This window comes from Cellulomonas gilvus ATCC 13127, assembly GCF_000218545.1.
GTDB classification, from domain to species: domain Bacteria; phylum Actinomycetota; class Actinomycetes; order Actinomycetales; family Cellulomonadaceae; genus Cellulomonas; species Cellulomonas gilvus.
Window position 1 is genome coordinate 1,992,990 of the sequence record NC_015671.1, and the last position, 115,343, is coordinate 2,108,332.

Below are 115,343 nucleotides of genomic sequence, written 5' to 3' on the forward strand. Positions count from 1 at the left end.
ACGGTGCTGCTGGCCGCCGCGCTCGGTGTGCGGCTCTCGCGCGCGCTGCGGCACGTCGCGGTCGCGCTCACGTGCGCCGCCGTGCTCGAGGGCGTCGCGCTCCTCGCCGACGGCGTGGTGAGCGCCGTCGGCGGGTTCGTCGCGGTCGCGGTCGTCGCGCTCGTGGTCCCGCTGCCGCGTCCCTGGCGCGGCCACACGCGTGCGCTCGCCGGGCTCGCGGCGACCGCGGGGCTCGTCGCCGCGGCGCCGGGCGCGGTGGGCGACGCGACGTCGGGCCAGCGCGCGGCGCTGCTCGTGGCCCTGCTGGCCGCAGCGGTCGTCGTCACCGTCTCCGCACGGTGGGGCGGGGCCGCCGTGCGCGCCGCAGGCTCGTGCGTCACGGCCCTGCTCGCGACCGGTGCTGCCGCGACCGCGTGGCGTCTCGGCGGTGGTGACCCGGGCGATGCCGCACTCGTGGCTGCGACGCTCCTGGGCGGGGTCGTCGTCGCGCTCGTGCTGCTGCGTGCGGTCCCGCGCGCACACCGCACGGCGCTGCTCCCCACCGCGGCCGCGGTGCAGGGGCTCACGTGGCTCGCCGCGCTCGCGTCGTGGGCCGAGGGTGGTGCGCACACCGCCGCCCTGGTCGCGCTGGCCACGGCCGCCGCGGCCGAGGCGCTCGCCCTGGCCGCGCTGGGCCGTGGCCGGGTCGGGGCGCTGCCGCGGCTGGTCGCCGCGACGCTCGTCGTCCCGGCGGCGGCCGCGGCGGTGTTCTCGGCGCATCTCGCGGCAGGCGTACCCGGCCGCGCCACGACCTCGCTCGCGGTGGGTGTGCTCGCGTGCGCCGCGGTGCTCGCCGCGCGCGCGCTGGACGGCGGACGGAGCGGGTTCCGTGAGGCGGTCGAGATCAGCGGCGCCGTGGTCGCGGCGGCGGCGCTGCTCGCGGCGCCCTCCCCGGGCGTCGTGACGCTCGAGCTCACGCTCCTGGCCGTCACGGCCGGCGCCGTCGCGCTCGCGCCCGACCGACGCCCGGTGCGCTGGTGGGCGCTGGGCCTGGCCGTGCTCGCGTCGTGGTCCGGTCTCGCGGCACGCGACGTGGGCGTGCCCGAGGCCTACGCCGCGCCGCTGGGCCTCGTGCTCGTCGGTGTCGGGGCCCGCCGGCTGCGTCGCGCGGGGGCCGGTCAGCCCCCGGGGCGGCCGGGTGACGACACGGGCTCGGGCGCCGCGCTGCTCGGCGCCGGTGCGCTGCTCGTCGGCCTGCCGCCCGCGCTGGTGCTGGACCCCGTGGTCGTCGGGACCGTGCACCTCGACCGGGCCGCGACCCTGACCGCCGCGCTCGTGCTGGTCGCGGGGCTCGCGTTCCGGCTCGCGCGCGGTGGCGCGGGTGCGCGCGCGGCGGCACGCACGCTCGCGGCCTGCGTCGCGCTGCTCGTCGCGCTCGGGCCCGTGCGCCGGGCGGCCACCGCGCTCGTCGAGGGTGCACCCGCGGAGGTGTGGGGCCTGGGCGCGGCGCTCGCGCTCGGCCTCGCGACGCTCGCGGCCCACCGCGCCCGCGCACCGCGCGCGGTCGTGCTCACGGGCGTCTGGGCCGCCCTCCTCGTCGCGACCGGGCCGGTCCTGGTGGTCGCGGCCACGGCCCTGACGGACGCCGTGACCCCGCTCGCGCTCGTGCGCGTGGTCGCGGTCGGGGTGCTCGGCACCGCGTGGGCGCTCGTCGGCGTCCGCCGTGCGCATGCCGCCGCGACCGCGCAGGGACTCACGCTGCTCGGGCTCGCGACCGCCTCCGCGGTGGCCGGCGCGGGGTCGCTGCCCGTCGACGGCGTGCTGGCGACCGGCGGTCTGCTCGCGGCCTGCGTGGGCGGCACCTGGCTCGCGCACGACGACCGCGCACGCTCCTGGGCCGCGCTCGGGGGCCCGAGCGCGCTCGTCCTGGCGCCCACGCTGATCGGCCTGCAGATCGCACCCGAGCCGTGGCGGTGGGGTGTCGTGGTCGTCGGCGGCGTCGCCGCGGTCCTGCTCGGCGCGACCAGGCGGCTGCAGGCACCCCTCGTCGTCGGTGGCGTGGTGCTCGCGGTCGAGGTCGCGCTGCAGCTGGTCGCCGCGGCGGCGTCCGTCGTGTCGCACGTCGGCTGGTGGCCGCTGCTGTTCGTCGGGGGTGTCGCGCTCACCGTCGTGGGCGTCACGTACGAGCGCCGCCTGCGCGACGCGCGCGAGGCGACCCGGTACGTCGCACGCCTGCGCTGACCCCGGGCGGACCACCGACCGGATCCGGCGGTCAGGCGCCGAGCGCCGCCAGCAGCGTCGCGGCGTCGGGGCTCGCGTCGAGCAGCGCACCGACGTGCTGCTGCGTCCCGCGCAACGGGTCGCGCATCGGCACGCGCTGCAGCGTCGAGGCACCCGGCACGTCGAACACCACCGAGTCCCACGACGCGGCCGAGATCTGGTCGCCGTACCGGGCGACGGCCTCGCCGCGGAAGAACGCGCGCGTGTCCGTGGGCGGGTGCGCGACCGCACGCTCCACCTCGGCGTCCGTGACCAGGCGCTCGACCGCGCCCGCCCCGAGGAGCCGGTGGTAGAGCCCGCGCTCGGGGCGCAGGTCGGACCACTGCAGGTCCACCGCGGCCAGGCGCGGGTGGTCCCACGGCAGGTTCTCGCGGCGGCGCATGCCCTCGAGCAGACGCAGCTTGGCGAGCCACTCGACCTCACGCGCGCACTCCGACGGGTCGCGTGCCAGCCGGTCGAGCAACGAGCCCCACCGCGTCAGCACGTCCTGCGTCTGCTCGTCGGGCGTGCCGCCGACGTGCGCGAGCGCGGTCCGCACGGCGGTGAGGTACTCCTGCTGCACCTCGAGCGCCGTGAGGCGCCGGCCGTCGGCGAGCTCGACGCGCGCCGTCAGCGTCGGGTCGTGGCTGACCTGGTGCACCGCGCTCACCGGGTCGCGCAGCGCGAGGCGGTCGACCGCCGCGAGCGCTCCCCCCGCGCCGCCCTCGGCGACCGCGCGCTCGATGAGCCACAGCACCAGCGACGTGGTGCCCATGCGCACGTACGTCGCCGCCTCGAGCATCGTCGCGTCGCCCACGATCACGTGCAGGCGGCGCCAGCGCGCCGGGTCCGCATGCGGCTCGTCGCGCGTGTTGACGATCGGCCGGCGCAGCGTCGTCTCGAGCCCGATCTCGGCCTCGACGTAGTCCGCGCGCTGCGAGAGCTGGAAGCCCGCGCGCTCGCCGCGCTGGCCCACCCCCACGCGCCCCGCGCCGGTGAAGACCTGCCGCGTCACGAAGAACGGGATGAGGCGGGCCGCGAGGTCGGTGAACGGCACCGCGCGGTCGACCAGGTAGTTCTCGTGCGTGCCGTACGTCGCGCCCTTGCCGTCGACGTTGTTCTTGTACAGCGCGACGTCCGGCAGCGCGGGCGTCGACGCCAGCGCGCGCACCGCGGCGAGCATCACCTGCTCACCCGCGCGGTCCCAGACCACGGCGTCACGCGGGTTGGTCACCTCGGGCGACGAGTACTCGGGGTGCGCGTGGTCCACGTACAGGCGCGCGCCGTTGGTGAGGATGACGTTGGCGGCGCCCGGGTCCTCGTACTCCTCGACCTGCGGACGTGCGAGCTCCTGCGGCCCGTCGCCCGAGGGTGCGGGCTGCTCGGGGTCGTCCGTGAGCAGCGACGGGTGCGCGGACGCGCGCTGCAGGCGGAACCCGCGCGCGTCCGCGAGCGGGTCCTCGTCGTCGTAGTCCCACCGCGCGCGCGTACGTCCGGACTCGCGGGCCGCGTGCACCGCGACCACGTGGCTGGACAGCAGCATGGGGTTCGCCATCGGCTTGCCGGGCTGCAGCACCCCGTACTCGGTCTCGATGCCCATCACCCGTCGCACGGTCACCGGGCCACCCTACGAGGCGCACGCGCGCGCGGGCCGCGCCATCCGGCCGGCGGACCGGAGGCGCGGCGCCGCACCGCGGCTACAGGTACTGACCCGTGCTCGTCACGGTCTCGATGGTGCGCGAGCCGTCCGTGCCCTTCTTGCCCTGCACGATCGTCCGGATGAACACGATGCGCTCACCCTTCTTGCCGGAGATCCGGGCCCAGTCGTCCGGGTTGGTCGTGTTCGGGAGGTCCTCGTTCTCCTTGAACTCGTCGACGCACGCGGTCAGCAGGTGGTCCACGCGGATCCCGCGCTGACCCGTGGCGAGCAGGTCCTTGATCGCCTGCTTCTTGGCGCGGTCGACGACGTTCTGGATCATCGCGCCGGAGTTGAAGTCCTTGAAGTACAGGACCTCCTTGTCGCCGCTCGCGTACGTGACCTCGAGGAACCGGTTCTCGTCGGTCTCGTTGTACATGCGCTCGACCACGCGCTCGACCATCGCCTCGACCGCGTCGGCCTTGGACCCGCCGTGCTCGGCCAGGTCGTCGGGGTGGATGGGCAGGTCCGCCGTCAGGTACTTGCTGAAGATCTCCTTGGCGCCCTCGGCGTCGGGACGCTCGATCTTGATCTTCACGTCCAGGCGGCCGGGCCGCAGGATCGCGGGGTCGATCATGTCCTCGCGGTTGGACGCGCCGATGACGATGACGTTCTCGAGCCGCTCGACGCCGTCGATCTCCGCGAGCAGCTGCGGCACGATCGTCGTCTCCACGTCCGACGAGACGCCCGTGCCGCGCGTCCGGAACAGCGACTCCATCTCGTCGAAGAACACGACCACCGGGTTGCCCTGCGAGGCCTTCTCCCGGGCACGCGCGAAGATCAGCCGGATGTGCCGCTCGGTCTCGCCCACGTACTTGTTGAGCAGCTCGGGGCCCTTGACGTTGAGGAAGTAGCTGCGCGCCTCGGCGACGTCCTGGCCCTTGGCCTGGGCCGCGGTCGCGGCGAGCGAGTGCGCGACCGCCTTGGCGATCAGCGTCTTGCCGCACCCGGGCGGGCCGTACAGCAGCACGCCCTTGGGCGGCCGCAGGCCGTGCTCGCGGAACAGCTCGGGGTGCAGGAACGGCAGCTCGACCGCGTCCTTGATGGCCTCGATCTGCGGGCCCAGGCCACCGATGTCCTCGTACTCGATGTCCGGGACCTCCTCGAGGACCAGCTCCTCGACCTCGGCGCGCGGGATGACCTCGAACACGAACCCGCTGCGCGAGTCGATCGTGAGCGCGTCGCCCACGCGCACGCCCGCGTCCGAGACCTGGCCCGCGAACCGGACCACGCGCTCCTCGTCGCCGCGGCCCACCACGAGCGCGCGGTGGTGGCCGAGCAGCTCCTTGACCGTGACGATCTCGCCCACGTTCTCGTAGCCGCCCGCCTCGACGACCGTCAGGACCTCGTTGAGCATGACCTCCTGGCCCGGGCGCAGCCGCGTGAGGTCCACCGCGGGGCTGGCCCCGACGTGCATCTTGCGACCCGCGGAGATGACGTCCACCGAGCCGTCGGGACGCGCGCCCAGGAACACCGCGTACGTGCCCGGGGGCTTGGCCAGGTCGTCCACCTGACGCTTGAGCTCGACGATCTGCTCGCGCGCCGCGAGCAGCGCGTCGCTGAGCCGTTCGTTCTTCGCGGCCAGGAGCGCGAGCTCCCGCTGCAGGTCCCGCCCAGCGGCTGTCGGATCCGTCATCGCGTCGGCCTCCTTCGCGTCGGTGTCTCGCGATCGAGGGGGCGCCCCGCGATCATCGGGTCACCGGTGATGATCGAGGATCGTCACCGTGGGGTCGCCACCTTAGCCACAGTGTCGTCCCGTGCCGGGCCGCGTGCAGATGTGTCCATGTGCCCGCGTCGCCGCGGGCGGGAGGCTCAGGCCCCGTCGCGCTCGGGGTGCGCGTCGCGCTGCGCGCGGCGGATCTTCTTGGCGGACGTCTCACGCTCGCCCAGCGACTCCGACGACCACAGCTCGGGGTCCGGGGCGGGCGTGCCGTCCTCGACCACCGGGTAGGAACCCTTGGCCGGACGGCGGCGGCGCAGCGGCGCCTCGACGCCGTCGGCCAGCCGGCGCGTGGTCAGCAGGAAGCCGGTGTGGCCGATCATGCGGTGCTGCGGGCGCACCGCGAGGCCCTCCAGGTGCCAGCCGCGCACCATCGACTCCCACGCCTGCGGCTCGGTGTAGCGACCGTCGGTGCGGACGTCCTCGGCCAACCGGGACAGCTGCGTGGTGGTCGCGACGTAGCAGATGAGCACTCCGCCCGGCGCGAGCGCGTCCGCGACCACCGCGAGGTTCTCCCACGGCGCGAGCATGTCCAGCACCACGCGGTCCACCGTGCCCGGCGCCGCCGCGGTGGGGAGCACGTCCGCCAGGTCGCCCACCGACAGCCGCCAGGCGGGGTGCGGCCCGCCGAAGAAGCCCTCGACGTTGCCGCGCGCGATGTCCGCGAAGTCGGCACGCCGCTCGATCGAGTGCAGCGAGCCGGCGTCCCCGACCGCCCGCAGCAGCGACATGGTCAGCGCACCCGAGCCGACGCCGGCCTCCACGACGACCGCACCCGGGTAGATGTCCGCCATGGTGACGATCTGGCCCGCGTCCTTGGGGTAGACGACCGCCGCACCACGCGGCATGGACAGCACGTGGTCCGCGAGCAGCGGGCGCAGGGCCAGGTACTCGGTGCCGGCGTTCGTCACGACGACCGTCCCCTCCGGTGCGCCGATCAGCTCGTCGTGCCGGAAGTAGCCGCGGTGCGTGTGGAACGTGCCGTCGGGCGTGAGCGTGATGGTGTGCAGGCGCCCGCGCGGGTCCGTCAGCTGCACGCGGTCACCCACGCGGAACGCGCCGCGGCGCTGCGCCGCACCGGTCGCGGACGGCGCCGGCTCCGGTCCGGGTCCGGCCGTGGCTGCGGTGGTGGGTGCGCTGGTGGGTGCGGTGCTGGGCCCTGTGCTGGGCTGCGGGCTGCGGTCCGTGGTCACGACGGGCGAGTCTAGGCGCGGATCGCCGCGACGACGTCGGTCGCCCGGACCACGGCGACCACGCGGCCGTCGACGAGCGCGGCGACCACGGGCGACAGCCGCGTGGTGCGGCTCAGCTCGCGCAGCAGCGGCTCGCCGACGAGCGTGCCGTCGACCTCCGCACCGACGGGCAGCGCCACCGACACGACACCGACCGGCGTCGTCCCCGCCGCGTGCGCGGGCACGCTGGCCGCGGCCTCGCGGTCGACGTACGCGGCGGGGCGGCCGTCCGGCGACAGCACCACGACCTCCGGCGCGTGGGCCGCCGCGGCGACCGCCATCGCGTGCGCGAGCGAGGACTCGTGCCCGACGACGACCGCGGGCCGTCCGACGGACGCGACCGAGACGCCGTCGACGTTGCGCTGCGCACGCGCCGACGTGAGCGCCCCGGACGCGCCGATCCACAGGAAGCCCGCGATCAGCGCACCCCACACCGCGTCGGCGAGCCCGAACGACACGTCGAGCACGCGCGGCGCCACGACCGCCCCGGCGAACAGGAGCACCGCGAACCCCCGGCCGGCCCAGCCCGCGGCGACCGTCCCCGCGTACCGGCTCCCGGTGACGCGCCAGACCGCGGCCTCGAGCAGCCTGCCGCCGTCGAGCGGCAGCCCCGGGAGCAGGTTGAACAGGCCGACGAACCCGTTGGCGACCGCACCCGATCCCACGAGCGCGGCGGCGACCGTCCCGTCGGGCACGAGGCCCGCGGCGAGCGCGCCCCAGAACAGCCCGGCGAGCGCGAGGTTGACCGTGGGGCCCGCGACGGCGACGAGCGCCGTGGTCGCGGGGGTGGGCGCCGCTCCGCCGAACGCGGTGTGACCACCCCACAGGGTCAGCACGAACTCCTGCGGCTGCTGACCCCGGGCGCGCGCGACGAGCCCGTGCGCGAGTTCGTGGAGGAACACCGACGCGAACAGCAGGAGCACGAACGCGAGCGCGACCACGTACGTCGACGCCCCCTCGAGCCCGGTGATGACCCGGACCGACGACGCCGACAGGACGGTCATGACGACGACCGCCAGGAGCCAGCTGGGTGCGAGCACCACGGGCGCGCCGGCCACGCGGCCGATGACCCAGCCGGACGATCGACGGGTGGGCACGCGGGTGTTCACCGGCACAGCCTAGGTGGCGTCGGCCGCGCCGACCGCGGTGGCGCCCGGTGTGGGCGGCGGCGCCTACCCTCGTGCGCGTGACGATCCTCGACGCCCCGACGCCGCCGGCCGAGCCGGAGGTGTCCGCGCCGCCCGCGGGGGACCCGGACGCGGCGGTGGTCGCAGTCGACGCACCGCGAGTCACCCGTCCGGGGCTCTCGCCCTCGCGTGCGGGCGACTTCCTGCAGTGCCCGTTGCTGTTCCGGTTCCGCGTGGTGGACCGCCTGCCCGAGCCGCCGAGCCCGGCGGCGGCACGCGGCACGCTGGTGCACGCGGTGCTGGAGCACCTGTTCGACCTGCCCGCGGTCGAGCGGACGGTGCAGGCCGCCAACGCGATGCTCCCCGGTCGCTGGGCGGAGCTCCTGGCCGAGCGCCCGGAGATCGGCGAGCTGTTCCCCGACGAGGGCGCGCTCGCCGAGTGGCTGACGTCCGCGGAGACGCTGCTGGCCCGGTACTTCACGCTCGAGGACCCGACTCGGGTCGAACCCCGTGAGCGTGAGCTGTTCGTCACGCACGACCTTCCGGAGGGGCCGCAGCTGCGCGGCATCGTCGACCGCGTGGACGTGGCCCCCAACGGGTGGGTGCGCGTCGTCGACTACAAGACGGGCAAGTCGCCGCGCGCGGGCTACGAGAGCGGTGCGATGTTCCAGATGCGGTTCTACGCCTACGTCATCTGGCGCACGCGCGGCGTGCTCCCCAAGCGCCTCCAGCTCGAGTACCTGGGCGACGGCGTGGTGCTGCAGCACGAGCCGACCGAGCCCGAGATGCAGACGTTCGAGGCGCGCATCCGCTCGATCTGGGCGGGCATCCAGGACGCGGCGCGCGCGGACGACTGGCGCCCACGCACGTCACGCCTGTGCGACTGGTGCGCCCACCGGGACCTGTGCCCGCAGTTCGGGGGCACTCCCCCGGCCGCCGACCCCGACGCCGTGGAGCGTGCGACGGGTGTGCGGCCGCACGCCGCGGCACCCGTGGTCGGCTGAGCCCGCGGGTCAGGCGGTCGCGTCGAGCGTGAGCGTGCGCCCGCGCGCCACCTGCTCGAGGACGGCGAGCGAGACCCTGCGCAGGGTGCTCACGCGGCTGAGCCCGGGCCGGTCCTCGACCGGCTGCACGCCCTCGACCACGACGGTCCGGGCACCCGACGCGAGCGCGGACGCCGTGCCCGAGCGCGAGTCCTCGAGCGCGACGCAGCGCTGCACGGGCACATCGAGCGCGCGGGCCGCGGCCAGGTACGGCTCGGGGTCGGGCTTCGGCCGCGCGACCTCGTCGCCCACGACGACCGCGTCGAAGCCGCCCGCGGCCCGCACGAACGGTTCGGCCAGGACCCGGTAGGACGACGTCACGAGCGCCACGGGCACGCCCGCGGCCCGCACCTCCGTGAGCAGCTCGCGGGCCCCGGGCTGCCACGGGACCTCCTGCGCGACCGCTGCCGCGACGTGCGCGGTGAGCTCGTCGACGATCTGCGGGACGGGCAGGTCCACGCCGTGCGCCTGCAGGATCCCGGCCGACGTCGTCATCGACGAACCGACCATCGCGGCGGCGTCAGCGGCGGTCCACGGCACACCGAACCTGCCGGTCAGCGCCATCTCCGCGGCCATCCAGAGCGGTTCGGAGTCGATCAGCGTGCCGTCCATGTCGAACAGCACGGCGGCCAGGGTGCGGGGCTCGTGGGGGTCGGTCGGCACGACGGGCGTCTCCCGGGTGAAGTGGGTGGGCGGTCCGGTCACCCTACGGCGCGCACAGGGCCGCCCCTGCGCCCGCGCCCTACCCTGGGCAGATGACTGCCGAGCCGAGCCACGAGCTGACGCCCGACCGCCCGGTCCTGCTCGCCGCGTTCGAGGGGTGGAACGACGCGGGCGCCGCCGCGACACATGCGCTGGAGCACCTGCACGACGTCTGGGGGGCCGAGCAGGTCGACGAGCTCGACCCCGAGGAGTACCACGACTTCCAGGTGAACCGCCCGCACGTGGGTCTCACCGCGGACGGCTCTCGGGAGATCACCTGGCCGACCACCGCCGTGGCGGTGGCGACCGCACCCCGCTCGGGGCGGCGCGTGATCCTGGTGCACGGCATCGAGCCGTCGATGCGCTGGCGTCGCTACTGCCAGGAGGTGCTGGACATCGCGGCGTCGCTCGACGTCGCGGCGGTCGTCACGGTGGGTGCGCTGCTCGCCGACGTGCCCCACTCCCGGCCCATCCCGGTCACCGCGACGTCCGAGCACGCCCCCACGCGCGAGCAGCTCGGCCTCGAGGCGAGCACGTACGAGGGGCCCACGGGCATCGTCGGCGTGCTGCAGCACGAGGCCCACGCGCGCGGGCTCGCATCGCTGAGCCTGTGGGCCGCGGTGCCGCACTACGTCGCCCACCCGCCGTCGCCCAAGGCGACGCTCGCGCTGCTGCGCCGGATCGAGGAGCTCCTGGGCGAGCCCGTCCCGATGGGCGACCTGCCCGACGAGGCCGCGGCGTGGCAGCAGGGGGTCGACGAGCTCGCGGGTGAGGACGGCGAGATCGGCGAGTACGTCCGCCAGCTCGAGGAGGCCAAGGACACGGTCGACCTGCCCGAGGCCTCGGGCGAGGCGATCGCGCAGGAGTTCGAGCGCTACCTGCGCCGCCGCGACAAGGGCTCCGGCAGCGCCTGAGCCGCTACAGCCGGACGCCGAGCAGCGCGTCGATCGTGCGGGCGGCCAGGCCGGGCGCACCCTCGACGAACCCGGCGCCACCGCGGGCGGACTCGTGCACGGTCCGGGCCGCCCAGTCGTCCATCGCGGCGAGCGCACGCGGCGTGTCCAGGTCCTCGGCCAGCGCGGCGCGCACCTGCGCGAGCAGCGGCTCGGCGTCGACGCCGCCGTTGCCCGACATCGCGTGCCGCCACCGCGCCAGCCGGTGCTGCGCGTCGACGAGGCCCGCGTCGGTCCAGGCCCAGTCACCGCGGTAGTGGTGCGCCAGGATCGCGAGGCGGATCGCCATGGGCTCCACCCCCGCCGCACGCAGCGCCGAGACCAGCACCAGGTTGCCGCGCGACTTGCTCATCTTCTCGCCGTCGAGCCCCACCATCCCGGCGTGCACGTGCACGCGGCCGCCGGTCGCCCCGGGCGAGAGCAGCCGCAGGTGCGACGTGCTCATCTCGTGGTGCGGGAACAGCAGGTCGTTGCCGCCGCCCTCCACGTCGAACGACGCCCCGATCGCCTGCTGGGCGATCACGGCGCACTCGATGTGCCAGCCCGGCCGGCCCGCGCCGAGCGAGCCACCGTCCCAGGAGGGCTCCCCCGGGCGCTCCGCGCGCCACAGCAGCGGGTCGAGCGCGTGGCGCTTTCCGGCACGGTCGGGGTCGCCGCCGCGCTCGGCGAAGAGCGCGGCCATCGCCTCGGGTGCCAGGTGCGCGACGGTCCCGAACGCGTCGTCTACGGCGAGGTCGGCGTACACGTCCTGCCCGGGCCCGCCGGGAACGGGGACCGCGTACGCCGCACCGGCGGCGACCAGCGCCTGCACGGCCGCGACGATCGCGGGCACGGACTCGACCACGCCCGACCAGACGTCGGGCGGGACCACGCCGAGCGCCGTCATGTCCTCGCTGTACAGCGCGATCTGGTCGGCGGCCAGCTCACGCCAGTCGACGTCGGTCGCGGCGGCGCGCTCGAGCAGCGGGTCGTCCACGTCGGTGACGTTGGAGACGTGCCGCACGGTCTTGCCCTCGTCGCGCCAGGCGCGGTGCAGCACGTCGAACGCGACGTACGTGGCCGCGTGGCCCAGGTGCGTCGCGTCGTAGGGCGTGATGCCGCACACGTAGAGGCTCGCGGTCGGTCCGGGTGCGGCGACGACGAGCTCACCCGACGACGAGTCGTGCACGCGGACGGGTCCGCCGTGGCCGGGGAGCTCAGGGATCTGCGGGGCCGGCCAGGTGAGCACCAGCGCAGCCTATCCGGCGCGTCGGCCCCGTCCGCCCGGCGCCCGCGTGACGACCGCGACACAATCGGGCCGTGACGCAGCACCCCGGACGGACCGTGTACGTGCCGAGCGGCGACGGCTGGGCCGTGGCCGACGAGGTCCCGCCGTCCGGTCCCGCGTGGGTGCGGCTCAGCGCGCCGGAGGCGCTGCGCGACGAGGCCCGGGCCCGCGGCGTGAGCGCGCAGGCGCTGCGCATGCTGGACCAGCACGTCCGGGTCACGGACGCGAACGACGGGCGGGGCATGCACCTGCGCGGTCGGGTCAACAGGTCCAACGACGGCGAGCTGCTGCTGTCCATGCCGACCGTGTCCTACGTCGAGTCGACGCGGGACGTCACGACGAGCGCGCTCACGTGCGTGGTCGCGGGTGACGTGATCCTCGCGTGCGAGCGTGGCGACGGCGGTGTGCTCGACCGCGCTGCCGAGAAGCTGTGCGACGGCCTGCCCGTGCCGGACCGCGGCGTGCGTCAGGTGCTCGCGGCGATCGTGCTGACCCTGGTCAACCGGGCCGGCGAGGTCGAGGCGGCCCTGGGTGACGCGGTCGCGCAGGCCGAGCAGGTGGTCTTCTCCGAGGGAGATCCGGGCGCCGACCCGCTCGGGCTCATCTACGGCCTCAAGCGCGAGATCGCCGAGGCCCGGCGCGCCCTCGGGCCGATGACGAGCGCGCTGCCCGAGCTGGAGGCCGAGGCGCAGGCGGCCCCGGGACCGGGACTGCTCCGTCGGCGCGGTTCGGGCGACGCGTCGACCGATACCTGGCTCCGGCGCGTCCGGGAACGGTCGGACAGGATCGACGCGCACCTGGACTCGCACGACGACCTGCTGGACGCGATGCTCACGGTGCACCTGTCACGCGTCTCGGTCCGGCAGAACGAGGACATGCGCAAGATCTCCGCATGGGCCGCGATGATCACGGTCCCCACGATGATCGCGGGCATCTACGGCATGAACTTCCGGCACATGCCCGAGCTCGACTGGGTCCTCGGCTACCCGATGGCGCTCGTCCTGATGGCCGCTGCGTGCGCCGCGCTGTTCCGCGCTTTCCGCCGCTCGGGCTGGCTCTGACGCGCGCTCACCGCCACACGGCGACGACCACGGAGCCGCCTGCCGGGCTGAGCACCATGGCCGCATGCCCCGTGCCGGAGCCGCCGATGGCCCCGGGCCACGTGATGGCCGACGGCGTGGGCAGGTCCGCGGGGGCCCACACGGTGCCGTCGGTGCGGGCCCGCGCGAGCCGTTGCCGATCGCCCGTGCTGCCGGACACCGAGTACAGCGCGAGCGGTTCGGCCTGCGAGCGGTGCACCAGGTCCAGCTCGCCCGCGCGCGTGGTGGCGTCGACCAGGCGCATGCTGCTCCACGTCGCGTCCGAGCCGGAGCCCAGCGCGCGGGCCCGCAAGCCGCCGCCGTCCAGGACCAGGTCCACGCGCCCGCCCGACGCGCCCACCAGACCGCGCAGCACGCCCGAGCCCGACAGGGTCGAGGCGGCGCCCCACGCGGCGGTCGAGGACGCCTTGACGCGTGCCAGCACGCCGGGCCCGGACTGCCGGCCCCACGCGACCACCGACTTGCCCGCGGCCTGGGCGACCTTCACCTGCGAGGCACCCGACGTGAGCGTGGTGAACGACCGGACCGAGGGGAACGTGGTCCGGCCCGCGACCCGGGTGGTGACGACCGCGCGCTTCGTCGGAACGCTGCTCGCCTGGTCGTTGTGCACGAATGCGAGCGAGGCCGCGCCGGACGGGTCGACCGCGAGGTCGACGATGCTGTACTCCTCCTGGCGCAGCGGCCCGCTCGTCACGCCCGTCACGAGCTTCTGGACCGGCGACCAGTCCGCGCCGGCGCCCGCGACGCGCGCGTACAGCGAGCGGTTGTCGGCCCAGGCGACGGTCAGCGTGCCGTTCTTGGCGATGCCCGCGTCGACGGCCTCGAGCCCCTTGATGCTGGTGAGCGGGGACCAGGTCGCACGGCCCGCGGCCCGGCGCAGCACCTGGGCGCCGTTGGACGCGGGCAGGACCACCGCGGCCGAGCCGTCACGTCCGGCGACCACGAACGGGAAGCTCCGTGCGCTGCGCGAGGAGAACACGCGCGCGACCGAGGCCGTCGACGCCCCGGGCCGCATCGTGTACAGCACCGCCGACCACGTGGCCGTGACGTCGCCGAACGACGTGACGGACGCCCGCACGATGTCGACCGAGCCGTCGCCGCCCACGGCCACGCTCGTCGCGACGTGCTGGGGCGAGGCGGGCACGCCCGGGGCCGCGGGGAGCACGCTGGTCACCCACGCGGTGCCCGCCGGCGCGGCACCCGGACCGGCCGGGCGCGCCTGCGCCGCGGTGGGCAGCAGCGCGAGGCACAGCACGACGGCCACGATGCTCGCGAGATGACGTCGCATGGCTCCCCCTCGTCCGGTTCGTCCGTCCCGGCGGAGCGTAGCGCCCGCCCCACCCGAGGTCACGGGTGAGAACCGCCGCGCGGGCTACGGGGTCGCGGTCGCCGGGACGGCGTCGACCGTTCCCGTCACGAGCAGCAGCACGACGACGGCCGCGAGCCCCAGCCGGTACCAGACGAACGGCATGTAGCTGAACGTCGAGACGATCTTGAGGAACGCGATGATCACCAGGTAGCCGACGAAGAACGCGACGAGCGTCGCGAGGACGGTCGCGCCGAGCGCGGGCGTGCCGGGATCGCCGAAGTCGCCGACCGACCCGACCAGCTGGTAGAGGCCCGAGCCGAACACCGCGGGGATCGCGAGCAGGAACGAGTACCGCGCGGCGGCCTCGCGCGTGTAGCCCATGAGCAGACCACCCGTGATGGTGCCGCCCGAGCGCGACACCCCGGGGATGAGCGCGAGCGCCTGCCACAGCCCGAACTGCAGCGCGTGGCGCGGAGTGAGCAGGTCCAGCGGACGCGACTTGCTGCCCACGCGGTCGGCCCAGCCCAGCAGCAGCGCGAACACCACGAGCATGAGCGCCACGAGCCACAGGTTGCGGAACGTCGTCTCGATCGAGTCCTGGAAGGCCAGGCCGAGCACGACGATCGGCACGCTGCCGAGCGCGATGAACCAGGCCATGAGCGCGTCGTGGTCCACCGGCTGCGTACGCGGCGCGCCGAGTCGGGAGCGCAGGTCCGTGCCGTACGTGCCGCGCAGCGCGGCCCACCACGCGAGCACGATCCGCTTGATGTCGCGGCGGAAGTACAGCAGCACCGCCGTCTCGGTGCCGAGCTGCGTGATCGCCGTGAACGCGGCCCCGGGATCACCGCCGCCCAGCAGGTCACCGACGATCCGCAGGTGCGCCGACGAGGACACGGGGAGGAACTCGGTCAGGCCCTGCACGAGTCCCAGGACGATCGCGTCGAACGCACTGATGTCTGCCACGGGCGGCCACGATAGCCGGACTAGGGTTGCGCCCCATGGAGCATCGCCACGTCGGCCGCACGGGCCTGCGCGTGTCCCGGCTGGGCCTGGGCACCATGACCTGGAGCCGGGACACCGACGAGCACGACGCGGCCGAGCAGCTGCGCGAGCTGGTCGAGGCGGGCGGCTCGTTCGTCGACACCGCGGCCTCCTACGCCGACGGCGGGGCCGAGGAGCTGCTGGGCAGCCTGCTCGGCACGCGCTTCGACCGGGCCGACGTGGTGCTGTGCACCAAGGCGGGTGTGCGCCGCACGGGTGACGGCGCGGTGGTCGACGCCTCGCGCGGCGCGCTGCTCGCATCGCTCGACGACTCGTTGCGGCGCCTGGCCACCGACCACGTGGACCTGTTCCTGGTGCAGTCCCCGGACCCGCGCACGCCGCTCGAGGAGACCGCGTCCGCGCTCCGGCTCGCGGTGTCCAGCGGCCGCGCGCGCTACGTGGGCGTCGCCAACCACGCGGGCTGGCAGGTGGCGCGGCTGGCGAGCCTGCTCGACGAGGACGGCATCGGGCTGGCCGCGGTCGAGGCGGAGTACTCGCTGCTGCAGCGCGGGATCGAGCGCGAGGTGGTGCCGGCTGCGCGTGCGCTGGGCGTGGGCGTGCTCGCGTGGTCGCCGCTGGGCCGGGGCGTCCTCACGGGCAAGTACCGCCGCACCATCCCCGCGGACTCGCGCGCGGCCTCGCCGCACCTGGCCGGCTTCGTCCGGCCGTACCTGGACGCGGCCGGCGCGGCGGTGGTCGACGCGCTCGTGCTCGCGGCCGCCGGACTGCAGCGGCAGCCGCTCGAGGTCGCGCTCGCATGGCTCGCGCGCCGCACGCAGGTCGCGTCGGCGATCGTCGGCGCCCGCACGGCCACGCAGCTGCGCGGCGCCCTGGGCGCGGTGGACCTCGAGCTGCCCGACGAGATCGCGCAGGCGCTCGACGACGTCAGCCGACCCGCGATCGGCTACCCCGAGAGGTTCTGAGGCTCAGCGGGTCGCCTCGGCCTCGAGCACGTCGACGTCGTCGTCGCCCGCGTCGTCGTCCTCACCGGCCTCGTCGTCCTCACCGGCCTCGTCGTCCTCGACCTCGTCCGTCCACTCGTCGTCGTCGGCCTCGTCGGCCTCGTCCTCGTCGGCGTCGTCGAAGTCCTCGTCGTCCTCGTCGTCGTCCTCCTCGGCGAGGTAGAACGGCGTGGCCTCGCCGTGCACCGTGCCCAGCGCGTCGTCGTAGACCTCGAACGCGTCGGCCAGGACGTCATAGGCGTCGTCGACGGCCGGGTCGTCCTCGCCCTGACGCGCGACGACGGCGTGGTAGTGCGCCTCGAGCGCAGCGGTCAGACGGTCCAGCGCGGCACGGGGGTCGACGGTCATGCGACGACCGTACCGCCCGTCGGGTGCCCCCGGCAGGGCCAGAGGTCGCGTGCACCGGCAGCGTGCGACCGTGTCGGACGCGCGGTGCACAATGGTCGCCACTCCAGGTCAGCAGCCACGTCGGGACGAGGAGAGGCGAGCGGATGACGGTGGGCACGAGCACGCGGCGCAAGGACTGGGTCGCCCAGGGCGGCCAGTACGAGTACCGGGTCCTGACGCTGCCGCGCTCCACGAGCCGCAACGACGCACGTCGCATGCTCACCGAGGAGGCCGAGTACGGCCGCTGGGAGCTCGCGCGCTCGGTGGTCTACGTGGGTGGCGAGCGGCGTGTGTGGCTGCGCCGCAAGGTGCTGCGCGTGCGCAGCACGCTCGACGACTGACCTCAGCAGGTCGCGAGCAGCCGGTCCAGCACGCGTGTGCCGAACCGCAGCGCGTCGGTCGAGACGCGCTCGTCGACGCCGTGGAACATGCCCGCGAAGTCGAGGTCGGCGGGCAGGCGCAGCGGCGCGAAACCGTAGCCCGTGATGCCGAGCAGCGAGAGCGACTTGTTGTCGGTGCCGCCCGAGAGCGTGTACGGCAGCACCGCGGCCCCCGGGTCCTCCGCGAGCAGCGCATCCGTCATCGCGTCGACCAGCGCACCGCTCGTGGGCGCCTCGAGCGCGACGTCGTGGTGGACGTGCTCGATCCGCACGTGCGGGCCGGCGAGCTCGGCGATCGTGGCGCGGAACTCGTCCTCGTGGCCGGGCAGGAAGCGCCCGTCGACCACGCCGACCGCCTCGCCCGGGATCACGTTCGCCTTGTAGCCCGCGGTCAGCTGCGAGGGGTTGCTCGTGTGCCGCAGCGTCGCGCCCACGAACCGGCCCGCCGAGCCCAGGGCCGCGACGAGCGCGTCGATGCCGGCCTCGTCCTCCTCGTCGAACGGCAGGCCCGTCAGGTCAGCGACGCCCTCGAGCAGTGCCCGGACCGTGGGCGTCAGCTGCAGCGGCCAGGAGTGACGGCCGATCCGCGCAACCGCCTCGGCCAGGTGCGTCACGGCGTTGTCGGGCGTCACCTGGCTGCCGTGGCCCGCGCGGCCGCCCGCGACCAGCCGCAGCCAGGACAGCCCCTTCTCGGCGGTCTGCAGCAGGTACGCACGGCGCCCGCCCACCTCGACCGAGAACCCCCCGACCTCGCTGATCGCCTCGGTCGCGCCCTCGAACAGCTCCGGGCGGTGGTCCACCGACCAGCGTGCCCCATACGTGCCGCCCGCCTCCTCGTCGGCGAACATCGCGACGACGACGTCCCGGGCGGGCCGCCGGCCCTCGCGGGCCATCTGCCGCACGACGGACAGGATCATCGCGTCCATGTCCTTCATGTCCACCGCGCCGCGGCCCCACAGCAGCGTCTCGTCCTCATGCCCGGCGAACGGGTCCACGGTCCAGTCCTCGGCGCGTGCGGGCACCACGTCGAGGTGGCCGTGCAGCACGAGCGCGGGCCGCGACGGGTCCGCCCCGGGCAGGCGGACGACGACGTTCGCCCGGCCCGGGCTCGACTCGTACAGCACCGGGTCCAGGCCCACGTCGCTCAGCAGTCCCGCGGTGTACTCGGCCGCGGCGCGCTCCCCCGGGCCCTCGTTGTCGCCGTAGTTCGACGTGTCGATGCGGATCAGGTCGCGGCAGATGTCGACGACCTCGTCGGCGGCGGTGGGACCGGTGGCGGCGGCTGGCTGGGACATCCGTCCACCGTACCGGCGGGTCAGGGCGCGGTGGCGGCCGTCAGTCCTCGCCGCACCAGGAGCGGCTCGATCTGCGGGTCGCGTCCGCGCAGGTCGCGGAACGCCTGCATCGGGTCCACCGACCCGCCACGTGCGAGCAGGCGGGTGCGGAACGCGTCACCGTTCTCGCGCCGCAGGCCGCCGTTCTCGCGGAACCACTCGACCGTGTCCGCGTCCAGCACCTCGGACCAGATGTAGGAGTAGTACCCGGCCGAGTAGCCCGACGAGAACACGTGGTTGAAGTACGCGCTGCGGTACCGCGGCGGGACGGGCGCGAAGTCGACGCCCGCGGCGGCCAGCGCGGCCGCCTCGAACGGCTCGACCTGCTCGGGGTCGGTGGGCACCTCGTCGGGCGCCAACCGGTACCAGGCCTGGTCCAGCAGCGCGGCCGCGAGGTACTCGGTCGTCTTGAACCCCTCCCCGTCCTGCCGCCCCGCGAGCAGCGTGTCCACCCACTGCGCCGGCATCGGCTCACCCGTCACGTGGTGCACCGCGAACGCCTGCACCACCGACGGCTCCCACGCCCAGATCTCGTTGACCTGAGACGGGTACTCCACGAAGTCCCGCGGCACCTCGGTGCCCGACTGCGACGGGTAGCGCACCGCCGAGAGCAGACCGTGCAGCGCGTGCCCGAACTCGTGGAACAACGTGATGACCTCGTCCCACGCCAGGAGCGTGGGCTCGCCGTCCGGGGGCTTCGGGATGTTGAGGTTGTTCACGACGACGGGCGGCTCACCCAGCAGCGTCGACTGGTCCACCAGGTTGTTCATCCACGCGCCGCCGCGCTTGGCGTCGCGCGTCCAGTAGTCGGCGAGGAACAGCCCCAGGCCGCTGCCGTCGGTGTCGAACACCTCGAACACGCGCACGTCCGGGTGGTAGCCCACCAGGTCGTGGCGCTCGGCGAACGTGAGCCCGTACAGCGCGGTCGCGGCGCGGAACACCCCGTCCGCCAGGACGCGCTCGAGCTCGAGGTACGGGCGCAGCGCGGTCTCGTCGATCGAGCGCACGCGCGCGCGGACCTGTTCGGCGTAGTACGCCCAGTCCCACGGCTCGAGCGTCGCGCCGGGGTGGTCCTGCTGCAGCGCGGCGGCGAGCTCGACCGCCTCGGCGCGCGCGTTGGCCACGGCCGCGGGCGCGAGCCGCTCGAGGATGTCGGCCACGGCCCGCGCGGAGCCCGCGGTGGCATCGGCGGCCACGTAGTCCGCGTGGTGCTCGTAGCCGAGCAGCTGTGCCCGTTCGGCGCGCAGGCGCGCCAGGTCGAGCAGCAGCGCGCGTGAGTCGTGCGCACCGCCGAGCCCGCGGGACGCCGACGCCCGGAACAGCCGCTCCCGCACGCCGCGGTCGCGCAGCGTGGTGAGCTGCGGCTGACCCGTGGGCAGCTGCAGCTCCAGGAGCCACGCACCCTCGTGCCCGCGTGCCGCGGCGGCACGGGCGGCGGCCGCACGCGCGTCGTCGGGCAGCCCGTCGAGCTCGGCCTCGTCGGTCACCAGCACGGCCGCCTCGTTCTGCGCGGCCAGCACCTCGCGGCCGAACACGGTCTGCAGACGCGTGATCTCGGCGTTCAGCTCACGCAGGCGGTCCTGCGCGGCCGCGTCGAGCCGGACGCCCGCACGCACGAACCTCGTCAGCGCGCGGTGCAGCAGCCACGCCGTGTCGGGCTCGAGCGTGAGCGCACCCGAGCGCGCCTGCGCGTCGAGCGACTCGAGGCGCGCGAACAGGCGAGCGTCGAGGTGGATCGCGTCGAGGTGCGCCGCGAGCTGCGGGGCCACGGTCTCCTCGATCGCATCGAGCTCCGGTGTGGAGTCGGCGCTGGACTGGTTGAAGAACGCCGTGAGCACGCGGTGCAGCAGTCGGCCCGCGCGCTCGAGCGCCACCAGCGTGTTCTCGACCGTGGGCTCCGCGGGGTCGCTCGCGATCGCCTCCACCTGGGCCCGGTGCTCGGCGAAGCCCGCCTCGATCGCGGGCAGGTAGTGCTCGGTGCGGATGCGCGCGTAGTCGGGCAGCCCGTACGGCAGGGTGGACGGTGCGGCGAACGGGTTCTCGGCGTCGAGGGTGGTGCGGCTCATGCGCGCATCATCGCGCACGCACGGGTGCGCTACCCGGTGACCCGCTCGGGCGGCTGGATGACGATCGCGCTGCTGGTCGCGCCCGCGGCGCGCGCCGCGTCGACCACGAGCTCGACGTCCACGAGCGGACCCTCGACGAGCACAGGCTGTCCCTGCGCGGCATCGCCCGACCAGCTCACCGCCGCCTCCTCGGGCGGCCGGAACGCGACGCCGCGCGGCACGTGCACCACACCTGCGGCGCGCACGCCCAGGTCCTCGGCCCGCCGGACCACGACCCCGGACACGGCCGCGAGCCGGTCCACCGCGCGCACCAGCTCGCGCTGTCGTCGCTCGGTGGTGCGGAACGTCACGACGACGAGCCCCACCTCGTCGTCGGCGTCACCCGTGGCCAGCGAGTCGAAGCTGATGCCGCGTGTCGCGAACACCGCGGTGACCGCGGCGACCGTGCCGGGGCGATTGGTGCCCCGGACGAACGTGACCCACCGCTCGTCGGGTGCGGTGGTGGTGCGGTCGGGCGTCACGGCAGGTCCCCCGTCGTCTCGTCCAGCCACGGGCGCGTCGCCCGCTCGATGCGGCCCGCGACCGCGGCCAGGCGCCGCTCCTCGTCGTCCGCCAGGTCCGGCAGGAGCACGCGCGTCCACCCCTCGGGGCCCAGCACCACGGGCACGCCCAGCACGCCGCGCACCGGCTCCCCCGCGAGCTCGACCTCGCCGTCGAGCGCGACCTGTCCCGCGACCACGATGTCGCGGCCGTCGAGCACGGTCTCGATGAGGTCGATCGTCGCGCTCGCCGTGCCCGCCGCGGTCTTGGCGCCGCTCTGCTGCGTCATCCAGGGCCGCGCCGCCACGCGGATGTCCGGTGGCCACGTGTCGACCAGCGAGAACGCGGCTCCGATGTCGTCGACCGCGGTGCGGGACAGCGCGGTCTTGGCCGCCGCGATCTCGTCGTCGTAGGAGTCCAGGGTCCGGTCCCCGCGCACGCGGGCGACCGCCGAGCGACGCTCGCCCACGTCCAGGCCCGCGATGCGCACGGTCGACCACAGCGGCACCAGGTCGTCGCCGTGCTGCCCGACGGCGAACCCCGAGACGCGGTGGCGTCGCACCCCGATCGCCGAGGCGATCTCGCGCCGGAACCGCAACGTGTCCAGCCACGCGCCCATGCCGATCACGCGGTGCCGGCCCAGCGCGCGCTGCATGATCGCGACTCCGAGCTCGACCGGGTTCGACACGACGATCACGACCTCCCGGCCCGACCCGTGCCGCGCGAGCGCATCCGCGTAGCCGGTGAAGACCCGCGCGTTGTCGCGTGCGAGCGAGCGCCGGTCCACGGGGACCCCCGGCTCGGTGCCCGCGGTGCGGCCCGCGGCGACCACGACCACGTCGGCGACCACGTCCGACGGGTCGAGCGCGACGTCGAGCAGCGGCGCATGCTCGTCGTACGCGTCCACCAGGTCCACCGCGAGGCCGTGCGTGGCCCGGCCCGAGCGACCGTCGGGCCGACCCACGAGCTGCAGCCGGGACGTGGGCGGCAGCACGCGCCGCTCCACGAGCTGCGTGCAGACCTGCCGGCCCACGTCCCCTGTCGCACCCAGCACCGCCACGTCCATGCCGTGAGCCTAGGCACGCCCGCGTTGCGTGCGTGTGACGAACGTCAGGGGCTCACCGGGCCGCGAGCGCATCCGCCACGCTGATCGACGAGAACCCGTGCGCCTCCGCGACGGCCGCGCTCACCAGGCGGCCGCCCTGCGTGGTCAGGCCCGCCGCGAGCGCCGGGTCGTCCGCGACCGCGGCGCGCCAGCCGCGGTCCGCGAGCGCGTGCACGTACGGCAGCGTGACGTTGGTCAGCGCGCGCGTCGCGGTCACGGGGACGGCGCCGGGCATGTTCGCCACGCAGTAGAAGACGCACCCTTCGACGACGAACGTCGGCTCGTCGTGCGTCGTCGGACGCGTGGACTCGAAGCAGCCACCCTGGTCCACGGCGACGTCGACGAGCACGGAGCCCGGCCGCATGCGGGCGACGAGCGCGTCGGGCACGAGGCTCGGGGCGCGCGCGCCGGGCACCAGGACGGCGCCGATCACCAGGTCCGCGTCGGCGACCTCGGCCTCGAGCACCCACTGGTTGGAGGCGAGCGTGCGCACGCGCCCGCCGAAGTGCGCGTCGAGCTCGCGCAGGCGCGTCATGGACAGGTCCAGCACGGTCACGTCGGCGCGCATGCCGACCGCGATGTCGGCGGCGTGCCGCCCCACGGTGCCCGCGCCGAGCACGACGACGCGCGCGGGGTCCACGCCGGGGACGCCGCCGAGGAGACGCCCCGCGCCACCCTCGTTGCGCATGAGGTGGTAGGCGCCCACCTGCGTGGCCAGGCGGCCCGCGACCTCGCTCATCGGCGCCAGCAGCGGGAGCGTGCCGTCGGGCAGCTGCACGGTCTCGTAGGCGATCGCGGTGGTCCCGGCGGCCAGGAGCGCGTCGGTCGCGGGCCGGTCCGCGGCGAGGTGCAGGTAGGTGAACAGCACCAGGTCGTCGCGCAGGTGCGCGAACTCGGCGGGCGTCGGCTCCTTGACCTTGCACACCAGGTCCGCCTGACCCCACGCGGTGGCCGCGTCCGGCACCACCTGAGCGCCCGCGGCGCGGTACTCGTCGTCTGAGATCGCCGAACCCGTCCCCGCGTCGCGCTCCACCAGGACGCGGTGCCCTGCGCTGACCAGGTGATGCACGCCCGCGGGGGTGAGCGCGACGCGGTACTCGCGGTTCTTCGTCTCCTTGGGCACTGCGACGATCATCGGCGTCTCCGTTCGTCGTGCCGGGCGGGGGTGGGCCCGTGCGGTGCGCGGGTCGCCGGGTCGCGGCTACCCACGCGCACAGCATCGCGCGGCGGGACGCGGCGCGCAGGGGCAGGATCGCCCCGTGTTCCGCAAGCAGCGTGCCGACGCCCCCGCCGGGTTCTTCCGCTGCGAGGCCGCGGGTCTGGCGTGGTTGCGCGCGGCGGGTGCCGTCCCGGTGGTGCGGGTGCTGGACGCGGCCGACGACCACCTGGACCTCGAGCGCCTCACGCCCGTGCCGCCCACGCGTGCGGCCGCCGCCGCGTTCGGGCGGGGGCTCGCGCGGCTGCACGCGGCGGGTGCTCCTGCGTTCGGGAGCCCGGCGCCGGGGTGGGTGGGCGACGGCTGGTTCGGGCCGCTGGACCACCCGCTGCCGCTGGCCTCGGGGTCCTGGGACCGGTGGGGCGAGCTGCTCGCCGAGGGGCGGCTGCGGCCCCTGGGCTCTGCGCTGCGCGGCGTGGTCCCGCAGGCGACGCTCGATGCGCTCGCGCGCGTCGCCGACCAGGCCGAGGCCGGGCGGTGGGACGACGACGAGCCACCCGCACGCCTGCACGGCGACCTGTGGGCGGGCAACGTGCTGTGGACCTCGCTCGGCGCCACGCTGATCGACCCCGCGGCGCACGGCGGGCACCGGGAGACCGACCTGGCGATGCTCGCGCTGTTCGGCTTCCCGTTCCTCGACGACGTGCTGCGGGGCTACCAGGACGAGCACCCGCTGCGCGCCGGGTGGCAGCGGCGCACCACGGTGCACCAGGTGTTCCCCGTGGGCGTGCACGCGCTGCTGTTCGGCGGGCCGTACGTGGCGCAGCTCGCCCGCCTGCTCGCGCCGCTCGCCTGATCGTTCTCACGCGGCTCCCAGGTGAGTCCCGGCGTCCGCCCAGGTGAGCGCGCCAGGGTGGCGCTGCCATCACTGCCACGGCCGCGCAGCACGCCGCGGCCGCTCGACGCCGAGGAGCAGGTCGACCGCCATGAGCTACGCCAGGTCCGCGAAGAACAAGGCCGCGCGCAAGGAGCGCCGCGCAGCCGACCGCCGGCTCGCGGCGATCGAGCGCGCCCGTCGGGTCCGCCGGGCGCGGCTGCGTCGTCTGGGCCTGCGGGTCGGCGCGGTCGTGGGGTGCGCGGCCGTCGTCGGCGGCGTCGTCGTGACCGCGCAGGCGCGTGCCCGTGCGGACGCGACGGGTCCGGCGAACATGGCCTCGGACGGCATCCTGCTCACCGGTGACGGCACCGCGCTGACCGCGACGCGCACCGCGGCCCTCGGGCCGGACGACTCACCCGTGGCCACCGTGTCCGACGCCGCGAGCGGCGTGCTGCCGGTGACGGTGTACGTCGACTACCGCGACCCGCTGGCCGCGACGTTCTGGTCGATGAACGCCGCCCAGGTGGAGAGCTGGGTCACGGGCGGGTACGCGACGCTCGAGATCCATCCCCTCGCGCTGCTCGACGGCGCGGACGTGCTGCAGACGCCGATCCCGACGCCCGCCCCGACGTCCAGTGCCACCGCCGGACCCACGGACGCCCCGTCCGCCGGCCCGAGCACGGCACCGACCGAGGCACCGGCCGACGACGCCACGCCGCTCGCGACGTCGGGTGACTACTCCGCGCGCGCCGCGGGCGCCGTCGCGTGCGTCGCGCAGCACGCCCCGGACTCGGTGCTCGCGGTGCACTCGGCGCTCGAGGCCGCGGTCGCGACGCTCGACGCGGACGGGTTGTCGGACGACGAGCTCGTCGGTCTGGTGACCGGCGCGGGCGTGACCGACGCCGCCGTCGCGTCGTGCATCACCGATCACGAGTACACCGACTGGGCGCGTCAGGTGACCGCGCGCGCCGCCGAGTCGGTCCCGTTCACGCAGGTCGGGGCGGTCTCGTCGTCCCCCGTGGTGCTGATCGACGGCCGCCCGTACACGGGCGACCTGGCGGACCCGGACGCGTTCGCCGCGTTCCTCACCGACGTGTTCACGTCGCTGGACGCCGAGGGCACCGTGGACCCGACACCCACGCCGGAGTCGACCGCCACGCCGACGTCCTGAAGGTCAGGTGGTGGCGCCGCCGTCCTCGACGTGCGCGACCTCGTCGACCGGCTTGACCTCGTCGTCCACGGCGTCGGCACCCATCGGCGGGTCGACCGTGCGCAGGTGGGAGAACACGGCCCACGCGACCGCCACGAGCGGCACCGAGACGACCGCGCCCAGGATCCCGGCGGTGAGCGTGCCCGTGGTCACCGCGAGCGCGACCACCACGGGGTGGATCGAGACCTGCTTGCCCATGACCAGGGGCTGCAGCACGTGCCCCTCGAACTGGCCGATGAGCGCGATGCCCACCCCGACGGTCACGGCGGACCAGAAGCCGTTGGCCGCGAGCGCGACGACCATCGCGATCACCATCGCGGACGGCGCACCGATGAGCGGGATGAACGCGCCGATGAACACCAGCACCGCGAGCGGCGCGGCCAGCGGCACGCCCAGGACCATGAGGAACGCGAACGCGAGCATCCCGTCCGTGACCGCGATGATGACCGTGCCGCGCGTGTAGCCGGAGAACGTGTACCAGCCCGCGCCACCCGCATCGACCCAGCTCTGCCGGACGCGTGCCGGGAGCTGGTTGACGAACCAGGTCCACATCTCCTCACCGCGGGCCAGGAAGAACACCGTGCAGAAGATGGCCAGGGCGAGCGCGGTGAACACCTCGACCACCGAGCCGGCACTCGCCGCGGCCTGCCCCACCAGGTCGCCCGCGTGGTCCTGCACCCACTGCTGCGCGTCGCCGATCCAGCTGGCGATCTGCTCGCTGGTGATCGTGAACGGCAGCTTGCCGCTCTCCAGGAAGTCGGTGATCTGCGTGAGTCCGTCGCTGAACTGGACGGACAGGTCCTCCCACTCGTTGGCCACGGAGATGCCCACGTACGTGAGCAGCCCCGCGAAGAACACGAACCCCGCCAGGATCGCGACCGCGGTGGCGACGAACCGCGGCAGCACCTTGCCGAGCAGGTTCACCAGCGGTCGCAGCACCGCGGTGAACACCAGACCCAGGAACACCGCGATGAACAGCAGCTGGACCTGCGCGGTCGCGTAGAACACCAGGCCGACCGCGATCACGCACACGATCAGGCGCCACGAGACACCCGCGAACATGCGCAGCCACTGCGGTGCGTCGTGCTCGGGGGTGGGACCGGCGGGGGTGCGGCGCGCCCCGGCGACGCGCCGCGGCGGCGGCACGTACGGCGCGGCGGTCCGCTCACCCGCGTCGGTCATGACGTCCCCCGTCCCGGGCGCACGCCCCGTCCTCGGTCCCGACGACCGCCGTGGCTCACGACGACGTCGCTGGTCACAGGCGCGCACCCGTGGTGCGGCCGGCTCTCCCCCGAGTCTGCCCCCGGGACCGGATGCATGCCGCACCGACGCACCGTGCTATCTTTTCTGCCGCACCGCGGGGCGCCTTCGGGTTCCCGCGACGCCCACCTGTCCGGGTGGCGGAATGGCAGACGCGCTAGCTTGAGGTGCTAGTGCCCGAAAGGGCGTGGGGGTTCAAGTCCCCCTCCGGACACACAGTTTGGGGATGGGTCCCGGGATTGTGAGCCAACTCACAATCCCGTTCCTCCCGCGGGAACCGATTCGCCCGAATCCGTTTGCGAACCTCCCGGCACGTTCCTCGCCGTGCCCCTCTCTACGGCTCTCGCACTCAGCATCGGCGCCAACCGCGCCCGCAGTTCGCAGCCCACGCAGCGAAGTGCCTTCGTCCCTTCGCCGGCCCCCGTGCTTCGTGCGCCCGCGCGGGTTGCCGAGCAGACGCACCGGTTCGTCAGTCTCGACGCGTCAGGCCGCCTCACCGACGCCGCGACCTGGGCCGCCGCTGGTTGGGCACCTGGCACCACGGTGACCGTGACCCGAAGCGCCGACCACCTCACACTGCGCACAGGTCCCGGCACCCACGCCGTCACGCTCGACGCACGGGGCCGTGCGCCGCTACCCCGAGCGCTGCGTTCTTGCCTCGGCTGGACAGCGCCTGGAACGCCGCTCATCGCCACCTCGTCCGCGGGCGTCGTCGTTATGCGCTCGCCTGCCGTACTCGACCTCGACCTGAACCCGGAGCTCTGACGATGACCGCCACGAAGTCTCAGAACGTCGCCACTGTCCTCGCGGTTCTGGCCAGCCTCGGACTGGACCCCGCCGACCTTCTGGCTGCACCGCCGCCCGCGACGGCGCGGGAAGTCCTCACGGTCAGCGAGTACCTGGCGACAGTCCGCATCGCCGCCTCGACCAAGAGTCTGCGCACCTACGCGAGCTACTGGCGCAAGCTTGAGGCGTTCCTCGGGACCCGCCGTCTCGATGCTGTGACAGCAACCGACGTGGAGGCCTTCGCGAACCACTGCCAGGCCACCGCGGTCAAGCGTGCCAACAGCACTGAGGGCACGGGCGCCGCGCGCAACGCCCGCGCGGCCGCCCGCTTCGTGTGGAGCCGTGCAGTGCGTGACGGCTTGGTCGTCGATGACCCTGCCGCGAAGGTCAAGCAGGTGCGCCGTACGCCGAAGTTGCGCCGAGCACTCGACGCCGCCGAACTGGACGCTCTTGCCACCGTCGCCACCAGTTCCGGCGACGACGTCGAGCTTGACGGTCTGCTTGTGCGCTTCCACTGGGAGACCGGAGCGCGCCGGGGTGGCGCCATCTCGCTCACGGTCGGCGCCATCGACGCCGACCGCTCCACCGTTCGTCTCCTGGAGAAGGGCTCAAAGTGGCGCGAGGTCCCGGTCACGAACGCCTTGCTCACAGCGCTGCTGGACCACGCGACCGAGCGCGGCGGCGCGCTGACGTCCACGTCGCCGGTGTTCTGCTTGCGCCCGCGAAGAAACGGAGGGCATCGGCCGCTGACCCGACGCCGCTACAACACCATCGCCGAGCGCTGGCACAAGGCGCTGCCGTGGGCTGAGGCTCTGGGCGTCTCGATGCACTGGGTCAGGCACACTGCACTGACGGAGACCGAGCGCTGCGCTGGCGAGGCGGTCGCCGCCCTGCTCGCCGGTCACACGGGGACCACGACGACTTCGGGCTACACGGTGGCGACTCTCGCCGAAGTCGCCGAGGCGCTTCACCAGCGCACTGGATTTCGGCATCCGCTGTGCGATTGCCAGAGCGGCGGTCGGGCTCAGTCCTCGGTGGCCTCAGCGCCGCGCTCGGCCTCTTCGTGAGCGGTCCACGCCGTCATCCGATGGTGGAAGGCGACGAAGTCCGCGAACTCGTCCTCGAACGTCTCGAAGTCGGGTCCGTCATCGGGCTCTTCGGACTTCCGGTGGGGGTGACGGCTCGCCGTTGAGTTGAGTGCGGGGCTGATGGGTCGAGGCCCCCGAGGATCAGAGGCGACCAAGCACTCTGCTCTTCTCGAGGACCTCGACGGTGTCCAACGCTACGGGCTGCCCTGGCGCGCCCACGACTGACCCCTGCTCGCGATGCGATCTGTTGCTCGGCCTGGACGGTGTCCATGTTGAGCACGTCGAACGCGGCCCGACGACTCTGACGGTGAGCGTCTCAACCCCGTGGCAGCTGATGGGCTGCCCGGCGTGCGGGGTCGTGGCCGTCGGGCATGGCCGTCGAGTGCGTCGCCTGCACGACGTGCCCGGTGTGGTGCCCGTCGTGGTGCTGTGGCGGCAGCGGACCTGGCGCTGCCCGGACGCCGGCTGTCCGGTCGGGCTGTTCGTCGAGCAGCTGCCCCTGTTGGTCGCGCCGCGCGGGTCGCTGACCTGCCGGGCCGTGACCTGGGCGATCAGGCAGCTGCGCTTCGAGCACGCCGCGATCGCGGGGCTAGCCCGCCAGTTGGGGACCACCTGGAAGACGCTGTGGCGGGCGGTGCGCCCCCGACTGATCGAGCTCGCCGACGACGGTGAACGCTTGGCGGGTGTGGCCACGCTCGGGGTCGACGAGCACGTGTGGCACCACACCCCGCACAAGGCCACCACGAAGGGCCCCACGATGCTGACCGGGATGGTCGACCTGACCCGTGACCAGGACGGGAACACCCACGCCCGGCTGCTGGACCTGGTCCCGGGCCGCTCCGGGACGGTGTTCGCGGACTGGCTCAAGGCCCGCACCGACGCCTTCCGTGACGGCGTCCAGGTCGCCACCTTGGACCCGTTCCGCGGCTATGCGAACGCGCTGCGTGACGAGCTCGCCGAGGCGACCCCGGTGCTGGACGCGTTCCACGTCGTCAAGCTCGCCGGCGCCGCGATGGACGAGGTCCGCCGCCGGGTCCAACAGGACACCCTCGGGCACCGCGGGCACAAGAACGACCCGCTCTACCGGGTCCGCAACATCCTGCGCGCCAGCGCCGACCACCTCACGGGCCGCCAGTGGGAACGGCTCGTCGACTGCCTGAACCGCGGCGACCCGAACGACGAGGTCTTCCTCGCCTGGCAGTGCTACCAGCAGGTCCGCGCCGCCTACGCCCACCGCGACCTGAGCGCCGGCAAGAAGATCGCCGAGAAGGCACTGGCATCCTTCGCCTCCTGCCCGATCCCCGAGATCGCCCGCCTGGGCCGGACCCTGCGGCAATGGAGCCAGACGCTGCTGAGCTACTTCACCACCGACCGCTCCAGCAACGGCGGGACCGAGGCCATCAACGGGATCATCGAGCTCCACCGCCGCATCGCCCGCGGCTACCGCAACCGCGACAACTACCGACTACGCATGCTCCTGGTCTGCGGCGGACTCGACATCACGCCCCCACCGGAAGTCCGATGAGCCCGTCATCGTCGGTGGTGGGTCCTCCGGTCATAGGACGGAAGGGTAAGGGCGCAACACTCGATGTCTGAAAGGCCCGGGGAACACGCGAGGCGCCCACAGCCGCGCGGACGGGGCGCGCCCTGCGTCGCAACTCGGGTGACCGCCGCCATCCATCTGCGCGCTGAATCTGATTGGTAGGGGCATCTGCGTGGCAGAGGTAGCGACCCCTCTTTGCTGGCTACGCCACTACCGGCTACACGGTCGCGGTGGCGCATTCAGCCGCTGCGACCCTACATCTCCGGCGAGCACGGACGGCGAGGTTCGGATGCTCCCCACATCGACAGAGCCCCGCTACTCCGCGTAGGGCAGGTCCAGGTGGGCCGCGTTCATCATCCGCTCGTACGAGGCAAGCCACTCGCGGAGCGTCTCGGCAACTTCGACAGCGCCGTGACGGGCGTCTTCGGACCCGTTGAGCTGAAGTTCCTGCACCAGTTCCTCAGCCGCCCGCGTGGCGATGTACAGCGTGTCGCCCTGGACGAGCAGCGCCGGTTGGCGGCGCGAACTGCGCAAGATAAGCGCGGCGCCGGGCTCCTCGCCGAGAAGCGTCAGTTCGGTCACGAGCCTGTCCGTTCGGCCGCGAGTCGAGTCACAGCCAGCAGGCAACCACGTCGACCATCTGAACGTGATGCGACACGCGCATCTCGTCGCACTGCTGCTCAGGCGACTCGGCTCCTCCTGAGCTCGGCCTTCAGAGCTGAAGGCCACGATGCGAGGAACTCCGCGGTTTCCTCCGGGAAGGCGCCCGCGTGCTCGACGAAAGAGACTTGGACCGCGTTCCTGCACGCATCGTCACCGCAACGCAGCGCCAAGTCGATGAACGCGAGCAAGCGCCCTTCAACCTCGCTCTCTCCGGCGTGGAAGAGCCGGGTCGCGGTCCTCAGCAGGTCGGGCATCAGCACGTGGAGCAGCAGTTCCCCGTTGTCGTCAAGGTGCTCGCGCACCTCGGGGCCCACCTCCGGCACAGCCGCCAGGAGCTGCTCCAGGAACGTGCCCTGCTCGACCGCTCTTCCAAGTGCCACACGGCCATCTTCGCAGAGCGTTGTCCGAGTTCGTCGCCATCTCAGAACCACGGCACGGGCGTCAGCACGCGGGGCCTCCAGCCGGCGTAGCCGGGCTTGCCCGGCTACGCGCGCGAAGCGCGGCACCGGCTGGGGGTGCGTGCTGGCGCCCGTGCCGTGGCCGGCGCCAGCCGGCCCTTGGTAAGACATCGCGGAGTTTGCTTCCGCTCCGGCAGGCGTGGTGAATCAGCGCCAGTCAGGCGGTGTATCGAGCGGGTCGAACCAGCTGGAAGCGGGTTCCCCGGGCAGGCCCGTGGGTGGTTGTGCACCCCCGTAGAAGCGCTCCTGGTAGTGGTCCCCGTCCCAAGTGAGTGCGAGCCCGAGGACCCGGCCCGAAGGCGTGGCGCGCCAGTACGCGACAGCCTGACCGTCAGACGCGAGGCGAGTCTCAATGTCGGGGTCGGCAGGCAGGCCTCGCTTCGTGAAGTCCTTCTCGGTGTAGACCGCGCCCACGAGGTCCCCCCGGAACCGACCTCCCTGTCGGTGCCATCCCATCGCGGCGGTCTGGAGCAGACGCAGCACGTCGCGGGTCTCAGCGAACTGGCGGTCGTCCACGCGGCGGCCTCGTGCATCGGTGTCTTGGCTTCCGGCGTTGGCGGTTTGGCGAGCGACTCGGCGGGCGTCGGCGAGTTCGCGTGAGTGCGGTAGCGCCCAGTGGACGACAGCGTCGATGACGGACCAGGTCTTCGCAGAGTTGGCGCGCGTGTCGTACGCGAGTTCGCGACCGTGAAGAATCCCGTGTCGGGACAGACTGCCCCCAGCCTGGGTGGTTGGTACGTTCTCGCTGTAGGCCGCCTGCAGCGCGGCCATACACGCCTCGATGCCGGCCAGGTCCAGCGGGTTGACCACGTCCGCCTTGATGCTCTGCCGCTTCGTGAAGTACTTCTTGCCCTCGGTCACGTCAATGACGATGCCCTCGATTTGGGCCAGGAGGATTGGCACCGAGGCGTCGTACCGCCCCGCAAGATGGTGCTCGGCGGCACGGTCGAGCAGGCGCGCACGCTCGCGAAACAAGGCGCTCCACTCCTCGTCCGCGGCCGCCATGGACCGTACGCGCTGACCGACCCTCTGGACGCGCCACGCATCGTCGCCGTCCCATTGCCCGGCGAGTAGGTCATCGCCCTCGCCGGCACGGCCCGCGCGGACAGCGGCGACCGCAGCGTTGACGACCTCCGACTTCATGTTCATGACGGCCCAGCCGCGGGGGACCAACACGCTGACCGCGGCCTCGATGGAATCCATGAGCGCCGTCTGCTTCGCCCCGAGCTCGACCAGCCCTTCCCACGACGCGTCCAGGCTCTGACCCAACAGCTGAACCCAGCCAGGTGCTCGGCCCGCCAGGGCCGCCGCGTCGAGCAGCGCCCGTCGAGACCCGTCCGGGTCGGCGGCGTCCCACACCTGCTCGCGAATGCTCTTGCTCGTCACAGGCGGATGGTCCCAGACAACACCGACATCCGAAGGGGTCTGCTGCACGAGTAGGTGACGCATGACCCGTGGTGCCGGGAGGCGCCGCTCGAAGGATTCGCACCGTGCCCAGGCCCTACCCGATGGAGTTCCGCAGGGACGTCGTGGCGATTCGCCCGATGTGGTGAGGCTCCGAACAAGCAGATCGCGGCGGACTTCGGGATTGCCGAGTCGTGTCTGCGCAGCTGGCCGCGTGACGCCGATGTCGAGGACGGCAACCGGCCCGGCGTGACCCGGACGGAGTCGGCCGGGCTGGGTGAGGCGAACCGGCGCATCGGGCTGCTGGAGCAGGAGAACGAGATCCTGCGCCGCGCCGCGGCGTACCTGCCGCAGGCGCATCTGCCGGGAGAGGGCTCTACCCGCTCGTGAGAGAACTCGCCGTCCCCCGTCGCGGTGACGTGCCGGGTCCTCAAGCTCGCCAGACAGCCCTACGACCGCTCGCTCGCTGCACCCGTCGGCGCCCCGGTGTGCGGGCGGCCGACCGAGGGGCTTCCCGGTGATCTCGCCGCTGTCGGCAACCGATTCATCAGAGGCGCGACCGGGCTCCCAGGCGGTGGCTACTGACTAGAGTTCTTCTCGCCAGCTAACACCCCGGGATACGGGAGGCTCTATGTCCAGGAGATCGACAGCCCCGGACAACTCCTCAGTTGGTACAAGAACACGCCTGGACCGAACGGCCTGATCGAGACCAAAGTGGTGCCCTATGCGCCCTCACCTCGCTGCACTACTCGATCGCGCTCTTGGCGGCGATCCCGGGGCCGTCACGCTCATGAGCCGATTCGATCACACTGCACTGGTGGAGGCACAGTCCGCAGCACGGCAACCCCTGGTCGTGACCAGGGAAGCGACTGTGGAGGTCCTTCGCGGTCTGCTCGACCATCGCTTCGCGCCATTGGCCGTTCAGGCGTGGGCGTCGCTCATGCGGTGGGGCTTCATCGCTCGCCCCGAGGCACGAGGGCCGATTGAGCCAATCGAGATTGAGTTTGACGAAGCGTGCGAGGAATTGATCTCGGAGATCTTGTCAAGGCTGGACGAGCTTGAGGACGTGATCGACGGGGAGGTCACGAGCGGCGAGATCCTTGAACTCCTCCAGCTCCTGGGCGAGCCGTAGGTTACTGAAGCCGAACGCGGTGCCGCGCAGGTGCTCGAGGCGTCCGTTGATCGCCTCGGTCGGGCGTTCGACGTGTCGGATTGCTCGAAGTCCGGAGACGTGGGGATGAGAACGGACAAGGAGGCGGATCGTCCAGGGGGCGCGGCCTCCAGCGGATCCCGGCCGGCCTTGCTCGACGCGGATGGCACGCCGCTACCCCGCGGCGCCGCTCTCCAGGAACGGCTGGTACATCAGGCGGCCTTCGTTGACCGCGAGGAGCTCGTCCGCCACCTCCACGCCGGCGAGGTCGAAGACGCGCCGCCGCAGGACGTTGCGGCGGGTGAAGACGCCGGGCAGGTCGTTGGTCATCACGTGCGCGGCCTCGTACACCTCGTAGGTGTGCTGCGGCGGCTGGTCGCTGGTCCACGCCCCGGCCAGGTCCGTCCGCTCGACGCCGAGGGACAGCCGGAACGTCGCGATCGTGCGGTTCTCGATCTGCAGGTCGAGCACCGGCCACGAGCACGTCGCGCCGCTGCCGAACGGCTGCGTGCGGCCGTTGTCGGGGAAGACGTCGTACGTGTGCCGCCACCGCTCCACGACCGTCAACGGCGAGTGCACGGTCATCCAGTACAGGAGGTTGGTCATCTGGCACAGCCCGCCGCCGACGGCCTCGTCGACCTGCCCCTGCCGCAGGACCAGGCCGTCCTTGAACCCGCGCCGGTAGGTCGGTTTGCCGACCAGCCGCCAGAACGACATCCGCTGCCCCGGCCGCAGCACCAGGCCGTCCAGCCGCCCGGCGGCGATGACCAGGTTGACCGCCTTGTTCTCCTGCAGGCGGCGGTCCACACCGGCGAGCTCGCGGAAGATCGGCGTCCGGTGGGCCGCGACGTGGTGGGCGAACCCGTCCGGCTCGGCCCGGTCCGGGTGCGCGACGACGCCGTCCTGCCGCCACTGCCGCTCCCGACGCAACCGCCGGACCGATGGCCCGGCTGACTCCCGCACCCGCTCCCGTACCCGCTCGCGCACCCCTGCCATGCCGTCACGGTAGACCGCCGCGCGACGCTCCGGTGGGCGTTCTCCCACGACCGCTGTGCGCTCCCTGACCGCCGACCTGGCGGACAAGTACCAGGTCGGCGGAGGGAGGGCGGGGAGGGTGGCGTGGGCGAATACGCTGTGCGGCGATGATCACTCGTGCCGAAGCGGCGTACCTGGGCGCCGTCCGGGCCTTCCAGAACCCGATGCTGGACCTGCTCCACAAGCGGCACGCCCCCCTCGTCGTCTCGCTGCTGTCGGTGCTGTTCACCGCGGAGCGCCCGACCGTGCCGGTCGCCGACGCGCACACCGAGGTCGGTGACGCGCTGGACCAGCTCCGGGCCGCGGGTCACCAGGACGGGCTGCCGGTCGGCAGCGCGCGCGACCTGTGCCGCCAGTGGGCGGACGCGGGCTGGCTGGTGCGGCAGGTGCTCGACGACGACGTCGAGGTGTACCGCCTGTCCGCGCACGCGGTGGGTGCGCTCGAGGTCGCGGGGCGTGCGGGCGGCGCCCGGGCGCGCGTCTCGCAGTCGCGCGTACGCACGGTGCTGGACGCGGTGGGCCGCCTCGCACACGACGCGGACCCGGACGTCCTGGTGCGCATGGCGCGGCTCGACGCGGAGATCCGGCGCCTGCAGGACGAGCTGGCCCGCCTGCAGCGCACCGGCACGGTCGAGCCCGTCGACGACGAGGAGCTGCTCGAGCAGGCGGAGAACGTGGTGCACCTGGTGCGCGAGCTGCCTGCGGACTTCGCGCGCGTCGCGGAGTCGATCAAGGCGATGCAGCGGGACGTGGTGAGCGCGCTGCGGCAGGACGAGCGCCCGACGGGCGAGATCCTGCGCGAGTACCTGGCGCGCGGTGAGCACGTCATGGAGTCCACGGTCGAGGGCCGCGCGTTCTCCGGTGCGCTGCGCCTGATCGGGGATCCGCAGCGGCTCGACGAGATCGCCGACCAGCTGGACGTCGTGCTGCGGCACCGGTTCGCGCAGCGCCTGCCCGCCGCGCAGCGCACGGAGCTGAGCGAGGTGGTGCGGCGCATCGAGCAGGGGCTCGACCAGGTGTTCACCGCGCAGCGCGAGGCGTCGTACGTGATCACCGGCCAGGTCCGGCACCACGACCCGCTGCGGGACCGGCAGGTGGACGAGCTGCTGCGCGAGGTCATGACCGGCCTGCAGACGTGGCTGCCGGACGCGCGACGCGGCCAGGCGGTGGACCCGCTGCGCCGCCTGCCGGTCGCGGAGGTCGAGCACCTGCGCCAGACCGCGGGCGACCTGCGTCCTCCGCAGGCTCCGGCCGCGCTGCCGGACTGGGCCGACGACGAGCCCGACGTGTCCACCGACGAGGCCCGCGCATGGGGCGGTCCGCACTACGCCGAGCTGGACGCGCACCTGGCCGCGCACGCCGACGAGTCCGGCACCGCGGACGTCGCGCGCGCGTTCAACGCCGCACCCGACGCGCTCCGCCGGCCCGTGGACCTCCTGGGGCTCCTCGAGATCGCGCACCAGCGCGGCATGACCGAGACCGACGAGCTCGCGTTCGTCGACGCCGTCCGGCCCGACGGGAGCCGGCGACGGTTCGCGTTCGGGGCCGTCACCACCACGACGAAGGACCCCGCGCATGAGTGAGACCACGGTCGAGGAGGGCTTCATCGCCCCCGTGCCCATGGAGGAGGACCCGTCCGAGCTGTTCGCGGGCGACTCGGGCACGCTCGACGCGGACGTGCGGCGCGTGCTGGTGCGGCTGCTGCAGCGGCGGTTCCTGACCGCCGACCGCAACCGCGCGCAGTGGCGCACGCTCCTGGAGAACCAGCAGGTGATCGAGTCGCGCCTGCACGACCTGTTCGTGCACCTGGTGGTCGACCACGAGCGCGGCATCGCCTACAAGAAGCAGGTGCGCTCCGCCGAGCTCGACGTGCCCGTGCTGCTGCGCGACGAGGCGTACACGCGCGCCGAGACGCTGGTGCTGGTGCACCTGCGCACCGTGTTCCAGCGTGAGCAGGGCGCGGGCGAGACCTCGGTGCGCGTGGACGTCGAGGAGCTCGAGCAGACCGCGCTGACGTATTTCGACCCCGACGACACGAACGTGGCCGGCCACCAGCGCGAGATCCGCGCCGCGGTGGCCCGGCTGGCCAAGGAGGGCCTCATCGAGGAGGAGTCGCAGGGCCGGTACCGGGTCACGCCGCTGGTGGAGGTGGTGCTCAGCAACGAGCGCCTGACCGAGCTGCGCGCGTGGCTGCGCACGCAGCAGCCCGCCGGCACGGAGGCCGGCCGATGACCATGGTCGACACGCTGTTCGGGCTGGTCCCGGCCGCGTCCACGGGTCAGCAGTGGATCGCCCGGGACCTGCAGCTGGTCAACTGGGGCGGGTACGACGGGCACCACCGGATCCGCCTGGCGTCCACCGCGACGCTGCTGTCCGGCGGCTCCGGCTCGGGCAAGTCCACGCTGATGGACGCGTACATCGCGCTGCTCATGCCGCACACCACGCCGTTCAACGGCGCGTCCAACGGCGGTGTCGTCGGGCGTCCGCGCGGCAAGGACCAGCGCAACATCCTGTCCTACGCGCGCGGCAAGCTCGACGAGTCCCGCACGCAGGACGGCACGCGGCAGCGCGTGCTGCGCGGCGACGGTCGTGACACGTGGTCGGCGATCGCCATGACGTGGGTGGACCAGGCGGGCACCGAGCTCACGGGTGTCCGGGCCTGGTACGTGCCGTCCGCCGCGCGGCTGCTCGACGACGTCGTGCCCGTGCGCGCGACGTGCGACTCCGCGTTCGACCTGCGCGAGCTGGAGGCGGCGGCCGGCCAGCGGTTCTCCCGGCCCGCCGTGGCAGCCGCCGGCCTGACGCCGTTCGACACCGACCGCGACTTCACGGCGCGGCTGTACTCGACGCTGGGGATCGGCGCGTCGGGTGACGGCAGCAAGGCCGTCGCGCTCCTCGGCCGCATCCAGGCCGGTCAGCAGATCACCACGGTGGACGCGCTGTACAAGGCCATGGTGCTCGAGGAGCCCGACACGTTCGCGACGGCCGACGCCGTGGTCGAGCAGTTCGACAAGCTCACCGGCACGCGTGAGCAGATGATCACCGCGCGTCAGCAGGTCAAGGCGCTCGAGCCGATCCGTGGGTTCCGCGACGCGATCGAGCAGGGTGCGGAGCGGCTGCGCGTCATCGAGGCGATCGGGTCGTTCGAGGACCGCACCTCCCCGGCCGCGCTGTGGCGGCACGCGCGCCGCCTGGACCTGCTGCGCGCGGTCGAGGCGGACCTGCAGCGCCGCCAGCGTCACGCGCGCGGGCTCGCGGCCGAGACCGAGGCACGGATCTCCGCCGCGAAGGCGGAGCTGGACGGCGTGCGCGAGACGCTGTGGGCGTCGGGCGGCGACCGGCTCGCCACCGCGCAGCGCGAGATGCGCGGTGCGCAGGCACGTCTCGACGAGGTCGCGCGCGCTCGTCGTCGGCTCGACGAGACGCTGGCCGACGCGTTGGGCGAGGCCGTCACCACCGAGGCCGAGCTGGACCGTCTCGTCGCACGCGCGCGCGCCGCGCTGGACGACGCGGACGCCAAGGCCACCGCACGGCAGGCGCTGTTCGACGCGATGTCGGAGAAGAAGGAGGCCGCCGCGGACCTGGCGGACCTGCGCGCCGACCGTGACGCCGTCGCGCGCCGCCGCGACAACATCCCCGGCGACCTGCACGCCGCACGCGCGGCGCTGGCGAAGGCCGCCGGGCTGACGCCCGAGGAGCTCCCGTTCGTCGCCGAGCTCGTCGAGGTCCGCACCGAGCACGAGCCGTGGCGCGACGCGTTCAACCTGGCGCTCGGCGGCTTCGCGACGCGCGTGCTGCTGGACGTCGCGCACCTGGGTGCGTTCCGCAAGGCCATCGACGCGGTGCCCACGGCACGGCGCATCCGGTTCCAGGGCGTACCCACCGGCGTCCGGGACGACGTCGCTCTCGACGCGCGCACGCTGCCCGGCCGGCTCGACTACCGCAGCGGGCCGTTCACCGGCTGGCTGCGCGGCGAGCTGGCCAGCCGGTTCGCCTACCAGTGCGTGGACACCCCCGGCGAGCTGTCGCAGCACGCCAAGGCGCTGACGCGCTCGGGGCAGGTGTCCGACGGCACGCAGGGCTCGCACGGCGGGTCGGGCGGAGCCAACGTCCTGGGCTTCACCAACACGCGCCGGCTGGCGCACCTCGACCAGCAGATCGCGCGCGCGCAGGAGCGGCTGGCGCTCGCCGAGGCGCAGGTGCTGGAGGCCGAACGGCGCATCGACCGGCACGACGCCGCGCAGCGCGCGTACGCCGCGCTGGTCGAGGTCACCTGGGAGCAGGTCGACGTCGCCGCGGTCGAGGCCGAGCAGGAGCGCTGGGCGCAGGTCATCGACGGCGTGACCGCCGGGAGCCCGGAGATCACGAGCCTGCAGACGCGCGCCACCGAGCTCGACGTCACCATCCAGGTGCTCGCCGAGGAGCTCGGCCGCACCAAGGGCGAGGCGCGCACGCTGGCCGAGCAGTGGTCCGCGACGACCGACGACGTGGACGCCGCGCAGCTCGCGCTCGACGACGCGCAGTCGGCGGGCACGCTCGTCGACCCCGCGACCACCGCCTACCTGGACGGGCTGCTCACCAGCGGCTCCGAGCACGCGACCGGCGCACCCGTCGGCCCGGTCGACGCGCTCGCGGCCTTCGACGCCGTGCTCGCGCGCGCCGGCGAGCACCTGCGCGCCGACCGGCAGGCCGCGCAGCAGGCCGTCGCGACCGCACGCGACGCGCTGCGCCGCACGTTCGAGACGTTCGTCGAGCGCTGGCCCGACCCGAACCTCGGCACCGACCCGGACGCGTCCTACAACGACTTCGCCCGGATCCTGGCCGAGCTCGAGACCAGCGGCCTGCACGAGCTCGAGGCCGAGTGGCGCAAGAGCCTGCTGCGGCTGTCCGGCAACGACCTGGCGGACCTGCACAGCGCCCTGGCGCGGTCGGTGCGCGAGATCAAGGAGCGCATCCGCCCGGTCAACGACATCCTCGAGGACCTGCCGTTCGCCGACGACGAGCACCGCCTGCGCATCGACGCGCGCGACACGCAGTCGACCGTCGTCGCGCGGTTCCGCAAGGAGCTGCGGGACCTGCGTGAGGTCCTGGCCACCGATGCGACCGACGCCGAGCGCGAACGCCGCTACCTGCGCATGGCACGCGTGATCGACCGGATCCGACGCACCGCACCCGACTTCGCCGACCTGGTGGACGTGCGCCGGCACGTGCGGCTGTCCGCCGAGAAGGTCGACCTCGAGGGCAACCACGTGGCGCTGTACGACCACATCGGCGAGAAGTCCGGCGGCGAGTCGCAGGAGCTCGTCGCTTTCATCGTCGGCGCCGCGCTGCGCTACCAGCTCGGCGACGCGGGCGCGCCCCGCCCTCGCTACGCGCCCGTGTTCCTCGACGAGGCGCTCATCAAGGCCGACGCGCGCTTCACCGGCCGGGCCGTCGGGGCCTGGCGCGGGCTGGGCTTCCAGCTGGTCATCGGCGCACCGAACGACAAGTTCGGCGCGCTCGAGCCCCACGTGGACCTCAAGTACGTCGTGCTCAAGGACACCGCTGGCCGCTCCCGCACCAAGCCCGTCGCCGGCGTCCCCGACGACGCGGCGGGACCCGCCTGATCAGGACGGGGCGACCAGCTCGAGGATCCGCTTGGCGAGCGTGCACCGGTCCGAGTCGGGCGACCCGAACCGGCCCTGCTCCAGGTTCTCCCGCACGACCTCACCGAGCGCGATCGTCGTGGGCGCCGCCGGAGCAGACCGTGCGATCGTCTGTGCCACCCGGAGGCCGTGGAACTGCTCGAACGCGCTGCGGGGATGCGCGATCGCAGCCTCCGCGACGCGCGGGCTCGCCGCCGCGGGTGCTCCGACCATCATCGCCAGGGCCATCGCGCGGCCGGCCTCGTCGCCCTGGTCGAAGCCCCGCTCCAGGGTCGCGAGCGACGGCGCCACGCGCCGCGCCTCCTCCTCCCAGTCGTGCATCTGGCGTTCGAGCTCGATGGTCCGCTGCCACCCCGGGGGCGTGGCACGCACCTGCTTGAACCGCAGTGCCGCGGGTGAGGAGCTCGACAGCAGGTCGATCGCCTCGTCGCGCAGCTCCGCAGCCAGCTCGGGCTGCCCGGCCTCCTCGAGACTCGCCGCGGTCGCCAGCTTCTCCCGGACCTCCGCCAGCTCGACCTTGACCCCCGCCGCCTCGAACGCCTTGATCCGGTCGAAGACACCGCCGATCACGGCGAGCGCCACCCCGGCCGCGATGAGCGCCGCCGCACCCGCGCCGTTCTCCGTGACGAACACCGCGACGGCACCCACCGCCAGGGTCGCCACACCGAGCACCGCTGCCGTCACCCGCAGCGCCAGCTGCGCACCGGACCCACGCGTGCCGCGACCACCGTCCGGCGTCGACGTCGTCATGCCGCCCCCTTCGTCGTGAACCCGACCCCTTCCTGCCACGGTGCGGCGCGGCTGTCCAGGGGGTCGGCACCCGCGGCGCCGGTTCGCCCAGAGGGAACACGGTGTCCACGGACGGGGCGCGGACGTACGTTCGGCGCATGACCTTTCCCGTGCGCATCGGCGTCCAGCTCCAGCCCCAGCACGCCGACTACGCCCAGATCCGTGACGCGGTGCGCCGCGCCGAGGACCTCGGCGTCGACGTGATCTTCAACTGGGACCACTTCTTCCCGCTCAGCGGCGACCCCGACGGCAAGCACTTCGAGTGCTGGACGATGCTCGCGGCGTGGGCCGAGCAGACCGAGCGCGTCGAGATCGGCGCGCTGGTGACCTGCAACTCCTACCGCAACCCCGAGCTCCTCGCGGACATGGCCCGCACGGTCGACCACATCAGCGGCGGCCGCCTGATCCTGGGCATCGGTGCCGGCTGGTTCGAGAAGGACTACGACGAGTTCGGCTACGAGTTCGGCACCGCGGGCAGCCGCATCGCCGACCTGGCCGACGCGCTGCCGCGCATCAAGGCGCGCTGGGCGGCGTCCAACCCGGCGCCCACCCGCGAGATCCCGATCCTGATCGGCGGCGGTGGCGAGCGCAAGACGCTGCGGGTCGTGGCCGAGCACGCGCACGCGTGGCACTCGTTCGGCGACGCGCCGACGCTCACGCGCAAGAGCGCGATCCTCGACGAGCACGGTGCGGCCGTCGGCCGCGACACCGCGACCCTCGTCGAGCGTTCGGTCGCCGTCTCCGCGCCACCCGCCGAGCAGGCCGCGGCGTTCCTCGACGCCGGCGCGACGCTCCTGACCGTCGGCACGTCCGGCCCGGACTACGACCTGTCGCTCGCCGCGCAGTGGGTGGCGTGGCGGGACGCGCAGCGCTGAGCCGACCACGGGGCGGGCGGCTCACGGCCACGGTCGCGGCCTGTCCTACAGTCACGTGCTCGTGAGCACGCCCGCCCCCACCTCCGCGCCCGTCCGGGTCGGCATCGTCGTCACCGACTCCTACCCCGCGGAGGACCTCGACCACGACACCGCGCCCGTCGTCGCCGGTCTGCGTGCCCGCGGGATCGACGCCGAGGCCACCGTGTGGCACGACGACACCGTGGACTGGAGCGCGTACACGCTCCTGGTGCTGCGCAGCCCGTGGGACTACCCGGAGCGGTACGACGAGTTCCTCGCCTGGCTCACGCACGTCGAGCAGGTCACGCACGTGCTGAACCCGCCCGCCCTGGTGCGGTGGAACCTCGACAAGCGCTACCTCGCCCAGCTCGCCGACCTCGGCGTGGGCGTGGTGCCCACCACGTACCGCACGTCCGTCGACGACGTCCGCGCGGACCTGGCCGCGTTCGCCGCGGACGCGCACGTGGTGCTCAAGCCCACCGTCTCGGCCGGCTCACGCGACACCGGCCTGTTCCGCGCCGACGACCCGCGCGCGCTCGACCTGGCCGCGCGGATCGTCGGGTCGGGCGGCGTCGTGATGGTGCAGCCTGAGATCCCCGAGCTGTCCGCCGGCCGCGAGAAGTCGCTGTACCTCGTCGACGGCGAGCCGAGCCACGCGATCGCCAAGGGTGCGCTGCTCGCACCCGGCGGCGGGCTCATCGGCGGCGTCTACCAGGAGCACCCCGAACCGGTGGCCTCCACCGACGACGAGGACCGGTTCGCGCGCGGCGTCCTGGCCGCCGTCCAGCAGGCCACGGGCCTGGGCATGCCGCTGTACGCGCGCATCGACCTGGTCGACTCCGCCGAGCACGGCCTGGTGCTGCTCGAGGCCGAGCTGTTCGAGCCGGCGCTGAACCTGCACGTCGCCCCCGCGGCCGTCACCGACCTGGTGGTCTCGGCGATCGAGCACCGCACCCGCTGACCGCCGGGTCTCAGGCGCCTCCGGCGCCCGGCACCTTGTCGGTGACGCCCTCGTAGCCCACCGCGGCGGGGGCCGCCACCGGCGCGTAGACCTGACGCACCACACCCGTGGGGAACGTCTCCGACCGCAGCAGCCGCAGGTGCTGCACCCCGACCGCGTCCTCGCGCAGCAGCCGGTCTCCTGCGCCGACGAGCACCGGGTGGACCAGCAGGCGCAGCTCGTCCAGCAGCCCTGCCGCGAGGAGCTGGCGCACCACCGATATCGACCCGGCCACCAGCACCTTGCCGGGCGCGGCCTTCAACGCCGTGACCGCCTCGACCAGGTCGCCCGTCATCCGCTCCACGTTGCGCCAGCCCAGGTCCTGCGTGCCGCGCGTCACGACGACCTTGCGCACGTCACCCAGCTGGGCCGCGAACGCCGCATCCTCCTCCCCCGCGTCCTCACGCCCCGGCCAGGCACCCGCGAACGAGTCGTACGTGACCCGGCCCAGCAGCAGGACGTCCACGCCGTCGTAGTCCTCGGTGACCGCGGCGCCCATGTGCTCGTCGAAGTACGGGAAGTGCCACGCCGGGTCGATCTCCGCGACCCCGTCGAGCGAGATGAACAACGTCGAGACGATCGTCGCCACGGGTCCTCCGATCAGCGGCCACGCCTCTCGCGACCTGTGCCGACGCTACCGACCCGCACCCACGTCCACCCGCGGACCTCAGGTCGCCAGCGCGCGCACCTGGTCGATCGTGTCCGCCTCGGCCGCCGACTTGTCGTCGCGGTACCGCAGCACACGGGCGAACCGCAGCGCCACTCCTCCCGGATACCGACTGGACCGCTGGAGGCCGTCGAACGCGATCTCGACCACCTGCTCGGGGCGCAGCGTGACCGTCCAGCCATCGTCCGCGACCTCGAGCTCGCGGAACCGCGCGGTCTGCCACGCGAGCATCGCGTCGGTCATGCCCTTGAACGTCTTCCGGGGTCCAAGTTCACGAACGAAGAGAGGGGTCACTCGGCGGCGAGATCGGCTGCAAACTCGCCTGCGACCTTGATGGGCCGACGCCGCCACCACCAACCGTCGTTGTTCTCGATGCGGTAGAACCGGCCAATCGCCCGCCCGGCGTCGTCCAGGGTCGCTGCTCGGAAGCGAGCGTCGAGGGCCTTCAACTCCTCGGCTCGTGCATCTCGAACACGCTCGGTCAGCATCGGCCAGACGAGCGCGAGCCAGTCGCGACATGCCATGTCGTTGGTGTACTCGGCGACCATCTGGTCGTAGCCCTGCTCGACTTCTGCGACGAGGGAGGCCCAGGCCTCGAACATCTCATTCAGCGTGAACGCCTTGCGCCAACCCCGAGTGTGAAGTTCGCGGGATGCGCCATCGATCGACTCGTAGTCTTCGGCGGTCATCTCGCTCATATCGCGAACCTTGTCACGACCCGCTGGAGGGATCACCAAGGAACGACCGCAGGGTGTCGATCGTGTCGGCCCCGCCCGATGCCTTGTCATCCCGATAGCGGACGACGCGAGCGAACCGGAGCGCGACACCACCCGGATAGCGGCTCGACCGCTGGACGCCGTCGAACGCGATCTCGACGACTTGCTCCGGGCGGACGTAGACCACGTGACTCTCGCGGTGCGTCTCAAGTTCAAGGAAGCGCTTCGTCTGCCATGCCAGCATCTCGTCGGACATCCCTTTGAAGGTTTTTCCGACCATCGTCCAGCCGCTTTCGTAACTATCCTTCAAGGTCTTGCCCAGCATGACGAAGCCGCCCTGGCCGTCGCGGGCGCCCAGGTGGATGTTGGACAGCAGCCCGCCGCGCCGACCCGACCCCCGCTCCACCGCGAGCACCACCAGGTCGAGGGTGTGGCGCGGCTTGACCTTGACCCAGCCCGCGCCGCGCCGGCCCGCCTCGTACGGGGAGCCCGCCGCCTTGACGACCACGCCCTCGTGCCCGGCCGTGAGCACGGCGCGGGCGTGCGCCTCGGCCGCTGCCGGGTCCGCGGTCACGACGCGGTCGACGGTGAGGTCCGGGTGGGCGACGAGCAGCGCGTCCAGCGCGGCGATGCGCGCCGTCAGCGGTTCGTCGAGCAGGTCGGCGCCGTCCAGGTGCAGGCAGTCGAACAGGAACGGGCGCAGGCGGTGCGTGGCGGCCAGCTGGGCGTCACCGCTCGCCGCGCGCGCGGCGGTGTCCTGGAACGGCACGGGGCGGCCCGCGTCGTCGGTGACCAGCGCCTCGCCGTCCAGGACCAGCGTGCGCGCGGGGAGCGTGCGCACCACCGTGACGATCTCCGGGACGCGCGCCGTGATGTCGTCCAGGCTGCGGGTGAACACGCGCACGTCGTCGCCGTCGCGGTGCACCTGGATGCGGATGCCGTCGAGCTTGGCGTCGACGACCGCGGGGCCCGGACCGACCGCGGCGAGCGCGCCGGCCACGTCGGGTGCCGACTGCGCGAGCATGGGGCGCACGGGCCGGCCCACCTGCAGGCCGAATGCCGCGAGGCGCTCCAGCGCGTCCTCGGGACCGGCGGCAGCGAGCGCCGCCTGCGCCACGGGCTCGGTGGCGCCCGCGAGCATGGCCGCGCGCCGCACAGCCTCGGGTGGGACGCCCGCGGCCTGCGCGACCGCGTCCAGGAGCAACGCGTCGAGCGCACCCTGCCGCAGCTCGCCCGCGACGAGCCGCACCAGGAAGCGCTGCTCGTCGGACGTGGCGGCACCGAACAGCGCGGCCACCTCGGCGGCCCGCGCCGTGCCCGAGCCGGGGCCCGCGAGCGCGGACATGCGCTCGAACGCCGCATCGACCTCGCCCACGGTGAGGTGCGGCTCGTCGGCCGACGGGGGCAGGGTCTGCAGCGACCGCCAGCCGAGGCCCGTGCGTCGCTGCCGCAGCTCGCCGGCCAGGTGGCGCGCGACCACGGGCACGTCGTCCGGTCCGGTGCGGCGCAGCAGGTCCACCAGGAGCGCGCGCTTGGCCAGTCGCGAGCGGGTCGCCGCGACGGCGGTGGACGTGGCGACGACGTCGGCCAGGAGCATGCGGGCATCCTCCCGCCGACCTCCCACACGCGCACGGCCCGGCCCGCGGGACGTTGGTCGGTTGCCGGTGGTACGTGCGGGCGGTCGGCTGGAGGCATGCGCGCTCCCTCGCCCCGCCTCGTCGCCGCCCTGGCGGTCTCCGCCGGCGTCGCGCTCCTGCCGCTGGCCCGCACGTGGGGGTTGCAGTGGGGCGCGACCGAGGCCGAGCTCGACGCCCCGCTGCCGGGAGACGACATCGTGCCGTCGCCCGGCGTCGTCGCGACCCGGGGCATCACGATCGACGCGCCCGCCGAGCAGGTGTGGCCCTGGCTGGTGCAGCTCGGGCAGGGCCGCGGCGGGTTCTACTCCTACGACTGGCTGGAGAACCTCGTCGGGCTGGGGATCCACTCCGCGCAGCGCATCGAGCCGCGCTGGCAGGAGCTCGCACCGGGCGACGAGGTGCGCCTGGCCCGGTCCGCCGCGCTGGCCGTCACCGTCCTGGACCCGCCGCACGCGCTGGTGCTCACCGCACCCGACGCCACGTTCTCCTGGGCGTTCACGCTGCAGCCCGGCCGCTTCCGCACCACACGCCTCGTCGTGCGCGAGCGGTACGCGACGCCGCAGTGGTGGGCGGCACCCGTGAACGAGGTGGTCGGTGCGGTGAGCACCGTCATGTCCCGCCGCATGCTGATCGGTATCCGCCAGCGCGCGCAGGCCGCCGCGCACTGACTCCCGGTGACGGTGCGTTCACCGGAAGTCCCGCGAGCTCGACCGCACCCGCAGCGACAGCGGCGCCAGGTGCTCGGCCACCAGGTTCGTCGCCCCGTCCTGACGTTCCAGCAGCCCCCGCACGACGAGCGCCTTGCTGGTCCGGGCGGTGCGCCGGAACCGTTGCCACAGCCCGGGTGAGCACACCACGTTGAGCAGCCCCGTCTCGTCCTCGAGCGACAGGAACGTGACCCCGCCCGCGGTCCCCGGCCGCTGGCGGTGCGTGACCACGCCCGCGACCGCGATGCGCCGCCCCACCTCGTGCCGGAATGCGGCCTCGACGCGCAGCACGCCCGCGGCGTCCAGGCCGTCGCGGACGAACTGCGTCGGGTAGGAGTCCACCGAGACCCCGGTGGCCCACACGTCCGCGGTCGCGACCTCGACGTCGCTCAGGCCCGGGAGCGTCGGGGCCTGCACGCCGACGCTCACACCCGGCAGGGTCTGCGGCCCCTCCTGCGCGAGCGCGCCCGCGGCCCACAGCGCCTCACGCCGGGTGACGCCCAGCCCGTCGAGCGCACCGGCCGTGGCGAGCGCCTCGAGCTGGGCCGTGGTCAGCTGCACGCGCCGCACCAGGTCCCGCTGGTCGGCGAACGGCCCGCGCGCGGTGCGCTCGTCGACCAGGCGCTGCGCGAGCTCCTCCCCGATGCCGCGGACCGCGACGAGCCCGAGCCGCACCGCGAGCGAACGTCCCGCCCCGGCGGACGGTGCGGCGGACGCGTCCGACGAGGCCGCGCCCCGACCGGTGCGGACGCCCGGCCCCGGGGTCGGACCCGTGCCGCTGGGCTGCGGGACCAGCCGCGGCTCACCCCCCTCGGGCGGCGGGCCGGTCCGCTCGACGCACGCCTGGGCCCGCGAGCGCTGCACGTCCGGGCGCAGCACCTCGACCCCGTGCCGGCGTGCGTCGGCGGCCAGGCTCTGCGGGGAGTAGAAGCCCATGGGCTGCGCGGCGAGCAGGCCCGCGTAGAACGCCGCCGGGTGGTGCACCTTGAGCCACGCGCTCGCGTAGACCAGGTAGGCGAACGAGTACGCGTGCGACTCGGGGAACCCGAAGTCCGCGAACGCCTTGAGCTTGTCGAAGATCTGCTCGCCGATCTCCTGGCTGATGCCGTGCCCGGCCATGCCGCGCAGCAGCCGGTCCTTGAGCGCGAGCATGCGTTCGGTGGAGCGCTTGGAGCCCATCGCGCGGCGCAGCTGGTCGGCCTCCGCTGGGGTGAAGTCCGCGGCGTCGATGGCCATCTGCATGAGCTGCTCCTGGAACAGCGGGACGCCGAGCGTGCGCTCGAGCGCGGGCCGGAGCCGCTCGTGCAGGTACGTCACCTTCTGCCGGCCGTGCGCGCGCTCGATGTACGGGTGCACCGAGTTGCCCTGGATGGGGCCGGGCCGGATGAGCGCGACCTCGATCACGATGTCGTAGAACCGCCGGGGCTGCAGGCGCGGCAGCGTGCCCATCTGCGCGCGCGACTCCACCTGGAACACCCCGACCGTGTCCGCCGCGGACAGCAGGTCGTAGACCAGCGGGTCCTCCTGCGGCAGCGCGTGCAGGTCCAGGGCGGGTCCGCCGTGCTCGCCCACGAACCCGAACGCGATCCGCAGCGCCGTGAGCATGCCCAGCCCGAGCAGGTCGAACTTCACCAGCCCGGCGTCCGCGCAGTCCTCCTTGTCCCACTGCAGCACCGTGCGCCCGGGCATGCGCGCCCACTCCACGGGGCACACCTCGATCACCGGCCGGTCGCACATCACCATGCCGCCCGAGTGGATGCCCAGGTGACGCGGCAGGCGCAGGAACCGTTCGGCCAGGTCGATCACGTGCTCCGGGATCTCGCCCTCGTCGTCCGCGGACGGCGGCAGCCGGACCGGCACCACGTCGTGCCCGTCCGCGGTGGCCATGCCCGGCACCTCCTGCCCCTTGCGGGCCCGTGCGGGCGGCGCGGGCGTCACGGGACGTCCCGGGTCGGCGCCCCACATGTCCGCGCGCTGCGCCAGCCGCTCGTGGCGTGCGGTGGTCACGGGCCAGGGACCCGCGTGACCGTCGTGCGCGCGTGCGGGCCGGCCCGGTGCCGACGGCCCGGACGACGGGGACGACGAGCCCGACGACGACGCGGCCGACGGCGTCGGGGCGTCGCGCAGGCTCCCCCACCGCTCGATGGACTTGGCCCACGCGTCCTGCTGCCCCACGTCGTACCCCAGGGCCCGCGCCGCGTCACGCACCGCCGAACGCGGCCGGTAGGAGATCACGTTGGCCACCTGCGCGGCGTGCGTGCGCCCGTGCGTGGCGTAGACGTGCTGGATGACCTCCTCACGGCGCGCCGACTCGATGTCCACGTCGATGTCCGGCGGCCCGTCCCGCTCGGGGGCCAGGAACCGCTCGAACAGCAGCCCGTGGGCCACGGCGTCCACCGCGGTCACCCGCAGCGCGTAGCAGACCGCCGAGTTCGCGGCCGATCCCCGGCCCTGCGCCAGGATGCCGTTGCGGCGGCAGAACGCGACCAGGTCGTAGACCACCAGGAAGTAGCCTGCGAACCCGAGCTCGGTGATGACGCGCAGCTCGTGCTCGAGCTGCGCGTACGCACCGGGCACGCGCTCACGCTCGCGCGGCCCGTACAGCTCGAGCGCGCCCTGCCACACCAGCTCGCGCAGCCAGGACGCCTCGGTGTGCCCGTCCGGCACCGGGTACGGCGGCAGCGCGGGCGCCACCAGCGACAGGTCGAACGCGCACTGCGCCGCCAGGTCCGCCGCGGCGGTCACGGCCTGCGGGTACCGGCGGTGCCGCGCGAGCATCTCGTCGGCCGAGCGCAGGTGCGCACCTGCGGGCGCCAGCCAGCCGTCCAGGTCGTCGAGCGACGAGCGGGCGCGCACCGCCGCGAGCGCCGCCGCGAGGTCGGCGTCCCGCGGCGTGGCGTGGTGCGCGGCGGTCGTCGCGACGAGCGGCAGGCCCGCGTCCCGGGCGAGGGCCGCGAGCGCGTCGGACCGGTCGTCGTCGTACGCGTCCCCCGCGGCGGTCAGCTCGACCGCGACGTTGTCGCGCCCGAACAGCGCGACGAGCCGGTCCAGCTCACGTGCCGCGGCCTGCGGGCCGCCGGGGGCGACGGGCTGCACGCCCGACGGGTCGCCGCCGGCCAGCGCGCGGCGGACCGCGCCCTTGCGGCACCCCGTGAGCACCAGCCACTGACCCGCCGCGGTGGCCGCGAGGTCCTCGAGGTCGTACTCCGCGGCCCCCTTGCGCCCCGTGCGCAGGTGCCCCTCGGCGATCGCCCTCGACAGCGCGCGGTAGCCGTCCGGTCCCCGGGCCAGCACCAGCAGGTGCGTCGAGCGCGGGTCGGGCACGCCGGTGGGCTCGTCGAGCACGGGCGGGCCCGGTGGCGGCGCCGGCTCCCGGCCGTGCCGGCGCGCGGTCGGCGCCGGCAGGTGGAGCTCGGCCCCGAACACGGTCGGCAGGCCCACGCGCCGCGCGGCCTCGGCGAACCGCACCACCCCGTACAGGCCGTCGTGGTCGGTGACCGCGAGCGCCTCGAGGCCCAGGCGGGACGCCTCCGCCGCGAGCTCCTCGGGCTGGCTCGCGCCGTCGAGGAAGCTGAACGCCGAATGCGCGTGCAGCTCGGCGTACCGCGGGCCCCGGTCAGTCATAGCGGGCCTCGCACGTCCAGCGCGTCGGCGCGTGGTCCGCGGCACCGTGCGCGGCCAGGAGCGCCGCGGGCTCGTCGTCGAACGTGACCTGCACGTGCGCGGCGATCCCGTGCTGGACGTCTCCCGGCGCTGTCCCCGTCCACCAGCGTCCGGTCAGCGGCCACGGGCCCGCCCAGCCGACCACGCGCGCGCGGCGCGTCCGCCCGGGTCCCCACACCACCCAGGCGGGGGTCCCGCTCAGGGCGGCGCGCTCGTCCAGGAGCACGGGTGCGCCCGTGTCGTCGCGCACGTCCACCGGTTCGGGCTCGGGCAGGACCGTCGCGGGCGACGGCTGCGGCAGCCGGCCCGGCCAGGGCCGGTCGAGCGCGCGCACCGCGCTCACCTGCTCGCCCCACGGCTGCAGGTGCACCTGCTCGCGCACGTCCCGCCCGCCCTGGAGCGTCGCGGTGAGCAGCCCGCCACCCCCGACGATGCTCTGCACCCGGTCCAACGCGCGGTGCGCACGCAGGTCCCCGCCCGACGGCCCGCCCCAGAGCCTGCCCTGCTCGGCACCCGCGGGGGCGACGTCCAGCGCCGTGACGGACAGTCGCACCAGGGTGACGGCCCGCACGTCGTCGTCCGGCACGTGCTCGGGCTGCAGCCACGCGTCGGATGCCGCGGACGTCGGGTCCACGGCGCCCGCGACCCGCGAGCGGCGCGCGTCGAGCCGGTGCGCGCGGGCGGTGGTGAGCGCCGTGCTGGTCAGCCAGCTCTCGAGCTGCCAGCGGATGCGGTCGGTGATGCGCGCCGGCGTCAGGCCACCCCAGCCGCCCAGGTCCGTGCGCCACGTCCGCACCAGGTCCGCGCCCTCGTCGGTGCGCGCCGCGATCTCCAGCCGGCCGCACGTCAGCCCCTGCTCCAGGAGCATCGCGTGCAGGTCCTCGGCGAGCCGCCGCCCGGCGAACGTCGCGGTGTCCACGCGCTCGACCGGCGGGTCCAGCTCGGTGCTCACCTCCAGGTCCGCCTCGGGCCGACGGCGCGCGGGCGGGCGCTCGTCGTCCCCGCGCGCGAGCAGGTGCGCCCAGGCGCCGAGCCGGCCGAACCGCGCGTGCACGTCGGCGGCGGGCAGCGCGACGAGCTGCCCCAGCGTGCGCAGCCCCAGGCGGCCCAGCAGCCCCACGAGCTCGTCGACCTGCCGCGCCGCCTCGTCGGTGACCGCGGCGAAGCCCAGCTCCGTCAGCGGCCGCCCCGCCAGGTAGGCCGCGGACGTGCCGGGCGGGACGGCGGCACCCGTCCGGGCGGCGACGACCGCCGCGAGCAGCCCGTCGGCCGTGCCGACCGCGCACTCGTGCCCCGTGCCGCGCGCCACGGCCTCGACCAGCAGCTCCGCGAGCGCGTCCTCCGAGCCGTGGTACCGCGCCGCGCCGCCCGCGGGCAGCAGGAGCAGGCCAGGGCGGACCACCTCGACACCGGCGACCACCGTCTCCGCCGCGGCCGCGACGGGCTCGAACAGCCGGACGTCACGCGCGTCGTCGGCGGGCAGCGGCACCAGCTCGGGGCAGCAGCCCTGTGCCTGCCGCCGTCGCATGCCGCGCCGCACCCCCTCGACGCGCGCGAGCTCGTTGGCCGCGGTCACACGCTGCCCCACGAGCACCGCCGCGGGCAGATGCGCGGGGACCTCGTGCGCGGTGCTCGCCGCGACCACCGGCCAGTCCGGCACCCACAGCACGGTGGTGCGCGTGCTCATCCGACGAGCCTGAGCTCGGGCCGCGCGGCGACGACGGGCACCGCCGGGGTGCCCCTGCGCGCGGGATCGACCGGGTGCCCGGCCGGGGCGGTCAGCGGCAGGTCCACCTCGAGCGTCAGCGGGACGGCCGCGCCGCGCCGGCCGGTGCGGACCACGTTCACCCGGCGCGTGCGCAGCCGGCCCTCGCCGTCCCCCAGCCCGCTCCAGCCGCCGTGACCGCCCACGGGGCCCGCGGTCAGGACCACGTCCGCACCGGGCCAGGCGACCGTCGCGAGCAGCACCGCACCGCGTTCGCGTGCGCGCGCGGACAGCCGACGCCGGTCCGCATCGGTCAGCGTGGTGTGCGGGCCCACGACCACGACGTCCATGCCGTCCACGAGCGCCCCGAGCACGAGCGCGGCATCGGCCCCCGGGCTGGGGACCACGACCAGTCGCGACAGCTCGACCCCCGACTCCGCGGCCGCGAGCAGGCCGAGCGCGGGCTGCCCGACGACGGCCGCCCACGCACCGCTCGCGCTCGCCCCGGCCAGCACCGCCATCGCGAGCGACGTGGAGCCGACCACCGCCGTGGTGGCGCCGCGACGCAGGCCGTCGGGCAGCAGCGGCACCAGGGCGGGCGGCACGGGCAGCGGGGGCCGCTCGGTGGTGAGCAGCGCGGTGGGCAGCGCGTCCGGTCCGGGGCGCTCCGGCGCCGGGCGGTCGAGCACCAGGTCATCGGGCACGGGAGTCGCGGACACCGGAGCCTCGGACACCGAAGGCTCCGGCACCGGAGGCTCCGACACCTCGACGAGGGTCGGCTCGCCTCCCTGGCGCGGCACCCTGGGCCGCGGCGACTCAGACCACCGCACCTCGGGCCGCCTCGCCTCGGCCCCGCGCGCCTCGACGTGCTGCCCCTCGGGCTGCTGCGCCTCGGCGCGCTGCAGGTGGACGCTGCGCGCACCGGTGCGGAGCTCGGCGTGCGCCAGGGCGAGCCGGGCACGCGCCACCCGCTCCTCCCGCGTCAGCACCTCGACCGCCATGCCCGCCCCTGTGTCCGACTCCAGCCCCGGAGGGCTCATCTGCGCGGACGCCTCTGACCTGCGGCGATGCTCTGGCCGACACCGAGAGAGACGTCATGTTCGAACGTCTGTTCGACATCTCTAGTACACGCTCCGCATCGCGTGATGTCAACCTGCCGTCCGCTCGCAGCGCGCCCACCCGACCCGCCCGGCGTCGTCGACCGGGACCAACGGCCACCCGTCGCGCGCGGCCTACGGCGTATGGTTTGACAGATTCATCAAGCCGTCAGGCGTCTCCCTGGAGTCCCCCGTGCCCCTGCGCGCCCACGGCGTCGACCGCCCCCTGGCCGACGTCAAGGCCGACCTGTTCAAGGCCCTCGCCCACCCCGTGCGGGTCCGCACGCTCGAGCTGCTGGTCGAGCGCGACCGGCAGGTCGCCGAGCTGCTGACCGAGCTCGGGCTCGAGGCCTCTCACCTGTCCCAGCACCTCGGGGTGCTCCGCCGCGCCGGCGTGGTGACCGCACGCCGCACGGGCAACGCCGTGCACTACGCGCTGGCCCAGCCCGCGGTCGCGGACATGCTCGCGGCCGCGCGCGCCGTGCTCGTCGACGCCGCCGCCCGCCGGCACGACCTGCTCGCGGAGGACCCGGCATGAGCACCGCGGACCCGGACGGACCGGCCCCGCGCGTCACCAGCGCGGCACGCGCGCACCCCGGCGCGCTGCTCGTCGCGGCCCGCCGCCGCTTCACCGCGCTGGCACCCCGGCGCGACGACTACACGGGCCTGGCCCGGTCCTGGCGGCGAGACCTGCTCGCGGGCCTGACGGTCGCGATCGTCGCCCTGCCGCTCGCGCTCGGCTTCGGCGTGTCGTCCGGGCTCGGCGCCGCGGCAGGCCTCGTGACGGCCGTCGTCGCGGGTGCGGTCGCGGCCGTGCTCGGCGGCTCCCACCTGCAGGTCAGCGGACCGACGGGCGCCATGACGGTGGTGCTGCTGCCCGTGGTCGCGCGGTTCGGCCCGGAGTCGGTGCCCGTCGTGGCGATCATGGCGGGCGGGATCGTCGTGCTTGCGGGCGTGCTGGGGCTGGGCAGGCTCGTCGCCTACATCCCGTGGCCCGTGGTCGAGGGGTTCACGGTCGGCATCGGCGTGGTCATCGCGCTCCAGCAGGTCCCGCTGGCCCTCGGCACGCCTGCCGCGCACGGCACCAACGCCGCGCTCGTCGCGGCCCGCACGCTGACGGCGGTCGACTGGTCCGCGGCCGTGGCGCCGCTCGCGCTCGTCGCGCTGTCGGTCGCCCTGCTGGTCGTGCTGCCGCGGGTCCGGCGCGGCCTGCCCGCCTCGCTCGTCGCGGTCGTCGTCGCGACGCTCGTCGCCGAGCTCGCGCACCTGGACGTGGACCGCATCGGCGCGCTGCCCCGCTCGCTGCCCGCGCCGCACGTGCCGGTGATCGACGCGACCACCACCAGCGTGCTCTTCTCGTCCGCGCTCGCCGTGGCGGCGCTCGCGGCGCTCGAGTCGCTGCTGTCCGCGCACGTGGCCGACGGCATGGCCGACGACCTGCCGCGCACGCGCCCCAACCGTGAGCTGGTGGGCCAGGGCCTGGCGAACGTCGCCTCGGGCCTGTTCGGCGGCCTGCCCGCGACGGGCGCGATCGCGCGCACCGCGGTCAACGTGCGCTCGGGCGCCCGGACCCGCCTCGCGGCGCTCAGCCACGCCGCGGTGCTGGCCGGCGTCGTGTACCTGGCCGCGTCGTGGGTGGGTCGCATCCCGCTCGCGGCCCTGGCCGCCGTGCTGCTCGTCACCGCGGCGCGCATGGTCGACGTGTCCACCGCCGCGGCCATCTGCCGCTCGGGCCGGTCCGGCGCGACCGTCTTCGTCGCGACGCTCGTCGTGACCGTGGTGTTCGACCTGGTGCTGGCCGTGGAGGTGGGCGTGGCGGTCGCCGCGGTGCTCGCGCTGCGCGCGGTCGCGCGTGCGAGCGGCCTGCACCGTGAGGACGCCCCCGACGAGGTGGTGCACGCCGACGACGAGCGCGTGCTGCTGCACGAGCACATCGCGGTGTACCGGATCGACGGTGCGCTGTTCTTCGCGGACGTGCGGCGGTTCCTCGACGAGATCGCGCTGGTCAGCGACGTGCGCGTGGTGGTGCTGCGCCTGTCCAGCGTGAGCGTGCTGGACACCAGCGGCGCGCACGCGCTCGCGCAGATCGTCGCGGACCTGCAGCACCGCGGGATCGTCGTGCTGCTCAAGGGGCTGCGGCCGCAGCACCGCCGCGTCGTGGAGTCGGTGGGTGTGCTCGACGTGCTCGCGCACGAGCACCACCTGTTCGACGACCTCGACGAGGCGCTCGCGCACGCCCGCTCGCACGTGCGCCGCGAGCGGGCCACGATGGGCGCTGCCGCCAGTCCGGGCACCGGCCCGGGCCCGACGAAGCCGGAGGAGCCGTGACCTCGATCATCCGTCCCGTCGCACCGGACCCGTACGGCCTGCTGCCTCAGGTCCCGTCGTTCGACGTCACCAGCACCGACTGGACGCACGGCGCGCCCGTGCCGGACGTGCACACCAACACCGACGCCGGCCGGAACGTGTCCCCTCAGGTCTCCTGGTCGGGCTTCCCGCGCGAGACGGCGGGCTTCGCGGTCAGCGTGTTCGACCCGGATGCGCCCGGCGTCGCGGGCTGGTTCCACTGGACCGTCCTGGGCCTGGGGTCGGACGTGACGTCGCTCGCATCCGGCGCGGGCTCACCCGACGGCGCCGGGCTGCCCGCGGGCGCGTTCCAGCTCCGCAACGACGACGCCACGGTCGGCTACATCGGCTGCGCACCTCCCCCGGGCGACCAGGTCCACCGCTACTTCCTGGCCGTGCACGCTCTCGACTCAGCGGACCTGGGGCTCTCGCCCGACTCCCCGCCCGGCGCGGTGAGCTGTGCTCTGGTGTTCCACACGCTGGCCCGCGGCGTGCTGGTCGGCACGTACCAGCGCTGAGCCGCGGTGGGTACGCTGCGCGGCGTGACGCTGGGGACGCTGACCTGGGAGCCCGCGCTCGACCACCTGGACCTGGTGGCCTCGAGCACCGCACGTGCGCTGACCGCCTGGGCGGAGCACGACGACGAGGTCGCGCGCGCCGTGCTCGTCACGTCGATCGACCCGGACCTCGCGGACACGGCCGCGCTCACCGCGGCGTTCGCGCTGCCGCCGTCCGCGTCGGTCAACTGCGTCCTGGTCGCGGGCCGGCGTGAGGGCACCGAACGCATCGCGGCCGCCGCGGTGCGCGCGACCACGCGCGCCGACGTCAACAACGCCGTCAAGCGCCTGCTCGACGTGCGCAAGGCATCCTTCCTGCCGATGGACCGCGCGACCGCCGAGTCGGGCATGGAGTACGGCGGCATCACGCCCGTCGGCCTGCCGGACGGCTACCGCGTCCTGGTCGACGCGCGCGTCGCGGAACCCGACGAGTCGGGTGGCCTGGTGGTGATCGGCAGCGGCCTGCGCCGGTCCAAGATCGCGCTCCCGGGCACCCTGCTGGCGCGTCTGCCCGGCGCGGAGGTCGTCGAGGGTCTCGCCCTGGCTTGACGCTGGTCGGGGTCCGCTTTGACCGGTCGTTGACCCCTCGATGGAGCGCTCTCGACCTCGTCGGCAGACCGCCGCGAATCGGGCGGTGACACGTGTCCGAACCGGGACCGACGTCCCGTCAGGAGCGCCGCGCGCCAGCCGAACATCAGGACATGGACACGCTCCTGGCAGACCCGCACGACGAGGTTCTGGTCGCCACCGTCACGACCTTCCTCGCCGCCTCCTCCGCGCTCGACGACGACTTCCCGCCCTTCTGGGACTGACGCGCCCCACCCCCGCGCGCGGCCCCCAGGCGGGGGTCAGCCGACCCGCGTCGCCCAGAACGCCACGGCCCCCGCGGCCGCGACGTTGAGCGAGTCGACCCCGCCCGCCATGGGGATACGCACGACGAGGTCGCACGCCGCGATCGTCGCGTCCTTCAGCCCGTCGCCCTCGGCGCCGAGCACCACCGCGAGCCGCTCCGGCGGGTCCGCGACCAGCTCGTCGAGCGTGATCGCGTCGTCGGACAGCGCGAGCGCCGCGGTCACGAACCCGGCCTCGCGCAGCGCGTCCACCCCACCGGGCCACGGGTCGATCCGCGTCCACGGCACCTGGAACACCGTGCCCATCGAGACGCGCACCGACCGCCGGTAGAGCGGGTCAGCGCAGCGCGGCGTGACCAGCACGGCGTCGACGCCGAGCGCGGCGGCCGAGCGGAACGCGGCGCCGACGTTGGTGTGGTCCACCACGTCCTCGAGGACCGCGACGCGCCGCGCCCCGGCCAGGACGTCGGACAGCGCGGGAAGCGCGGGTCGGTGCATCGCCGCCAGCGCACCCCGGTGCACGTGGAAGCCGGTGATCTGCTCGAGCACGGCCTCGTCGGCCACGAAGAGCGGCACCACGGCGTCGTCGTCGACCGTCTGCATCATGCGCTCGAGGTCCGCGACCCACCGGGGGGCCAGCAGCACCGAGCGCGGGCGGTGCCCGGCGCGCAGCGCGCGCTCCAGCACCGTCGAGGACTCCGCGATGTAGAGGCCCTTGGCGGGCTCGTGCCGCGAGCGCAGCGCGACGTCGGTCAGCGAGACGTAGTCGGCCAGGCGCGGGTCGGACGGGTCGGTCACGGGGATCAGGTCGAGGCGCGGCACGCGCGCCATGATCCCAGGACCGCGTGCCGCCTCAGCCCAGCGTGACGGCCGCGGGCGATCCCGTGACGGCGAACGTCGCGGTCCGGTCCCCCGCGTGCACCTGGTAGTCGCCGCGCCACCCGCGCACGGTCACGCGGCCCGCGCCGTCCGTGCGCATCGTCGTGGGCGCGTGCCACCACTGGCCCCGGACCAGGTCGCGCAGCGCGTCGTACGCGGGCTTGGTGGTCCCGTCGGTACGGACCAGGCCCGCGGGCGCGCCCAGCCACGCACCCTCGTCGGCCAGGCCCCAGTACGTGATCGCCTTCACCGCGGGGTGCTCGGCGAGCAGCGTGTAGTGCGCGACGATCTCGGCCGCCTGCCGCTCCTCGCCCTGCGGCGTCGACGGCCACGAGTCGACCCGGTGGTCGTTGAGGTCGACGATCTCCTTCGGCATGAGCTCACCGGAGACGAGCGTCGTCTCGGTCAGGTGCAGCGGCAGGCCGAACCGGGAGAACCGCTCGAGCACACGGTGCGTCTTGTCCACGCCCCACCAGCCCTGGTGCATGTGGCTCTGCAGCCCGAGCGCGTCGACGTGGATCCCGGCGGCGAGCACGTCCTCGACCAGGTGCTCGTACGCCGGCGACATGTCGAAGTCGTTGAGCAGCAGCGTCGCGCGCGGGTTGGCGGCGCGTGCCGTCTCGAACGCGAGCCGGACGGTCTCCACGCGGCCCTTGTGCCGGGCCAGGGGCGTGATCGCGTTCTCCTCGGCGGTGAACACGGGCATGATCACCACCTCGTTGATGGCGTCCCACGTGTCGATCAACCCCACGAAGTCGGTGACGTCACGCGTGATGCGCTCGCGCTGGATCCGCTCCACCTCCTCGAGCGGGCGGCCCAGGAGCCACTGCGGGGCGAGCGTGTGCCACATCAGCGGATGCCCCTTGACCCGCACGCCGCGCTCGACGAACCAGCGGGCCGCGGCCCGCAGCCGCGCGGTGTCCGGGCGGCCCTCCTCGGGCTCGAAGCCGCGCCAGTAGAACGGCAGCGTCGCGGTGTCGAACAGGTCCAGCCACAGTTCCTCGAGCCGGCGTGCACCGGTGGGCGACGCACCCCCGAACGCGGGTTCGGGGGTGTCGTCACCGTCGTGGTTGGCGAGTCCGACGAAGTCGAAGCCCGTGCACCCGAACGCGAACGCGTGCCGCGTCTGGGCGACCGTGACGTCCTGGTCGGCGAGCGGTGCGCCGTGGGCGTCGTGCACGGTCAGGACCGTCTCGACGGTGCGCTGGGCGAGGCCGGTGCTGCTCGACATGGGTCTCCTTCGCGGTGCGGCGCGCCGGGCCCGGACGCCGTGGAGAACGTTATCGAACTCGGGCGGCACGTCCGCCCACCAGCGCCGCGACGCCGCCGAGCGCGGCCGCGACCGGCACCACCAGGAACGCGTCGTGCATGCCGAACGCGTCCGCGAGCGCACCCAGCAGGAACGGCGCGACACCGATCGCCAGGCCGCCCGCAAGCGTCGCGCGGGACTGCGCGACGTCCTGCGCGTCGGGCGCGGTCGCGAGCAGCAGAGCGATGGACAACGGGTACTGCGCGCCGTAGCCGAACCCCGCGACCACGAGCCCGACCACCGCGACCGCGGGCGTGCTCGCGGTCCACAGCACGGCCCACCCCAGGATCGCGACGACGAACGAGCCGGCCAGCAGCAGCGCGGGCCGCACGCGCAGCGACAAGGGGCCGACGAGGAAGCGCACCGCGGACATGCCCGCGAGCAGCCCCGCCGTCGTCGCGGTCGCGATCCCGGCGCCCGCACCCGTCTGCTCACGCACCAGGTCCGTGGACCAGTACGTCGTCGCGTTCTCGAGCGCGATCGCGGCGATCACGGCCACCAGGAAGAACCACCCCGCGGGGCTCGTGCGGTGCCGGACGGGAGGATGGTGCAGCTCGACCACCGCGACCGCGAGCGCCTCGACCGAGCCCAGCACCGGGGCCACGCCGTCGGGCGCCGTCGGGGGCTCGTACGGCACCGCGGGGCTCGTCGTCGGCGCCTCCGCTGCCGTCCCGGGCGTCGCCGCGGGTGTCATCGCCCCGCCGGGGCGGATGCGGGACGTGAACCACCACGTCGCGCCCGCCAGCAGGACCGTGACCGCGACCGCGGGCCGCCAGCCCCACCCGATCGCGACGCTCGCGCCGACGGCGAGCGGACCGACCAGCCCCACGCTGGACCCCACGCCGTTCGCCTCGGTCACCGCGGCCGACGCGGCAGGACCGTGGTGCAGCGCGAGCCCGGGCTGGGCCGACGAGATCGCGACGTTGCCGCCCAGCGACAGCACCAGCATCGCGGGCAGGCTCACCGCGAGCGACGGTGCCAGGACCAGCGCGAGCACCCCGAGCGCGACGAGTGCGAGCGAGACCTGCAGGGCCGCCCGCCGGCCGCGCCGCGTGACGAGCCGGGGCGTGAGCCCCGCGGCGACCACCGCACCCGCGGCCATGGCCGTGCCGTGCAGACCGGCCTGCGCGGCGGTGATGCCGAACTCGTCGGCCAGCAGCGACACGCTCGGGTTGAAGCTGTAGAGGAGCCACCCCCACGTCACGAAGCAGCCGTAGAAGGTCAGGGTCAGCCGGTCGCGGCGCACCGCACGAGGATACGGGCGCGCGGACGCGGCACCCCGGGACCTGCCGGTCGCGGCTCGCGGCGCAGCAGGAGGGGCGGGGCGCCGTTCGCGCACCCCGCCCCTCGTGAAGCGTGCGTGCTCAGGCCGAGCAGGTGGCCGTGAGCGCGCCCGGCGTCCCCGAGCCGATGAAGCCGACGTTGGCGGACGCTCCAGCACCCAGCGACGCGTTCCAGGCCGCCGGGCTGATGGTGCTCCCGGACAGCGTCCCGCCCCAGATCTGGCTGATCGTCGCGCCGCCCACCTGCACGGACCACGAGCGGATGGGCGCGGAGCCCGCCGTGACCACGACGTCGCCGATGTAGCCGCCGGGCCACGTGCTGGAGACCTTCACGGTCGCGGTGCACGCACCGCCGGGCTGCGTCGTCGGACCGGACGTCGGCCCGCTCGTCGGCTCAGAGGTGGGCTCCGAGGTGGGCTCGGTGGTGGGCTCGGTCGTGGGTTCGGTGGTGGGCTCGCTCGTCGGCTCCGTGGTCGGTTCGGTGCCGCCGCCGATCATGATGTCCGAGCACAGGTAGTACGACTGGTCGAGGTGGCTGGCCTGCCAGATCGTGTAGAGCACGGCGCGCCCGCTGCGCCCCGGGAGGTCGATGTCGGTCTGGTACAGGCCCGTGGTCGGGTAGCGACCGGTCGTCTTCAGCAGCTCGAGGTCCGACCACGCGAGCGCTTTGGTCGTCGGGTCGTACCCCGGCTTGCTCACGTAGACCTTGAGGTAGTCGGCGCCGTGCTTCGCGCTGTCGGTGAGCGTCAGCGTGAAGCTGTTCGGCACGCTCGTCGTCGTCCACCGTCCGGGCGTGTCGAGCGAGCCGTAGCGGCCGTCGAAAGTTCGGCCGGCGCTGCACAGCTGGCCGTCCGGGATCGCAGCCTCGTGGTTGCCCGCGACGCCCTCACGGAACAGGCCGTTCCAGTTCCACATGGTGTTGGGGTCGGCCTGGAACGCCGCCCAGCACATGGGGTCTTCGTCGGCCATCTCGGGGTTGAGGTGGTCGGAGCCCCACCGCAGCCAGCAGCCGTAGTTGCGGCTCGCGGGGTCGGTCACCGAACCGTGCGCGCTCGCGCCGGGCGCCGCGAGCGTCGTGACGCCGAGCGCGACCACGATCGCGACGGGCAGTGCGAGCGCGATCCGGCGCAGCCGCCGCAGCGGCCCTGTCCGGTCGGGAGAACGTCGCATGGTTCCTCCTGGAGGTCGGAGCACGTGCGCACGGGACCCGCCACGCTGCGGGCCCCCGGACGTGCAGGCGCGGTCAGCCCACCGTCCGGCCGCGCGCGTCCGCGCGGCAAGCGCCGAATCGGTTCACCCGTTCGGCGCAGCCGCGTCTCAGACCTCCTCGGCGACCGCCGCCGCGAACTGGCTCTGGTACAGCCGGGCGTACGCTCCGCCCGCCGCCAGGAGCTCGTCGTGCGTGCCCTGCTCGACGATCGCGCCGCGCTCCATGACCAGGATCGCGCTCGCGTCGCGGATCGTGGACAGGCGGTGCGCGATCACGAACGACGTCCGGCCGACCCGCAGCGCGTTCATCGCCTTCTGCACCAGCACCTCGGTGCGCGTGTCCACCGACGACGTCGCCTCGTCGAGGATGAGGATGCTCGGGTCGGCCAGGAACGCGCGCGCGATCGTCAGTAGCTGCTTCTCACCCGCGGACACCCCCGCGCCGTCGTCGTCGATCACGGTCTCGTAGCCGTGCGGCAGCGTCCGGACGAACCGGTCCACGTGCGTGGCCTGCGCCGCCGCGACCACCTGCTCGTGCGTCGCACCGTCGACGCCGTAGGCGATGTTCTCTTCGATCGTGCCGCCGAACAGCCACGTGTCCTGCAGCACCATCCCCATGCGGCGGCGCAGGTCGTCGCGCGTCAGGTCCCGCGTGTCGACGCCGTCGAGCGTGATGCGGCCACCGTCGACCTCGTAGAACCGCATGAGCAGGTTGACCAGCGTGGTCTTGCCGGCCCCCGTGGGGCCGACGATCGCGATGGTCTGACCCGGCTCCGCCACCAGCGACAGGTCGCGGATGAGCGGCTCGTCGGGGCGGTAGGAGAACGCGACGTGCTCGAACGCGACGCGGCCGCGGACCGGCTCCGGCAGCTGCGCGGCGGGCTCCGGGTCCGGGCTCTGCTCGGGCGCGTCGAGCAGCTCGAACACCCGCTCCACGGATGCGACACCCGACTGCAGCAGGTTCGCCATGCTCGCGATCTGCGTGATCGGCTGCGTGAACTGGCGGCTGTACTGGATGAACGCCTGCACGTCCCCGAGGCTCATGGTCCCCGAGGCGACGCGCAGCCCGCCGACCACCGCGATGATCACGTAGTTGAGGTTGGACAGGAAACCCAGCGCGGGCTGGATGATCCCGGAGATGAACTGCGCGCGGTAGCTCGCGTCGTACAGCGCGTCGTTGCGCTCGGCGAAGACCTGCGCGGCCTCGCGCTGGCGGCCGAACACCGTGACCAGCGTGTGCCCGGTGAACATCTCCTCGATGTGCGCGTTCAGCGCTCCCGTGTGGGCCCACTGCTCGATGAACCGAGGCTTGGACCGCTTCGCGATCGCGGCCGCGACCGCCATCGACAGCGGCACGGTGACCAGCGCGACCACCGCGAGCAAGGGCGAGATCCAGAACATCATCGCGAGCACGCCCACCACCGTGAGCACCGAGGTGATCACCTGGCTCAGCGTCTGCTGGAGCGTCTGCGCGACGTTGTCGATGTCGTTGGTCACGCGTGACAGCAGCTCGCCGCGCGGCTGCTGGTCGAAGTACCCGAGCGGCACGCGGTGCAGCTTGGCCTCGACGTCCGCACGCAGGCGCAGCACCGCCCGCTGCACGACGCCGGCCGTCATGCGCCCCTGGGCCCAGCCGAACAGGAACGAGCCCACGTACACGGCGAGCACCACCACCAGGATGGTGCCGAGCCGGTGGAAGTCGACGCCGACGCCGGGGACGACGTCCATGCCCGCCACCAGGTCCGCGAACTGGTCCTGCCCGCGGTCCCGCAGGGCCGCGACGGCCTGCTCGCGCGTCGTCCCCGCGGGGAACACGCCCAGCTGCTTGCCGACGATGCCGTCGAACAGCACGTTGGTCGCGTTGCCGAGCAGCTTGGGGCCGATCACGGCGAGGATCACCGACGCGACGCCCAGCACGACGATCGCGACGAGCCGCAGCCGCTCGGGGCGCAGCTCACGCAGGAACCGGGCGCCGGAGGCCGCGAAGTTCGCCGACTTCTCCCCCGGCATGCCCATGCCGCCCATCGGGCCGGGGCCGCGGTGCCCGGATCCGGGCTGGCGGGCCGGTGCGGTGGTGCGCTGCTCGCTCACGCTGCCTCCTCCTCGCTGATCTGGGAGAAGACGATCTCCTGGTACGTCTCGTTGCCGGCCAGCAGCTCGGCGTGCGTGCCGCGCCCGACGACCGCACCCTCCTCGAGCACGACGATCACGTCGGCGTGCCGGATCGTCGCGACCCGTTGCGCGACGATGAGGACCGCGGCGTCCCGCGTCTGCGGCACGAGCGCGGCCCGCAGCGCCGCGTCGGTCGCGTAGTCCAGGGCCGAGAACGAGTCGTCGAACAGGTACAGCCGTGGTCGGCGCACCAGCGCCCGGGCGATCGCCAGGCGCTGCCGCTGGCCGCCCGACAGGTCCGTGCCCCCCTGGGCGACCGGCGCGTCGAGCCCTCCGGCCATCTCCTCGACGAACCCGCGCGCCTGCGCGACCTCGAGCGCCGCCCACAGCTCGTCGTCGGTCGCGCCCGGGCGACCGTACTCGAGGTTCGAGCGCACGGTGCCGGAGAACAGGTACGGCTTCTGCGGCACCAGGCCGATCTGGCCGCCGAGCTCCTCGGGCGCGACGTCACGCACGTCCACGCCGCCGAGCAGCACCGCGCCCGCCGTCACGTCGTACAACCGCGGGATCAGGTGCAGCAGCGTCGTCTTGCCCGCGCCCGTGGAGCCGATGATCGCGGTGGTCCGGCCCGGCTCGGCCACCAGGTCGACGTCGTGCAGCACGGCGCTCTCCGCACCCGGGTACCGGAACTCCACGCCCCGCAGCTCGAGCCGGCCACGCTGCACCGGGTCGGCCGGCAGCGGCACCGGGACCTGCGGCGGGAGCACGGAGGGCGGGGTGTCCAGCACCTCGCCGATGCGGCCCGCCGCGACGATCGCGCGCGGGAAGAGCACGAACATCATCGTGCTCATCATCACGGCCATGAGGATGTAGGCGATGTAGGACAGGAACGCCGTGAGCTGGCCGATCTGCATGTGCCCGGAGTCCACGCGGTGACCGCCGAACCAGATCACCCCCGTGCTGGTCGCGTTGAGCACGAGCATGACCGCGGGGAACATGAGCGCCATGAGCTGCCCCGTGCGCAGCGACGTCACGAACAGCTCGCGGTTGGCGCCGTCGAACCGCTGAGTCTCGCGGTCCTCGCGCACGAACGCGCGCACCACCCGGATGCCCGTGATCTGCTCGCGCAGCACACGGTTGATCGCGTCGATGCGCTTCTGCATGACCCGGAAGTACGGGACCATCCGCGAGACGATCAGGCCGATCAGCACCGCGAGCACCGGCACCGCCACCAGCAGGATCAGGGACAGGCCCGCGTCCTCCTGGAGCGCCATGACCACGCCACCGACGAGCATGATGGGCGCCATGATGACGAACGTGAACGTCATCAGCACCACCATCTGGACCTGCTGCACGTCGTTGGTGGTGCGCGTGATGAGCGTCGGCGCGCCGAACTGACCCAGCTCCTGCGCGGAGAACGTCTGGACCGTGCCGAACAGCCGCGCGCGCACGTCGCGGCCGAAGCCCATGGCCGCGCGTGCGCCGAACCACACCGCCACGATCGCGCACACCACCTGCAGCAGGCTGATCGCGAGCATCACGCCGCCCAGGCGCATGATCCGGTCGATGTCGCCCGGCACCACGCCCTCGTCGATGATCCGGGCGTTGAGGCTGGGCAGGTACAGCGTCGCCAGCGTCTGCACGAGCTGCAGCACGACGACGGCCGAGACAGCCACCGCGTACGGGCGCAGGTGCTCACGCAGGAGTCGGACAAGCATCAGGAGCCCCCTGGTTCGGCTGTCGGGCGCGCGAGCGCCCCGTGCAGGAAGTGGTCGGCCAGGACGTCGAGCCCCGGGACGCGTGCTGTGGTCCCGCGCCGTTGCGCATCCACCCGCAGGACCGTCACGCCCATGAGCGTCGCCGTCATGAGGTCGACGACGTCGACGAGCGGCCGCGCGAACCGTGCCGCATCCGGGGCGAGCAGCTCCTCGACCGCGATCCGCAGCTCGGCCTGCCCGGCCTCCTGGCGCTGCGCGAAGCCGCGCATGCGCTCGTGAGCGTCGGGCCCCGGGACGGCGCACGCGGCCCGCACGGCCTCGTGCAGGATCGACATCCAGCGCATCGAGTCCGCGGACCGCGCCAGACCGATCTCCATGACCGACCGCACCCGGTCCTCGAGCGGCAGGTCCCGCGGGATCGCGCGGACGGCCGGGACGTCGTCGGCGGGGTCGACGGCCGCCAGCACCGCCTCACGGACCAGCGCGAGCTTGTCCTCGAACACCCGGAACAGCGTGCCCTCGGCGACGCCCGCGGCCTGCGCGAGCTCCTTGGTGGTGACCGCAGCACCACGCTCGAGCAGCACGGGCCGCACGGCGCGCAGGATCGCCGTCCGCCGCTCGTGCGGCGGCAGCGGCGACGCGCGGCGGGTCCGGGGATGCACGCGAGCGAGGCTAGAGTGAGTGAGCACTCACTCGCAAGCGGTTTCGCGGGGAGCGCAGAAGGCCCGGCGGGTGTCCGCCGGGCCTTCTGCGTCGTGGTGCGCCGCGTGCGCGGGTCAGCCCTGCGCGGGCGGGGCGGGCGGGCCGGGGTCGGGTCCCTTGCGCAGCCACTCGTCGTCCGCGGCACCCGGCGCGGGAGCCCCCGACGCGGGCGGCACCGGCGCCGGCGGGGCGGGCGGCGCGTCGGGCGCGTGCCGCGGCGGGACCGCGGCGCCGCCCGGGCGCTGGCCCAGCTCGGCGGCGGGGTCGAACGGCCGGCCCGAGAGCGTCCCGGCCGACGTCGCGTCCGCGGTCGCCGCCGCGGACTCGCGCTTGGCCTCGGCGAGCGCCTCGGCCGGGTCGGTGAGTGCGACAGGCGGCAGGTCGTCACCCAGCGGCGAGGTCCCCGCGGGCCGCGAGCCCGCGGGTGCGCCGTCCCCACCGAACGCACCGCCGAAGCCCTGCGCCATCTGTCCCAGCGCACCGGTCAGCTCGCTCGGCAGGAACCACATCTTGTTGGACGGGTACGCCGCGATCTTGGGCAGCGTCTGCAGGTACTGGTAGGCCAGCAGCTTGGGGTCGGCGTCACCGCGGTGCACGGCGTCGAAGACCTGGAGGATCGCGCGGGCCTCACCCTCGGCACGCAGGATCGCCGACTGCGCCTCACCCTCGGCACGCAGGATCGCCGACTGCTTCTCGCCCTCGGCCGTGAGGATCTGCGACTGCTTGACACCCTCGGCGGTGAGGATCGCGGCACGGCGGTCCCGCTCGGCGCGCATCTGCTGCTCCATCGAGCCCTGCACCGAGGCGGGCGGGTCGATGGCCTTGAGCTCGACGCGGTTGACGCGGATGCCCCACTTGCCCGTGGCCTCGTCCAGCACGCCGCGCAGCTGGCCGTTGATCTGGTCACGGCTCGTGAGGGTCTGCTCGAGGTCCATCGAACCGATCACGTTGCGCAGCGTCGTCACGGTGAGCTGCTCGATGCCGGTGATGTAGTTCGCGATCTCGTAGACCGCCGACTTGGGGTCGGTCACCTGGAAGTAGATGACCGTGTCGATGCTCACGACCAGGTTGTCGGACGTGATCACGGGCTGCGGCGGGAACGAGACGACCTGCTCGCGCAGGTCCACGCCCGCGCGCACACGGTCGACGAACGGGATCAGCAGGTGCAGGCCCGCGTCGAGCGTGCGCGAGTAGCGCCCGAGCCGCTCGACGATGACCGCCACGGTCTGCGGCACGATCCGCACCGAGCGGAACAGCGCGATGACGACGAACAGCAGGACGAGCCCGAGCACGACGATCAGCGCGATCTGTCCGACGTTCGTCGTCGTCGTGGTGGTGTCCTCCAGCATGGGGCCTCCTAGGTCCGGTGCGGACGAGCGGGGTGGAGCAGGTCAGAGCCCGGCGGGATCGGGCGGGGCGTCGGTCAGTCGGGCACCGCGGGCAGCACCACCGCGGTCGCGCCGTCGATCTGCGCGACGCGCACCTCGGTGCCGGGCGGGAGCGCGTCGCCCGCGGGCGTCCGTGCGCTCCAGACCTCGCCCGCGAGCTTGACGCGTCCGGCCTCGGACGTGACGGTGGCCAGCACCACGGCGGGCCGGCCGACGAGCGCGGCGGCGTTCGTCTCCGCGAGCGGCGTCCGCTCGCGCAGGTGCCGCAGGAGCCACGGGCGCAGCGTGGCGAGCAGCACCACCGACGTGACCGCGGCGGCCAGGATCTGGCCCCACACCGGCGCACCCATGGCGTGCGCGGCACCGCCGGCCAGCGCGCCGCCGGCGAACATCACCAGCACCAGGTCCAGCGACAGCATCTCGAGGATCCCCAGCACGAGTGCGCCGCCGACCCACCAGAGCCAACCCACGGCAGTCCTCCGTCCCGGCACCGGGCAACGGCGCCTGGGACCGATCCTATGCGTCTCCTTGACGATCCCGTGGGGTGCGTCCCCAGGCGGACCACGCAGGAGCGGTCAGGACGAACCGGACGTCAGGCCGGGGTGGCCGCGCGCGCCGACCAGCGCTCGCCGTGCCGCGCGAGCACCAGGTCCAGCCCGAACGCGCCCGAGAGCTGCTCGGACGTGAGCACCTCGTCGATCGGCCCGCTCGCGTGCACCCGGCCGTCGCGCAGCAGCATGAGATGCGTGAAGCCCGGCGGGATCTCCTCGACGTGGTGCGTGACCAGCACCAGCACGGGCGACCGGTCGTCCGCCGCGAGCTCGGACAGCGCCGAGACCAGCTCCTCGCGCCCGCCCAGGTCGAGCCCGGCGGCGGGCTCGTCGAGCAGCAGCAGCTCCGGGTCGGACATGAGCGCGCGGGCGATCTGGACGCGCTTGCGCTCACCCTCGCTGAGGGTGCCGAAGTACCGCTCCCCCAGGTGCTCGACGCCGAACGCGCGCAGCAGGTCGGTCGCACGCGACTCGTCGAGGTCCTCGTACGACTCGCGCCAGCGCCCCGTGACCCCGTACGCCGCGGTCAGCACCACGTCCCGGACGGTCTCGCCCGACGGGATGCGGTCCGCGAGCGCCGCGCTCGACAGCCCGATCCGCGGACGCAGCTCGAACACGTCCACCGCGCCGAGCCGGCTGCCGAGCAGCGCGGCCGCACCGTGCGTGGGGTGCATCCGGCCGGACGCGACCTGCAGCAGCGTCGTCTTGCCCGCGCCGTTGCGGCCGAGCACCACCCACCGCTCGCCCTCACGCACCGTCCACGACACCTGGTCCAGGATCGTCGTCGTCCCTCGTCGGATCGTCACGTCCTGCAGGTCGAGCACGTCGGTCATGCCCTGACCCTAACCGCCCCGGACGGGCACCGAGCGTCACGCCCGCGGTCCGGGCGCGCATGAGCCGCGCGGGCCGAGCACGTACCGTCGGGGGGTGACCGACGCGCTGGAGCTGCCCCGCTCGACCGTGCTGGCGCTGTGGCTCGCCACGAGCCGCCGCCCGCTGGGCGACGCCGCCGTACGCGCCGTGCAGGACGAGGACGAGCCGCACGAGGTGACCGACGGCGCACCCGGTGACCCGCTCGCGACGACGCGCCCGTTGAGCGACGCGATCGCCGGGTGGGCGCGTGCGGGCACGCTCGAGGCGGTCGCCATGGCACCCGTCCCCGGAGACGTCGCGGGCGTCCCGGCCGCGGTCTCGCAGCAGGCGCTCGAGGCCGGCGAGGTGCTGCTGCTGCACGTGGACGGCACGTCGCTCGCGCTCGTCCCGCACGTGGTCGAGTTCGGCTCGGCGCTCGAGCCCGGACACCTGGTCACGTGGCACGTCACGCAGGTCGACGACTGGCGCCTGCGGGTGCAGGCGCTCGGCTCGCTCGAGGACGCGGACCGCGGGCTGCGCCAGGGCCTGGCCCAGGTCACCGAGGCGCTCGTGCGGCTCGACGTCGCGCACTGGGACACCGAGCGCGCGGACCGTGTGCTGAGCCTGCGCGACGCCGCGCTGCCGACGTGGCGGCTGCCGGACCGGCTCGACGCCCGGCGCGCCCGCGTGCTCGCGAGCGCCGCGCGGCTGCTCGCGATCGTCGACGTCGCGCTGCGGGACGACGGCGGCGCGGTGAGCCTGTGGCAGGCCGACCAGCGCACCGCGGCGCTGCGCGACGTCGACCGGCTCGCCCGTCGCGCGCTCACGGCCGCGACGCACGCGCGGTCGGTCTGACGTCCGGCCCGAGGGGCCGGACGATCCTCAGCGCAGGACCGAGCGGTACACGTCGAGCGTCTGCTCGGCGACCGCCGTCCAGGAGAAGTGCTCCTCGACGCGACGCCGGGCCGCGACCCCCCACGCGGCGGCGCGCGTCGGATCGCCGACGGCCTGGGTGAGCGTCTCCGCCAGGTCCGCGACGAACCGCTCGGGGTCGCGCGGCGTGCCCGTGCCGTCCTGCACCTGGTCGATCGGGACGAGCCACCCGGTCACTCCGTCGTCGACCACCTCCGGGATGCCGCCCGTGGCCGTACCGACGACGGGCAGCCCCACGGCCATGGCCTCGAGGTTGACGATGCCCAGCGGCTCGTAGACCGACGGGCAGACGAAGACCGTGCCGTGCGCGAGGACCGCGACCAGGTCGGGCCGCGGCAGCATCTGCTCGATCCACACGACGCCCGAGCGCCGCTCGCGCAGCTGTGCGACGAGGCCGGTGACCTCGGCCGCGATCTCCGGGGTGTCGGGGGCGCCCGCGCACAGCACCAGCTGGACCTCGGGCGGCAGCGACTCGGCGGCGCGCAGCAGGTACGGCAGGCCCTTCTGCCGCGTGATACGCCCGACGAACACGACCGCGGGACGCTCGGGGTCGACGCCCAGCGCGCGCACGGTGCGCTCGGCCGCGGCGACCGCGTCGTCGTCCGTGGGGCGCTGCCAACCCGCGAGGTCGATGCCGTTGTGCACCACGTGCACGCGCGCGGGGTCGACCGCGGGGTAGCTGCGCAGGATGTCCGCGCGCATGCCGCCCGAGACCGCGATCACGCCCGCGGCGGACTCGTACGCGGTCCGCTCGACCCAGCTCGAGACCGCGTACCCGCCGCCCAGCTGCTCGGCCTTCCACGGCCGCAGCGGTTCGAGGCTGTGCGCGGTCAGCACGTGCGGCACGCCGTGCAGCAGGCTCGCGACGTGGCCCGCGAAGTTGGCGTACCAGGTGTGCGAGTGCACCAGGTCGGCGCGCACGCCGTCGTCGCCGACGAGACCCACGCCCGCCGCGATCTCGAGGTCGACGCCGAGGGTCTGCAGCGCACCGTTGGTGCCGGCCAGCCCGGCGGGCACGTCGTACCCGAGCACGCCCGGGGCCTCGCGCGGCCCGTCGAAGCAGTGCACCCGCACGTCGATCGAGCGCCGCAGCACCGCGGAGAGCTCCTCGACGTGCACCCCGGCACCGCCGTAGACGTGCGGGGGGTACTCGCGGGTGAGCATGTCGACGCGCACGGTCTGCCTCCAGAGGTCCTCGACGATCCTGCGGCTGGGCGCCCGGTGGCGCCGACCCGTCCGATGCGCGACACGCTAGCGCGTCGGCGACCCCAGACCTCGCCGCCGACCGCGCCGGGGCCTAGGGTCGGGGCATGGCAACACCCCGTGTCCTGGCCATCGTCCTCGCAGGTGGCGAGGGCAAGCGACTCATGCCGCTCACCGCGCACCGCGCGAAGCCCGCCGTGCCGTTCGGCGGGATCTACCGGCTGGTCGACTTCGCCCTGTCGAACGTCATCAACTCCCACTACCTGCACGTGATCGTGCTGACCCAGTACAAGTCGCACAGCCTGGACCGGCACGTCTCGAAGACGTGGCGCATGTCGGCCCTGCTCGGCAACTACGTCGCGGCCGTCCCCGCGCAGCAGCGCGTGGGCAAGCACTGGTACCTCGGCAGCGCCGACGCGATCTACCAGTGCCTCAACATCATCGACGACGAGCGCCCCGACATCGTCGTCGTGGTCGGCGCCGACCACGTCTACCGCATGGACTTCTCGCAGATGGTCGACGCGCACATCGCGTCGGGCGCCGAGCTCACGGTCGCGGGCATCCGCCAGCCGATCAGCGAGGCCGACCAGTTCGGCGTGATCGAGACCGACCCGCTCGACCCGACGCGCATCAAGGCGTTCCGGGAGAAGCCGTCCGACCCGGTCGGGCTCGCGGACTCGCCGCTCGAGGTGCTCGCATCCATGGGCAACTACGTGGTCAACGCGGACGCGCTCATCCGTGCCGTGTCCGAGGACGCCGAGAACGTCAACAGCCGGCACGACATGGGCGGGGACATCGTGCCCGCATTCGTCGAGCGCGGCACCGCGGCGGTCTACGACTTCATCCGCAACGACGTGCCGGGCTCCACGCCGCGCGACCGCGACTACTGGCGCGACGTCGGGACGATCGACGCGTTCTACGAGGCGAACATCGACCTCATCGCGGTCGAGCCCGTGTTCAACCTGTACAACGACGAGTGGCCGCTGCACACGGGCTACACGGGCCTGCCGCCCGCCAAGTTCGTGCACGCCGGCGCGGGCCGCCTGGGCCACGCCGCGGACTCGATCGTCTCCCCCGGCGTGGTCGTCTCGGGCGCGACCGTCTCGGGCTCGGTGCTGTCCCCCGGGATCCGGCTGCACTCGTGGGCGCAGGTGACCGACTCGGTCCTGATGGACGGCGTGCAGGTCAGCCGGTACGCGCAGGTGCACCGCGCGATCCTCGACAAGAACGTCATCGTCCCCGAGCGCGCGCGCATCGGGCTCGACCACGAGCACGACCTGGCACGCGGCTTCACCGTGACCGAGTCGGGCCTGACCGTCGTGCCGAAGGGCTCGATCATCACCGACTGAGGCCGCCCGGCCACGGTGTGAACGACCCCGGTCCGACGAGGGCCGGGGTCGTTACCCTGCGTCCGTGACCGACCGCCCCCGCCCCGCCGCCGGCCTGCTCGTGATGGACGTCGACTCGACCCTCATCACGTCCGAGGTGATCGAGCTGCTCGCCGAGCACGCGGGTTCGCGGGCGCGCGTCGCGGAGGTCACCGAACGCGCCATGCGCGGTGAGCTCGACTTCACGGCGTCGCTGCACGAGCGTGTCGCGACGCTTGCCGGGCTCCCCGAGTCGGTGCTCGCTCTGGTGGCGCACGAGATCGAGCTGTCCCCCGGCGCCCGTGAGCTGGTCGCCGACGTGCAGGGCCGCGGGTGGGCCGTCGGGCTCGTCTCGGGCGGATTCGTCGAGCTGGTCGCGCCGCTGGCCGCCTCGCTGGGGATCGACCTGTTCCGCGCCAACGCGCTCGAGGTGGCGGACGGGCACCTCACGGGCCGGGTCTCCGGACCCGTCGTCGACCGGGCGGCCAAGGCGGTCGCTCTGCGGGAGTACGCCACCGCCGTGGGTGTGCCGCTCGAGCGCACGGTCGCGATCGGCGACGGCGCGAACGACCTCGACATGCTCGCGACGGCGGGGTTCGGCATCGCGTTCAACGCCAAGCCCGTGGTCGCGGCGCAGGCCGACGCGACCATCGAGGGGCGGCTCGACGCGGCGCTCGCGCTGCCGCCGCTCGCGCGCTGAGCGCCGTCAGCCGGGCGTGACCAGCCGCGCGAGCCGCGCGGCGCGGGGTGCGAGGTCGCCCCACGGACCGGTGTGCTCCAGCAGCGACCACGACGCGGTCGGTACGCCGACCTGCACACGTGCGAGCGCGGCCTCGTCGGACCCGGGTCCCGCGAGCGTCGACGCCAGGTGGGACATCGTGGGCTCGTGGCCGACCACGACGAGCGTCGCGACGTCGTCCGGTGCGTCGGCCAGCAGCGCCAGCAACGAGCGCATGCCCGCGTCGTACACCTCGTCGCGGTACTCCACGCGCGGCTCGGCGGCCAGCGACGCACGCACGAGCTCCCACGTCTGCCGGGTGCGCACGGCCGACGAGCACCAGACGAGGTCCGGTGCGATGCCCGCCTGCTCGAGCGCGGCGCCGACGCCGGGGCACTGGCGTCGCCCCTGCAGCGCGAGCGGACGCTCGTGGTCGGGCATGCCGTCGGGGTGCTCGGCCTTGGCGTGCCGCAGGAGCACCAGGCGGCGGGAGGTGGTCACGCGACCAGCGTGCCACACGCGCGCACGCGCTCCCGCGACCGGCCGCGGCGCCCGTCCGTGGGTACGTGCGAGGACCGTCAGCGGTCGGCGGACCCCGGGTGCCAGGCGAGCGACTGCACCACCGCGGTGCGGCCCAGGTCCTGCACGTCCTGCTCGGACAGCACGAACACGTCCGGCACCTCGGTCGGCATCGCGGGACGTGAGGTCCCGCTCTGCGCAGGCCCGCGCGGGCTGATCGCCACCGGCTGGGCCGACTCGGTCGCCGCGAGGGCCAGCCGCTCGTACGGGTCACGGCGCGCCGCCTCGTCGGGTGCGAGCGCCCCGATCGCGACCAGCACGGCCCGGGCGTCCTCGAGGTAGCTCTCACGCACCCACTGCGCCCACATCGGCAGCGCGTCGAACCGCAGTCCCGCGTGCGCGGGCCGGCGCTCGAACAGAGTCCGCGCCGCGAGCTCGACGAGCTCGACGGACCGACGTTCCTCGGCGGACGCCCGGGCGCGTGCCGCACGCTCCTCGTCGAGAGCCTTGCGGTACTGCGCGACGCGATCCGCGACGTTGTCGGCTGCGACGTCCATGCCACTCCCCTGGTCCAGCTCCTGCACTGACCTACCTATCGGCACGTCGGCGCGGAAGTTGACCCCGTGGGCACGTGACTTTGCGGGTCATTGACCCATCGCGTGCACACCGCCGTCGACGTGCACGATCTCGCCCGTCGTCGCGGGGAACCAGTCGGAGAGCAGGGCCGCCACGGCGCGCGCGGTGGGCTCGGGATCCGTCACGTCCCAGCCGAGCGGCGCACGCGTGGACCAGTTCGCCTCCATCGCCTCGAAGCCCGGGATGGACTTGGCGGCGGTGGTGCGGATCGGCCCCGCGGAGACCAGGTTCACGCGCACACCCGAGGCGCCCAGGTCGCGCGCCAGGTAGCGCGACGTCGACTCGAACGCGGCCTTGGCCACGCCCATCCAGTCGTACACCGGCCACGCGAACTTCGCGTCGAACGTGAGGCCGACGATCGAGCCGCCACCCGTGAGCAGCGGCTGCGCCGCGACCGCGAGCGACTTGAGCGAGTACGCCGAGACCTCGAGCGCCGTGGCGACGTCCGCCCACTCACCCGCCAGGAAGTTGCCGCCCATGACGGACTGCGGCGCGAAGCCGATGGAGTGCACCACGCCGTCGAGCGAGTCCAGGCCGGCCTCGCGCACGCGGTCCGCGAGCGCGGCCAGGTCCTCGGCGTCCGTGACGTCGAGCTGCACGACGGGCGCCTCCTGCGGGAGGCGGCGCGCGATCGCCTGGGTGAGCCGGAACTGACGTCCGAAGGATGTGAGCACCACCTGGGCGCCCTCCTCCTGGGCCAGGCGCGCGACGTGGAACGCGATCGATCCGTCGGTCAGGACGCCGGTGACGAGCAGCTTCTTGCCGGTGAGCAGGCCCATGCGTGGTCTCTCTTCTGCTGGAGCGGTCAGGGGGTGCGTCAGTGGCCCATGCCGAGGCCGCCGTCGACCGGCAGCACGGCTCCGCTGATGTAGCCGGCCTCGGGCGAGGCGATGAACTCGACGGCGGCGGCGACCTCGTCGGGCTGGGCGAAGCGGCCCGCGGGGACCGCCGCGCGGTAGGACGCCTGCGTGGCCTCGGGCAGCGCACGCGTCATGTCCGTGTCGATGAACCCGGGGGCGACGACGTTGGCGGTGATCCCGCGCCCGCCGAGCTCACGCGTGATCGAGCGGGCCATGCCCACGAGCGCCGCCTTGGAGGAGGCGTAGTTGACCTGGCCCGGGCCGCCGTACAGGCCGACGACGGACGAGATCAGGACGATGCGGCCGCGGCGCAGCCGGATCATCGGCTTGCTGGCCCGCCGCACGCAGCGGAACGCGCCCTTGAGGTTGACGTCGAGCACGTCGTCGAACTCCTCGTCGGTCATCCGCATGAGGAGCTGGTCACGCGTGATGCCCGCGTTCGCGACGAGCACCTCGACCGGTCCGAGCTCGGCCTCGACCTGGCTGAACGCGGCGTCCACCGACGCGCTGTCCCGCACGTCGCCGACGACGCCCAGCACGCCGTCGGGCAGGTCGCCCGAGCGGTAGAGCGTGGCGACCCGGTCCCCCGCGGCCACGAAACGCTCGGCGATCGCACGGCCGATGCCGCGGTTCGCGCCGGTCACGAGCACGACGCGGGGCGCCCGCTCGGGCGCGGTCGGGGCGACGGCCGGCTGGGTGGTCGCGTTGTCGGATGTCTCAGGCACGGTTCACGACGGTAGCCGAGCCCACGCGCGGCCCGGGGCACCGGCACGGCACAGTTTGCGGGCGGACAGTTGTGGGAGCCCCACAAAACGGCGACCCGCCGCCGCGCCACCGGGACGTACGATCGTGGGGTGAGCAACCGCCGCGAGCCCGAGGTGCACCGCATCAGCGCGGCACCCGAGCCGCTGTCGCAGGACGTGGCGCGCCGCCAGCGCCGCTACCTGGTGCAGATGGGCGTCCGCGTGCTGTGCTTCCTGCTCGCGATCGTCACGTGGTCCCACGTGCCGACGTGGTTCTCGCTGGTGCTGATCGTCGCTGCCGTGGTCCTGCCCTACGTGGCGGTGCTGCTCGCGAACGCGGGCCGCGAGCGCAGGGACGTCGAGGTGTTCGTCGACCCGCGGATGCTGCCCGGCGGGGGCCGTCCCGGTGAGCTGGGGAGTGACCGTTGAACCTGTTCGCGCCGGATGCCGTCGACGAGCTCGTGTGCAGCGCACGGCGGTGCCGCAACGAGCCCGCGTGGGGCCTGCTGTGGAACAACCCGAAGCTGCACACCGCCGAGCGGCGCAAGGTGTGGCTCGCGTGCGAGGACCACCGCGAGCACCTCACGCAGTACCTGGACGTCCGGGGGTTCCTGCGCGACACCGTGCCCGTGGACGCGCTCGAGCGCACCGGGCCGGCGGCGGAGCCGTCGTGACGGCCGCGGGTCGGCCGTGACCCCAGCCCGGCGGCGCGCGACCGCGCTGGTGCTGGTGGGCGTGCTGGTGGCGACCGCGTGCGTGTTCCTGGGCCGCTGGCAGTGGCACCGGCACGAGTGGCGGGACGCGCAGATCGCGATCGTGGAGGCCAACTACGACGCGGCACCCCGCCCGGTCGTGGACGTGCTGCCCGAGCCCACGTCACCTCTGCCCGACGACGCGCAGTGGCGCCCCGTGACGCTCACGGGCCGCTACCTGCCCGAGGCGACCGTGATGCTGCGCAACCGGCCCGTGGACCAGAACCCCGCGTACCACGTGCTCGTGCCGTTCCAGGACTCGGCCTCGGGCGCGGTCCTCGTCGTCGACCGCGGGTGGGTGCCCACGGGCGAGGACGCGAGCCAGGCGGTCGACGTCCCCGCGCCGCCCACGGGCGAGGTCACGCTCGTCGTGCGCCTGCGCACCGCCGAGCGGCCGTCGTCGCGCACCGCGTCACCCGGCTGGGTGCACGCGATCGCCCCGGCCCAGGTGCTCCCCGCGGGTGGTCTGCCGGAACGGACCGAGGCCTTCACCGGAGCGTACGGTCAGCGCGTCTCCGAGGACCCGGCGCCGCAGGTCCTGCCCGCGCCGCTCGCGGAGCCCGACCTGGACCCCGGCTCGCACCTGTCGTACGCGTTCCAGTGGTGGGTGTTCGCGCTCGGGGCGCTGCTCGGCCTGTCCTGGCTCGCCCGACGCGAGCTGGTCGACGAGCGCGACGGCGTGTTCGACCCGACGCGTGAGCCTGCACCGGAGCCGCCCGCGGTGGGCACCGGGCTCGACGAGCCCGGCGTCGCCGCGGGGCGGACGCCGGTCCACGACGACCGGCAGCCCGCGCCCGCACGACGCCGTCCCCGCCGGCGCGAGGGGCGCGCGGAGGCGGAGGAGGACGCCCTGATCGAGGCGCAGCTCGAGGACGACCTGCGCGCGTGACCCCTCAGGCCAGCGTGATCAGGTCGAGGTAGTCCGCGCTCCACAGGTCCTCGTCACCGTCGGGCAGCAGCAGCACGCGCTCGGGGTCGAGCGCCGCGACCGCGCCCTCGTCGTGGCTGACGAGCACGACCGCGCCCTTGTAGCCGCGCAGCGCCGCGAGGATCTCCTCACGGCTGGCCGGGTCCAGGTTGTTGGTCGGCTCGTCGAGCAGCAGCACGTTCGCCGAGGACACGACGAGCGCCGCGAGCGCGAGCCGGGTCTTCTCCCCGCCGGACAGCACGCGCGCGGGCTTGTCCGCGTCGTCACCCGAGAACAGGAACGAGCCGAGCACCGAGCGCACCTGCGTGTCGGTGAGGTCCGGTGCGGCCGTGCGCAGGTTCTCCACGACCGTGCGGTCGAGGTCGAGCGTCTCGTGCTCCTGCGCGTAGTAGCCGAGCTTGAGCCCGTGGCCGGGGTGCACCTCACCCGTGTCCGGACGCTCCAGACCGGCGAGCATGCGCAGCAGCGTCGTCTTGCCCGCGCCGTTGAGGCCCAGCACGACGACGCGCGACCCGCGGTCGATCGCCAGGTCGACGCCCGTGAAGACCTCCTGCGACCCGTAGGACTTCGACAGGTCCGACGCGGTCAGCGGGGTCCGGCCGCATGCGGCGGGCTCCGGGAAGCGCAGCCGGGCGACCTTGTCGCTCACGCGCGCGGCCTCCAGACCGGTGAGCATCTTCTCGGCACGGCGCGCCATGTTCTGGGCGGCGACCGCCTTGGTGGCCTTGGCACGCATCTTGTCGGCCTGCGCGATGAGCGCGGCGGCCTTCTTCTCGGCGTTGGCCCGCTCGCGACGGCGGCGCTTCTCGTCGGTCTCCCGCTGCAGCAGGTACGCGTCCCAGCCGAGGTTGTACTGGTCGAGCGCGGCGCGGTTGGCGTCCAGGTGGAACACCTTGTTCACGGTCGCGCGCAGCAGCTCGACGTCGTGCGAGATCACCACGAACCCGCCCGAGTAGGTCTTGAGGTAGTCGCGCAGCCACGCGATCGAGTCGGCGTCCAGGTGGTTGGTCGGCTCGTCGAGCAGCAGCGTGTCGACGCCCGAGAACAGGATGCGCGCGAGCTCGACCCGGCGGCGCTGACCGCCGGACAGCGTCCCGAGCGACTGACCCAGCACACGGTCGTCGAGGCCCAGGTTGGCCGTGATGCGGTGCGCCTCGGACTCCGCGGCGTACCCGCCCGCGGCCGTGAAGCGGGCCTCGAGGCGCGTGTAGCGCTCCATGGCCTTCTCCCGCTCGGCGTCGTCGGTGCTCGCCATGAGCGTCTCCGTGGCCCGCATGGCCCGGACGATCTCGTCGAGGCCGCGCGCGGACAGCACGCGGTCCAGCGCGAGCACGCCCAGGTCACCCGACGCGGGGTCCTGCGGCAGGTAGCCCACCTCGCCCGAGCGCGAGATCGTGCCGGAGGACGGCTGCGTCTGACCCGAGAGCGTCTTGGTCAGCGTGGTCTTGCCGGCCCCGTTGCGGCCGACGAGGCCGATGCGGTCCCCCGCCGCGATCCGGAAGGACGTCTCGGCGAGGAGCTCGCGTGCGCCGATGCGCAGGCCGACGCCCTGGGCTGTGATCACGTGGTGGTTTCCTCCGGAAAGGCTCAGCGCGTCTTGGTCGCACGCACAAGCGCCGTCAATCCTAACGACCACTAGCGTGACGACCTGCCGCAATATCTGTCACCGCGGCGCCGACGAGCGCACGAGCCACCCCACCGAGGAGCAGACCCGTGACCGACGCACGCCCCGCACCCGCGACCGCCCCGCTGCCCACGCCCGCCGCACGGAGCCGTTCGCTCGCGACGGACGTCGCGCTCGTCTCGTCGTTCGCGGCGTTCATCGCGGTGTGCGCGATCCTGCCCGGCATCCCCACGGGCACGGGCGTGCCGATCACGCTCCAGACCTTCGGCGTGATCCTCACGGGCCTCGTCCTGGGCTGGCGGCGTGGCGCGCTCGCCACGCTCCTCTACGTCGCCGTGGGCCTCGCGGGCGTGCCCGTCTTCGCAGGCGGTGCCGGTGGCCTCGGCGTCCTGGCGGGCGCGTCGGTGGGCTACCTGCTGGCGTTCCCGCTGGGCGCGGCGCTCGCCGGCTGGCTCGCGGGTGCGGCCTCTGGCGTGACCGGGCGCGCCCGCTACCTGGTGCTCGTCGCGAGCGGGCTGGTCGCGAGCGCGCTGACCATCCACCCCCTCGGCATCCTCGGGATGGTCGTGCGCATCCCGGCCACCTGGGCCGAGGCGTTCGGCTACGGCGCGGTGTACTTCCCCGGCGACGTGCTGAAGACGCTGCTCGCCGCGGCGGTCGCGACCGCGGTCTTCGCGCACTACCCGGACCTGCTGCGCCGCCGATGATCGAGCTGCACGACGCGCTGGTCACGGCCTGGACGCCCGACCCCGCGGGCGGGCCCGACACCGTCACGCGCCTGCTCGGCCCCGTGTCGCTGCGGCTGACGGAGCGTCGCATCGCGGTGATCGGCGCGAACGGCTCGGGCAAGTCGACGTTCGCGCGGCTGCTCAACGGGCTCGTCCTGCCCTCGGCCGGGCACGTGCGGGTGGACGGCCTCGACACCGACGCCGACGGGCCCGCGGTGCGGCGGCGCGTCGGGTTCGTGTTCACCGACCCCGACGCCCAGATCGTGATGCCGACCCCGCTCGAGGACGTCGCGCTCTCACTGCGTCGCCTCGAGCCGGACGCTGCGCGCCGCGACGAGCGCGCGCGTGACGCGCTCGCGCGCGTGGGGCTGGCCGAGCGCGCCGAGCTGCCCGTGCACGCGCTGTCCGGCGGGCAACGGCAGCTGCTCGCGCTGACCAGCGTGCTCGCCACGTCGCCCGACGTCCTGGTCTGCGACGAGCCGACCACGCTCCTGGACCTGCGGTGGCGCGACGTGGTCGACGAGCTCCTGGCCTCGTTGCCCCAGCAGGTGGTGGAGGTCACGCACGACCTCGAGGCCGCGCTGCGCGCCGACCGGGTCCTGATGGTCGACGACGGGGACGTGGTGCACGACGGCGAGCCGGCCGAGGCGGTCGCCCGGTACCGCGCGCTGATGCGCGACCGCGCGGCGCTCGCCACACGCACCGGACCGGCCCCCGCATGACCGCAGGACCGCTGCGACCCACCTGGACCGGCCCCCTGGGGCTCCACCAGCCCGGCACGTCACCGGTCCACCGCATGCCCGCCGTGGCCAAGCTGGTCGTGCTCGCGGTCGCGGGGGTCGCCGTCGTGCTCGTGCGCGGACCGGTCAGCGCGCTCGTCGCGCTCACCGCAACGGTCGCGGTGCACCTCGCAGCGCGGCTGTCCTGGCACCGCACGCGGCGCGGGCTGCGCGCCACCCTGGTGGTCGCCGCACTCGTGGGCGGGTTGCAGACGTGGACGCGGGGCTGGGCCACGGGCCTCGAGGCGGCGCTCGACCTGGTCGCACTCGTGCTGCTCGCGACCGCCGTGACCGCGACGACCCGGTCCGACACGCTGCTCGACGTCGTCCAGCGCGCCGCACGACCGCTCCGGCACGTGGGTCTGCCTCCCCAGACCGTCGCGCTCGCGAGCGGCCTCATGCTGAGCTCGATCCCCGTGCTGGTGCGCTCGGCGCACGAGTCACGGGACGCAGCGCGCGCGCGCGGGCTGGAGCGGAACCCGGTCGCGCTCGTCGCACCCGCCGCGGTCCGGATGGTCGGTCACGCGCGCGCCACCGGGGAAGCGCTCGCGGCGCGCGGCATCGGCGAGCCCGAAGGCCCGACGGCGCACGGTCCGTCCGGACGCGCGCGGACCGCACGGGGCGACTAGCGTCCGTGGCGTGACGTTCCAGGAGGGTGGCAGCTTCGGCGGGGGCCGGGTCCGGACGCGCAGCGGCGGCGGTCGCGGCGCGGCGATCGGTGGCGGCATCGGTGGCGTCGGCCTGCTCGTGGTGCTGGCCATCGCGCTGCTCTCGGGCGGCAACATCGACCCGAGCGCGCTGCTCGGCGGCGGTGGTGGCGGACCCGAGCAGGAGAGCACGGTCGACGTGTGCAGCGCGCAGGAGGCCAACACGGACCGCACGTGCCGCCTCTCGGCCACGGTCGACGCACTCGACACCTACTGGGCGCCCGCGCTGTCCGACGCGCGCGCGGACATCCCGGAGGTCGTCTCCTTCACGGACGGGACCGCCACCGGCTGCGGCCAGGCCTCGGCGGCGACCGGGCCGTTCTACTGCCCGCCCGACCAGTCGATCTACCTCGACCTCGGCTTCTTCGACACGCTGAGCAGCCAGTTCGGCGCGCAGGGCGGTCCGCTCGCCGAGATGTACGTCGTCGCGCACGAGTACGGGCACCACATGCAGCACGTCACGGGCATCTTCGACGAGGCCGATCGCAGCGGCACGGGTGCGGACTCGGACTCGGTGCGCCTCGAGCTGCAGGCCGACTGCTACGCCGGGCTCTGGGCCGGCCACGCCGCCACCACGAAGGACCCGGACACCGGCGTGACGTACCTGGAACCCATCTCGTCCGACGAGCTCGCGCAGGCGCTCGACGCGGCCGCCACGGTCGGTGACGACCACATCCAGGAGCAGCAGCAGGGCGGCGTCAACCCCGACTCCTGGACGCACGGCTCGAGCGAGCAGCGCCAGCGGTGGTTCACGCGCGGCTACGAGCAGGGCAACGTCGCGGCGTGCGACACGTTCGCCGCCGACTCGCTCTGACCACGTCAGCGGCCCGCGCCCGGGACGGCGCACCGCCCCGGCGTACGACCTGCGGCAGACTCGCGCCATGACCACCGCCGAGGACTCCGCCCGCGTCGCCGTCTACATCGACTTCGACAACATCGTGATCTCCCGGTACGACCAGGTGCACCGTCGCGGCGCGTTCCAGTCGGACGACGCCCGGCACCACCGCCTGGACGCAGGCGGTGAGGTCCCGGCCAAGCTGCAGGCCGCGCGCGTCGAGGTGGACGCGATCATCGACTACGCGTCGTCGTTCGGGCGTGTCGTGGTCAGCCGTGCGTACGCCGACTGGTCGCAGCCGGTCAACGCGGGCTACCACCAGCAGCTCATCGATCGCGCGGTCGACCTCACGCAGCTGTTCCCCGTGGGTCCGCGCATGAAGAACGGCGCGGACATCCGGCTCGCGGTCGACGTCATCGAGGACCTGTTCCGCCTCGAGGACCTCACGCACGTCGTGATCATCGCGGGCGACTCGGACTACATCGCGCTCGCGCAGCGGGCCAAGCGGCTCGGCCGGACGGTGATCGGCGTCGGGGTCGCGGGGTCCACGAGCCGCTCGCTCATGTCCGCGTGCGACGAGTTCGCGGACTACGACGCGCTGCTGGACGCGAGCACCACGCCTGAGGACGACGACGAGCCCGAGGCGCTGGCCCCGGAGCCCACGACCGCGGCCACGCCGCCCCCGACGGGTGCGCCCGCCGGGGACGGCGGCCAGGCCGCCGCTCCGCCTGCGGCCGCACCCGGTGACCGGGCGGCGCAGCGCCGCGCCACCCAGCTGCTCATGCGTGCGATGCGCCTGGTGCACGCGAAGAAGGACGACGAGCCGTGGCTGTCCTACGGCGAGGTCAAGAACCAGATGATGCGGCTCGACCCCGCGTTCGTCGAACGTCCGCTCGGCTACTCGTCGTTCAGCGACTTCGTCGCGTCCCGGTCGAGCATCGTGGAGATCAGCAAGGAGTCCGCCAAGCACCAGCCGCGCGTGCGGCTGCGCCCGAGCTACCGCTGATCCCGGCCGGTCCGGCCGTCGTCACTGCCGACGACGGCCGGACCGAGCACCGCCCCCTGCCCGGGGCCGTGCCTCTCACCCGACGCGGACGAGCTGCCACTGCTGGTTGGCGCCGTTCCAGCTGGTGTACTGGACGACGTTCGCGCCGTCGGCGGTCGAGGCACCCTGCACCTCGAGCGCCTTGCCCGAGTTGCGGTTGACGAGCGTCGCGTACCCGCCCGAGACCGTGACGCGCCACTGCTGGTTCGCGGCGTTGTTGTCCGTCCACTGGATGACCGGGCCCCCGTCGGCCATGGACCGGCCCGAGACGTCGAGCACCTTGCCCGAGTGCTGGGACCGGACGCGGTAGTACCCGTCACCGGTGCTCACGAACTGCCACCGCTGCCACGCGCCGTCGTTGCGCGCCCACTGCGTGATCCGCGCACCGTCGGTGGTCGCCAGGTTGTAGACGTCCAACGCCTTGCCGCTGTTGCGGTTGACCAGCACGTACCACGCGGACGTGTCCACGGTCGGTGTGCCGGGGTTCCCGCCGCCGGAGTTCAGCGCGTCGAGCACCGCGGTGTAGGCGGGCTTCTTGTTGCCGTTGCCGTCGAACAGCAGCGGGTTGGCGCCCGTGCGCCAGGAGTCCGTGTCCCGGATGCCCCACACGGTGATGCCGGTGCACCGGGCCACGGCCAGGCATGCCCGGGTCACGGCGCCGTACATCGCCGCCTGGTTGCCGCCCTGCTGGATGTCGAGCTCGGTGAGCTGCACGTCGACGCCCAGGTCGGCGAACCGCTGCAGGTTGGCCTGGAAGTCGCCCGGCAGGCTCGTGCCCAGGTGCGCCTGGAAGCCCACGCAGTCGATCGGCACGCCGCGTGCCTTGAAGTCGCGGACCATGGCGTACACCGCGTTGCTCTTCGCGTTGACGCCGTCGGTGTTGTAGTCGTTGTAGCAGAGCCGGGCGTTCGGGTCGGCGGCCCGGGCCGCGCGGAACGCGGCCTCGATCCAGTCGTTGCCCGTGCGCTGCAGGCTCGAGTCACGCCGGCTCCCCCGGCCGTCGTCCGCGAACGCCTCGTTCACCACGTCCCAGGCGTAGACCTTGCCGCGGTAGTACGTCGCGACCTTCGTGACGTGGTTGAGCGCCGCGCTGCGCAGCGCGGAGCCGGACAGCCCTTGCGCCCAGCCCGGCATCTGCGCGTGCCACAGGAGCGCGTGGCCACGGACCTTCATCCCGCGGGACAGCGCGCGGTTGACGATCTGGTCGCCGCGGCCGTAGCTGAAGGAGTTCGGCGACGGCTCCGTCGCGTCCCACTTCATCTCGTTCTCGGCCGTCACCGAGTTGAACTCGCGGTCGAGGATCGCGGAGTAGGTCGGGTCACCGAGCCTGCCCGCCGCGACGGCCGCCCCGAAGTACCGGCCACCGCGCTCGGCGGCGGAGGCGCCGAGCGTGCTCGCGGCCTGCGCGGGCCCTGCCAGCGCGACGAACGCGCTCATCACGAGCGCGGCGATCGCGACGACGGCGGTGGTGCGTCCGCGTCGGGCGCCCCGCCCGCGTGGTCGGGATGTCGTGTGCATCAGCGTCTCACTCTCTGTCAGGCGGTGCGGTCGCACCGCCGTGGGCTGGCCCGGCCGTGTCCCGGCGCGGGCGCGGCGGACGAGGGCCTGGAGATCGTTCTCGACACCGACGTCGACCACGGCGAACCCCCGTCCCCCTCGTGCCGCACTCCCCCCCGCGCTGTTAGCGTTCACACCTCCGGCGTCCGGACATCCACGTCCGGCGGGTGGGGATACGGACAAAGTGACACGACGCCGTCCGGCCCGGCATCCCCCGCACCCCTGGCGAAACGGTTCAGCACCGCCCGGACGAGGCGCCACCGCGGCCGCGAGCCGTGTACGCACCGCCGGTCGGTCGGAGCAGCCGGAAACCCGGTGCGCGCCCGCCCGCCCGGGTGCGAGGGTGCGGTGTGCGCACCCAGATCTCACCGGAGACACCCGATGACGTCGCCGCGGTCCGGGAGGTGGTGCGCATCGCGTTCGGCGACGAGGGCGAGCGGGTAGCCGCCCTCCTGGACGCGCTTCGCGCATCGTCCGCCTTCGTGCCGGCACTGTCGCTCGTCGCGCGGCACGCCGACGGCGTCGTCGGCCACACCCTGCTCACGCGCTCGTGGCTGGACGCACCCGAGCGGCTGGTCGAGGTGCTCGTGCTCAGCCCGCTCGCGGTGGCGCCGCACGCGCAGGGCCGGGGTATCGGCACCGCGCTGCTCGCCGCCGCGCAGGCACGCGCGGCCGCCGAGGGCTGGCCGCTGCTGTTCCTGGAGGGTGACCCCGGCTTCTACGCGACGCGCGGCTGGGCGCCCGCGCACCCGCTCGGGTTCGAGGCCCCGTCGTCCCGGATCCCCGCCCCGGCGTTCCAGGTGGCCGTGCTGCCGGCGTACGAGCCGTGGATGACCGGCCGGCTCGTGTACACCGACCCGTTCTGGGCGCAGGACTGCGTCGGCCTGCGCTGAGGCCGCCCGCGCACGCGGCGCGCGCGGGCGGCACCGCTCAGATGTTGAAGCCGAGCGCGCGCATCTGCTCGCGGCCGTCGGACGTGATCTTCTCCGGGCCCCACGGCGGCATCCACACCCAGTTGATGCGGAAGCCGTCGACCAGGCCGTCGAGCGCCTGCGCCGACTGGTCCTCGATGACGTCGGTCAGCGGGCAGGCCGCGGACGTGAGCGTCATGTCGATGACCGCGGTGTTCTGCTCGAGCATGATCCCGTACACGAGGCCGAGGTCGACGACGTTGATCCCGAGCTCGGGGTCGATCACGTCGCGCATCGCCTCCTCGACGTCCGCGACGGTCGTCGGTGACGGAGTGGTGGGCGTGGTCATGCGTCCTCCCGGGAACCGGTCTTGATCAGGGCGTCGTTCAACGCGACCCAGCCGAGCAGGGCGCACTTGACGCGTGCGGAGTACTTGCCGACGCCGGTGAACGCCGCGGCGTCGCCGAGGGCCTCCTGCTCGTCGTCGTCGTCCAGGCCCGCGCCGCGGGACTGCATGAGGGCCCGGAACGAGCCCGCGAGCCCGTCCACGGTCGGCAGCGGCTGGTCGAGCACCAGGTCGTGCAGCACGGAGACCGAGGCCTGCGAGATCGAGCAGCCCTGGCCCTCCCAGCGCAGCCCGCGCACCACACCGGCGTCGTCGACGTCGACCTGCAGCGTCACCTCGTCGCCGCACGTCGGGTTGACCTGGTGCGACTCGCCCGTGCGGGCGCCCTCGGCAGCGCCGCCCAGGCCCCGCCCGTGCGGGTGCTTGGCGTGGTCCAGGATCACCTGCTGGTACAACTGCTCCATCGAGCTGGTCATGCCACTCCCTCGCGGGTCACGTCGTCCGTCAGACCGAAGAACGCGCGCACCCCCGCCAGCGCTTCCCGGAACACGGCGACCTCGTCGAGCGTCGTGTAGATCGCGGCGCTCGCGCGCGCGGTGGCAGCGACGCCGAACCGTCGGTGCAGCGGCTGCGCGCAGTGGTGACCCACGCGCACCGCGACGCCCGCGTCGTCGAGCACCTGGCCGACGTCGTGCGCGTGCACGCCGTCGACCACGAAGGACACCGCAGCGAGCCGGTCACGCGTGTCGAGCGGGCCGATCACCCGGACGCCCGGCACGGAGGCGACCGCCTCGAGCAGCGCGGCCGCGATCTGCGCCTCGTGCTCCGCGACCGCGGCCATGCCCAGGTCGGACAGGTACGTGGCGGCCGCACCCATCGCGACGGCCTGCGACACCATCTGCGTGCCCGCCTCGAACCGCTGCGGCGGCGGCGCGTACGTGGTCGCCTCCATGGTCACGACCTCGACCATCGAGCCGCCCGTGGTGACGGGCGGCATGGCCTCGAGCAGCTCCCGGCGCCCGTACAGCGCCCCGACGCCCGTGGGTGCCAGCATCTTGTGGCCCGAGAACGCCGCGAAGTCGACGCCGAGGGCGTGCAGGTCCACGGGCAGGTGCGGCACCGACTGGCACGCGTCCAGCACCGTCAGCGCACCCACCTCGCGCGCCCGCGCGACGAACGCCGCGACGTCGGTCACGGCGCCGGTGACGTTGGACGCGTGCGTGAACGCGAGCACCCGCGTGCGGTCGGTGACCACGGTCGCGAGCTCGTCGGTACGGAGCCGGCCGTCGTCGGTGACACCGATCCAGCGCAGCGTCGCACCCGTGCGCGCCGCGAGCTCCTGCCACGGCACCAGGTTCGCGTGGTGCTCGGCCTCGGTGACGACGATCTCGTCGCCCGGGGCGAGCGCGAACCGGCGTGCGGCTGCTCCCCCGCGGCCCGCGGTCGCGTTCGAGAGCGCGTACGCCACCAGGTTGATGCCGGCCGTGGCGTTCGTCGTCCAGACGATCTCGCCGGGCGACGCGCCGACGAAGGCCGCGACGCGCGCCCGCGCGTCCTCGAACGCCTCGGTCGCCTCCTCGGCGAGCTGGTGCGCACCGCGGTGCACCGCGGCGTTGCGCTGCAGGTAGAAGTCCTGCTCGGCGTCCAGGACGACGTCGGGCTTCTGCGACGTCGCACCCGAGTCGAGGTAGACCAGCGGGCGTCCGTCGCGCAGCGTGCGCGCGAGCAGCGGGAAGTCCGCCCGCACGGCCGCGAGCTCCGCGGCCTGGAGAGTCGTGCTCACTGCGGTCCCCTCGATCCGGCGTGGGTGAGGACCGATGCCCTCACCCACGCGCAGCAGGTCGGTTCAGGCCTGGGCCAGGTAGCGGTCGTAGCCCTCGTTCTCGAGGCGCTCGGCGAGCTCCGGGCCGCCCTCCTCGGCGATCCGGCCGTCGACGAAGACGTGCACGAAGTCCGGGGTGATGTAGCGCAGGATGCGCGTGTAGTGCGTGATGAGCAGCACGCCCACCTCGGTGCTCGAGCGCACGCGGTTCACGCCCTCCGAGACGATGCGCAGCGCGTCGACGTCGAGGCCGGAGTCCGTCTCGTCGAGGATCGCGATGCGCGGCTTGAGCAGCTCCATCTGCAGGATCTCGTGGCGCTTCTTCTCACCGCCCGAGAACCCCTCGTTGACGGACCGCTCCGAGAACGCCGCGTCCATGCGCAGGTTCTCCATCGCGCCCTTGACGTCCTTGACCCACGTGCGCAGCGGCGGGGCCTGGCCGTCGATCGCCGTCTTCGCGGTGCGCAGGAAGTTCGAGACCGACACGCCCGGCACCTCGACCGGGTACTGCATCGCCAGGAACATGCCGGCGCGCGCACGCTCGTCGACGGACATCGCCAGGACGTCCTCGCCGTCGAGCAGCACGGTGCCGTCGGTGATCTGGTACTTGGGGTGGCCGGCCAGCGAGTAGGCCAGCGTCGACTTGCCCGAGCCGTTCGGGCCCATGATCGCGTGCGTCTCGCCGCTGTTCACGGTCAGGTCCACACCGCGCAGGATGGGCTTGGGGCCCTCCTTGGTCTCGACGCTGACGTGCAGGCCGCGGATCTCCAGGGTGGTCATGCGGGGTTGCTCCTAGTCAGGGGGGTCTAGAGGGTCCGGTCGACGTCGACGAGCACGCGCTCGCCGTCCAGCGTGACCGGGTAGACGGGGACCGGGGTGACGGCCGGCGGGCCGAGCGGCTTGCCGCTGCGCAGGTCGAACCGCGACCCGTGCAGCCAGCACTCGATCGTGCAGCCCTCGACCTCGCCGTCGGACAGCGAGACGGCGCCGTGCGAGCAGATGTCGCTGATCGCGTGCAGCTCGCCGTCGTCGTCGCGCACCAGCGCGACCTCGACGGTGCCCGTCTCGGCCTCGAGCTCGACGCGCAGCGTGCCGCCCGTCGGGACGTCCGAGGCGTAGCAGGCGAGCTGTGCGGTCATGCGCTCGTCCCGGCGGGCGTGGTGCCGGCACCCGGGGCCTGGTCGAGCACCGACATCGCACCCTCGAGCTCGGACTCGATGGCCGCGATGAGCCGCTCCTCGACCTCCGGCACGCCGATCTCGTGCACGAGCTCGGCGAAGAAGCCGCGCACCACGAGCCGGCGTGCGTCGGGCTCGGGGATGCCGCGCGCGCGCAGGTAGAACAGCTGCTCGTCGTCGAAGCGACCCGTCGCGGACGCGTGGCCCGCACCCTCGATGAGCCCGGTCTCGATCTCCAGGTTCGGCACCGAGTCGGCGCGCGCACCGTCGGTGAGCACCAGGTTGCGGTTGAGCTCGTACGTGTCGGTGCCCTCGGCCGCCGCGCGGATCAGCACGTCGCCCACCCACACCGTGTGCGCGCCCGCGCCCTGGAGCGCGCCCTTGTACGTCACCCGGCTCACGCAGCTCGGGACCGCGTGGTCCACGAACAGCCGGTGCTCCTGGTGCTGCTCCGCGTCCGCGAAGTACAGCCCGAGCATGGTGACCGAACCGCCCTCGCCCGCGAACTCGGCGTCGGGCGTCACGCGGACGACGTCGCCGCCGAGCGTCACGACGATGTGCTTGACCGTCGCGTCGCGGCCGACCTTGAGCCGGTGCGACGCCGCGTGCACCGAGCCGTCGGCCCAGTCGTGCACGGAGACGACCGTCAGGTGCGCACCGTCCTCGGCCACGATCTCGACCGTCTCGGTGAGCGCGGCGTGCCCGACGTGGTCGATCACGACCGTGCCCTGCGCCATGGCCTCGGCCCGGATCACCAGGTGGGCCGCGCTCGGCTCGAGCGGCGCCCCGGCGGTGCCCGCACCCTCGACGCCCTCGACGCGCACGGAGGTGACCTTGGAGGACACCGACTCGCGCGGCAGCGTGACGAGCGTCGCGCGCGGCGCGGACGCCCACGCGACTGCGGCGGTGCGGTCGCCGGGCTTGCCGACGACGCCCAGGCGCGCGTCACCGCGGTCGACGATCTCGACCGAGACCTCGGGCGACTCGACGACGGTCGTGAGCACGCCGTGCCCGTCCAGCACGCCGTCCGTCCCCGCGGCGAACAGCGGGGCCAGACGCGCGACGGGCGCGAACCGCCACTCCTCCTCGCGTCCCGTGGGGACGGGGAAGTCCGCGACGTCGAAGGACGTGCGGCGCTCGGCGCGCGAGGCCTCGGGCACCGCGGCGGGCGGCCGGACGCTGTGCGTGTGCGCGCCGTCCGCGGTGGCGCGCGAGTGGTCGGTGGACAGCCCCGACTCGTTCGTGGTGGTCGTCATCAGCCGACGGCCCCTTCCATCTGCAGCTCGATGAGGCGGTTCAGCTCGAGGGCGTACTCCATGGGCAGCTCGCGCGCGATGGGCTCGACGAACCCGCGCACGATCATGGCCATGGCCTCGGTCTCCGGCATGCCTCGGGACATGAGGTAGAACAGCTGGTCCTCGCTCACGCGCGAGACCGTGGCCTCGTGCCCCATCGACACGTCGTCCTCGCGGACGTCGACGTACGGGTAGGTGTCGGAGCGGGAGATCTGGTCGACGAGCAGCGCGTCGCACAGCACGTTGCTCGCGGAGTGCGCCGCACCCTCGAGGATCTGCACCAGGCCGCGGTAGGACGTCCGCCCACCACCGCGCGCGACCGACTTCGAGACGATCGACGACGACGTGTGGGGCGCCGCGTGCACCATCTTCGAGCCCGCGTCCTGGTGCTGGCCCTCGCCCGCGAACGCGATCGAGAGCGTCTCGCCGCGGGCGTGCTCACCCATGAGGTAGATCGCGGGGTACTTCATGGTGACCTTGGAGCCGATGTTGCCGTCGACCCACTCCATGGTCGCGCCCTCGGCCGCGGTCGCCCGCTTGGTGACGAGGTTGTACACGTTGTTCGACCAGTTCTGGATGGTCGTGTACCGGACCCGCGCGTTCTTCTTGACGATGATCTCGACGACCGCGGAGTGCAGCGAGTCCGACGAGTACACGGGCGCGGTGCAGCCCTCGACGTAGTGCACGTACGAGCCCTCGTCGGCGATGATCAGCGTGCGCTCGAACTGGCCCATGTTCTCGGTGTTGATGCGGAAGTAGGCCTGCAGCGGGATCTCGACGTGCACGCCCGGCGGCACGTAGACGAACGACCCGCCGGACCAGACCGCGGTGTTGAGCGACGCGAACTTGTTGTCGCCCGGCGGGATGACCGAGCCGAAGTACTGCTCGAAGATCTCGGGGTGCTCGCGCAGGCCCGTGTCGGTGTCCAGGAAGATGACGCCCTGCTCCTCGAGCGACTCCTGGATCTGGTGGTAGACCACCTCGGACTCGTACTGCGCGGCGACGCCGGCCACGAGGCGCTGCTTCTCCGCCTCGGGGATGCCCAGACGGTCGTACGTGTTCTTGATGTCCTCGGGCAGGTCGTCCCAGCTGGCCGCCTGCTTCTCGGTGGACCGCACGAAGTACTTGATGTTGTCGAAGTCGATGCCCGACAGGTCCGCGCCCCACCAGGGCATGGGCTTCTTGTCGAACATGCGCAGCGACTTGAGCCGCGTCTTGAGCATCCACTCGGGTTCGTTCTTGAGCCGCGAGATCTCGCGGACGACGTCCTCGGACAGGCCGCGCCGTGCCGTGGCGCCCGCGGTGTCCGTGTCGTGCCAGCCGTAGTTGTAGCTGCCGATCGAGGCGATCGCCTCGTCCTGCGTCATCGGCTGTGCCGGGTCCTGCGTGGGTGCACTCATGCGATCGTTCCTTCCGGGGCGAGCACAGGGGGGTTCGTCGTCGTGGGTGTGCGGTGACCTCGGGTGCGGGCGACCGGGATGTTCGTGGTGCACACGTGGCCCCCGCGCGCGAGCGTGGCCAGGCGCTGCACGTGGACGCCGAGCAGGCGCGAGAACGCGCGCGCCTCGGCGTCGCACAGCTGCGGGAACTCGTGCGCGACGTCCTGCACCGGGCAGTGGCCCTGGCACAGCTGCACGGCGTGCGTCCCGGGCACGGGGCGGGCCGAGGCCGCGTAGCCGTCCTCCGAGAGCGCACGCGCGAGCGCCTCGGTCCGGGCCGCGACGTCGTCCTCGGCGACGTCGCGCAGACGTGCCGCGAGCCGCTGCTCGAGCTCGGCCACGCGCTGCTCGGCGAACCCGGCGACCGCGTCGGCCCCCGCGGTGTCGGCCAGGTAGCGCAGCGCCTGCGCGGCGATCTCCGCATAGCGGTGCGAGAGCGCGGACTGCCCGTTGGTGGTCACCACGTAGCGGCGCGCGGGCCGGCCGCGGCGCACGGGGCCGACCTCGGCGCCGTCGTGCACCGCGATCTGGTCGGTGCTCTCCAGCACGCCGAGGTGACGACGGATCGCGGCGGGCGTCAGGTCGAGACGCGTGGCCAGGTCGGCCGCGCTGATCGGGCCCTGTCCGGCCACGATCTGCAGCACACGCTGACGCGTGCCCGCGTCGTGCGACGAGTCCGCCGTGGCGTCGGGCGCGAGCGGCGTGACGGGCAGCATCCCGCTCATCCCACCTCCCGGAACCGGCGACGGCCCCGGCGACCACCGGGGCACTCGTATATCGGCAACATGGTTGTTGCCGAATTCGTTCCGCGCAAGGAAGGCTTGCCTTCGCGCGGCATCCGTCGGCGTGACGTCGCTCACCGGGGAGGGGCACCTAGATGTTGTGGCTCATGAGGTTGGTGACGCGGCTGGGGGTGTGAGGGAGGGGTAGGCCCCGGCGGCAGGATGGAAGTGCGACCAACCAACTGCTGCGCGAAGGACCTACCCCTCGATGAGCCACGCTAACGCCCCGTTCACCCCCGAAGGGCGGCTGCGGCTCGTGCGCCGCTGCGCCCACCGACCGATCGCTCACGTCGCTGCCGAGGCGGGCATCTCTCGGCAGTGCCTGTCGAAGTGGAAGGCCCGGTTCGACGAGTTGGGCGAGGTCGGGCTGGCCGACCGGGCGAGTGTCCCTCACGCGTCCCCGACCCAGCTCGAGCCCGACCTGGTCGCGTTGATCGAGACGTGGCGCCGGGAGCACAAGTGGTCGGCCCGGGCGATCCACCTCGAGCTGGTCCGCCGCGGGCACCAGGTCTCGGTCGCGACCGTCGGGCGGTGGCTGGTCCGCCTGGGCATCAGCCGGCGCCGCGACATCGACCCCGACGGGTCGATGAACCGCACCGCGGGCCGCATCACCGCCCGCTACCCCGGTCACATGGTCCATCTGGACGTCAAGAAGGTCGGGCGCATCCCCGATGGCGGCGGCTGGCGCGCTCACGGGCGCGGCTCAGCGGCGGACAAGGCCGCCCAGCGGGCCAAGACCAAGGGCGCCCGCGCCGGCTACGTCTACCTGCACTCCGCCGTCGACGGCTTCTCCCGACTGGCCTACACCGAGCACCTGCCCGACGAGAAGGCAGCGACCACGATCGGGTTCTTCTGCCGGGCACGGGCGTTCTTCGCCGCCCACGGCATCAACCGGCTGGTCCGGGTGGTCACCGACAACGGCGCGAACTACACCGCCAAGGCGTTCACCCGGACGGTGACCGCGTTCGCCTCGCGTCACCAGCGGATCCGTCCGCACACTCCCCGGCACAACGGCAAGGTCGAGAGATACAACCGGATCCTGGCCGAGGAACTCCTCTACGCCCGCATCTGGACCTCCGAGGCCGAGCGGGCCGCAGCGATCAAGATCTGGAACGTCCACTACAACTACCATCGCTGCCACACCGCCGCCGGCAACCAGCCCCCGGCCTCACGCCTCCACGCAGGCGTCACCAACCTCATGAGCCGGAACACCTAGACTCGTCGTCCGTGCCCGCCTCCCCCGTCGTCGAGCACGCCGTCGAGATCGCGGGTCTCGTCAAGCGCTACGACGACCGCGCCGTCGTCGACGGCCTCGACCTGGCCGCCCGCCCCGGGCAGGTGACCGCCGTGCTCGGCCCCAACGGCGCCGGCAAGACCACGACCATCGAGTGCGCCGAAGGGCTGCGCCGACCCGATGCGGGGCGTGTCCGCGTGCTCGGGCTGGACCCGTGGACCGACGCACGCGAGCTGCGTCCCCGCGTGGGCGTCATGCTGCAGGACGGCGGCCTGCCCACCGGCGTGCCCGCGGCGCAGATGCTCGAGCACGTCGCGCGCATGTACGCCGACCCCCGGCCGTTGGCCGAGCTCACGGACCGGCTCGGCCTCGCCTCGTTCGCGCGGACCACGGTGCGGCGGCTCTCGGGCGGCCAGCGGCAACGGCTCGCGCTGGCCGCGGCGGTCGTCGGACGGCCGCAGGTCGCGTTCCTCGACGAGCCGAGCGCAGGGATGGACCCGCAGTCGCGCCACGCGGTCTGGGAGCTCGTGCGCGAGCTGCGCGACGAGGGCGTCGCGGTGGTGCTCACCACGCACCTGATGGACGAGGCCGAGGACCTGGCCGACCACGTGGTCGTCGTCGACCACGGGCACGTGATCGCGCAGGGCTCGGTGCGTGAGCTGGTCGCGTCCGCGCAGGACCGCACGCTGCGGCTGGACGCACCGCCCGCGCTCGACGTCGCCGCGCTCGCCGACGCGGTCACGCCGGCGGGAGGGCCGCGACCCGTGGTCGCCGAGGTGACGCCCGGCTCCTACACCGTCGTCGGTGCGGTCGGCCCCGCGACCGTGGCCGCGCTCACCGCCTGGCTGGCCGCGCAGGACGTGCTGGCGACGCGCGTCACGGTCGGCCGGCGCACGCTCGAGGACGTCTTCCTCGACCTCACCGGACGGGAGCTGCGATGACGACCGGTGCGGACCGCCCGGCGGTGGGCACGCACGCCGGCGCCGCACCCACGGCGCGACGCATCGCCGCGCAGACCGCGTTCGAGGCGCGCGCGATCCTCCGCAACGGCGAGCAGCTGCTCGTGACGGTCGTCGTCCCCGTGCTCGCGCTGATCGCGCTGGTCCAGGTCGAGTCGCTCGACGTGGACACCGGCGGGCTGCGACGCATCGACTTCTTCGCGCCCGGTGTGCTCGCGCTGGCCGTGATGACCTCGTCGTTCACGTCGCAGGCGATCGCCTCGGCGTTCGACCGGCGCAACGGCGTGCTGCGGCTGCTGTCCACCACGCCGCTCGGCCGCGGGGGGCTGATCGCCGGCAAGGTGCTGGGCGTGCTGGTGGTGGAGGTCGTGCAGGTGCTCGTCATCGGCCTGACCGCGGTCGCGCTCGGCTGGCGTCCCGACGCCGCGGGCGTCGGGCTCGCGCTCCTGGCCGTCGCGCTCGGCACCGCGGCGTTCACGTCGCTCGCGCTGCTGGTCGCCGGGACGCTGCGCGCCGAGGCCGTGCTCGCGGTCGCCAACCTGGCCCTGCTGCTCCTGGCTCTCGCGGGGGGCGTCGTCGTGCCCGCCGACCGGCTGCCCGGCGCGCTGCAGCACGTCGCGGTGCTGCTGCCCTCGGGCGCGCTGGGCGAGGCGATGCGCGGTGCGTTCCAGCACGGCGCGATGCCCGCGTGGTCGGTCGTCGTGCTGGTCGGCTGGACCGCCGCGCTGGGCTGGGGCGCGACGCGGCTGTTCCGCTGGCACTGAGGTCGACGACGCGTGCGCCGGCCCGTCGCCGCGGACAGAGGTCACACCCGTGACGGCCGACGAGGGACGGGTCGCCGCCTAGGCTGGGCGCCGTGACCGCGCCGCACGCCGCCCCGCCCGCCGCACCCTCCGGACCCCGCTCGCCGGCGGCGCGCGCACGGGACGCGCTGGTCGGGCTGTGGCGGCGCGTGAGCGGCTGGTTGAGAGGCCACGCGCGAGGCGTGCTGGTGGTGAACCTGATCACGCAGGTCGCGATCGTCGGGACGGGCGGCGCCGTGCGCCTCACGGGCTCGGGGCTCGGCTGCTCGACCTGGCCGCAGTGCGAGCCGGGCACGTTCGTGCCGCGCCTGCACGACGCGATGACGTACCACCCGTTCGTCGAGTTCGGGAACCGGCTCATGACGTTCGTGCTGGCTGCCGCGGCGGTCGCGGTCGCGGTCGTCGTGTGGCCGGACCGGACGCGCAGCACGGCCTACCGCCGGCTGGGCTGGGTCCCGCTCGCCGGCGTCGCGGCCCAGGCCGTGATCGGCGGCGTGCTCGTGCGCCTCGAGCTCCCGCCGATCCTCGTCTCGTTCCACTTCCTGGTGTCGATGGTGCTGGTCGCGCTGTCGCTCGTGCTGCTGCACCGTTCGACCGAGGGTGACGGCCCGCCGCGCGTGGTCGTCGACCCCGTCACACGCGTCGCCGCGCACGTGCTCGTCGCGCTGCTCGTCGTGGTGCTCGTGCTGGGCACCCTGACCACCGGTGCGGGCCCGCACTCGGGCGACGACGAGGTGGGCTACCGGCTCGCGGTCGACCCGATGCTCATGGCGATGATCCACGCGGCGTCCGTGTGGGCGTTCACCGCGGTGCTGCTCGCCGTGCTGTGGCGCGTGCGCGGCGCCGCGGGGACGCCCGCGCTGCGTCGCGCCGCGTGGACGCTGCTGGCGCTGGGTGCGCTCCAGGGGGCCATCGGGTACGTGCAGACCGCGACCGGCCTGCCGATCGCGCTGGTCAACCTGCACCTGATCGGCGCGGCGCTGCTCACGGCGGGCACCATGCGGGTCTGGCTCGGCACCCGGGAGCGCATCGCCTGATCCCGCCGTGCCTCGGCCGTCGGAAACTCCTTGCCCGTGTGTCGGAGGTCACATCTAGAGTCGCGGCATGACCGACGAGCACCCGCACCAGCACCGCGCCGGCGCGCAGGCACCCCCGCAGGACGGCCCCCCGGCCGTCGTCGCGCGAGGCCTGGTCAAGCGCTACAAGGACGTCACCGCGCTCGCGGGAGTCGACCTCACCGTCACGTCGGGGACCGTGCTGGGCCTGCTCGGGCCCAACGGCGCCGGCAAGACGACCGTCGTCCGCATCCTCACCACTCTCCTGCGGCCCGACGAGGGCACCGCGCACGTCTCGGGGATCGACGTGCTGCGGGACCCGCGCGCCGTGCGGCGCAGGATCGGGCTGTCGGGCCAGTACGCCGCGGTCGACGAGTACCTCACGGGCTTCGAGAACCTCGAGATGATCGGGCGGCTCTACCACCTGGGCAAGGTGCGCGCGCGTGAGCGGGCGCGCGAGCTGCTCGCGCAGTTCCGGCTCGAGGACGCGGCCGACCGTCCGTCCCGCACGTACTCCGGCGGCATGCGTCGGCGGCTCGACCTGGCGGGCGCTCTCGTCGCACGGCCGCCGGTGATCTTCCTCGACGAGCCGACCACGGGCCTCGACCCGCGCGGCCGGGCCGACATGTGGGCGGTCATCCAGACGCTGGTCGCGAACGGCACCACGCTGCTGCTGACGACGCAGTACCTCGAGGAGGCCGACGTGCTCGCGGACGAGATCGTCGTGATCGACCACGGCAAGGTCATCGCGCAGGGCACCGCGGACCAGCTCAAGCTCCAGGTCGGCGGCGAGCGCCTCGAGCTCACGGTCGCGGACGGCAGCACGCTCGAGCAGGCCCGCACGCTGCTCGAGCCGCTGGGGGTCGGCCACGCGACGGTGGACGCCGCTCGGCGCTCGCTGCTCATGCCCGTCACCGGCGGGGTCGGCACGCTCACCGACGGGCTCCGCCTGCTCGACGACGCGGGCATCGCGCTCGACGACGTGGGCCTGCGCAGACCCACGCTCGACGACGTCTTCCTCACGCTCACTGGCCGCCCGGCGGACGACGCGGCCCCGACGAACGGAGCGGCCTGATGCCCATGCCCACGGTGCTCAGCGACGCGCACGTCGTCGCGCGGCGCAACATCATCAAGATCAAGCGCGTCCCGGACCTGCTGGTCTTCACGACGCTCTCGCCGATCATGTTCGTGCTGCTGTTCGCGTACGTGTTCGGCGGTGCGATCCAGGTGCCGGGCGGCGCCGACCCGGACGCCTACCGCGAGTTCCTCATGGCAGGGATCTTCGCCCAGACCGTGATCTTCGGCGCGACGATCACCGGCGCCGGACTCGCGGAGGACATCAAGAAGGGCATCATCGACCGGTTCCGGTCCCTGCCGATGGCACCGTCGGCCGTCCTGACCGGCCGCACGCTGTCCGACGTCGTCAACAACGTCATCGTGCTGGTCGTGATGTCCCTGACCGGTCTGCTGGTGGGCTGGAGCATCCACAGCTCGTTCGGCGAGGCGGTGCTCGGCTTCACGCTGCTCATCGTGTTCGCCTACGCGATCTCCTGGATGATGGCGTGGCTGGGCATGCTCGTGCCGAGCGTCGAGGTGTTCAACAACGCCACGTTCATCGTGATCTTCCCGCTCACGTTCGTGGCGAACACGTTCGTCCCGCTCGAGTCGCTGCCCAAGGTGCTGCAGACGTTCGCCGAGTGGAACCCGGTCTCGGCCGTCACCCAGGCGTCGCGTGAGCTGTTCGGGAACATCCCGCCGCAGGTGCCGGAGCCGACCTCGTGGCCGCTGCAGAACGCCGAGCTCTACACCGCGATCTGGGCCGTGCTGATCCTGCTGGTCTTCATCCCGATCGCGAACGCGCAGTACCGCCGCAGCACGAGCCGCTGACCGCGACGCGAAGGGCCGGTGCCACGGCACCGGCCCTTCGCCATCGTTCACCTCGGACTACAGCGCGACCTGCTCGAGCGTGGACCAGCCCCGTGCGCGGGCCGCGGCGGCCGCCAGGACGCCGATCGTCGTGGTCGGGCTCGCGAACCGGTCACCCAGCACGCCCGCGACCGCCTCGTCGAGCGGCACCCACACCGGCACCATCGCGGCCTCCTCGTCCGTGCGGGCGAACCGCTCGGCCTCGGGGACCGGCGTGAGATCCCGCGCCAGGAACACCGTGATGTGCTCGGACGATCCCCCGGGTGTCGTGAAGAACTCGACGAGCCGCCACCACCGGCCGGCCACCAGGTCCGCCTCCTCGGCGAGCTCGCGGGCCGCGGCCAGGACGGCCGGCTCCCCCGCGACGTCCAGGAGCCCCGCGGGGGGCTCCCACAGCACGTGCCGCGCCGGGTGGCGGTACTGCGAGAGCAGCAGCACCCGGTCCTCGTCGTCGAGCGCGATCACCGCGACCGCGCCGGTGTGCGCCACGTACTCACGCACCACCTGGGTGTCGCCGAGATCGACCACGTCACGCGCGAGGTCCCACACGCGGCCGCGGTAGACGACCTCGTGCTCGAGCACGTCACGGGACGTCGCGACGTCCCGCGGGTCGGCCGGGGGCACGCTCAGCCCTCGTCCTGCCGCGCGAGCGCGGCACCCACGAGCCCCGCGAACAGCGGGTGCGCGCGGTTCGGACGGGACTTGAACTCCGGGTGCGCCTGCGTCGACACGTAGTAAGGGTGCACGTCGCGCGGCAGCTCGACGAACTCGACCAGCGAGGTGTCGGGCGAGACGCCCGAGATCACCAGGCCGGCGCCCTCGAGCTGCTCGCGGTAGGAGTTGTTGACCTCGTACCGGTGGCGGTGCCGCTCGCTGATGCGCGTGGCCCCGTACGCCTCGGCGACCACGGAACCCGGCGTCAGCAGCGCGTCGTACGCGCCCAGCCGCATGGTGCCGCCCAGGTCCCCGGCGCCGCCCACGATCGCCCGCTGCTCGGCCATGGTGGCGATCACCGGGTGCGCGGGGTTGTCGTCGAACTCCGAGGAAGACGCACCCTCGAGGCCCAGCACCGTGCGCGCGTACTCGATCACCATGCACTGCAGGCCCAGGCAGATGCCGAGCGTCGGCACCAGGTTCTCGCGGGCCCAGCGCAGCGCGCCGAGCTTGCCCTCGATGCCGCGGACACCGAAGCCACCGGGCACGAGCACCGCGTCGACACCCTCGAGCGCGGAGCGCGCGCCGTCGGGCGTCTGGCAGTCGTCGGACGTGACCCACCGGATCACGACCTTCGCATCGTGGTGGAAGCCACCCGCACGCAGCGCCTCGGTCACCGAGAGGTACGCGTCGGGCAGGTCGATGTACTTGCCGACGAGCGCGATCTCCACGCGGTGCGCGGGCTGGTGGACGCGCTCGAGCAGCTCGTCCCACCCGCTCCAGTCGACGTCCCGGAACGGCAGTCCCAGTCGCTGCACGGCGTAGGCGTCGAGGCCCTCGGCGTGCAGCACACGCGGGATGTCGTAGATGCTCGGCGCGTCCTTCGCCGTGACCACACCCTCGACGTCGACGTCGCAGAACAGCGCGATCTTGCGCTTGATGCTGTCCGGCACGTCGCGGTCGGCACGCAGCACGATCGCGTCCGGCTGGATGCCGATGTTCCGCAGCGCGGCGACCGAGTGCTGCGTCGGCTTGGTCTTGAGCTCGCCCGACGGGCCGATGTACGGCAGCAGCGAGACGTGCAGGAAGAAGACGTTGTCGCGGCCCAGGTCGTGCCGCACCTGACGGGCGGCCTCGAGGAACGGCAGCGACTCGATGTCGCCGACGGTCCCGCCGATCTCCGTGATGATCACGTCGACCTCGTCGGAGGCCTGCGACCGCATGCGGGACTTGATCTCGTCCGTGATGTGCGGGATGACCTGGACGGTATCCCCCAGGTACTCGCCCCGGCGCTCCTTCGCGATGACCTGCGAGTAGACCTGACCGGTCGTCACGTTGGCCGAGCCCACGAGGTTCACGTCGAGGAACCGCTCGTAGTGGCCGACGTCGAGGTCGGTCTCAGCCCCGTCGTCGGTGACGAACACCTCGCCGTGCTGGAACGGGTTCATCGTCCCGGGATCGACGTTGATGTACGGATCGAGCTTCTGCATCGTGACCCGCAGGCCACGGGAGCGAAGGAGCCGGCCGAGGCTGCTCGCCGTCAGGCCCTTGCCGAGAGAGGATGCAACCCCCCCGGTGACGAAGATGTGCCGGGTCAGGTGGTCCGACCGCCCGGGGAGTCGGTGCGCGCGCTCTGTCACGGGATTCCAGGCTACCCGACGTCCGGACGTCCGCGGTCCGATCCGGGGGTGAGTCGGGACACCTCGTCGTCCGTGGGAGCGTGCGGCACCGGCTCGCGCTCGACGCGCAGCACCGCGAGGACCGTCTGCCGGTCGAGCGTCGCGACCGCGAGCGCCACCACCACGAGCGCGACGACGGCGCCGCCGGCACCCGCGCCGAGGGCCGACAGCACACCGGGTCCGGCCACGTCCTGCGCGGCGTCGGCCACCCAGCGGCCCGCGAGCGCCCCGGCGGACCCGCCGGACACCAGCACCGCCGCCGTGCGCGCGAGCCCGGTCAGGCTCCCCCGCCCGGCCGCGCGGCGCAGCAGCACGAGCGCGGCAGCACCGCCGGTCACCATCCCGAGGCTGCTCGCCGCGCCGATCGCGACCACCGCGGCGTCGCCGGGGACGCGGGCTCGGACCAGCACCACCACCGCGCACGCCATCACGCCCCAGCCCAGGACGTTCGCGAGCACCGCGCTGCGCCCGCGCTCGAGCGCGTACAGCGCACGCGACCCGTGGAACAGGACCGCGAAGCCCGCGAGCCCGGGCATCATCCACGTGAGCGTGAGGCCCATCTGCCGGGCCAGGGGCGCGTCGTGCGCGATCACCGCGAACACGGTGCCGACCGCGGACGCGGCCGCGACCACGACCGCCGCGCCCGCCCCCGCCGCCACGAGCACACCCCGCGTCGTCGCCGCCGCCATGCGGGCGAAGCCGGCGACGTCGCGGCTCGCCGCACGTGCCGCGAGCCGCGGGAACGTCGATGTCGCGAGCGGCACCACGAGCACCGCGTACGGCAGGAGGTAGACCTGCTGCGTGTACAGGAATCGCGTGAACGTGCCGTCGTCGGCGAAGGTCCGCCACGAGGACGCTGCCATCACGACGAGCATCGTGAGCTGCTGGGCCGCGACCGAACCGACTCCCGCGAGCGCGAGCGTGCGCAGCCGTCGCGCGACGCCCGGGGGGAAGCGCAGCGTGGGGCGCAGCCGCACCCCCAGCCGGTGCACCGGCACCAGCATCGGCAGGCACATCGCGGCGACGCCCGCGGTGGTGCCCCACGCCAGGACCTCGAGCGCTCCCGCGCCCAGACCGTCCGGATGGGCCCGCTCACCGTGCGAGAGCGCGCCGTAGACCAGGTAGGTCGCCATGACCACGACCGAGGACAGCACGGGCGCGAACGCGGGCCAGAAGAACCGCTTGTGCGCCTGGAGGACCGCGTACAGCAGCACCGCGACGCCGTACATCGGCACCTGGACGGCGAACACCACGACGAAGTACTGCACGACCCGTGCCTGCTCGGGCGTGCTCGCGAGCGCGTGCGCGAACGGTCCCGAGACGGCCGCGAGCAGCGCGGCCAGCGGCCCCAGGACCAGCAGGGTCCAGCCGAGTGCGCCCGAGGCGGTGCGCTCGACCTCGCGTGCGTCGCCGCGTGCGATCGGACCCGCCAGCAGCGGGATCAGGGCGCCCGCGAGCGCACCCCCGGCGGCGACCTCGAACAGCACGTTGGGCATGATGTTCGCCCAGTTGTACGCGTCGCCGATCGGTCCCGGACCCACCTCGGACGCCTGCAGGAGCCACCGCCCGAAGCCGAGCACCCGGGACAGCACCGTGACCGCGGCGATCATCGCCGCGGCGCCGGCCAGCCCGCCGAGCGCGCGGCGGGCGGCGGGGCTCACCCGTCCGTCGCCGGCGGCCGCACCGGGGTGTGCACGGGTCGACGGCCCCAGCGGTCGATGTCCCGCAGGACGGGGGTCGCCTCGATCACGGACGTGAAGCTCACCTTCTCGCTCGCCACCGTCAGGCCCACCGCCGCGGCCAGCGCCGCCAGGCGGACCGCGCGCGAGCCGGACAGGACCAGCGCCGCGCCCAGCGCGGCACCCAGCGCGTTGGCGCCGCCGTCGCCCAGCATGTCGGTCTCGGCCAGGTCCTGGTCGGCCGCCGCGGACGCGGCGCCGACGACCGCGCCCGCCGCGACGCCGCCGCGTCCGGGCAGCAGCGCGATCGGCGCCGTCACGAGCACGGTCGCCTTGAGCGCACGCCCGGGGCGCAGGTCCAGCAGGTTGACCAGGTTCGCGCTCGCCGCGATCAGCGCGCCCGACGCCAGGACGTCCGCCGACCAGCCGGCCGCGCCACGGCGCCGACCGTCCGGATGCGTGACCGGTGTGGCCACCGCCGCGGCGAGGACCGCGCCGGCGCCGATGCCGAGGACCTTGAGCCCGCCCGTGGTGACCTTGCCGTGCGCGAGCGCGCCCAGATGGCCCCGCAGACCCTTGCGGCGGTCCTCGAGGTCCTCGCCGAGGTCGTCGACGATGCCGAACGCGGCCCCGGCGCCCGTCGCGAGCGCGAGTGCGGCGGCGGCCCGTGCGTCGGGCGCGCACGTCACAGCCCCGGCGAGAACACCGGCCGCGACCGCGGGCCCCTCGAGCATGCTCACGGGCTCACCGCGGTGGTTGGTGCGCAGCCATCGCTCCTGCCCGCCGGGAGCACTCTCCTCGAGCGCGGCACGCGTCAGCGTGGTCGCCGTGCGCCCCAGCAGCGCGGCGACCAGTCGGCGCGCCGCGCTCACCCCTGGGTCCCCGTCGTGGAGTCGGGGTCCGGCGCGTCGCCCTCGTCGCCCGAGGTGTCGTCCTGCTCCTCGACCACCACGGGCGTGCGGTCCACGGGAGTGAGCTCGACCGCGTCCGGGACCAGCGTCTCGCCGTCGCCCGAACCGTAGTGCCCGTTGACGTCACCGATCCGTGCGGCGAGCGCGAGCGGGACCGTGATCTGAGCGCTCGCCAGCTGCACGTCGGACACGGTCGTGAGGGCGCCAGCGAGCGCGTCGTCGCCCAGGACGGCCTGGACGAGCGAGCCCTCGACCCGAGGCCCGTCCGCGAGCACGGCACCCTCGGACAGCTGCTGGGCGGCCGACAGGACCGCGAGCTGCGCCTCGAGCACCGCCGCGCCCGCCTCCGGGGACGGCGTGGCTGCCTCCTCCTGCGCGGACTCGCTCACCGGCACAGCGAGGACCACGAGCGCGTCCGCACCCGTCGTGACGTCCTCCTGCAGCGAGACGAGCGGGTTGTCGCCGCCCGTGAGGATCGCGAGGATGTTCTGCGCGTCGGCGCTCAGCGCATCGGGTGCGGCCGGGTCCGCGCCGGCCAGGCCCTGCACCAGGGTCTGCGCGAGCCGCTCGTCGAGCGTGGCATCCGCCGCGGGGGCCGGGTCGAGGTTCTCCGCGAGCAGGCCCGCGAGCTGGTTCCGGAACGACCGCACGTCCGGGTCGTACCACGCGTCGGTCAGCGTCGCGTGCGCCGTGACCTCGGCTCCCGACTGCGTGAGGCGCTCGTCGACGGCCGTCCGGACGGACTCGTCGACCGCGCCGAGCGCGAGCACCGCGACGCGGCGGCCGGACAGCGAACCGGCCAGCAGCCGCTCCCCGGACGCGTCGATGAAGCCGCGCGCCTCCTGGAGCTCGCCGCTCGTACGGTCCAGCTCGCCGCGCAGCTCGTCCTTCTCGGTGCGCAGCTGCTCGACCTGGCCGGTGAGCGTGTCGCCGATCGTCTCCTTGAGCGGGCCGGCGCCGAGCGCGATGCCCACCGCGAGCGCGAGGAACACGGAGATCAGGGAGACGAGGTGGTAACGGAAGTCGATCACTGCACGAACTTTCGGTCGGCGGGGCGGGCGGTCACGCGCCGCCTCCGAAGAGGCCGGACACCCATGACGTGAGGTCGTCGATGCGCGCACCCGTCAGGCCGAAGAAGGTCTGCCCCGCGGCGGTCGACGCGAGCGCGACCCCCAGGGCGAACAGACCGGCCAGGACGAGGAGCACGAGCTGGACGTTGGAGATGCGCTGACGGTAGAGACGCGAGACGCCCTTCGCGTCGACGAGCTTGCCGCCGACGCGCAGGCGCGTGAGGAACGTGCTGGCCATGCCGGAGCGCCCCTTGTCGAGGAACTCCACGAGGGTCGCGTGCGTCCCGACCGCGACGATGAGCTCGGCGCCCTTGTCGTCGGCCAGCAGCATCGCGACGTCCTCGCTGGTGCCCGTGGCCGGGAACACGACGTGCGGGACGCCGAGCTGCTCGACGCGCGCGAGCCCGGGCGCACGACCGTCCCGGTAGGCGTGCACGACGATCTCCGCGCCGCACGTCAGCGAACGGTCGGAGACCGAGTCCATGTCCCCGACGATGAGGTCCGGCCGCCAGCCCGCGTCGAGGATCGCATCGGCGCCGCCGTCCACCCCGATGAGCACCGGGCGGTACTCGCGGATGTACGGCCGCAGCGTGACCAGGTCCTCCTTGTAGTGGTACCCGCGGACGACGATCAGCACCTGCCGGCCGTCGATCACGGTGTCGATGTCCGGCACGCCGACGCCGTCGAGCAGCAGGTCCCGCTCGCGGCGCAGGTAGTCCATCGTGTTCGCCGCGAACGACTCGAGCTGCACGGACAGGCCCGCGCGGGCCTCCTCCATCGCGAGCGCGACGCTCGCCTCCGTCAGCTCGACGCCCTCGGCCACGAGCGTGTCACCGTCGTAGACCGCACCGTCGAGCACCCGCACCGGATGGCCCTCGGTGATCGACATGACGTCGGGGCCGAGGTCGTCGATCAGCGGGATGCCCGCCGCGACCAGGATCTCCGGGCCGAGGTTCGGGTAGCGGCCGGACGTGGACCGCGCGGCGTTGAGCACGGCCGCCGGCTGGCACGCGACCAACGCCTCGGCCGAGACGCGGTCGAGGTCCTCGTGGTCGATGACGGCGACGTCACCGGGACGCAGACGCTTCGTCAGGGACTTGGTCCGGCGGTCGACACGGGCAGACCCGCCGACGCCCGGCTCAGGCGTGGGGGTACGACGACGACGCAAAGTGGCTCTCATCGTGGCTCATCGTCCCACGTCGGACAGCTCCAGAAGCTCTGCTGCGTGGATACGTGCCGCATCGGAGTCCTCCTGACCGGACAGCATGCGGGCGAGCTCGCGCACGCGCTCGTCTCCCGTGACGGACCTCACGTCCGAAGCCGTCACAACGTCGACGCCCTCGCGCACCGACTTCGTCACGACCAGGTGGCGGTCGGCGAACGCGGCGACCTGCGCGAGGTGGGTCACGACGATCACCTGGGCGTCGCCCGCGAGCGCCGCGAGCCGCCTGCCCACCTCGACCGCCGCACGGCCGCCGACGCCCGCGTCGACCTCGTCGAACACGAACGTGCCCGGACGGTCCGCACCGGCTCCGTGCGCGAGCGCGACCTCGAGCGCGAGCATCACGCGCGACAGCTCACCGCCCGACGCGCCCTTGGCGAGCGGCCTCGCCGGCGCCCCGGCGTGCGGCACCAGGAGCATCTCGACGTCGTCGGCGCCCCACGGCCCCGGCTGGTCGGCGGGCCGGACCTCGACGTGCACCTGCGCACCGGCCATGGCCAACCCCGCCAGCTCGGCCGAGACCGCCGCCGCGAGGCGTTGGGCGGCGTCGGCGCGCGTCGCGCTCAGCGTCGCGGCGAGCGCGGCTATCCGGGCGTCGAGGTCGGCGAGCTCGGTCCGCAGGTCCTCGATGCGCTGGCCGCCACCCTCGAGCTCGAGCAGACGCAGACCCGCGGTCTGCGCCCAGTCGAGCACCTCCGCGACGTCGGAGCCGTACGCGCGCGTCAGGGTGCCGAGCTCGGCGCGGCGCTGGTTGACCACCTCGAGCCGACGGGGGTCGGCGTGCAGGTCGTCGGCGTACGCCGAGAGCTCGGTGGCGATGTCGGCGAGCAGGTAGCCCGCCTCTGCGACGCGGCGGCCCAGCTCGGCGAGCGTGGCGTCGTGCGACGCGACGTGCTCGAGCGCGCGTCTGGCCTGCTCCACGAGCTCGACGCCCGTGAGCGCGTCGCTCGCGCCGTCGTTCTCCCCCGCGAGCGCGGTGTGCGCGGTCGCGGCCGCGACCCGCAGGTCCTCGGCGTGCGCGAGCCGCTGCTCCTCCGCGGCCAGCTCGACGTCCTCGTCGGGCTGGGGGTCCACCCGCTCGACCTCGGCGAGGCCGAGCCGCAGCAGCTCAGCCTCGCGCGAGCGCTCCTGCGCACGTGCCACGAGCTCGTCCAGCTCGGCCTGGAGCCGTGCCCGACCGGACCACGCGTCGCGGTAGTCCGTCAGCGTCCGGGCGTGCTCGGGCCCCGCGAACTCGTCGAGCGCGGCGCGCTGGTGCGCGGGTGCGCGCAGCCGTGCCTGGTCCGCCTGGCCGTGCACCGTCACCAGCTGCTCCGCGAGCTCGGCGAGCACACCCTGCGGCACGGAGCGGCCGCCGACGAACGCGCGTGACCGGCCCGAGCCCGCGTCACCGCCCGCGGAGACGGTCCGCACCAGCAGGAGCGAGCCGTCGTCGTCGACCGACCCGCCCGCGTCGCTCGCCCGTTCGAGCGCAGGGTGGCCGGGCTCGAGCACCACGCGACCCTCGACCGAGGCACCGGCCGAGCCGGTGCGGACCGTCGCCGGGTCCGCCTTGCCGCCGAGCAGGAGCGAGAGGGCGGTGAGCACCATGGTCTTGCCTGCACCGGTCTCGCCGGTCACCACGGTCAGGCCGGGGCCGAGCGCGACGTGCGCGGCGCCGATCACACCGAGGTCGGCGATGCGGATCTCCTCGATCATGCGCCGCCTCCGCGGGTGATCCCGTCCCGCAGCACGGGGTCGAGCGCGGGGTCGAGCGCTGCATCGGGCGCCGGTCCCGGCGACGGCGCGTCGGGCAGCACCGCCTCGCGCCCCGCCGCCTCACGCACCGTCGCCGGCGCGTGCGCGGTCCCGCGCCCTCGCCAGCCCTCGACGGGCAGGGCGAACTTGTTGACCAGCCGCGTCGTGAACGGTGCCGGGGTCAGCCGGGCCAGACGCACCGGGACGGGGCTCCGGGTGATCTCGACGCGCGAGCCGCGCGGGACCTCGAGGCGGCGGCGGCCGTCGCACGTGAGAAGGCCCGCGGCGGGCGAACGGTCCAGCACCTCGATCGCGAGCGTGCTGCGCGGACCGACGACCAGCGGTCGCGCGAACAGCGCATGTGCGGACATCGGCACCAGGATCATCCCGTCGACGTCGGGCCACACCACCGGGCCGCCCGCGGAGAACGCGTGCGCGGTCGAGCCCGTCGCCGTCGCCGTGACGATCCCGTCGCAGCCGAAGCTGGACAGGGGCCGTCCGTCCACCTCGACCGCGACCTCGAGGATCCGCGACTCGCCCTTCTCGAGCGCGGCCTCGTTGAGCGCCCAGTCGTGCACCACGCGTCCGTCGGGAGCCTGCACGCGCACGGCGATGGTCATGCGTTCCTCGACGGTGAAGTCGCCCGCGGTGACGCGACGCACCGCCTCCCCCACGTCGTCACGTTCGCTCTCGGCGAGGAACCCCACGTGCCCCAGGTTGACGCCGAGCAGCGGGATCCCGCACGCACGCGTCAGCTCGGCCGCGCGCAGGATCGTGCCGTCCCCGCCCAGGACGACCGCGATCTCGACCTCGGGGAGGTCGTGGGCGGTCGCGTCCTCGTCGACGACGACGGGCTCCACGCCCGCCGCCTCGAGCTCCTGCACTGCCTCCCGCATCGCGAGGACCGCCTCGCTCCGGCCCCCGTGCGTCACGACGAGCGCACGTCGCGTCACAGCACACCCCCGGCCCAGTCGCCGTTCGTGACGCGCGCGATCGGCTCCTCGGGCACCGTCGGCGCCGGGGCCGGCGACGGGCCCTGGGCGGGTCCCGCCGGTGCGTCGGCCGGCCGGAGCCACAGGAAGTACTCGACGTTGCCGCTCGGACCGGGCAGCGGGCTCCGCACGACACCCGCGACCGCCAGCCCCAGCCGCGCGGCCTCGTGCGCGACGCCGCTCACCGCGCGAAACCGCAACCCTGCGTCCCTGACCACACCACCCGACCCGAGGAGCTCCCGCCCGACCTCGAACTGGGGCTTGACCATGACCAGCAGGTCGGCGCCCGGCGCGGCGACGCCCTGCAACGCCGGCAGGACCAGGCCGAGCGAGATGAACGACAGGTCGGCGACGACGAGCGACGGGGCGGGGGCGAGGTCGCCCGCGGCCAGGTGGCGCACGTTGACGCCCTCGCGGACCTCCACGCGCGGGTCCGCACGCAACGCGGCCACCAGCTGGTCGTGCCCGACGTCGACCGCGTGGACGCGTAGCGCACCACGCCGCAGCAGGACGTCCGTGAACCCGCCCGTGCTTGCGCCCGCGTCGAGACACACGCGCCCCGTCACGTCGAGCGACGGCAACGCGTCGAGCGCGCCCGCCAGCTTGTGCCCCGCGCGCGAGGCGTACGCGGGCTCGTCCGGTGCATCGACCTCGAGTCCCGCCTCCGGCGTCACCGAAGCCGCGCTCCGCACCACCGGGTGGCCGTCCACGGCCACCCGGCCCGCCTTGATGAGCTCTCCCGCATGCCGGCGCGAGCGCGCCAGACCCCGCCGCACGAGCTCGGCGTCGAGCCGCGTCGTCATCGCGTCACCCCTGCGTCTCGGCGAGGCGGTCCTGCAACGCGCCGTGCACGGCGTCGAACGCCGCGACGTGGCGGCTCAGCGGAGCGTCGGCGAGCCCCTCGAGAGCACGCAGCGCCTCGTCCACCGACGCGTCCCCCGTCGAGGCCTCCGCGCGCGCACGGGCGGTCTCGACGTGCGCCGCCAGGTCCGCGGGCGACGCGGGCGCGTGCGCGGCTCGGGGCGCCACGGGGCCCGAGCCCTCGTCGTGCGTCGCCGGACCGTCCATCGCCGCCACCCCTCTCCCGTGCGCTCGTGCGTGCGCGCCCACGCTACCCGGCGCCGCCCACGGCGCACGGCGCCACCCACAGCCGCCCGCGGCTCAACGCCCGGACAGCTCCGCGGCCAGCTCCGGCACGCTCGAGGGCTCGAGCGCGCCACCCTCGTCGACCCACGCCCACGCGGCCCCGCACGCCGCACGCACCAGGTCCAGCTGCGCGTCGTCCGACGTGTGCCGACCGCGTCCGAGCTCGAGCGCGCCGTCCACCACGCGTGCACTCGCGGCACCGCACGTCCACCAGCCGTCACCCGCACGTGCCGGGGCCTCGTGCGCCACCAGGAGCGCACGCAGGTCGGCACCGATGTAGTGCGGGCGCTCGCCCGGCACCGCGAGCACGTCGTCGCGCGCCGAGCTGACGCCCGTGAGCACGTGCAGCCCGGCGAAGTCGCCCGAGCGCGCGCCCGCCAGATCGGTGTCGAGCCGGTCGCCGACCACGAGCGCCTCGCGGGCGCCCGCCCGTTCGACCGCCATCCGGTACATCGTCGGCGAGGGCTTGCCAGCACTGTCCGGGGCGACGCCCGTGGCGGCGCGCACCGCACCGACCAGCGACCCGTTCCCGGGCGCGAACCCGCGCGCCGTCGGCAGGCTCAGGTCCAGGTTGGACGCGACGTGCCACGCACCCCGCTCCACCGCGTACGCCGCCTCCGCGAGCTGCGCCCACCCGACCTCGGGGGCGAAACCCTGGGCCACGGCGGCCGGCGCGTCGTCCGCCGACTCGACGACGACGTACCCGGCCTCCCGCACCGCGGTCCGCAGCCCCGCCCCGCCCACGACGAGCACCCGCTCGCCCTGAGGCAGCCGGGAGCGCAGCAGGGCGGCAGCGGCCTGCGCAGCCGTCATGACCTCCTCGGGCGACGTCGGGATGTCGAGCTCGGTGAGCTGTGCGGCCACCGAGCCCGGCTCACGCGACGCGTTGTTCGTCACGAACACCAGCCGCATGCCTCGTTCACGCGCCCCGGCGAGACCGTCGGACGCGAACGGGATCGGCTCGTGACCGCGGTACGCGACGCCGTCGAGGTCGACGAGCGCCAGGTCGTACCGCTCCGCGAGCGGCGTGGCCGACGCGAGCAGCCCTCCGCTCACCGCTCCTCCCGCCCGTCCTCGGTGTCGGCGCCGGGCGCCTCGACGTCCGCGGCACCGTCCACGTCCGCCTCCGCGGCCTCGCCCCGGTCCACGTCGTCGACCTCCACGTCGTCCAGGTCCTCGCCCTCCACCCGCACGTCGTCCAGGTCCTCGTCGTCGGCGGACTCCTCGTCCTCGACGTCGAACACGACGACGTCGTCGTCCTCGTCGTCCGCGCCTTCGACCGCAGCGATCTCGGCCGCGCTGAAGCGCGCGAGCTCCTGCTGCGCGTCCTGCTCACGGCCGGCCGCCTCGAGCGCGGCCGCGCGCGCGACCGCGACGCGCACCGCGATCGGTCCGGAGAGCCGCTGCAGCGCGGGACCGGCGAGCACAGCGACCGCCGCCTCGGGCTCCTGCAGGTCCAGCCGCGCGCCGCTGACGACGATCGCCAGCTCGACGCGCGTCTCGGCGTCGAGCTGATCGGCCTCCGGGCTCTGCGCGAGCGCGATCGCCCGCTCCGGCCGGCCGAGCCCTCGCTCGCAGTCGGCCATGACGGCCAGGTGCTCGGACGAGCCGTTGAGCCTGCGGACCGTGCGCAGCTCACGCAGCGCCTCGGCGTACCGGCCCGTGCGGTACGCGGCGAGGCCTGCGGCCTCACGCACCACGTCCACGCGCCCACCCCGGCGCACCGCCGCCTGGGCGTGCTCGTACGCCAGCTCGGGGTCGGTGTCGAGCAGCCGGCCGACCATCACCAGGTGACGGCCGACCTGCCACGCGTTGTCCTTCGACAGCGTGCGCAGCGGTCCGCGCGCGGCGCGGTCCAGGTCGCTGAAGGACACCTCGTCCGGGATCTCCGGCCCGACGACGCGCTGGTCCTGCGGCGGTCGCGTCGGACGTCGCTCGTCCGACGACCACGCACCCGCTCCGGTCCGGGCGTCGCTCGAGCCAGAGCGGCTCCACCCGCCGCGGTCGCCACGACGGTCGTCACGTTCGGCCGGGCGTCCGCCGCCGTGGCCGGGCCGCCCGTCCTCGCGCCGCGGTCGCTCGACCGCACCCGAGCGGCCGCTGCCGTCCGGGCGTCGGTCCCCCGAGCCGTACGCCGGCCTGCGGTCGTCCGAGCGCCGGTCGCCGACGCCGGGACGTCGGTCGTCGCGCCAGCCGGCGGCCGGGCGTCGCTCGCCCTGCGGTGCAGTGCCCCGGTCCGGCCGACGGTCACCCCGATCCGCCCCGCGCGCGTCCCCGGCTCGCTCGTCGCGCGCCCAAGGACGCGCTCCGCCGGACGTCGGGCGCGGCTCGTCGCGCCGCGGGCGTTCGCCGTTCGCTGCGGGACGGCCCGTGCCGCGGTCGTCCCTCGACGACCGTCGGTCGGGGTACGCGCCCCCACGGGGGGCCGCTGACCTCGTGCCGTGCGACGACTCGCCGCCACCCGTCCACGAGCTGCGGGTCGGTCCGCCACGCTCCTCGGAACGGCCCGCCCGGCCGTCCGCGCCGCGATACCCGCCGTCACGATCGCCGGTCGACGAGTCCCGCTCGCCGGACGTCCGTCCTTCGGAGCCCGCGTCACGTCCGCCGAAGCCACGCTGACCGGCGGCGCCGCGGTCGCCCGAGCCCCCACGGCCGCCGAAACCGCCGCGCTCACCCGAGCCCCCACGGCCACTGAAGCCTCCGCGCTCACCGGCAGCTCCGCGTCCACCGGCACCATCGCGCGCGCCGGATCCTCCGCGGGGACCGCTCGACCGGGCGTCGTCCCAGCCGCGCGCAGCCGTCCCGGGACGGCGGTCACCACCGTCACGTCCGTCGTACGCCCCTCGCGTGGCGGGCGACCCTCCACGCGTGGCACCTGAGCTGTCACCACGGCGCGCGTAGCCGCCCCGCTCGCCGTCGCCGCTCGAGGAGAAGCCGCCGCGAGGGCCGGACGGGCGCGCGCCACGCTCAGGCCGCGAGCCCCCGAACCCCGGGCGGGATGCTCCGCGCTCACCACGAGACTCAGGCCGCACGCCACGCTCTCCGCCGAACGACGCACGTCCGCCGTCACGAGATCCCCCACGCGCGCTGTCGTCACCACGCTGAGGACGCGACCCCGCAGCAGAGCCACCCCGCCCGTCGTCCCACGAACCGGTGCGACCCTGGGACGGGCGCCCCCCATCGCCGCGACCGTCACCGCGCCGCGGTCCCTGGGACCACGCGCCGCCACCGGCGGCGCCGCCCCTGGCGTCAGAGCCTCGACCCGACGCGCCGCGCTCCGACCACCCGCCCGGCGAACCGGTCACGCGCCCACCGGACTGCCCGGCCCCGCGCGAGGAGTACGCACCCCGGGGACCGCCCGAGCCGTCCTCACCACGACGCGCGCGGGAGCTGTCGCGCGCACCCGCAGGCCGCGAGTCACCGAACCGGCCCGTGCCGCGGCGATCACCCGACTCGCCCTGGCCCGAGGCGCGTCCGCCGGACGGACCACCGCCCGCGAAACGCCCGCCGCCGGCGGACCCACCACGCTCGTCCCGTCCACGCGCTGCGCGTGCGTCCCTGTCGTCGCTGTTCATCTCGTGCTCTCCTCGCGTCAACGCTCATCGTCTCATCCGGGCGGCACCGTCTCGCCCGGTGCGGCACACGCTCGACAGAGGCGGGCACCCGCCGGGCCCGCAACCGGGAAGCCACGGGCGAGCCGCGGCACCGTAGCGGGCATCGACGACGCCAAGCACAGAAGCGCCCAGAAACAGAACAAGCCACCCCGCGATGGGGTGGCTTGTTCTGAATGGTGTCCGGCGGCGTCCTACTCTCCCACACCCTGGCGAGTGCAGTACCATCGGCGCTGAAGGGCTTAGCTTCCGGGTTCGGAATGGGACCGGGCGTTTCCCCTTCGCTATGACCGCCGTAACTCTGTCGAGTTGTGAACGGGACCCCCGTGGGGGTGTCGTTCGTTTCTCGGGAACCGCACAGTGGACGCGTAGCATTGAAAAGTTGTGGTGAAGTTGTCGGCTTATTAGTACCGGTCAGCTGCGGCAGTCGTTGGTCCTGCCTTCCACATCCGGCCTATCGACCCAGTGTTCTTGCTGGGAGCCTCTCGCCCACAAGGGGCGTGGAAACCTCATCTTGAAGCCGGCTTCCCGCTTAGATGCTTTCAGCGGTTATCCGTTCCGAACGTAGCCAACCAGCCGTGCTCCTGGCGGAACAACTGGCACACCAGAGGTTCGTCCGTCCCGGTCCTCTCGTACTAGGGACAGCCCTTCTCAAGTTTCCTGCGCGCGCAGCGGATAGGGACCGAACTGTCTCACGACGTTCTAAACCCAGCTCGCGTACCGCTTTAATGGGCGAACAGCCCAACCCTTGGGACCTACTCCAGCCCCAGGATGCGACGAGCCGACATCGAGGTGCCAAACCATGCCGTCGATATGGACTCTTGGGCAAGATCAGCCTGTTATCCCCGGGGTACCTTTTATCCGTTGAGCGACGGCGCTTCCACAAGCCACCGCCGGATCACTAGTTCCGACTTTCGTCCCTGCTCGACATGTCTGTCTCACAGTCAAGCTCCCTTGTGCACTTGCACTCGCCACCTGATTGCCAACCAGGCTGAGGGAACCTTTGAGCGCCTCCGTTACATTTTAGGAGGCAACCGCCCCAGTTAAACTACCCACCAGGCACTGTCCCTAGTCCGGATCACGGACCGAGGTTAGATGTCCAGAGCGACCAGAGTGGTATTTCAACGTTGACTCCACCGACACTGGCGTGCCGGCTTCACAGTCTCCCACCTATCCTACACAAGCCGCACCGAACACCAATACCAAGCTATAGTAAAGGTCCCGGGGTCTTTCCGTCCTGCTGCGCGTAACGAGCATCTTTACTCGTAGTGCAATTTCGCCGAGTTCGCGGTTGAGACAGCGGAGAAGTCGTTACGCCATTCGTGCAGGTCGGAACTTACCCGACAAGGAATTTCGCTACCTTAGGATGGTTATAGTTACCACCGCCGTTTACTGGGGCTTAAATTCTGAGCTTCGCCTTGCGGCTGACCCGTCCTCTTAACCTTCCAGCACCGGGCAGGCGTCAGTCCGTATACATCGTCTTGCGACTTCGCACGGACCTGTGTTTTTAGTAAACAGTCGCTTCTCCCTGGTCTCTGCGGCCCTCCACGCTCCCCGGGCAAGCCGGTTCACGCTTCAGGCCCCCCTTCTCCCGAAGTTACGGGGGCATTTTGCCGAGTTCCTTAACCACGATTCGCTCGATCGCCTTGGTATTCTCTACCTGACCACCTGAGTCGGTTTGGGGTACGGGCGGCTAGAACCTCGCGTCGAGGCTTTTCTAGGCAGCATAGGATCACCAGATTCCCGCTATCGCGGTCACCGTCAGCTCTCAGGCTGTGTGAGGTGCGGATTTGCCTACACCTCGCCCTACGACCTTGGACGTGGACTACCATCGCCACGCTTGGCTACCT

General features: G+C 73.8%; 103 protein-coding genes, 1 tRNA gene, 2 rRNA genes and 1 pseudogene (2 of these 107 cut by a window edge). 41 read left to right on the forward strand and 66 right to left on the reverse strand.

What is annotated here, in order from left to right; all coding sequences use genetic code 11:
- Window positions 1-2,220 carry the 3' portion of an SCO7613 C-terminal domain-containing membrane protein gene (locus CELGI_RS09265; RefSeq protein WP_150104707.1) on the forward strand. It extends 1,584 nt beyond the left edge of the window, so only the last 2,220 of its 3,804 coding nucleotides appear in the window; its start codon lies off the left edge, out of view; its stop codon occupies window positions 2,218-2,220.
- Window positions 2,221-2,251: 31 nt separating this feature from the next.
- On the opposite strand, the gene dop is transcribed toward CELGI_RS09265, so the two are convergent.
- The 4 genes from dop to CELGI_RS09285 form a co-directional block, all read right to left on the reverse strand.
- Window positions 2,252-3,856 carry a depupylase/deamidase Dop gene (gene dop / locus CELGI_RS09270; RefSeq protein ID WP_013883865.1) on the reverse strand — a complete coding sequence of 535 codons (1,605 nt, stop codon included), beginning with the start codon at window positions 3,854-3,856 and terminating at the stop codon, window positions 2,252-2,254.
- Between the two features lie 79 nt (window positions 3,857-3,935).
- Window positions 3,936-5,570 carry a proteasome ATPase gene (arc, locus tag CELGI_RS09275; protein ID WP_013883866.1) on the reverse strand — a complete coding sequence of 545 codons (1,635 nt, stop codon included), beginning with the start codon at window positions 5,568-5,570 and terminating at the stop codon, window positions 3,936-3,938.
- 176 nt (window positions 5,571-5,746) lie between these two features.
- Entirely contained in the window at window positions 5,747-6,847 is a 1,101-nt protein-coding gene (locus CELGI_RS09280; RefSeq protein ID WP_013883867.1) for a tRNA (adenine-N1)-methyltransferase, read from the reverse strand.
- A gap of 11 nt (window positions 6,848-6,858) precedes the next feature.
- Complete coding sequence (locus CELGI_RS09285) at window positions 6,859-7,995, reverse strand: site-2 protease family protein (RefSeq protein ID WP_013883868.1); 1,137 nt, start codon at window positions 7,993-7,995, stop codon at window positions 6,859-6,861.
- 155 nt (window positions 7,996-8,150) lie between these two features.
- Between CELGI_RS09285 and CELGI_RS09290 the strand changes: the two genes are divergently transcribed.
- Complete coding sequence (locus CELGI_RS09290; protein ID WP_049785617.1) at window positions 8,151-9,017, forward strand: RecB family exonuclease; 867 nt, start codon at window positions 8,151-8,153, stop codon at window positions 9,015-9,017.
- A 9-nt stretch (window positions 9,018-9,026) separates the two neighbouring features.
- Here CELGI_RS09290 and CELGI_RS09295 read toward each other — a convergent pair whose 3' ends face one another.
- A complete protein-coding gene (locus CELGI_RS09295) occupies window positions 9,027-9,719 on the reverse strand; it encodes an HAD family hydrolase (protein ID WP_013883870.1) in 693 nt (230 codons plus the stop codon).
- Between the two features lie 92 nt (window positions 9,720-9,811).
- Between CELGI_RS09295 and CELGI_RS09300 the strand changes: the two genes are divergently transcribed.
- Window positions 9,812-10,672, forward strand: coding sequence for a PAC2 family protein (locus tag CELGI_RS09300; RefSeq protein WP_013883871.1), 861 nt, complete (start codon window positions 9,812-9,814; stop codon window positions 10,670-10,672).
- Between the two features lie 4 nt (window positions 10,673-10,676).
- Here the strand turns inward: CELGI_RS09300 and mshC are convergent, their stop codons facing one another.
- The gene (gene mshC, locus CELGI_RS09305) at window positions 10,677-11,939 is read right to left on the reverse strand and encodes a cysteine--1-D-myo-inosityl 2-amino-2-deoxy-alpha-D-glucopyranoside ligase (protein ID WP_013883872.1); all 1,263 of its coding nucleotides are present in this window, start codon (window positions 11,937-11,939) and stop codon (window positions 10,677-10,679) included.
- Window positions 11,940-12,010: 71 nt separating this feature from the next.
- Between mshC and CELGI_RS16505 the strand changes: the two genes are divergently transcribed.
- Window positions 12,011-13,039: a magnesium and cobalt transport protein CorA gene (locus CELGI_RS16505; protein WP_049785550.1), complete on the forward strand. Its 1,029-nt coding sequence runs from the start codon at window positions 12,011-12,013 to the stop codon at window positions 13,037-13,039.
- 7 nt (window positions 13,040-13,046) lie between these two features.
- Here the strand turns inward: CELGI_RS16505 and CELGI_RS09315 are convergent, their stop codons facing one another.
- Both CELGI_RS09315 and CELGI_RS09320 read right to left on the reverse strand, forming a co-directional pair.
- A complete protein-coding gene (locus tag CELGI_RS09315; protein WP_013883874.1) occupies window positions 13,047-14,366 on the reverse strand; it encodes a hypothetical protein in 1,320 nt (439 codons plus the stop codon).
- An 84-nt stretch (window positions 14,367-14,450) separates the two neighbouring features.
- On the reverse strand, window positions 14,451-15,341 hold the full coding sequence (locus CELGI_RS09320) for an undecaprenyl-diphosphate phosphatase (RefSeq protein WP_041574602.1): 891 nt from the start codon (window positions 15,339-15,341) through the stop codon (window positions 14,451-14,453).
- Window positions 15,342-15,385: 44 nt separating this feature from the next.
- On the opposite strand from CELGI_RS09320, the gene CELGI_RS09325 reads away from it, so the two are divergent.
- Complete coding sequence (locus CELGI_RS09325) at window positions 15,386-16,351, forward strand: aldo/keto reductase (protein ID WP_013883876.1); 966 nt, start codon at window positions 15,386-15,388, stop codon at window positions 16,349-16,351.
- Window positions 16,352-16,354: 3 nt separating this feature from the next.
- Here the strand turns inward: CELGI_RS09325 and CELGI_RS09330 are convergent, their stop codons facing one another.
- Entirely contained in the window at window positions 16,355-16,738 is a 384-nt protein-coding gene (locus CELGI_RS09330) for a hypothetical protein (RefSeq protein ID WP_013883877.1), read from the reverse strand.
- Window positions 16,739-16,881: 143 nt separating this feature from the next.
- Between CELGI_RS09330 and CELGI_RS09335 the strand changes: the two genes are divergently transcribed.
- Window positions 16,882-17,118, forward strand: a complete 237-nt coding sequence (locus CELGI_RS09335) for a DUF5703 family protein (protein WP_013883878.1) — start codon at window positions 16,882-16,884, stop codon at window positions 17,116-17,118.
- Window positions 17,119-17,120: 2 nt separating this feature from the next.
- Here CELGI_RS09335 and CELGI_RS09340 read toward each other — a convergent pair whose 3' ends face one another.
- Genes CELGI_RS09340 through ald form a run of 5 tightly spaced genes read right to left on the reverse strand, consistent with a single transcriptional unit; the run spans window position 17,121 to window position 23,337 of the window.
- The gene (locus CELGI_RS09340) at window positions 17,121-18,452 is read right to left on the reverse strand and encodes a M20/M25/M40 family metallo-hydrolase (RefSeq protein WP_013883879.1); all 1,332 of its coding nucleotides are present in this window, start codon (window positions 18,450-18,452) and stop codon (window positions 17,121-17,123) included.
- Window positions 18,453-18,472: 20 nt separating this feature from the next.
- Complete coding sequence (locus CELGI_RS09345; RefSeq protein WP_013883880.1) at window positions 18,473-20,557, reverse strand: M3 family metallopeptidase; 2,085 nt, start codon at window positions 20,555-20,557, stop codon at window positions 18,473-18,475.
- Window positions 20,558-20,586: 29 nt separating this feature from the next.
- A complete protein-coding gene (locus CELGI_RS09350) occupies window positions 20,587-21,078 on the reverse strand; it encodes an ACT domain-containing protein (RefSeq protein WP_041574167.1) in 492 nt (163 codons plus the stop codon).
- The gene (locus tag CELGI_RS09355) at window positions 21,075-22,163 is read right to left on the reverse strand and encodes a lactate/malate family dehydrogenase (protein ID WP_013883881.1); all 1,089 of its coding nucleotides are present in this window, start codon (window positions 22,161-22,163) and stop codon (window positions 21,075-21,077) included. The genes CELGI_RS09350 and CELGI_RS09355 overlap by 4 nt, the downstream gene beginning before the upstream one ends.
- 52 nt (window positions 22,164-22,215) lie before the next feature.
- Window positions 22,216-23,337 (reverse strand): alanine dehydrogenase, encoded by a 1,122-nt coding sequence (gene ald / locus CELGI_RS09360; protein ID WP_013883882.1) that lies wholly within the window; start codon window positions 23,335-23,337, stop codon window positions 22,216-22,218.
- A gap of 124 nt (window positions 23,338-23,461) precedes the next feature.
- Here ald and CELGI_RS09365 point away from each other — a divergent pair, with 124 nt between their 5' ends.
- Complete coding sequence (locus CELGI_RS09365; RefSeq protein WP_013883883.1) at window positions 23,462-24,214, forward strand: fructosamine kinase family protein; 753 nt, start codon at window positions 23,462-23,464, stop codon at window positions 24,212-24,214.
- A 130-nt stretch (window positions 24,215-24,344) separates the two neighbouring features.
- Window positions 24,345-25,406: a DsbA family protein gene (locus tag CELGI_RS16510; protein ID WP_013883884.1), complete on the forward strand. Its 1,062-nt coding sequence runs from the start codon at window positions 24,345-24,347 to the stop codon at window positions 25,404-25,406.
- Between the two features lie 3 nt (window positions 25,407-25,409).
- Here CELGI_RS16510 and CELGI_RS09375 read toward each other — a convergent pair whose 3' ends face one another.
- Window positions 25,410-26,627, reverse strand: coding sequence for an AI-2E family transporter (locus tag CELGI_RS09375; RefSeq protein ID WP_013883885.1), 1,218 nt, complete (start codon window positions 26,625-26,627; stop codon window positions 25,410-25,412).
- Window positions 26,628-26,836: 209 nt separating this feature from the next.
- Here CELGI_RS09375 and CELGI_RS09380 point away from each other — a divergent pair.
- From CELGI_RS09380 to CELGI_RS09390, 3 genes are all read left to right on the forward strand, one after another.
- A tRNA-Leu gene (locus CELGI_RS09380) sits at window positions 26,837-26,919 on the forward strand.
- A 553-nt stretch (window positions 26,920-27,472) separates the two neighbouring features.
- Entirely contained in the window at window positions 27,473-28,558 is a 1,086-nt protein-coding gene (locus CELGI_RS09385; RefSeq protein WP_013883886.1) for a tyrosine-type recombinase/integrase, read from the forward strand.
- A gap of 205 nt (window positions 28,559-28,763) precedes the next feature.
- Entirely contained in the window at window positions 28,764-30,104 is a 1,341-nt protein-coding gene (locus CELGI_RS09390) for an ISL3 family transposase (RefSeq protein ID WP_456064307.1), read from the forward strand.
- A gap of 333 nt (window positions 30,105-30,437) precedes the next feature.
- Here CELGI_RS09390 and CELGI_RS09395 read toward each other — a convergent pair whose 3' ends face one another.
- The 3 genes from CELGI_RS09395 to CELGI_RS09405 all read right to left on the reverse strand — a co-directional run bounded on the left by CELGI_RS09395 (window position 30,438) and on the right by CELGI_RS09405 (window position 32,629).
- Window positions 30,438-30,704 (reverse strand): DUF6959 family protein, encoded by a 267-nt coding sequence (locus CELGI_RS09395; protein WP_013883888.1) that lies wholly within the window; start codon window positions 30,702-30,704, stop codon window positions 30,438-30,440.
- A gap of 98 nt (window positions 30,705-30,802) precedes the next feature.
- Window positions 30,803-31,165 (reverse strand): DUF7674 family protein, encoded by a 363-nt coding sequence (locus CELGI_RS09400; protein WP_013883889.1) that lies wholly within the window; start codon window positions 31,163-31,165, stop codon window positions 30,803-30,805.
- Window positions 31,166-31,390: 225 nt separating this feature from the next.
- Window positions 31,391-32,629, reverse strand: coding sequence for a hypothetical protein (locus tag CELGI_RS09405; protein WP_013883890.1), 1,239 nt, complete (start codon window positions 32,627-32,629; stop codon window positions 31,391-31,393).
- Window positions 32,630-32,896: 267 nt separating this feature from the next.
- Between CELGI_RS09405 and CELGI_RS17360 the strand changes: the two genes are divergently transcribed.
- On the forward strand, window positions 32,897-33,037 hold the full coding sequence (locus CELGI_RS17360) for a hypothetical protein (protein WP_169315145.1): 141 nt from the start codon (window positions 32,897-32,899) through the stop codon (window positions 33,035-33,037).
- 427 nt (window positions 33,038-33,464) lie between these two features.
- Entirely contained in the window at window positions 33,465-33,779 is a 315-nt protein-coding gene (locus CELGI_RS09415; protein ID WP_150104709.1) for a hypothetical protein, read from the forward strand.
- 192 nt (window positions 33,780-33,971) lie between these two features.
- On the opposite strand, the gene CELGI_RS09420 is transcribed toward CELGI_RS09415, so the two are convergent.
- Window positions 33,972-34,793, reverse strand: a complete 822-nt coding sequence (locus tag CELGI_RS09420) for a VanW family protein (RefSeq protein ID WP_013883891.1) — start codon at window positions 34,791-34,793, stop codon at window positions 33,972-33,974.
- Between the two features lie 146 nt (window positions 34,794-34,939).
- Here CELGI_RS09420 and CELGI_RS09425 point away from each other — a divergent pair, with 146 nt between their 5' ends.
- The 3 genes from CELGI_RS09425 to CELGI_RS09435 are packed head-to-tail and all read left to right on the forward strand — an operon-like array spanning window position 34,940 to window position 40,438.
- Window positions 34,940-36,415: a DUF3375 domain-containing protein gene (locus CELGI_RS09425; RefSeq protein ID WP_013883892.1), complete on the forward strand. Its 1,476-nt coding sequence runs from the start codon at window positions 34,940-34,942 to the stop codon at window positions 36,413-36,415.
- A complete protein-coding gene (locus CELGI_RS09430; RefSeq protein WP_013883893.1) occupies window positions 36,408-37,064 on the forward strand; it encodes a DUF4194 domain-containing protein in 657 nt (218 codons plus the stop codon). The genes CELGI_RS09425 and CELGI_RS09430 overlap by 8 nt, the downstream gene beginning before the upstream one ends.
- Entirely contained in the window at window positions 37,061-40,438 is a 3,378-nt protein-coding gene (locus CELGI_RS09435) for an ATP-binding protein (protein ID WP_013883894.1), read from the forward strand. Before CELGI_RS09430 ends, CELGI_RS09435 begins: the two co-directional genes overlap by 4 nt.
- On the opposite strand, the gene CELGI_RS16515 is transcribed toward CELGI_RS09435, so the two are convergent.
- Window positions 40,439-41,227 (reverse strand): hypothetical protein, encoded by a 789-nt coding sequence (locus CELGI_RS16515; RefSeq protein WP_013883895.1) that lies wholly within the window; start codon window positions 41,225-41,227, stop codon window positions 40,439-40,441.
- Between the two features lie 137 nt (window positions 41,228-41,364).
- Here CELGI_RS16515 and CELGI_RS09445 point away from each other — a divergent pair, with 137 nt between their 5' ends.
- The gene (locus CELGI_RS09445; protein WP_041574169.1) at window positions 41,365-42,141 is read left to right on the forward strand and encodes an LLM class F420-dependent oxidoreductase; all 777 of its coding nucleotides are present in this window, start codon (window positions 41,365-41,367) and stop codon (window positions 42,139-42,141) included.
- Window positions 42,142-42,196: 55 nt separating this feature from the next.
- Complete coding sequence (locus CELGI_RS09450) at window positions 42,197-43,120, forward strand: ATP-grasp domain-containing protein (RefSeq protein ID WP_013883897.1); 924 nt, start codon at window positions 42,197-42,199, stop codon at window positions 43,118-43,120.
- A 10-nt stretch (window positions 43,121-43,130) separates the two neighbouring features.
- On the opposite strand, the gene CELGI_RS09455 is transcribed toward CELGI_RS09450, so the two are convergent.
- The 4 genes and pseudogenes from CELGI_RS09455 to CELGI_RS09470 form a co-directional block, all read right to left on the reverse strand.
- The gene (locus CELGI_RS09455) at window positions 43,131-43,748 is read right to left on the reverse strand and encodes a dihydrofolate reductase family protein (RefSeq protein ID WP_013883898.1); all 618 of its coding nucleotides are present in this window, start codon (window positions 43,746-43,748) and stop codon (window positions 43,131-43,133) included.
- A gap of 78 nt (window positions 43,749-43,826) precedes the next feature.
- A pseudogene (locus CELGI_RS16910) lies at window positions 43,827-44,108 on the reverse strand (ATP dependent DNA ligase); the annotation flags it as partial.
- Window positions 44,109-44,116: 8 nt separating this feature from the next.
- The gene (locus tag CELGI_RS16915) at window positions 44,117-44,524 is read right to left on the reverse strand and encodes a hypothetical protein (protein WP_013883899.1); all 408 of its coding nucleotides are present in this window, start codon (window positions 44,522-44,524) and stop codon (window positions 44,117-44,119) included.
- A gap of 13 nt (window positions 44,525-44,537) precedes the next feature.
- Window positions 44,538-46,139, reverse strand: a complete 1,602-nt coding sequence (locus CELGI_RS09470; RefSeq protein WP_013883900.1) for an ATP-dependent DNA ligase — start codon at window positions 46,137-46,139, stop codon at window positions 44,538-44,540.
- Window positions 46,140-46,235: 96 nt separating this feature from the next.
- On the opposite strand from CELGI_RS09470, the gene CELGI_RS09475 reads away from it, so the two are divergent.
- Window positions 46,236-46,847: a hypothetical protein gene (locus tag CELGI_RS09475; RefSeq protein ID WP_013883901.1), complete on the forward strand. Its 612-nt coding sequence runs from the start codon at window positions 46,236-46,238 to the stop codon at window positions 46,845-46,847.
- Between the two features lie 18 nt (window positions 46,848-46,865).
- On the opposite strand, the gene CELGI_RS09480 is transcribed toward CELGI_RS09475, so the two are convergent.
- From CELGI_RS09480 to CELGI_RS16520, 3 genes are read right to left on the reverse strand one after another with little or no spacing between them, the layout of a single operon-like run.
- The gene (locus CELGI_RS09480; RefSeq protein ID WP_013883902.1) at window positions 46,866-50,510 is read right to left on the reverse strand and encodes a PHP domain-containing protein; all 3,645 of its coding nucleotides are present in this window, start codon (window positions 50,508-50,510) and stop codon (window positions 46,866-46,868) included.
- On the reverse strand, window positions 50,503-52,236 hold the full coding sequence (locus tag CELGI_RS09485; RefSeq protein WP_013883903.1) for a DNA polymerase Y family protein: 1,734 nt from the start codon (window positions 52,234-52,236) through the stop codon (window positions 50,503-50,505). Before CELGI_RS09485 ends, CELGI_RS09480 begins: the two co-directional genes overlap by 8 nt.
- The gene (locus CELGI_RS16520) at window positions 52,233-53,255 is read right to left on the reverse strand and encodes a hypothetical protein (RefSeq protein ID WP_081465356.1); all 1,023 of its coding nucleotides are present in this window, start codon (window positions 53,253-53,255) and stop codon (window positions 52,233-52,235) included. Before CELGI_RS16520 ends, CELGI_RS09485 begins: the two co-directional genes overlap by 4 nt.
- A gap of 289 nt (window positions 53,256-53,544) precedes the next feature.
- Between CELGI_RS16520 and CELGI_RS09495 the strand changes: the two genes are divergently transcribed.
- From CELGI_RS09495 to CELGI_RS09510, 4 genes are read left to right on the forward strand one after another with little or no spacing between them, the layout of a single operon-like run.
- The gene (locus tag CELGI_RS09495; protein WP_013883905.1) at window positions 53,545-53,889 is read left to right on the forward strand and encodes an ArsR/SmtB family transcription factor; all 345 of its coding nucleotides are present in this window, start codon (window positions 53,545-53,547) and stop codon (window positions 53,887-53,889) included.
- Window positions 53,886-55,679, forward strand: coding sequence for a SulP family inorganic anion transporter (locus tag CELGI_RS09500; RefSeq protein WP_013883906.1), 1,794 nt, complete (start codon window positions 53,886-53,888; stop codon window positions 55,677-55,679). The genes CELGI_RS09495 and CELGI_RS09500 overlap by 4 nt, the downstream gene beginning before the upstream one ends.
- Window positions 55,676-56,215, forward strand: a complete 540-nt coding sequence (locus CELGI_RS09505) for a YbhB/YbcL family Raf kinase inhibitor-like protein (RefSeq protein ID WP_013883907.1) — start codon at window positions 55,676-55,678, stop codon at window positions 56,213-56,215. The genes CELGI_RS09500 and CELGI_RS09505 overlap by 4 nt, the downstream gene beginning before the upstream one ends.
- A 24-nt stretch (window positions 56,216-56,239) precedes the next feature.
- Entirely contained in the window at window positions 56,240-56,803 is a 564-nt protein-coding gene (locus tag CELGI_RS09510) for a YbaK/EbsC family protein (protein WP_245528082.1), read from the forward strand.
- Window positions 56,804-57,102: 299 nt separating this feature from the next.
- Here CELGI_RS09510 and CELGI_RS09515 read toward each other — a convergent pair whose 3' ends face one another.
- The 10 genes from CELGI_RS09515 to CELGI_RS09560 all read right to left on the reverse strand — a co-directional run bounded on the left by CELGI_RS09515 (window position 57,103) and on the right by CELGI_RS09560 (window position 69,089).
- The gene (locus tag CELGI_RS09515; RefSeq protein WP_013883910.1) at window positions 57,103-57,936 is read right to left on the reverse strand and encodes a TrmH family RNA methyltransferase; all 834 of its coding nucleotides are present in this window, start codon (window positions 57,934-57,936) and stop codon (window positions 57,103-57,105) included.
- 22 nt (window positions 57,937-57,958) lie between these two features.
- Window positions 57,959-59,215: an endo-1,4-beta-xylanase gene (locus CELGI_RS09520; RefSeq protein ID WP_013883911.1), complete on the reverse strand. Its 1,257-nt coding sequence runs from the start codon at window positions 59,213-59,215 to the stop codon at window positions 57,959-57,961.
- A gap of 49 nt (window positions 59,216-59,264) precedes the next feature.
- Entirely contained in the window at window positions 59,265-60,734 is a 1,470-nt protein-coding gene (locus tag CELGI_RS09525; protein WP_407636792.1) for an MFS transporter, read from the reverse strand.
- Window positions 60,658-61,746: a lytic polysaccharide monooxygenase auxiliary activity family 9 protein gene (locus CELGI_RS09530; protein ID WP_013883913.1), complete on the reverse strand. Its 1,089-nt coding sequence runs from the start codon at window positions 61,744-61,746 to the stop codon at window positions 60,658-60,660. Before CELGI_RS09530 ends, CELGI_RS09525 begins: the two co-directional genes overlap by 77 nt.
- 147 nt (window positions 61,747-61,893) lie before the next feature.
- Window positions 61,894-63,876: an ABC transporter ATP-binding protein gene (locus CELGI_RS09535; protein ID WP_013883914.1), complete on the reverse strand. Its 1,983-nt coding sequence runs from the start codon at window positions 63,874-63,876 to the stop codon at window positions 61,894-61,896.
- The gene (locus tag CELGI_RS09540; RefSeq protein ID WP_013883915.1) at window positions 63,873-65,615 is read right to left on the reverse strand and encodes an ABC transporter ATP-binding protein; all 1,743 of its coding nucleotides are present in this window, start codon (window positions 65,613-65,615) and stop codon (window positions 63,873-63,875) included. Before CELGI_RS09540 ends, CELGI_RS09535 begins: the two co-directional genes overlap by 4 nt.
- Complete coding sequence (locus CELGI_RS09545) at window positions 65,615-66,277, reverse strand: TetR/AcrR family transcriptional regulator (protein WP_013883916.1); 663 nt, start codon at window positions 66,275-66,277, stop codon at window positions 65,615-65,617. The genes CELGI_RS09540 and CELGI_RS09545 overlap by 1 nt, the downstream gene beginning before the upstream one ends.
- Before the next feature lie 114 nt (window positions 66,278-66,391).
- A complete protein-coding gene (locus tag CELGI_RS09550; RefSeq protein ID WP_013883917.1) occupies window positions 66,392-67,666 on the reverse strand; it encodes an SPFH domain-containing protein in 1,275 nt (424 codons plus the stop codon).
- A 74-nt stretch (window positions 67,667-67,740) separates the two neighbouring features.
- On the reverse strand, window positions 67,741-68,175 hold the full coding sequence (locus CELGI_RS09555) for an NfeD family protein (RefSeq protein ID WP_013883918.1): 435 nt from the start codon (window positions 68,173-68,175) through the stop codon (window positions 67,741-67,743).
- A 122-nt stretch (window positions 68,176-68,297) separates the two neighbouring features.
- Window positions 68,298-69,089, reverse strand: coding sequence for an ABC transporter ATP-binding protein (locus CELGI_RS09560; protein ID WP_013883919.1), 792 nt, complete (start codon window positions 69,087-69,089; stop codon window positions 68,298-68,300).
- 94 nt (window positions 69,090-69,183) lie between these two features.
- On the opposite strand from CELGI_RS09560, the gene CELGI_RS09565 reads away from it, so the two are divergent.
- A complete protein-coding gene (locus CELGI_RS09565) occupies window positions 69,184-69,963 on the forward strand; it encodes a hypothetical protein (protein WP_013883920.1) in 780 nt (259 codons plus the stop codon).
- A 27-nt stretch (window positions 69,964-69,990) separates the two neighbouring features.
- On the opposite strand, the gene glgA is transcribed toward CELGI_RS09565, so the two are convergent.
- On the reverse strand, window positions 69,991-71,217 hold the full coding sequence (gene glgA / locus CELGI_RS09570) for a glycogen synthase (protein WP_013883921.1): 1,227 nt from the start codon (window positions 71,215-71,217) through the stop codon (window positions 69,991-69,993).
- A gap of 134 nt (window positions 71,218-71,351) precedes the next feature.
- On the opposite strand from glgA, the gene glgC reads away from it, so the two are divergent.
- Window positions 71,352-72,593: a glucose-1-phosphate adenylyltransferase gene (glgC, locus tag CELGI_RS09575; protein ID WP_013883922.1), complete on the forward strand. Its 1,242-nt coding sequence runs from the start codon at window positions 71,352-71,354 to the stop codon at window positions 72,591-72,593.
- A gap of 64 nt (window positions 72,594-72,657) precedes the next feature.
- On the forward strand, window positions 72,658-73,311 hold the full coding sequence (gene serB / locus CELGI_RS09580) for a phosphoserine phosphatase SerB (protein ID WP_041574171.1): 654 nt from the start codon (window positions 72,658-72,660) through the stop codon (window positions 73,309-73,311).
- Between the two features lie 6 nt (window positions 73,312-73,317).
- On the opposite strand, the gene CELGI_RS09585 is transcribed toward serB, so the two are convergent.
- From CELGI_RS09585 to fabG, 4 genes are all read right to left on the reverse strand, one after another.
- Complete coding sequence (locus tag CELGI_RS09585; protein ID WP_245528083.1) at window positions 73,318-73,830, reverse strand: SixA phosphatase family protein; 513 nt, start codon at window positions 73,828-73,830, stop codon at window positions 73,318-73,320.
- Window positions 73,831-73,907: 77 nt separating this feature from the next.
- Window positions 73,908-74,405, reverse strand: coding sequence for a hypothetical protein (locus tag CELGI_RS09590; protein ID WP_013883924.1), 498 nt, complete (start codon window positions 74,403-74,405; stop codon window positions 73,908-73,910).
- An 87-nt stretch (window positions 74,406-74,492) separates the two neighbouring features.
- The gene (fabI, locus tag CELGI_RS09595; RefSeq protein WP_013883925.1) at window positions 74,493-75,263 is read right to left on the reverse strand and encodes an enoyl-ACP reductase FabI; all 771 of its coding nucleotides are present in this window, start codon (window positions 75,261-75,263) and stop codon (window positions 74,493-74,495) included.
- A gap of 38 nt (window positions 75,264-75,301) precedes the next feature.
- Complete coding sequence (gene fabG / locus CELGI_RS09600) at window positions 75,302-76,069, reverse strand: beta-ketoacyl-ACP reductase (RefSeq protein ID WP_013883926.1); 768 nt, start codon at window positions 76,067-76,069, stop codon at window positions 75,302-75,304.
- 129 nt (window positions 76,070-76,198) lie between these two features.
- Here fabG and CELGI_RS09605 point away from each other — a divergent pair, with 129 nt between their 5' ends.
- From CELGI_RS09605 to CELGI_RS09615, 3 genes are read left to right on the forward strand one after another with little or no spacing between them, the layout of a single operon-like run.
- Window positions 76,199-76,516 carry a DUF3099 domain-containing protein gene (locus CELGI_RS09605; protein WP_013883927.1) on the forward strand — a complete coding sequence of 106 codons (318 nt, stop codon included), beginning with the start codon at window positions 76,199-76,201 and terminating at the stop codon, window positions 76,514-76,516.
- Entirely contained in the window at window positions 76,513-76,761 is a 249-nt protein-coding gene (locus tag CELGI_RS09610) for a hypothetical protein (protein WP_013883928.1), read from the forward strand. Before CELGI_RS09605 ends, CELGI_RS09610 begins: the two co-directional genes overlap by 4 nt.
- Window positions 76,762-76,777: 16 nt before the next feature.
- The gene (locus CELGI_RS09615) at window positions 76,778-77,728 is read left to right on the forward strand and encodes an SURF1 family cytochrome oxidase biogenesis protein (protein ID WP_013883929.1); all 951 of its coding nucleotides are present in this window, start codon (window positions 76,778-76,780) and stop codon (window positions 77,726-77,728) included.
- Between the two features lie 4 nt (window positions 77,729-77,732).
- Here the strand turns inward: CELGI_RS09615 and CELGI_RS09620 are convergent, their stop codons facing one another.
- A complete protein-coding gene (locus CELGI_RS09620) occupies window positions 77,733-79,331 on the reverse strand; it encodes an ABC-F family ATP-binding cassette domain-containing protein (protein WP_013883930.1) in 1,599 nt (532 codons plus the stop codon).
- 149 nt (window positions 79,332-79,480) lie between these two features.
- Here CELGI_RS09620 and CELGI_RS09625 point away from each other — a divergent pair, with 149 nt between their 5' ends.
- From CELGI_RS09625 to CELGI_RS09645, 5 genes are all read left to right on the forward strand, one after another.
- A complete protein-coding gene (locus tag CELGI_RS09625; protein WP_013883931.1) occupies window positions 79,481-80,098 on the forward strand; it encodes a biotin transporter BioY in 618 nt (205 codons plus the stop codon).
- Complete coding sequence (locus CELGI_RS09630) at window positions 80,095-80,841, forward strand: energy-coupling factor ABC transporter ATP-binding protein (RefSeq protein ID WP_013883932.1); 747 nt, start codon at window positions 80,095-80,097, stop codon at window positions 80,839-80,841. Before CELGI_RS09625 ends, CELGI_RS09630 begins: the two co-directional genes overlap by 4 nt.
- Window positions 80,838-81,527, forward strand: a complete 690-nt coding sequence (locus CELGI_RS09635) for an energy-coupling factor transporter transmembrane component T family protein (RefSeq protein WP_013883933.1) — start codon at window positions 80,838-80,840, stop codon at window positions 81,525-81,527. Before CELGI_RS09630 ends, CELGI_RS09635 begins: the two co-directional genes overlap by 4 nt.
- A gap of 10 nt (window positions 81,528-81,537) precedes the next feature.
- Window positions 81,538-82,419 carry a KPN_02809 family neutral zinc metallopeptidase gene (ypfJ, locus tag CELGI_RS09640; RefSeq protein WP_013883934.1) on the forward strand — a complete coding sequence of 294 codons (882 nt, stop codon included), beginning with the start codon at window positions 81,538-81,540 and terminating at the stop codon, window positions 82,417-82,419.
- Window positions 82,420-82,486: 67 nt separating this feature from the next.
- Complete coding sequence (locus CELGI_RS09645; protein WP_013883935.1) at window positions 82,487-83,446, forward strand: NYN domain-containing protein; 960 nt, start codon at window positions 82,487-82,489, stop codon at window positions 83,444-83,446.
- A gap of 75 nt (window positions 83,447-83,521) precedes the next feature.
- Here CELGI_RS09645 and CELGI_RS09650 read toward each other — a convergent pair whose 3' ends face one another.
- Complete coding sequence (locus CELGI_RS09650) at window positions 83,522-85,003, reverse strand: endo-1,4-beta-xylanase (RefSeq protein ID WP_041574616.1); 1,482 nt, start codon at window positions 85,001-85,003, stop codon at window positions 83,522-83,524.
- Between the two features lie 389 nt (window positions 85,004-85,392).
- Between CELGI_RS09650 and CELGI_RS09655 the strand changes: the two genes are divergently transcribed.
- The gene (locus CELGI_RS09655) at window positions 85,393-85,935 is read left to right on the forward strand and encodes a GNAT family N-acetyltransferase (protein WP_013883937.1); all 543 of its coding nucleotides are present in this window, start codon (window positions 85,393-85,395) and stop codon (window positions 85,933-85,935) included.
- Window positions 85,936-85,972: 37 nt separating this feature from the next.
- On the opposite strand, the gene CELGI_RS09660 is transcribed toward CELGI_RS09655, so the two are convergent.
- The 8 genes from CELGI_RS09660 to CELGI_RS09695 all read right to left on the reverse strand — a co-directional run bounded on the left by CELGI_RS09660 (window position 85,973) and on the right by CELGI_RS09695 (window position 92,758).
- Window positions 85,973-86,302: a metal-sulfur cluster assembly factor gene (locus CELGI_RS09660; RefSeq protein ID WP_013883938.1), complete on the reverse strand. Its 330-nt coding sequence runs from the start codon at window positions 86,300-86,302 to the stop codon at window positions 85,973-85,975.
- Window positions 86,299-86,775, reverse strand: coding sequence for a Fe-S cluster assembly sulfur transfer protein SufU (sufU, locus tag CELGI_RS09665; protein WP_013883939.1), 477 nt, complete (start codon window positions 86,773-86,775; stop codon window positions 86,299-86,301). The genes CELGI_RS09660 and sufU overlap by 4 nt, the downstream gene beginning before the upstream one ends.
- Window positions 86,772-88,082 carry a SufS family cysteine desulfurase gene (locus tag CELGI_RS09670; RefSeq protein WP_013883940.1) on the reverse strand — a complete coding sequence of 437 codons (1,311 nt, stop codon included), beginning with the start codon at window positions 88,080-88,082 and terminating at the stop codon, window positions 86,772-86,774. Before CELGI_RS09670 ends, sufU begins: the two co-directional genes overlap by 4 nt.
- A gap of 63 nt (window positions 88,083-88,145) precedes the next feature.
- Window positions 88,146-88,901: a Fe-S cluster assembly ATPase SufC gene (sufC, locus tag CELGI_RS09675; protein ID WP_013883941.1), complete on the reverse strand. Its 756-nt coding sequence runs from the start codon at window positions 88,899-88,901 to the stop codon at window positions 88,146-88,148.
- Between the two features lie 26 nt (window positions 88,902-88,927).
- Entirely contained in the window at window positions 88,928-89,260 is a 333-nt protein-coding gene (locus CELGI_RS09680; protein WP_013883942.1) for a non-heme iron oxygenase ferredoxin subunit, read from the reverse strand.
- A complete protein-coding gene (gene sufD / locus CELGI_RS09685; RefSeq protein ID WP_013883943.1) occupies window positions 89,257-90,555 on the reverse strand; it encodes a Fe-S cluster assembly protein SufD in 1,299 nt (432 codons plus the stop codon). The genes CELGI_RS09680 and sufD overlap by 4 nt, the downstream gene beginning before the upstream one ends.
- Window positions 90,555-91,994 carry a Fe-S cluster assembly protein SufB gene (gene sufB / locus CELGI_RS09690; protein ID WP_013883944.1) on the reverse strand — a complete coding sequence of 480 codons (1,440 nt, stop codon included), beginning with the start codon at window positions 91,992-91,994 and terminating at the stop codon, window positions 90,555-90,557. The genes sufD and sufB overlap by 1 nt, the downstream gene beginning before the upstream one ends.
- Complete coding sequence (locus CELGI_RS09695) at window positions 91,991-92,758, reverse strand: helix-turn-helix transcriptional regulator (RefSeq protein ID WP_013883945.1); 768 nt, start codon at window positions 92,756-92,758, stop codon at window positions 91,991-91,993. The genes sufB and CELGI_RS09695 overlap by 4 nt, the downstream gene beginning before the upstream one ends.
- A 265-nt stretch (window positions 92,759-93,023) precedes the next feature.
- On the opposite strand from CELGI_RS09695, the gene CELGI_RS09700 reads away from it, so the two are divergent.
- From CELGI_RS09700 to CELGI_RS09725, 6 genes are all read left to right on the forward strand, one after another.
- Entirely contained in the window at window positions 93,024-94,031 is a 1,008-nt protein-coding gene (locus CELGI_RS09700; protein ID WP_013882418.1) for an IS481 family transposase, read from the forward strand.
- Window positions 94,032-94,042: 11 nt separating this feature from the next.
- A complete protein-coding gene (locus tag CELGI_RS09705) occupies window positions 94,043-94,990 on the forward strand; it encodes an ABC transporter ATP-binding protein (RefSeq protein WP_013883946.1) in 948 nt (315 codons plus the stop codon).
- Entirely contained in the window at window positions 94,987-95,772 is a 786-nt protein-coding gene (locus CELGI_RS09710; RefSeq protein WP_013883947.1) for an ABC transporter permease, read from the forward strand. Before CELGI_RS09705 ends, CELGI_RS09710 begins: the two co-directional genes overlap by 4 nt.
- Before the next feature lie 92 nt (window positions 95,773-95,864).
- Window positions 95,865-96,848: a COX15/CtaA family protein gene (locus CELGI_RS09715; protein WP_013883948.1), complete on the forward strand. Its 984-nt coding sequence runs from the start codon at window positions 95,865-95,867 to the stop codon at window positions 96,846-96,848.
- Window positions 96,849-96,915: 67 nt separating this feature from the next.
- Window positions 96,916-97,941 carry an ATP-binding cassette domain-containing protein gene (locus CELGI_RS09720; protein WP_013883949.1) on the forward strand — a complete coding sequence of 342 codons (1,026 nt, stop codon included), beginning with the start codon at window positions 96,916-96,918 and terminating at the stop codon, window positions 97,939-97,941.
- Window positions 97,941-98,753: an ABC transporter permease gene (locus CELGI_RS09725; protein ID WP_013883950.1), complete on the forward strand. Its 813-nt coding sequence runs from the start codon at window positions 97,941-97,943 to the stop codon at window positions 98,751-98,753. The genes CELGI_RS09720 and CELGI_RS09725 overlap by 1 nt, the downstream gene beginning before the upstream one ends.
- Window positions 98,754-98,810: 57 nt before the next feature.
- Here CELGI_RS09725 and CELGI_RS09730 read toward each other — a convergent pair whose 3' ends face one another.
- From CELGI_RS09730 to CELGI_RS09795, 14 genes are all read right to left on the reverse strand, one after another.
- Window positions 98,811-99,416 (reverse strand): NUDIX domain-containing protein, encoded by a 606-nt coding sequence (locus CELGI_RS09730; RefSeq protein WP_013883951.1) that lies wholly within the window; start codon window positions 99,414-99,416, stop codon window positions 98,811-98,813.
- A 2-nt stretch (window positions 99,417-99,418) separates the two neighbouring features.
- Window positions 99,419-101,086, reverse strand: coding sequence for a CTP synthase (locus CELGI_RS09735; protein ID WP_013883952.1), 1,668 nt, complete (start codon window positions 101,084-101,086; stop codon window positions 99,419-99,421).
- Between the two features lie 11 nt (window positions 101,087-101,097).
- Window positions 101,098-102,786 (reverse strand): murein biosynthesis integral membrane protein MurJ, encoded by a 1,689-nt coding sequence (gene murJ, locus CELGI_RS09740; RefSeq protein ID WP_013883953.1) that lies wholly within the window; start codon window positions 102,784-102,786, stop codon window positions 101,098-101,100.
- On the reverse strand, window positions 102,783-103,676 hold the full coding sequence (locus CELGI_RS09745) for a hypothetical protein (protein ID WP_013883954.1): 894 nt from the start codon (window positions 103,674-103,676) through the stop codon (window positions 102,783-102,785). The genes murJ and CELGI_RS09745 overlap by 4 nt, the downstream gene beginning before the upstream one ends.
- Window positions 103,673-104,746, reverse strand: coding sequence for a copper transporter (locus tag CELGI_RS09750; RefSeq protein WP_013883955.1), 1,074 nt, complete (start codon window positions 104,744-104,746; stop codon window positions 103,673-103,675). Before CELGI_RS09750 ends, CELGI_RS09745 begins: the two co-directional genes overlap by 4 nt.
- Before the next feature lie 31 nt (window positions 104,747-104,777).
- Complete coding sequence (steA, locus tag CELGI_RS09755; protein ID WP_013883956.1) at window positions 104,778-105,965, reverse strand: putative cytokinetic ring protein SteA; 1,188 nt, start codon at window positions 105,963-105,965, stop codon at window positions 104,778-104,780.
- A 6-nt stretch (window positions 105,966-105,971) separates the two neighbouring features.
- The gene (gene recN, locus CELGI_RS09760; protein ID WP_013883957.1) at window positions 105,972-107,705 is read right to left on the reverse strand and encodes a DNA repair protein RecN; all 1,734 of its coding nucleotides are present in this window, start codon (window positions 107,703-107,705) and stop codon (window positions 105,972-105,974) included.
- A complete protein-coding gene (locus CELGI_RS09765) occupies window positions 107,702-108,697 on the reverse strand; it encodes an NAD kinase (RefSeq protein WP_013883958.1) in 996 nt (331 codons plus the stop codon). The genes recN and CELGI_RS09765 overlap by 4 nt, the downstream gene beginning before the upstream one ends.
- Window positions 108,694-109,539 carry a TlyA family RNA methyltransferase gene (locus CELGI_RS09770; protein ID WP_013883959.1) on the reverse strand — a complete coding sequence of 282 codons (846 nt, stop codon included), beginning with the start codon at window positions 109,537-109,539 and terminating at the stop codon, window positions 108,694-108,696. Before CELGI_RS09770 ends, CELGI_RS09765 begins: the two co-directional genes overlap by 4 nt.
- Before the next feature lie 4 nt (window positions 109,540-109,543).
- Window positions 109,544-109,804, reverse strand: coding sequence for a hypothetical protein (locus tag CELGI_RS09775; protein ID WP_013883960.1), 261 nt, complete (start codon window positions 109,802-109,804; stop codon window positions 109,544-109,546).
- A gap of 93 nt (window positions 109,805-109,897) precedes the next feature.
- Window positions 109,898-110,938, reverse strand: a complete 1,041-nt coding sequence (locus CELGI_RS09780; protein ID WP_013883961.1) for an HAD-IIA family hydrolase — start codon at window positions 110,936-110,938, stop codon at window positions 109,898-109,900.
- Window positions 110,935-111,756 carry a hypothetical protein gene (locus CELGI_RS09785; protein ID WP_013883962.1) on the reverse strand — a complete coding sequence of 274 codons (822 nt, stop codon included), beginning with the start codon at window positions 111,754-111,756 and terminating at the stop codon, window positions 110,935-110,937. Before CELGI_RS09785 ends, CELGI_RS09780 begins: the two co-directional genes overlap by 4 nt.
- 1,918 nt (window positions 111,757-113,674) lie before the next feature.
- Window positions 113,675-113,791 (reverse strand): 5S ribosomal RNA (rrf, locus tag CELGI_RS09790).
- A gap of 86 nt (window positions 113,792-113,877) precedes the next feature.
- A 23S ribosomal RNA gene (locus tag CELGI_RS09795) occupies window positions 113,878-115,343 on the reverse strand (it continues 1,643 nt past the right edge of the window).

Bases quoted from the DNA above. Each gene is read 5' to 3' on its own strand.
- arc (WP_013883866.1), bottom strand. From the start codon at position 5,570: ATGACGGATCCGACAGCCGCTGGGCGGGACCTGCAGCGGGAGCTCGCG.
- CELGI_RS09300 (WP_013883871.1), top strand. From the start codon at position 9,812: ATGACTGCCGAGCCGAGCCACGAGCTGACGCCCGACCGCCCGGTCCTG.
- CELGI_RS09315 (WP_013883874.1), bottom strand. From the start codon at position 14,366: ATGCGACGTCATCTCGCGAGCATCGTGGCCGTCGTGCTGTGCCTCGCG.
- CELGI_RS09325 (WP_013883876.1), top strand. From the start codon at position 15,386: ATGGAGCATCGCCACGTCGGCCGCACGGGCCTGCGCGTGTCCCGGCTG.
- CELGI_RS09330 (WP_013883877.1), bottom strand. From the start codon at position 16,738: ATGACCGTCGACCCCCGTGCCGCGCTGGACCGTCTGACCGCTGCGCTC.
- CELGI_RS09335 (WP_013883878.1), top strand. From the start codon at position 16,882: ATGACGGTGGGCACGAGCACGCGGCGCAAGGACTGGGTCGCCCAGGGC.
- CELGI_RS09340 (WP_013883879.1), bottom strand. From the start codon at position 18,452: ATGTCCCAGCCAGCCGCCGCCACCGGTCCCACCGCCGCCGACGAGGTC.
- CELGI_RS09345 (WP_013883880.1), bottom strand. From the start codon at position 20,557: ATGAGCCGCACCACCCTCGACGCCGAGAACCCGTTCGCCGCACCGTCC.
- CELGI_RS09355 (WP_013883881.1), bottom strand. From the start codon at position 22,163: ATGGACGTGGCGGTGCTGGGTGCGACAGGGGACGTGGGCCGGCAGGTC.
- ald (WP_013883882.1), bottom strand. From the start codon at position 23,337: ATGATCGTCGCAGTGCCCAAGGAGACGAAGAACCGCGAGTACCGCGTC.
- CELGI_RS16510 (WP_013883884.1), top strand. From the start codon at position 24,345: ATGAGCTACGCCAGGTCCGCGAAGAACAAGGCCGCGCGCAAGGAGCGC.
- CELGI_RS09375 (WP_013883885.1), bottom strand. From the start codon at position 26,627: ATGACCGACGCGGGTGAGCGGACCGCCGCGCCGTACGTGCCGCCGCCG.
- CELGI_RS09385 (WP_013883886.1), top strand. From the start codon at position 27,473: ATGACCGCCACGAAGTCTCAGAACGTCGCCACTGTCCTCGCGGTTCTG.
- CELGI_RS09420 (WP_013883891.1), bottom strand. From the start codon at position 34,793: ATGGCAGGGGTGCGCGAGCGGGTACGGGAGCGGGTGCGGGAGTCAGCC.
- CELGI_RS09425 (WP_013883892.1), top strand. From the start codon at position 34,940: ATGATCACTCGTGCCGAAGCGGCGTACCTGGGCGCCGTCCGGGCCTTC.
- CELGI_RS09430 (WP_013883893.1), top strand. From the start codon at position 36,408: ATGAGTGAGACCACGGTCGAGGAGGGCTTCATCGCCCCCGTGCCCATG.
- CELGI_RS09435 (WP_013883894.1), top strand. From the start codon at position 37,061: ATGACCATGGTCGACACGCTGTTCGGGCTGGTCCCGGCCGCGTCCACG.
- CELGI_RS16515 (WP_013883895.1), bottom strand. From the start codon at position 41,227: ATGACGACGTCGACGCCGGACGGTGGTCGCGGCACGCGTGGGTCCGGT.
- CELGI_RS09445 (WP_041574169.1), top strand. From the start codon at position 41,365: ATGACCTTTCCCGTGCGCATCGGCGTCCAGCTCCAGCCCCAGCACGCC.
- CELGI_RS16915 (WP_013883899.1), bottom strand. From the start codon at position 44,524: ATGAGCGAGATGACCGCCGAAGACTACGAGTCGATCGATGGCGCATCC.
- CELGI_RS09470 (WP_013883900.1), bottom strand. From the start codon at position 46,139: ATGCTCCTGGCCGACGTCGTCGCCACGTCCACCGCCGTCGCGGCGACC.
- CELGI_RS09475 (WP_013883901.1), top strand. From the start codon at position 46,236: ATGCGCGCTCCCTCGCCCCGCCTCGTCGCCGCCCTGGCGGTCTCCGCC.
- CELGI_RS09480 (WP_013883902.1), bottom strand. From the start codon at position 50,510: ATGACTGACCGGGGCCCGCGGTACGCCGAGCTGCACGCGCATTCGGCG.
- CELGI_RS09485 (WP_013883903.1), bottom strand. From the start codon at position 52,236: ATGAGCACGCGCACCACCGTGCTGTGGGTGCCGGACTGGCCGGTGGTC.
- CELGI_RS16520 (WP_081465356.1), bottom strand. From the start codon at position 53,255: ATGGCGGTCGAGGTGCTGACGCGGGAGGAGCGGGTGGCGCGTGCCCGG.
- CELGI_RS09500 (WP_013883906.1), top strand. From the start codon at position 53,886: ATGAGCACCGCGGACCCGGACGGACCGGCCCCGCGCGTCACCAGCGCG.
- CELGI_RS09515 (WP_013883910.1), bottom strand. From the start codon at position 57,936: ATGGCGCGCGTGCCGCGCCTCGACCTGATCCCCGTGACCGACCCGTCC.
- CELGI_RS09520 (WP_013883911.1), bottom strand. From the start codon at position 59,215: ATGTCGAGCAGCACCGGCCTCGCCCAGCGCACCGTCGAGACGGTCCTG.
- CELGI_RS09530 (WP_013883913.1), bottom strand. From the start codon at position 61,746: ATGCGACGTTCTCCCGACCGGACAGGGCCGCTGCGGCGGCTGCGCCGG.
- CELGI_RS09540 (WP_013883915.1), bottom strand. From the start codon at position 65,615: ATGCTTGTCCGACTCCTGCGTGAGCACCTGCGCCCGTACGCGGTGGCT.
- CELGI_RS09550 (WP_013883917.1), bottom strand. From the start codon at position 67,666: ATGCTGGAGGACACCACCACGACGACGACGAACGTCGGACAGATCGCG.
- CELGI_RS09560 (WP_013883919.1), bottom strand. From the start codon at position 69,089: ATGACCGACGTGCTCGACCTGCAGGACGTGACGATCCGACGAGGGACG.
- glgC (WP_013883922.1), top strand. From the start codon at position 71,352: ATGGCAACACCCCGTGTCCTGGCCATCGTCCTCGCAGGTGGCGAGGGC.
- CELGI_RS09590 (WP_013883924.1), bottom strand. From the start codon at position 74,405: ATGGACGTCGCAGCCGACAACGTCGCGGATCGCGTCGCGCAGTACCGC.
- fabI (WP_013883925.1), bottom strand. From the start codon at position 75,263: ATGGGCCTGCTCACCGGCAAGAAGCTGCTCGTCACCGGCGTCCTGACC.
- CELGI_RS09630 (WP_013883932.1), top strand. From the start codon at position 80,095: ATGATCGAGCTGCACGACGCGCTGGTCACGGCCTGGACGCCCGACCCC.
- CELGI_RS09635 (WP_013883933.1), top strand. From the start codon at position 80,838: ATGACCGCAGGACCGCTGCGACCCACCTGGACCGGCCCCCTGGGGCTC.
- CELGI_RS09645 (WP_013883935.1), top strand. From the start codon at position 82,487: ATGACCACCGCCGAGGACTCCGCCCGCGTCGCCGTCTACATCGACTTC.
- CELGI_RS09650 (WP_041574616.1), bottom strand. From the start codon at position 85,003: ATGCACACGACATCCCGACCACGCGGGCGGGGCGCCCGACGCGGACGC.
- CELGI_RS09660 (WP_013883938.1), bottom strand. From the start codon at position 86,302: ATGACCACGCCCACCACTCCGTCACCGACGACCGTCGCGGACGTCGAG.
- sufU (WP_013883939.1), bottom strand. From the start codon at position 86,775: ATGACCAGCTCGATGGAGCAGTTGTACCAGCAGGTGATCCTGGACCAC.
- sufC (WP_013883941.1), bottom strand. From the start codon at position 88,901: ATGACCACCCTGGAGATCCGCGGCCTGCACGTCAGCGTCGAGACCAAG.
- CELGI_RS09680 (WP_013883942.1), bottom strand. From the start codon at position 89,260: ATGACCGCACAGCTCGCCTGCTACGCCTCGGACGTCCCGACGGGCGGC.
- sufD (WP_013883943.1), bottom strand. From the start codon at position 90,555: ATGACGACCACCACGAACGAGTCGGGGCTGTCCACCGACCACTCGCGC.
- sufB (WP_013883944.1), bottom strand. From the start codon at position 91,994: ATGAGTGCACCCACGCAGGACCCGGCACAGCCGATGACGCAGGACGAG.
- CELGI_RS09695 (WP_013883945.1), bottom strand. From the start codon at position 92,758: ATGAGCGGGATGCTGCCCGTCACGCCGCTCGCGCCCGACGCCACGGCG.
- CELGI_RS09700 (WP_013882418.1), top strand. From the start codon at position 93,024: ATGAGCCACGCTAACGCCCCGTTCACCCCCGAAGGGCGGCTGCGGCTC.
- CELGI_RS09710 (WP_013883947.1), top strand. From the start codon at position 94,987: ATGACGACCGGTGCGGACCGCCCGGCGGTGGGCACGCACGCCGGCGCC.
- CELGI_RS09720 (WP_013883949.1), top strand. From the start codon at position 96,916: ATGACCGACGAGCACCCGCACCAGCACCGCGCCGGCGCGCAGGCACCC.
- CELGI_RS09725 (WP_013883950.1), top strand. From the start codon at position 97,941: ATGCCCATGCCCACGGTGCTCAGCGACGCGCACGTCGTCGCGCGGCGC.
- steA (WP_013883956.1), bottom strand. From the start codon at position 105,965: ATGAGAGCCACTTTGCGTCGTCGTCGTACCCCCACGCCTGAGCCGGGC.
- recN (WP_013883957.1), bottom strand. From the start codon at position 107,705: ATGATCGAGGAGATCCGCATCGCCGACCTCGGTGTGATCGGCGCCGCG.
- CELGI_RS09770 (WP_013883959.1), bottom strand. From the start codon at position 109,539: ATGACGACGCGGCTCGACGCCGAGCTCGTGCGGCGGGGTCTGGCGCGC.
- CELGI_RS09775 (WP_013883960.1), bottom strand. From the start codon at position 109,804: ATGGACGGTCCGGCGACGCACGACGAGGGCTCGGGCCCCGTGGCGCCC.